Below are 115343 nucleotides of genomic sequence, written 5' to 3'. Positions count from 1 at the left end.
AATTACTCGAAAGATAAACCAAATTGGGAAGTTCTAATCGATTTTGATAAATTATCCAAAAAACTCGGTAAAAAAGTAATGTATCGAGGTGGGAGTGATTGTTTTCAAAATCCTAATCGTTTCTTAATTACCATGTCATTTGGCGGTAAGGATGAGATGTTTTTTAGAGCATGGGATTTAGAGCAAAAGATTTTGTAAAAAATGGTTTTGAGCCAAAAACAAGTAGCGGGAAATTACTAGAAGGTAAATTTACTGTCCCTACTTGGGTTGATCACGATACTATTATATTTATCCAGTTTTGCATCAAGAGGAAGTGACTGACTCTTTATATCCTAGCTTGCTCTACATATGGCAGCGAGGAAAACCTATAGAGAAAGCCAAAAAACTATTTGAAATACCAAAGAATTATATACGTGTATCAGTCAGTAAGCTTTTACCGATAATATTTCTTCATCTTTAATATTTATATCTGCAAATAAGGCTTTTTATAATTACGATCATTATATTTTAGATACTAAAGATGAGAGCTTCAAATTATAAAAAATAAATATGCCATCAGATGCAATACCTGAAGGTTCTTTTAAAGAATATGTATTTTGGCTACTGCGTTCCGATTGGCAATTTAAAGATAGTAATATAAAGCAGGTTCACTTATTGCCATACACTACGCTGATCTTCTAAAAGAAGATAGCGATAAAGCTAGCTTAAAAATATTATTTACCCCAACAGAGAGGGAAGTATTGTATTTTGTAGGAATGACTAAAGATACGGTATTTTTAACTAGCTATGAGAATGTTATTTTCAAAAGTAGTAACATTTACATTAGAAAATCATGAATGAACAAAACCGGTAACTTTACTGTCTTATGAAAATACAATTTTTGGTATGTTGTCTGATGATGAGGAAGAAGATGAATTAATTACTATAGAAAATTCTATAGTTCCTCCCACTATCTATTTATGGGATAAAACTCATGAATTAAAAGTTATTAGAAAGCCTTTATATCCGTTTGATAGCAAAAATTATGTTGTAGATCAAAAGGAAGCTACAAGCTCGGATGGAGTTAAAATACCATATTTTATTGTCTATAAAAAAGGTACAAAGATTGTAAGAATCCAACATTACTTGAAGCATACAGCGGTTTTCAAGTAATCAACTCTCCATATTTCTCTCGCATGGAAAATGAAGTATTGGTTAAACATGGCGGGGTTAGTGTTCTTGGTAATATTAGAGGTGGCGGAGAGTTTGGTCTTGAGTGGCATAAGGCGACTCAAGGAATAACACATCAAACCGGCTTTAATGATTTTATTGCAGTAGCAGAGGATTTAATAAAGCAAAATATTACTAGCCCTGAGTATTTAGGAATTAAAAGAGGAAGTAACGGCGGATTGCTAGTAAGTGTTGCAATGACACAGCGTCCTGATTTATTTGGAGCTATAGCATGTGAAGTGCCGATACTTGATACGATATAAAGAATTCGGAGCAGGACATTCATTGGGTACAGAATATGGTGATCCAAAGTAGAAGATTTAGTACATATCAAAAAATATGCACCGCTAGAGAATTTATCTTTAACACAAAAATACCAAGCTGTGTTAATTACAGATTCAGTATTAGAGCAGCGTGTACACCCATGACATGGAAGAATTTGTGAGTATGTGCTTGAGAAAAAAAACCAAATACTAAAACTTACTTTCTAGGAAGTGTAGATAGTGGGCATGGTAGTGGTAGTGATTTAAAAGATAGTGCCAATCATTTGATCAATATTTATACATTTTTTGCAAATGCTTTGAAATTAAAAATTAATTAACTTTAATACTAGGTCAATATGTGTTACTTATTATACTACTGGGTAGTTTAAAAAAACCGTCGATGTCATTCCTGCGAAGACACATGGGTGTCAACTTAAGGAAAAGGTCACCCCGTGGCTTGACCACAGGATCCATATAATTTTAGTATTTTTAACTGGATCCCGCAATCAAGTCGGCATTGTTGCATGGATCGGAAAACCTACTCGATGTCATTCCCGCGTAGGCGGGAATCCAGAAAAATAACTTCAATATTGCTACAGAAGTTACATACTGGATAAAATAACCATACAAACACTTGTTTTTAATGCTTGACTGGATTTCCGCTTCGCAGGAATGACATAATGTAGCTATAATATAAATTCAAGAAAACAATTTTCCAATTCCGCTACGTAATAGATTTTTAGGATTCATTTTACTGGCTTTTTTCATTATCTCGCTTATTTGTTTATATTGCTTTAGCAAAATATTTACCTTTTGTACCGTAGTTCCTGCTCCAACCGCTATACGTTTCCTACGAGAAGCATTAATTATATAGGGGTTTTTACGTTCTTTTGGCGTCATAGATAAAATAATTGCTTCTTGATGTGCAATTATTTTACTATTTAATTTTGATTGATCTATTTGATCCATAATTTTACCGCTACCCGGTAACATACTAAGTATACTTCCAAAACCTCCCATTTTTTTTATACTTCTCATTTGCTGAAGATAATCATTTAAATCAAACTTACCCTTTTTTAATTTAGCTGCCGTTTTTTCGGCTTCTTCTCTATCAACAATACTAGCTGCTTTTTCAACAAAAGAGATAATATCACCCATATCCAGTATTCGAGAAGCTAAACGTTCAGCATCGAATTCTTCTAAATCAATTAGGTTTTCACCGCTACTTAAAAATTTAATCGGCTTTTTAGTAATATATTTTACACTGAGTGCTGCACCACCCTTGGAATCGCCGTCAATTCTAGATAAAATTAATCCTGAAATTGCTAACTTTTCATTAAAACTACTTGCCGTAACTACTGCATCCTGCCCTGTCATACTGTCGATTACTAACAAAGTTTCTGTAGGCTCCACTATCTTTTTTATTGCAAGCGCTTCCTCCATCATCGCTTTATCAATTTGTGTACGACCTGCCGTATCATAAATTACGACATCATAAGCAGAAATTTTAGCCTCGGCAATAGCTCTTTTGACAATATCGAGGGGTTTCTCACCTTGCACAATAGGTAATGAATTAATCTGTACTGAGTTTGCAAGTATAGCGAGTTGCTCTTGTGCGGCCGGTCTGTAAGTATCCAAAGAAACAAGTAAAACTTTCTTATTTTGATTTCTAAGCCGTAAAGCAAGCTTACCACTCGCCGTAGTTTTACCACTCCCTTGCAGCCCTACCATTAGGAAATTTACGGGCGGCTTTGAATTTAAATTTAGCTTTGTCTCACTTTTACTTGAAGCTAAGAGATTGATCATCTCTTCATGGATAATTTTAATTATCATCTGTCCAGGTGAAACAGACTTAATAACCTCCTGCCCTAAAGCTTTCTGTTTAACTTCCGCTATAAAATCTTTTATCACCGGTAATGCAACATCTGACTCTAAAAGCGCCACTCTTATATCCCGCATAGCAACATCTATTTGGGCTTCCGTCAAAATGCCTGAGCTAACTAGCTTATCAAAAATCTTCGTTAAATTTTGTGTTAAAGTTTTAAACATGCAAATAATTTAATTTATAAAGTTCCTAAAACCTAATATATACTACGAGTAAATTAACAATAGTCAAAATAAAACATAAATTAAATTTATATTCTAGAGGGAAGCCGCTTTCTATCTTGAATATCTATTAACTATTTTTAAAAAAAAGGAGTATCTCAATATATTTTGTTGTTTTATGGATAACATAGAAAGGAACGTAGTGATATCGTGTTAATTACTAGAAAACTCATTCACCACTAATATACAACTTGTTTTTAAGTCCAAATCATAATCAATGGTATTATATATTAACTTTTTTATGTCGGTAAATTTTTGCAGTAAATATGAAGGGTGTCTATTTGATAGTTTATTAAAAATCTTATTTTCCAAATCTAGAAGTTCAATATTAACGTTGGCAGATTTTTTAAGGATTCTATTCATTAATAATAATAAATTATCAATAAAATCTAGCCATAATTCTCGGTCTTTAGTAGTAAAGCGATTAATAAAATCTAACGTTTTGTTATCTGCTATCGCCTGAATAAACTCGGAATATAATTCGTTTTTAGTATGATGGATAGATGATCTAACATTAATTTTAAAACATCTTGATCTAATTGTAGAAATAATACTTGCAGCTCTTGAAGTAATTAAAAAAATGTAACTATTCTTTGGTGCATCTTCAAGAATTTTTAAGCATGAATTCGCTGCATTCAAATTCATAAGCTCTGCAGCATAAATTATTGCAACTTTATAACCTGAAATTGCAGAAGTTTTACTTAAGAAGTCTTGTAATTTTCTTATTTGTTCAATAGAAATATTTTTAGCATTAGATGTAGCTGAAGTTTCCCTAGCGATGAAATGATAATCAGGATTGTTGTTAAGAGGAATGCTATTCTTAAAAAGCTTAATATATATAAACTCTTCTAAATCTTTTAAAGCTTGCTCTATATTTTCGGCTTCGATAAGCCAACTATTGTATAGCGTATTATGTTTTAAGTTAAACTCTAGGCGTTCAATTATCAATGGTTGTAATATCATTATGAATTGTACTTAAGAAGTATTCTATATCATTCCGGCTTTTGCAGAGCATTATTGCATGAGCTGGTTTTTCTAGTGTCACCCCGCAAGCGTGTAACGGGGTTCGGAAATTATTAGTACTGTAAATATGTTACTTCTTTTAATTACAAGCTTCTTTCATTTTTCTTCCGGCTCTAAAAGTAGGTTGATTGTAAGCATCTATTTTCATTTTTGCTCCGGTTTTTGGGTTACGACCCTCACGTGCTTTTCTATGATGTATTTCAAATGAACCGAAACCTGTTATATTAATATTATGGTGGCTCTTTATAGCACTAATCACACTATCAAGAACTAAATTAAGTGCTTTCTCGGCTTCAGCTTTTGTTAATGTTTTATGTGAAGCATGTTTATGATTATGACCATGGTCGGTCATAAATGCTATAAATTCGGTTTTATTCATTTTTTTTGGTTCTTTTGTGTTATGTGTACTCATAATAAAATCAATTCTCCTTTGATAGGTTAATATGTATTGATGTTTTTTTATAAAAAAATATATACAACTGGCAATAATATACATCAATATATTTTTTATGTGCGTTAATTATAACAAACTACCCACATACTGCAAATGCCAGTTATTGACAAAATTTAAAATATATACGTTATTATATTAATTTATAGAAAAATGTAGCCATTTTACATCAGTTATACTGTTAAAACTATCTTAATCAAGTAATTAAAGTGAAAATTTATCGTTAAAACCATAATTTATTGTCAGTAGTAAATTACAAAAACTAATTTTCTACTCTATAAAAAATTATAAGTTTTTTAATAAAAAACAATATATACTTAATTTACATAAAAAGTGGAAACCGTCTTTCACCTTTTATATAGAATATTTCTAACCGAATAGCAGATTATGTAATAATTCACTATGCACATTAATTTAGAATAAAATTTTTAATCCAATGTTATTGTCTAAAATTTGTATTAAACGCCCTGTCTTGGCTACAGTTTTGAATTTGGTTATCGTAGCTCTTGGAGCAATGTTTTTTACCAAACTACAAATTAGAGGTACTCCGGATATTTCAGTTCCTATTATAAATGTCGAAGCTCATTATGCAGGTGCCGATGCCTTATATATGGAGCAAGCAATAACGACACGTATAGAAAAAGCTTTAAAGACGGTTAAAAATTTAGATTATATAACTTCTCAAAGTTCTACCGGCGAAAGTAGTATTACTTTATCGTTTCTATTATCTACCGATATTGAAGTAGCACTAAACGATGTCCGCGCCAAAATATCGGATATCACTTATATGTTCCCGCAAGATATGAAAGCCCCGTCAGTTACAAAACTTGATGCCGATAGTTTCCCAAGCCTCTTCATAAGCATTGAAAGTGATCAATATAGCGATTTAGAATTAACAAAGATCGTCGAAGATAATCTACAAACACCGTTAGATAAACTTGAAAGCGTAGGACAGTCACAAATTTACGGCGGTCGGGAATATATAATAAGAATAGAACCCGATTCTAAAAAATTATATCAACATAAAATTTCTTTATTGGAGATTGAATCCGCAATAAAAGAGCAAAACAAAGATTATCCAGCAGGTACGATTAAAACAAAAAGCAATAATTTTATAGTAACTCTTGCAGGTTCTTTATCTACACCAGAAGAATTCGGTAATATTATTCTAAAAGTACAAAACGGAGGTATCATAAAATTACGAGATATAGCAAAAATATCTTTAACTTCTCCCGATGAGGACATAATTTTTAGATATAACGGCAAAAGCTCTATTGCCCTTGGTCTTATAAAAGCATCAAAAGCTAACGTCATAGATTTATCACATGAAGTAACTAAAGCACTAGAAAGAATTAAAGAATCCATGCCCAAAGGAATAAGCATGGGTATCGCATATGATGCAGCAACACCTGTAAAAGCATCAATTTATGCAGTATTTCAAACAATTTTTGAAGCTTTAATATTAGTAGTTTTAGTCACTTATTTATTTCTTGCTTCTGCTAAAATTACCTTAATTCCGTTTGTAACGATTCCAGTATCGTTGATCGGTACTTTTAGCGTAATGTATGCTTTTGGATTTTCTATTAATATATTTACTCTCCTTGCTATGATACTTGCTATAGGTTTAGTGGTCGATGATGCGATAGTTATGCTTGAAAACATTTTTAGATATAATGAAATGGGGCATAAACCCATGGAAGCGGCTATGCTTGCTTCTCAAGAAATCGGCTTTGCAATAATTGCTATGACTATTACGCTTGCTGCCGTATTTTTACCCGTGGGTTTTATAGAGGGTTTTATCGGGAAATTATTTATTGAATTTGCTTGGACTTTAGCATTTTGTGTTTTGTTCTCAGGATTTGTTGCTTTAACTTTAACTCCTATGATGTCAAGTCGTATGGTTACAAAACATAATACGGACTTACCGAAATTCTTAGTAAAGTTTAACGACATTCTACAATTTATTCAAAATAAATATATTTACTATCTAAAGCTAACTTTTGAAAATCAAAAGAAATTTGTCATCATTATTGCATCATCATTTATAGTGCTGATTATTAGTTTTAAATTTACTCAAAAAATTTTCGTACCCCAAGAAGATGATGGATTCTTACAAGTTTCTCTTAAAGGTCCTGAAGGTTCTAATTTAGAATCTTCTACTAAAGTAGTGAAAGAAGCCGAAAAAATCCTTGCTAATTATAAAGATATATTAGGTTATCTGATGGTAATAGGTGCAGGCGGTAGCGATAACGTTTTTGGATTCATTCCTCTAAAAAATTGGGGTGAGCGTTCTTGTTCCCAAGAAACTATTAAGAATATGTTAAATAAGCAGTTTTCTGAAATACCGGGCATGTCGATTTACGCTATGGATCCACGTTCAATGGTTAGCGGGAATGCAAGTAGCCCTATCGAGTTTACTATTCAAACGAACCTTGAATATGATGATCTAGATAAAATATCACAACAATTTATTGATATAATGAAAACAAATCCTATTTTCTTAAACGTCAATAGAAATTTACAATCGGCAATGCCGACTATAAGTATAGAAGTCAACCGTGATAAGGCTTATTTATACGGAATGGATTTGGCAAATATAGGCAAAACGGTACAATATTTACTTGCAGGTCAACAAATCGGGCATTTTAGAATGAGTAATGATTTATATGACGTTATATTACAATTTAATCAAAAAGATCGAAAAGATATTAGCGATTTTAGTAAAATTTTAATCAGAGCAAAAAATAATAATATGTTACCGCTTGAATCGATAGCCAATATTACGGAAAAAATATCAGTAAAATCATATAGTCATTATAATAATTCAAAATCCGTTACTATTTCTTCTGATCTTGCTCCTGACAGGAAAATTGATGATGCAATTAATGAAATCAATAAAATAGCCGCTAAGTTACTTGATCCTAGTAATACTATAATTGAATATATAGGAGAAATTAAACAAATGAGAGAGGCAGACAGTAATATGCTTATAACATTTGTGTTTGCTCTTATATTTATCTATTTAGTGCTTGCAGCTCAATTTGAAAGCTTTACTGACCCTTTATTAATATTACTCGCCGTACCTTTCTCAATAACCGGTGGTGTACTTGCTCTCTGGCTTGCCGGTAATAGCCTTAATATGTATAGTAATATAGGACTTATTACTTTAATTGGATTAATTACTAAGAATTCTATTATGATAGTAGAATTTGCTAATCAGCTAAGAGCAAAAGGAGTAAAGGTTCAAGAAGCTATAATAGAATCCTCAAAACTTCGCTTGCGTCCAATTCTTATGACTACTCTTGCTGCCGTAGTCGGAGCTTTACCTCTAGTTTTTGCAGACGGGGCCAGTGCTGCTGCTCGTAATTCTATAGGCTTTGTAATAGTTGGAGGATTAAGCATCGGTACTATATTTACAATTTTTGTTATACCTGTAATATATCACACTTTTAAGAAGGATTAATAAATTATAGAATAATAAAATTTAGTAGACATATAGCTCAAAATGAGGAATGATTATTTTACGTTAGTTTTGTTGCATGGCTCGGAAAACGCATATAGTGTCATCCCGAGGCCTCGCCACGGGATCCAAAAATGTAACCCATAATACTAGTGTAATTTTAGTATTTTAACTGGACCCCGCTATCAAGTTGTGGGATGACAGAGGTATGAGCCACACAACAAGGTCTTTTACGTTTAACTAAAAGGAGCTTAAATATGTTAATAAATACTTCTAATAATCCACTTATTACTACTGTACATTTATTATCTTCTATAGGTGCTATAAATTGGGGTTTAGTCGGATTATTTAATTTTAATTTAGTCACACTTTTATTTGGCTCATTTCCAATTATTGTTACAATACTTTATATAATTATAGGCTTTTGTGGTGTATATTCTTTCCTTTGTTTAGGTAAGCTATTTTGTAAACCCGGAATAGAAAAGGCGAAGTAACTCTACCTTTTCGTCATTGCGAGCAGCCGTAGGCTGCGTGGCAATCTCATGAAATCATAACAAACTCCTGAGATTGCTTCGTCAATTGCTATGCAATTTCCTCGCAATGACTACCTAATAACCTCACTTGTGCTATAGCAGTTATTGCTGCTGTTTCAGCACGTAATATATTACTTCCTAAACTTATAGATTTTGTATTCTTATATGAGGCAAGAAGTTCCAGCTCATCATTAGTAAAGCCTCCCTCCGGTCCTACAATAATAGTTATATCACTATTACTAAGTAATGATGAAATTCGTAATATAGAATTTTCTTCTTTTTCATGTTCATTAGCATATAACATCAAATTATTATTCTTTTTTAGGTAATCTTGTATTGTGATAGCTTTTTCAATTATCGGGGGAGTAAGACGTTCTGATTGCTCTGTTGCCTCAATAACACATTTCGTTAAACGTTCGATATTTACCGATCTAAATTGACACCACCTAGTAATTAACGGAATAATTTTAGTTATACCGAGTTGCGTAGCCATATTTATTGCAAGCATTAATTTATCTTGCTTTATTATAGCAACAGCAAGAGTTAACGTAGATTCTGTATAAGGCTTTTTTAACTGTTCTTTCAGTCTAACCGATAGGTTATTTTTACCTATATCGTTAATTTGTGCTAGAAATTCTCCATCCGTACCGTTAAAGAGACGTAAGCCATCATTTACTTTAAGACGTAGCACCGTTTTGACATAATGAACATGATGATCACTTGCTAATTCTATCTTGCTATTTTCAGCTAAACGACTATTAATATAAATACGGTTATATTTCATATATTTAGTACTATGGACGATAAAAAAGATAATAGACATCTTTCCAAACCAGCTTATAGAGAGGAATGTACAGGAGACACGGAACGCAGCACTACAGCGTATATGGACATACGTGAGGATGTGATGAGTACCGGATCGATGTCTAAATTACCTCTAGAAACGAAGTTTGTAAAGATATCTAATAATATATCAGAAAAAGAAAATTTACCAAAAGAAAAAGAAATTGGCGGTGTTAAAGGTCTAGAACCGACAAGATACGGGGACTGGCAGCATAAAGGTAAAGTCACAGATTTCTAATGCCTTGCCTTCAACACACTAAAATTTTACCCTATAAACCGCAAGAATTGTTTGATTTGGTCTGGGATGTAAAATCTTATCCTAAATTCTTGCCTTGGTGTTCTGCTTCTAGAATTATTTCAGAAAATAATCAAGAGGTTATTGCTGAATTAGTAATTCAGTTAAAAGGCTTTTCAGAAAAATATAACTCACGAGTTACAAGCGAAATAACAGATGATGGAATATATTTGATTAATACGGTAGCTATTTCAGGACCTTTTGAATATTTAAAAAGTACTTGGCAATTTGTTCCATGCACGGCAGGAACTGCATTAAAATTCTTTATTGATTTTAAAATGAAATCCGTAATACTGGATAAATTAATCGACACTTATTTTACCAAAGCAACCAAAAAAATGATTATAGCTTTCGAAAGGAGAGCTAAAGAGGTTATTAAATAAATAAAGAGTAAGGTTATAGATCTATAACCTTACTCTTTAGAAAGTTTTGTATTTAGTTACTAGGCAATATCAGATATATATCCTCCATCTCCCTCATCTCCTAAGATTTGAGTGTGATTATCATTATTATAATCAAGGCTATAAAACTGCTCTTCTTGTTCTTCACTAGTGGAAGTATGATAATTAAATAATTCTTCATAAGCTTTATTTATTTCAGCATATTTCTGTATTTCTTTTGAAAGTTCTAATACTTTATTTTGCATAGCTTTTTCTGTACCATGCCATAACTTACTTGTCAAATTTGGCTTGTATGCTGCTAATTGCTTATTTTTGTAACTTTCTCTCTTTGCAACAGTTCCTAAACTTAAAGCTTTTTCAATATCTTCACTTGAATAGCCATTTTGTATTAGCTGCTGAATAATACAAGCATGTAAAGGAAGAATACTAGTATCTAGAACTAATTTATTTGTATATTGTCCTTTCACGCCAGGTATTGCCTGATATAAAGCACGATCTGTTGATTCTACTATTTCATAGCCACCATTATGTTTGTAACCAACGCCGTCTTCCGTTAAACTTAAGGTTGGTACGCGAGTTATTGCATTAGATATTATCTTAGCGTTTGTTCCTTCAATATATTTACCGGTAAATTTATCTATACCGTTTTTATCTATAGCAGTACCGTATACAAAACTTCCTAACCCCGAAGTAGCCAAATACGCTTCAACTTTAGTTGCTTCATGAGCTTGAGTAAAAAGCTTTATTTGTTCATTACTCTCCATAATGCCTTTTGCCCCATAACTAGTACCAAAAACACCCCATGTTATTAAAGGTATTTTGCTTAACCAACTACTAAATGAAAACAAACTACTTACTCCTACAAAAAAGCTTCCTGATGCTAATTTTGTATAAAAACTATAATCTGCTTTTGCTTTTTCTATTAAAGATAAGTACGTGATCGGTTTATTACTTCTGAATAAGTTTTGTATTAATAATGTCAACATAGTCTATCTCCTAATTTAATTCACCATATTTCATGGTTGTAAATGCACTATATGACAAAAGTAATCAAATATCAATCTTTTATTTAATAATAGCTTAATATTTGACTTGACATTTTTTAGAAAAAACCATATTTTATGGTAAAATTGATCAAAAAGAGGTAGATATGCCTACGTACAAAAATTCTAAACATATTAGCACTAAAAAGCTTGCTTATATAGGTTTAGACCTCGCATATAAAACAGATGATTTAAATATTTATAAGCTAAAAGCATCAAAGGTCAATGAACAATTAACAGATAGCGGCTGGGAAATACTGACTGCTTCATGTGATAATATCAACACTGCTAAATATGCTTATAAAGCCGTCGCATTTATAAATAAAGACACTAAAGAAGTTCATATTGCTAGTGCCGGCACAAAATTCAATATATATGATTTATTAGACGACTTGCTTATCGCACTGCACTACTTACCTACTAAACTAACTCCAATTCAGGATTTTGTTAATGAAATAATTAACAAATTAGGCGGCTTAAGTAAAGCCACAGAATATAGTTTTAATACTAGCGGTCATTCACTTGGAGCAATAATTGCAGATTTAACCTTAGTAGAAATACATTCTCGCAACCTACATTTTAATAAATCTACAACTTTTGACAGCCCTGGCTCAAAACCGATAATTGAAAGAGGCATAGAAAAAAATTTATTTACCGGAAAAGTAACAACTCCAATAAAAGAGCTAGCTACCCATTCTAAGATATATAATGCAAAACATAATCTTATTAATATTACTAATAAGCATTTTGGACAAACAACAATGGTACTTCCTGGTAAAAAAACAACACTATCACAATCAGAAGAATGGGCATCACATTTATATAATTTTGCCAAACAAAAAGTGACAAAATATCTAGGAATTAATGTAATAGTCGAAGGCTTTGAAGAAATCATAGCCGGAATCAGTAAACATGGACTTGTGAATTTTTCTGATTTGAAACAGAATATTACTTTAACCATAGATGATTGGGAAGCAGCAACACCAAAATATGCTAAAAATACTCTAAATTTAAAAAATAATTTATATAATCAAATAGTTGAAACTGAAACCGGAGCTAATTTAGTTGGGATGTATAATAATTTTCAAAGCTGCAGTCAAGAATATGCTCAGGAAGTCCAAACAACAGGAGATATAAGTAATTATCATCTATATCCTCTAATATGTTAAATAAAAAAATAAATTTATAGGCAGAAATCACCTTTCGCCTTTCATATTCATTATTTCTTATTTAGAGCAACTAAATAGATTTCCGTAGATTCACTGCGGCTGGATGAAGGTTTAAAATGTTTCACTGTTTTAAATTCACGCTTTACTTTATGTAATAATTCATTTTCTGCACCGCCACGAAAAATTTTAGCAATAAAATGACCGGAGGGTTTTAGTACTTTTAAAGCAAATTCAAAAGCTTGCTCACATAAAAGTAAGGTTCTTATATGGTCTGTAGCTTTATGACCTATGGTATTTGATGCCATATCACTCATTACTATATCAGCTCTACCGTCTAAAGCCTGAATAATTAATTCTTCCGTATCTGCTTCAAAAAAGTCCTTTTGAACAAATTCAACTCCAGCAACATGTTCAATTTCTAACACATCGATAGAGATTATTTTATTATTTAGGTTATTATCCGAAGCTTTAATCAGCTTAGAAGCTACTTGACTCCATCCCCCAGGAGCTGCTCCTAGATCAACAACTTTCATGTTAGGAGTAAAAAGTTTAAATTTTTCATGAATTTCAAGTAGTTTATATGCAGCTCGTGACCTAAAGCCGTCTATACGTGCTTTTGCAACATACGGATCGTTTAATTGGCGTCTAAGCCAATTACTAGAAGAGACGGTGCGTTTTTTAGAAGTCTTAACTCTAACGAATTTATTTCTATAACCGCTTAAATTATTTGTCATAAAATCTTTTATACTTATAAATAAATGAAGAATAAGTAGACGAAGTTTAATCTGGAAAAGAGCAAGGAATCCACAAGACGAGGCACGAAAGTCGTTAATAATACTTGAGTACCACAGTACTTATAGCCAATTTTCAAATTAAACGAGTATGCTCTTTTGCTATTTTATCTAATACAGAATTAACAAAACCAATTTCATGCTCATTTAACATATCATTTGCTATGTCCGTATATTCGTTGATTACTACTTTAGCAGGCGTAGTAGGGCAAAATAATAGCTCACATATACTAACACGCAATAAAGCTCGGAGTAAGATTGGCATATGTGCAGGATCTTTATCATTTGTTAAATGATTGTCGATAATTTCGTCTAGTTTATGAATATTTTCAAATACTAACTTTACCAGCATTTTAAAATGACTTATACTTAATGATATTTTTAAATTCTCAGGTAAATCTGTTATAGAATTATTATTTTGATAAAAAGAAAGTACATTTTGCATTATATCATCCATATCGTCGTTATTTTGCAATATGTTTTGATAAATAGCTTGCACTGCTGCAATACGTGCAATCGACTTTTTATTAATTTTATTTGAACTCATAGAGAAAAGAAATTTAAAATTTAATTTTCGTCAATGCGTAAGGTGATATGGCGTGATGTCATTCCCGTGAAAGCGGGAATCCAGTAATTCAAAAACATAAATACTATTAGTTTTTAAAACTAATACATTTGGATTACTTAATTTTTTTTCTGTGGATTCCCGCTTTCGCGGGAATGACATAGGAAACCAAATAGCAACGTCCACTCACAACGACGAAATGATATCTATAATCTTACAATGTATACCTTAAAATAATTTATTAGTAAACTTATAAAATTTTTATGCTCTCTATAATAGGATTTATTATAACAATTAGTATCTTGGTATTTATCCATGAATTCGGGCATTATTGTATTGCTAGATATTTTAATGTAAAAGTTGAGGAGTTCTCGATAGGTTTCGGTAAAGCACTAATAGGCATTACCGATAAAAAAGGAGTTAGGTGGAAGATTTGCCTTATACCGCTTGGCGGTTATGTCAAGATTTACGGCTATGATCGCAGCCTTATGGATAAGACTAAAGAAGTTAACGAAAAAGTAGCTTTTGATGCTAAATCTTGTTTAGAACGTTTTTTAATCGTTGCAGCAGGTCCGTTAATTAATTATTTACTTGCCATAATAATATTTGCAGGTTTTTATTGTTACTTTGGAAAAACAGAGATTCCTCCTATAATAGGTAATGTAGTAGCTTCATCACCGGCAGAGAGAGCAGACTTAAGAGCAGGAGATAAAATTGTTAAGGTTAACGATAAATCTGTTAAAGATTTCGGGGACGTGCAAAGAGAGATATTAATTAACGGTTTTAGCTCTTCTACTTTAACTATAGAAAGAAAAAGTGAAGAATTTATCGTTAATATAATGCCTCAAGAAATAATTATATCACCTCCCGAAGAAAAGCAAGTTAAGAAAACTCTTCGAATCGGTATTATAGCTAAAAATGAACCTATTCATACTAAAATAGGAATTTTAGGAGGATTATGGGAAGCTATTAATACTACTATAGATATGTCTGCTTTAACTCTAAACGCAATATCGCAAATGATTTTAGGAAAACGTTCATTCGATGAGCTAGGAGGGCCGATAGCTATTGCTAAAGAGTCAGGCAAATCTATAGCTGGTGGAACCCAAATGTATCTGTTATTTATAGCAATGCTTTCCATTAATTTAGGGTTACTTAACTTACTACCTATACCGGTGCTTGACGGCGGACATTTAGTATTTATATTATATGAAGCAATTACAGGTAAATTACCGCATCCTAAGACTAAAAATATTTTGTTACAATTAGGAGCAATAATCATAATTTTTCTTATTATAATTGCTGTTTCCAACGATATACAAAATTTGTTTTCCTAAATTATAGATTTGCTTGCTCTCGTTTATATTATCTACTATAGTGGAGTACATTAATTATGTTTGAATGCATTAGTTAGGAGAACTTTGTATTATTCTTAGCTAAAAGCGAAAATCCCGTTCTTTGTCATACCGCGACTTGAACGCGGTATCTAATTTATTATTTTTACCGTGGTCAAGCCACGGGTATGACATTGGGTTTAAACACAGAAATTTAAATTAAATCTTAAAGAAGGTTTTAGGTGACAATCAGATCAATTAGTAAGTTAACAATTTTATTATTAACGATTTTTTATTATCATATTTCATTAGCTGACTCTGTAATTCGTAAAATAACTATCGAAGGTAATCATAGGGTTGAGCGTTCTACTATTGAGAGCTATTTAAAGCTTAAGGTAGGAGAAACCTATAATAATTCTAAAGAAGATGAGGTAATAAAACGTTTATATGCCACCTCACTTTTTAGAAATATAAATATGCATATAACAAATGATGGTAATTTAATAGTTAACGTTACTGAAACGCCTTTTATAAGTAGTATAGTATTTAGCGGTAATTCTAAAATCAAAACTAATATTCTCGCTAAAGAAATTTACACAATGTCGGGTGAATCTCTTAGCCAAGCTAAAATTGAATTAGATGTAAAGAAAATATTAGAAATTTATAAACGTAGCGGACGTTTTGCTACTACGGTAACACCTAAAATCGAAAATTTAGAAAACAACAGAGTTAAGGTTATTTTTGATATAGCAGAAGGACCAAAAACCGGTATTAACTATATTTATTTTAGCGGTAATGAAAATTATAGTGATTCAGAACTTAAATCTATTGTTTTAACTAAAGAATCTCGTTGGTTTCGTTTTTTAGAAAGTAACGATACTTACGATCCTGATAGAATTGAGTATGATAAAGAATTACTGAGAGAGTTTTATCAATCTGTAGGTTTTGCAGATTTTAGAGTAATTTCGGCATTAGCAGAACTCAATAATACTAAAGAATATTTCACCCTTACCTATTCCATTGAAGAGGGAGAAAAATATAGCTTCGGTAATATTACAATAGACAATAAATTAACTAATATAGATATAACACCGCTTAATAAAATTGTTAATATTAAGCAAGGCAAGGTTTTCAATATGAAAAAGGTTAATGATATAGCTGAAAAAATTGGAGAATATTTTACAGCGAACGGTTACCCTGCGGTAAATGTTTATCCGGATATAATGAAAAATGCTAATCATACTGCAGATATTAAATTTATTATTGAAAAAGCTGATAAGGTTTATATTAATAAAATTAATATTATTAATAACCTTAAAACCGAAGACCCTGTTATAAGAAGAGAATTTAAAATAGAAGAAGGTGATATAATTAATCGTTCATATATTGAAAAAGGTGAGCGTAATATTAGAAATTTAGATTATTTTGAGAAAGTAGCAATTAGCTTAGCTCCGACTAAAGCTAAAGATAAATATGATGTTAACGTTGAAGTTGATGAAAAATCTACTTCCTCTATAGGTTTTGATTTAGGCTATAATACTGCCGGCGGTTTATTCGGACGTTTCTCTTTCTTAGAGCGTAATTTAGTCGGTACCGGGAAACTGCTTAATGCCGGTGTACAAGTAAGTAAAAACACTACAAGCTATTACGGTGGTATTACCGCACCGCACTTTTTAGATCGTGAGTTATCACTTGGCGTAAACATGTTTAGAAACTATACCGGACGCGGTGCTAGTGTATTAAATACAACTGATCAAAGCTATAAGTTACACTCTATAGGAGTCAAAACTTCTCTTGGTTATGAAATTAAAGAGGATTTAGGTCACGAAATAGATTATTTAATCAAACGTGATATTTTAAGTGCTCCAACTCCATCAAGCTCAATATTCTTAAAGGAGCAAATGGGAAGATTCATTACTTCTGCTATAGGACATACTATTACTTATGATCAAACCGATAATAAAATTGTTCCAAAGAACGGTTATTTAGTAAGCGGCACACAAGAATTTGCCGGCGTTGGAGGTGATAACAAATATATAAAGCATGAAGTTGACGGTAAATATTATAAATCTTTCATACATAACAAGCTTACTTTAAAATTATCTGCTTCCGGAGGCAATATTGCAGGGCTTGGAGGAAAAATTATTAGAATTTCCGATCGCTTTAATTTAGGTGATTATAGTTTAAGAGGCTTTGCAAGCGGTGGTGTAGGACCTCGTGAAAAGGTCACTAACGAAGGACTTGGTGGTGAGCGATATTACACATTTTCAACAGAGCTTAATTTCCCAACACCTATACCTGAGGAATTTAATTTAATCAGTACAGTCTTTATGGATTTAGGAAGCGTTTGGGGAGTAGGCTTAAATAAGAAACAATATCAAACTCCAAACGGTTTTTATAACGATAAATCTCTTAGAGCTTCCATTGGTTTCGGCTTTATTTGGGTAACACGTTTTGCACCAATCAGAATGGATTGGGGTTTCCCGGTTAAGAAGAAGAAATATGACGATACGCAGCATTTCCATTTAAGATTTTCGACGCATTTATAAAGATGTCTCATTTTCACCCCGTGGCTTGACCACGGGGTCCAATTAAGGATGCTAGTCTTTTAGCATTTTTAAATTTTTTATTGGATTGCCACGCTCCTTGTCAGTCGTCGCTTGCAATGACGAAACATGTCTCGTAGGAATCCATATCTCAGCATAATATAATCATATTGCAGCCGATGTAGCTCAGCTGGTAGAGCGGCGCATTCGTAATGTGTAGGTCTGGGGTTCAAATCCCCACATTGGCACCATCTTCTAAATAAAACTATAGCCCTATTTGTGATAGGCGTGGTAGAACCTGATATACTAATAATGTGTAGAAAAACGCATTCGTGTCATACCGTGGCTTGACCACGATATCCAAAAAAATAACTTAAAATACTAATCATTTATTATCACCCTCAATTCAAGTGGTTAAAAAGTACAGCATCTAAAGAACCTAAAACGGTTTTAAAAAATGCTTATAACATAAGTAATGATACTGAAAAACTTATTGCTGTTGATATAAAAAATGACCAGTTTGTAATATTTGATAATACAAGTGGTAATGTAGCTCATGTCAGGACATATCAAGAAATAGAGAGAGATGCTGTTTTAAAAAATAACCTAATCACAACAACAATATGCAAATAAGGTAATAAAAACTTTAATGAAACCTCGAAGCGGTATAAATTATTAGAATAACAAAATGAAATAAACAATGACAGATAAATTATGGTATGCAAAAATAAATGAAGAAGATGCATATATCAGAAAAACACGTCAAGAATATATAGATTTATATTTCTTTGATTCTGTAGAATTTAAAGCAGTAGAAGATATAACCTTAGAAAATTTAGGTGAATTTTTAGAAGTAATGTTAAAACATTATCAACAATATAATTTTCATTTAGGCGAATTATATGATACTGGAGAAATATTAGAAGAATATTTCGATTATGTTTTTATGGATGATGAAAAATATATACATTATCCTAAATATTCTAAAGAGGATAGACGTAATTTAGGTTGGTTATTGATAGTAACTTATATACAAATGTGTAATCCAAGACTATTTCCAGAAGATGTCCCGCATTTAATAGAATTTTTACACGCTAAAGATGGAGAAGTGACAAAGGCTCAAGAAAAGCTAAATACCTACCTTGCCCAATTTGATTTAATGAAAAGACAAGATGAAGATTACAGATGCTGGGAAGCAATCACGCAAGAACGTCAGCAAGCTATAGCAGAAAATAAACCTTTACCAATAAGACCTATGAGTATTGAACTATCAAAATGCTTGAAAGAGTGAAGTGGGAAACTTTTTTAAGACCATCATAGAGCTAGCGGGGAGTACAGCTGGCGAAGATGATAGCGATAGAGAAAGTAACGGAACTTGCAGTAAATGCTGTAAATAACAACGCACTATCTGGTTTAGGGCAGAAGATAGAGAATAAAATAGCGGGGAGCGTTACTCCAACTTTAAATTCTAATAACAGGATATTGCTAAGTGTTTACAGTCGTTTAGAGCAGAACGGTAACAAGAGAATATGACGCCATTCGTTATTCCCTGAGCCAAATAAATATAGGCCAGATTGCAGCAACTGCGGTAATGCACTTTATTAACCGCAAGGTCACCTGAGTATTTTAAACTGGATCTCGCTACAAATGAGCTAGGATGACAGGGTGGGATTAATCCATGCAACAACACCAATGCTACACGGAAATGACAATAAGGTCTTTTTAAGCATGGGGTAAAACAAAACTACCTTTTTTAGGTAATTCCATTATATTTTGTAAAGAATTATAAGTTGTTGCTAAAAAATAATATATACTTAGCTTTATATAAAAAGTGAAAGCCAATTGTCACCTTTTATATTCAACTTCTTAAGCCGAATAGCAGATTATGTAATAATTCGCTATTTGTGTTAATTAACTATTATCTTTTTTCTTGGAGGAATATAGATTGTTTCATCTTCAGCATGCGAAATCTTTTCTAAAAGTCCGATAAAACGGTCGTTATTAGGTACTAGCTTTACTATCGCCCACCCCTCTTCTATTGATTTCTTTATGCGTTCTATATCAGACTTATGCTCTGAAAAAGATATAACTTTTTGTGCTGGGTTTTGCATATTGATAAATCAATTATAGTTAATTAGCATTATAGTAAATATTTTTAATAAATCAATCACATATTTATTATTTGCTAAATATAAATAAAATGATTACCATATATTATGTCTTGTTTACTTATATCCTAATAAATAGTTTAATTAAAAATTAAAAGTCGTACGATGATTTTTTATTTTAAACATATATGTCACTTATTAACTTTATTTAATTTAAACTGTATAATTTAATTATGTCAAATGATAATTTACAACCGCCTGCTCTTTCTAAAAAGCAATTATTTGCTTTTTTTGGTATGGTTGTCGGCATGTTTATGTCGGTACTTGATGTTCAAATTGTCGCTAGCTCATTATCCGTAATAGCTGCCGGTCTTGCCGCTTCAAACGATGAACTTTCTTGGGTTCAAACATCGTACTTAATAGCTGAAGTTATCATTATTCCTATTACCGGCTTTTTAGCAAGGTTACTTACTACTAGAATTTCTTATTTTATTGCAGCTTTAGGGTTTACGGTTATGAGCGTATTATGTTCGCTTGCAACTAATATTGAATCCATGATTATCTTTAGAGCATTACAAGGCTTTTTTGGTGGTGCTATGATACCGACGGTCTTTAGTACCGTTTTTATACTTTTTCCTGCATCGCAACGTCCTATCGTTACTATCTTAATTGGACTTGTCGTAACTGTTGCCCCTACTTTAGGACCTACACTCGGTGGATATATTACGGAGATTTTATCATGGCATTTTATGTTTTTATTAAACGTCATACCCGGTATTTTCGTATGCACGGTAGTTTTTTTATATGGGGATTTTGATAAACCAAATTATAAATTACTGAAAAATTTTGATTTTCTCGGTATATTATTAATGGCTTTAACGCTTGGCTTATTACAGTATGTGTTAGAAGAAGGAAACAAAAAAGATTGGCTTGAGGATAATTTAATATTATTCTTAAGTATTACAGTAGTTTTAGGTTTTATTTTATTAATCATTAGAGAACTAACCTTTATTAATCCAATTTTAGACTTAAAAACATTTCTTTATAAAGACTTTACTTTTGGTTGCCTTTATTCGTTCGTTATGGGTATCGGATTATACGGGGCAGTATATATATTACCGCTATTTCTCTTTACTATTGCCGGATATGATACATTACAAATCGGGGCTACTATGATGGTGACGGGCGGAGCACAATTTTTATCTGCACCACTCGCCGGTAGAATGTTAGGGTTAGGGGTAGATTTACGCCTGATGCTTATTATAGGGCTTGGAGGGTTTGCTCTTGGATGTCATTTGAATAGTTTTCTAACGCCTGATTCTAAATTTGCTGCATTTGTGCTTCCTCAATTTGTTAGAGGGCTTTCATTAATGTTTTGTTTTATACCAACTAATAATATAGCTCTTGGCAATATGCCGAAAGAAAGAGTAGGTAACGCTAGCGGGCTTTATAATCTTACTCGTAATTTAGGAGGAGCGGTAGGGCTTGCAATAATCAGTACTATACTTACTAATGATACTAAAACCTTTATGCAATATTTATCGGAAAATATCTCGTCTACTTCTATAATGGCATTAGAACAACTAGATTCTTATACTGAATTATTAAGCGGAAAAGTTTTAAATCCCGAAAAAGCATCATATTTGTTATTAGCAAACAAATTAAATCATGATGCTTTTGTAATTGCAATAAATAATATATTTAATATGATAGGGCTGTTATTTGTATTTATAATGCTACTAATACCTTTTACTTCAAATATCAAATTAACCGAAAATGTTAATGCTCACTAAAATTAAATTTATATTATATTTTCCTTGGTTATTATTAGAAATATGGAAATCGACTTTCGCGGTTATTAAAATAATTTGGCAAAGAAAGATAGGAATAGAACCAGTTTTTGAATGGGTTGACGCAGAAGGGCTAGAAGAAATAGGCGAAATAATTTATGGTAATTCGATTACTCTAACTCCAGGTACAGTAACACTTGATATAAATAATAATATGTTATTAGTGCATGCACTCAATAAATCATCGATTACCGACCTACAAAGAGGTATAATGATTAAAAAAATTAAGCAGATATTAAAAACAACTTGAAGCAGAAAATGATATCAGATATAAATGCTCTAAAGTATAAAGCTCTAAAGTATAAAAAAGTTTTACTTAAAGTGTCAGGGGAAGCTTTAATGGGAGATAAGCAATTTGGGCATGAATATGACATAATAAAAAAGATTGCCATCGATATTAAAGAAGTTATCGCTTTAGGAGTAGAAGTTGCTATTGTAGTCGGCGGTGGAAATATTTACCGCGGGATTAATGCAGCACTTGTCGGTATGGACCGAGCTTCAGCGGATTATATAGGTATGCTTGCAACAGTGATTAATGCTTTAACTTTACAAAACGTTATGGAAAGCCTCAATATCTATACAAGAGTTCTATCGGCTATTCCTATGATGAGCGTGTGCGAACCTTATATTCGCCGCAAAGCTAAAAGACATATGGAAAAAAAGCGTGTAGTAATTTTTGCCGGCGGTACGGGTAACCCGTTTTGTACAACCGATAGTGCCGCAGTACTTCGTGCAATCGAAATGAATTGCGATATTTTATTAAAAGCAACTCAGGTTGACGGTGTATATGATTCCGACCCTAAAAAAAATCCGGATGCTAAAAAATATTTCACTATTAGCTATAAAGATGTTATAACTAATAACCTGCAAGTCATGGATACGGCAGCTATTGCAGTTGCAAGAGAAAATAAATTACCTATAAGGGTATTTTCGATAAAAGAACAGGGAAATTTTGCTAGAGTAATACAAGATAAAGGAGAATATACGGCAATTGAGGAATAATATGTAGTGTGAATTGTTGTATGATTTTTATATCATTCCCGCATAGGTGTTGTTGCGTAGAGACTAAATCGTCATTGCGAGCAGCCGTAGGCTGCGTTACAATCTAGAAAGAATAATAAAAAATTCTGTAGATCAGAATTTTTTACTAGATTGCTTCGTCAAAACTTATAGTTTTTCCTTGCAATGACGGAAAAACCAATCTACGCGGGAATTACATCGGGGCCATTGCCTAATACATATAACAATGTCTCAATTCGTGTACTAATAATATATGGATAAATAAAGATGGATAAAGAGCATTTAAAGAAAAACTTACAAGAAAAGATGGAGAAAGCTCTAAAAGTTTTAGATCATGAGCTTAAAGGGCTACGTACCAGTAGAGCTTCAGTGAATTTACTTGATAGCGTAACCGTGGAAGCTTACGGGAGTAAAATGCCGCTTTCACAAGTTGCTTCTCTATCCACCCCTGATGCACGAACAATTAACGTGCAGGTTTGGGATAAATCTATGGTATCATCGGTAGAGAAAGGAATTACGATAGCAAATCTTGGCTTAACTCCTGCAACGGACGGTCAATTAATCAGACTGCCGATACCGGCTTTAACTGAAGAAAGACGTACAGAACTGGTAAAACTTGCTCATAAATACGGTGAAGATACTAAAATTTCATTACGTAATATTAGAAGAGACGGCAATGAAGTACTTAAAAAGCTAGAAAAGGATAACGTTATCGCAAAAGATGAGCATCATAGCTTATCTGAACAAGTACAAAAGCTAACCGATGATTATAGTAGTAAAGTTGACTCGGTAATAAAACAAAAAGAACAAGAAATAATGACTGTTTGATTTTCTATGTCATTCCTACTTTAGATTTGTTGCGTGGATACTAAATCCTCATTGCGAGGATGCATTGTTGCGTGGACCGGTAAAATCCACTGTGTCACCCCGTGGCTTGACCACAGGGTCTATAAAAACAATAAAAAATACTAATAATTTTATTTTTAACTGGATCCCGCAATCAAGTCGCGGGATGACAGCAGTGGAATTGATCCACGCAACAATACCTTGCGAGGAGAAAAGCGACGTGGCAATCCAGAAAAATCGATCCATGCAACAATGCTAAGCGAGAATGACATAAATTGAATCTATACTGACAAAATAAAATGACAAAATTAGTTAGAGATTTAATTCCAGAAATTACCTTAAAATCAGGCAGGATACCAGTTACTCATATTGCTGAATCATGTGAGTATAAAGAATTATTAAAAAATAAACTACTAGAAGAAGTAGAGGAAATTTTACAAGATGAGTATATGGAGAAGTTGCCGATATATTAGAAATACTTGAAACAATCTGTAATATTAATGGCTATAAACTAAAAGATATATTAAAAATTAAAAAACAAAAAAAGAAAGTTAATGGTGGTTTTGATAATAAGATAATTTTAGAAAAAATAACTAATTAGCTTTTTTGCCTTAATAAAATAAAGGAGTCATGCAATAAAATCGGCTATAGAACCTTGTATCACAGGCTGTATCCAGGATCTAGCTCACAAGTCGTAGGACGACAGAAATACCATTACAAACAGGCAAGCCTTCACAGGAATAACATCAGACTATACCACTCAAAGTAATAAAACTATGATAACAAAAGAAGCAGCACAGAAAATAGCAAAATTAGCTAGATTAAAATTTGAAGAAGATACTGTAGAAAAATTTTTTACTCAGCTTAGTACTATTATGGATATGATCGATATTTTAAATGAAATAGATTGCAAAGATATAGAGCCTTTAACTTCGGTTTGTAATATGAATGCTAGAATGCGAGAGGACGCCGTTACAAGTTCTGATTTATCAAGTGAGTTATTTGATAATGTAAGTGGAAATAGTACTCAGCTGGCTAAAGAAGTAAAATATTTTATCACTCCAAAGGTTGTTGAATAATTATGACGGAACTAAACAAACTAACAGTAGCAGACAGTATAAAAGGTCTAAAAAATAAAGATTTTACAAGTGCGGAATTAATAGGTGCACATATTAAACAAATAGAGAAGCATAGAAACCTAAATGCTTATGTTACCGAAACTTTTGACTTAGCTTTAAAACAGGCTGAAGCAGCCGATCAAAATTATGCTCAAAATAACGCAAGAACCCTTGAGGGTATCCCGTTTGCCGCTAAAGATCTTTTCTGCACAAAAGGAATTAGAACTACGGCATGTTCTAATATACTGAAAAATTTTATACCTAATTATGAATCAAGTGTTACACAAAATATTTTTGATAAGGGCGGTGTGATGCTCGGCAAAACCAATATGGATGAGTTTGCTATGGGTTCCGCAAATATAACTAGTTGTTTTGGAAATGTAATTAGCCCTTGGAAAGCAAATGATGATAATGCTGATTTAGTTCCAGGCGGTTCTTCAGGCGGTTCAGCTGCAGCAGTTAGCGGATTTATGGCATCTGCTGCTCTTGGTAGCGATACGGGCGGCTCGGTACGTCAACCTGCAAGCTTTACGGGTTTAGTCGGTTTTAAACCGACATATGGTCGTTGCTCAAGATACGGAATGATATCGTTTGCTAGCTCCCTTGATCAAGCAGGAATATTTACTAGAAGCGTTTTAGACAGTAGCATTATGCTTGAAGCAATGATGGGGTTTGACGAAAAAGATTCTACTTCGATTAAAGCAGAAGTTCCAGAACTACAATCCGCTATCGGAAGTTCTATGAAAAATATGAAGATGGGCGTACCTCTTAGCCTTGGTGAGGGCAGTATTATTGAACCTGATATTATGAAAATGTGGCAGGATACCATAGAACTACTTAAAAACGCCGGTGCTGAAATAGTTGATATTACTTTGCCGCATGCTAAATACGGTGTTGCTGTTTATTACGTAATAGCACCGGCTGAAGCTTCTTCAAATTTATCTAGATATGACGGCGTTAGATACGGTCTTCGAGTAGAACGTGAAAATATGACGCTTGACGAAATGTATGAAATGACTAGATCAACCGGATTTGGCGAGGAAGTAAAACGTCGTATTATGATTGGAACATATGTGCTATCATCTAGTGGTATGGATGCATATTATCTAAAAGCTCAAAAAGTACGTCGTTTAGTTGCAAACGATTTTAATAATGCTTTTGCAAAAGTTGATGCCATTTTATTACCGACTTCCCCGACTGCAGCTTTTAAGATTGGTGAAAAACAAAATGATCCGACTATTATGTATTTAAACGATTTATTTACTATTCCTGCAAGTTTAGCCGGTTTACCTTGTGCATCGGTTCCTGCTGGATTATCGGCACGCGGTTTACCTCTTGGGATACAGATTATAGGTAAACAATTAGACGAATATACTGTTTTGAAAGTAGCATCGACAATTGAGTCAGGTGTAAAACATATTAAATTTGAACCAAAGGGTTTTTAATTATGGCATATATTGAAGGTAATACGGGGAAATGGGAATATGTAATAGGACTTGAAATCCATGCTCAAATTTCCTCAAAATCTAAGCTTTTTTCAGGAAGTAGTACTATTTTTGCAGCAAATCCAAATTCGCAGGTTTCCTATGTCGATGCAGCAATGCCCGGGATGTTACCGGTATTAAATAAGCATTGTGTACACCAAGCAATTAAAACAGGGCTTGGGCTTAAAGCTAAAATAAATAAATATTCGGTATTTGACCGTAAAAATTATTTTTATGCCGATCTGCCGCAAGGTTACCAAATTTCGCAATTTTACTATCCTATAGTACAAAACGGCACTATGGAAATACCAACTAGTACCGGCGATCTTAAAACTATTCGTATTAACCGTTTGCATTTAGAGCAAGATGCGGGTAAATCTATGCATGATCAATCACCACATTACAGCTTTATCGATTTGAATCGTGCCGGTATTGGACTTATGGAAATTGTGACCGAACCTGATATATCATCACCGGAAGAAGCAGCTGAATTTGTAAAAAAGCTAAGAAATTTGTTACGTTATATTGGCAGCTGTGACGGTGATATGGAAAAAGGCTCGATGCGTTGCGATGCTAATATTTCAGTAAGACGTAGCGGCGAACCGCTCGGCACAAGATGCGAAATTAAAAATATTAATTCAATTCGTAACATCATTAAAGCAATAGAATTTGAAGCTAAAAGACAAGTTGACTTGCTTGAAAGCGGTGAAGAAATAATTCAAGAAACACGCCTATTTAATGCCGATAGCGGCGAAACAAGAACTATGCGTTTAAAAGAAGAAGCACTTGATTATAGATATTTTCCTGATCCCGATTTATTACCGCTTGTTATTTCTGATGAGTTAATAAATGAGCTAAAAGCAAATTTACCTGAGCTACCTGATCAAAAGATTGAAAAATATACGAAGGAATTTAGCTTAAGTAAATATGATGCCGAAGTAATAGTAGCCGATGAATCGGTTGCTGAGTATTTTGAGAAAGCAGCAAATGAATGTAACCCTAAAATGCTTACTAATTGGCTAACTAGTGAATTATTTGGCCAATTAAATAAAGCATCGATAGGAATAAATGAATGCAAAATTACCCCTAGTAACTTTGCAAAACTGGTAAAATTAATAGAAAATGATACTATTTCCGGTAAAATTGCAAAAACCGTTTTTGAAATTATGTTTGAAACCGGTAAAGCACCTGATAAAATAATAGAAGAAAAAGGACTTGTACAAGTTTCGGATAATAACGTGCTAAACACGGTAATTGACGAGGTAATAGCTGAAAATCCTGAATCAGTAGAGGGTTATAGAAGTGGTAAGGATAAATTATTCGGTTTCTTTGTAGGGCAGGTAATGAAAAAAACCGACGGTAAGGCTAATCCGACGCTTGTGAATCAGCTTTTAAAGGAGAAATTGAGTTCTTGATGCTATTCCTTTGAAGATATTGCCCGAGTGGATAGATTTTCCTGTCATTGCGAGCAGCCATAGACCTTGTTGCATGGCGCGGTTTCATCGTCATTGCGAGCAAGCCGTAGGCTACATGGCAATCTCGCCAAATATCCTGAGATTGCTTCGTCAATTACTACGTAATTTTCCTCGCAATGACGATTTGATATCCGTACAACAAGGGCAATGCCTCGTAGGATGACACAGAACATACTCAAACTTAAAACATTATTTTTATGAAATTTCTGAAAATATTTTTACTATCTTGCTTACTAGTTTCTTGTGAAAAAAAAGAAACGGAAAAAACTTTAATAGTCGGTACTGCTGCAGATAATCCTCCTTATGAATTTATCCAAGACGGAGAGATTGTTGGGATTGATATTGATATTATCAAAGCAATAAGCGAACGTCTAAATAAAAAAGTTATCATAAAAAACTTCGACTTTAACGGTTTACTTGCAGCTTTGGTTAGTGAAAATATTGATGTTGCGGTGGCGGAGCTTTCCGTAACACCGGAGCGTGCTGAATATATCAGCTTTTCTGATAATTATGCTACTGCAAGATTTGCCATAATATATAGAACAGGTGATAATATACAAAACAGCAAAGATCTAGAAAATAAAATAGTAGGGGTACAGCTCGGTAGTGTTTTAGAAAAAAAGGCACACGATCTATCACAGACGATAAATATTAAAGTTCATTCTTTAGCAAATCATTTAATGTTGGTTGAAGAATTAAAAGCCAGAGTCATAGATGCTATTATTTCTGAGGAATTTCAAGGCAAAAAATTAAAAGAAAATAATTCAAATTTAGAAAGCAGTACTTTAGAAGAATTTTCATCCGATTTTGCTATAGGCATGTCTAAAAACTCAGGACTAATTAATGAAATTAATGAGGCAATCGATTCATTAAAAAAAGACGGAACCATTAACAAAATTATGAAAAAATGGCTGGGACAGTAACAGAAAGTCAATTTAAAGATGCTATGAGCCGATTCCCTAAGGGAGTGACTATTATAACAACAAATTGCAATAACGAACTTTTTGGCTTTACTGCTAGTTCTCTTACTTCCGTATCTTTAAAACCGCCGTTAATATTATTTTGCCTTAATAAAAACTCTTTTAGTATAAACAGTTTTCAAAAAAGTGATAAGTTTGCAATTAGTATTTTAGCAGAGAATCAAATTGATATCTCAAAACATTTTGCTAAATCACAATCTAATAAATTTACAAAAATTGATTATGAGCTTGGTAATAAAACTGCTTGCCCTTTAATAAACGGTGCAACTTATCATATAGAGTGTAATAAATATGCTTCTTACGATGCCGGTGATCATGTTATATTTATCGGTGAAGTAATAAATACCGCTATTAAAAATGATTTAAAGCCTCTATTATATTTTCATAAATCGTATACAAAGATTTAATTTTGGTTATTTTTTGCTGCAAATTATAAGATTTTTTGAAATATAAGTAACTATTCCAGCAAAAATCTTATTAATTTTCGCTAAAAAACACCTCAAAATAGCCAAGAAATATTCACAGAACCTAGTTTAATTTGAAAAATTGGCGTCGTATAATAAGATCTGCGGTTCAAACTATATTAAGTATACACTGCGATCCAAGGACTTTAGACGCCTTGCTCTTGTCCAAATTAAACTTCGTCTACTTACTGTTCACTTATTAGGAGTATACATTGCCAATATGTTAAATATCGGTCTTAGTGGTTCTACCGGTAAAATGGGAGAAACCATTCTAGAGAGAATAGATAAATTTAAAGATTGCAAAATTGCAGCAAAATTTAATAGTACTAATAATTTAGATGATTTAGATAATTTTTGTAAAAATTCTGATGTGATCATCGATTTTTCTACCCCTGAAATATTAGAAAAATTAATTAATTATGCATTAAAACATAATACAAAATTAGTAATCGGAACCACAGGTCTCCAACCTCAACATTTTAAGCTTTTAGAAAAAGCCGCTCAAACTTTACCTGTTTTATATTCTGCAAATATGAGTATAGGAGCTAATTTGCTTAGCTATCTAGCTAAAGAAGTAACAAAAATACTAGATGATTACGATGTTGAAATTCTAGAAACGCATCACCGTAATAAAAAAGATTCACCCTCAGGAACTGCTGTTATGCTTGCTGAAACAATTGCCAGCAAAAAAGGATTAAATATAACATTTAATCGTGGTAATAGACTAAGAAGCGAAAAAGAAATAGGTATTTCCTCGCTTCGTGGTGGAAATGTTCACGGTATACATGAAATATCTTTCCTAGGTGACGATGAAATAATCACCTTAAAACACGAAGCTCTGAATAAAAATTCTTTTTCTATTGGTGCAATTAAAGCCGCTATTTGGCTACAAGATAAACCTTCTGCTTTATATTCAATGCAAGATATTTATAAAATATAATTAATATAGCTTGAAAAAATACCTTTAAGAGGCTATATTTTATTATGTAAATAACATAATCCTAAGGTTACTTATGATCGATTATACAAAAACTTTAACTGCCGCCTCAAAAAATAAAACTTTTGACGAAGGCTTAAGACAATACATGCTTAAAGTATATAATTATATGGCTTTAGCACTTTTACTAACCGGTGTAGCAGCCGTAACGACTATATCAGTTGAGCCTATTTATAATTTAATGTTTCAAACAGGTTTCGGTACTATTATAATGTTTGCTCCGCTCGGTATTGCTTTATATTTCTTTATGGGCTTTGGACAAATGAACCTGCAAACGGCACAAATATTATTTTGGGTTTATGCCGGTTTAACCGGTATGTCGCTTGCATATTTAGCTCTTATTTATACCGGTGCATCAATAGCTCGTACTTTCTTTATTTGCTCTTCCGTTTTTGGAGCAATGAGTTTATACGGTTATAGTACAAGTAGAGATTTAACATCTATGGGTTCATTTTTTGCAATGGGTCTTATAGGTCTTATCATTGCTTCATTAGTCAACTTGTTTCTAAAAAGCTCGGCTCTTTCTTTTGCTACCTCTCTTATTGGAATAGTAATATTTATGGGATTAATTGCTTGGGATACTCAAAAGATTAAGTCTATGTATTACATGGCAGGAAACGATGAAGTAGGACAAAAGCTTTCTATTATGGCAGCCTTTACTTTATATTTAGATTTTATAAATCTTTTCCTATATTTAATGAGATTTTTAGGCAATAGAAGAGATTAATTGGTATCATTCTTGCAAAGTCATGATTTTATTTCATTGCTTCGGTTTTTTCATTGTTATATCACGATCAAATCTATAGTACTGAATAGTTTTTAAAAAGACTTGGATGTCATATCCCTGCAAAAGCAGGGGCTTTGTCGCACGGCTTCGAAAACTTATTCAATGTCATTCCACGTGGCATTGTTCCGTGGATACCGAATCATCATTGCAAACGGTCGCATCGAACTCGGCAATCCAGAAAAAATAATAAAAAAATTCTGTAAATCAAAATGTTTACTGGGTTGCTTCGTCAATTGCTACATGGTTTCCTCACAATGATGAGGATTTTGACCCACACAACAACACTCTTTCACTATTAGTTAATATTAAACAGGTTATTTTTATGTCTAAAGAGAAAACTCAACAAGAATTATTATTACAAGAGCAACTTTTTAAAGCCCTGAAAACTAACGATACAGAATTGAATGCCAAAATATCTAGAACCTGCAAAGGCATTGCCGAATCTGTTATTGACCTTTCTAATGACCAATCTCCTACTGCTGAAAGCCTATATATTAGCTATATGGCCCTAGCCGATTTAAACACTAAGGATTTAGCTAAAGTTACAACAATAATAAAAAACTCGTTTCCAGGAGATAAAAACAAGAAATTAAGAGAAATAATCGATACACCTCTTTTAGAACACTTAGTTATGATAGAGGCAATTGAACGACAGGTTGGATTAGATGATAGCCGATATAACGCAGATTACAGAAAACTTGAAGAAATAAGAAATCCTAATGACCCTAAAAAAGTAATTGATGCTATGCTACGTGATAAGAGGGTGGCACAGCAAGCTGAGTTTGAGGAGAAAGGACAAAAGGCAGCAGGCGTATCGGCCGGTTATGTTGCTAAAGATAACGCCGGTAATACTTTTATTTTAAAACATTTTTATAAAACTCATGCTGCATGCCAAAAAATACCCGATAATAATGCACAAAAACAGGCTATGGCTGACCGAAGAGACGGAGTACAAGAATTAATAGGCTCTACCATGTATCAATTTTTATTACATGATCGCGCACCAAAAGAAGGGCTGGTAACAGCGGATGAAAAACACCCTGATTCACTTTATGTACGTTCTAAATTTTTTGATAATGCTGTAACACTAACAGAATTTTCCGGTTTATCAGGTGAAACTAGAGTCAGAGCTAATGATCAAAATTTAAAAAAGTTGGAAGGATTTGAAAAAGCCATAGCTGCTTGTCATATGCTGGGGGAAGTAGATTATCATGCTGGTAATTTAATGGTACAGGATGGTAAAACAATAACCAAAATTGATCATGGTCGCTCTTTTTTAGCATTTCATAAGAATTTTAGCAGTATAATTCAATCAACAGCTGCAATGTTTACACATCCTGGTGTTGGCTACAGTGCTGCTATTAAAGCAGGTAATTTCTCATTTAGTATCGATAAATATAGCGCATCATTAAATCAAATGATAAGTCAATTTGATGAGAAACAGATGGAAGCAATAGTTGATCAAAAAATTGATGAATTAAAAAAAGCTGGGTTTGATCCAAAAAATATTATGTTATCCACTAATATTCAAAATTTTGATGATTTGAGAAAACACTATAAAAGCAGTATAAAAGAAAATCTTGTTAATATGCAAGAAGTGGCCAAAGGAGCTGAGATAGTAACAAAATTCAGTAATGTTTCACCTGAATTTAAAAATGGTGGTTGGTTAGAGGCTTTCGCTCATTCACCTGTAAAAGACCCGGTACTCTATGCAATAGATAATAACATTACAATTGAATGTAAAGATGCTAAAGAGTGGGCGTATGAAAATAATTACCAAATTAAAATTGCTATAGGCTTGAAAAAAGAAACAATCAAGGAACAACAATGGAGCAAAGATTTGGACGGAAAATGGAAAGAAAAAGAAGTTGAGGTTAAGACAGATAAAGTAGAAGTACAAATTGCTGATCCTGCAAAATCAATGCGTATACAAGACAAATCTACAGGCGAAAAATTGGCATCACTAATTGTTGATTTTACAAAGCAGGCAACAACTAAAAACGTAACCGATAAAGCAGTAGCAAAATTCTACAACAATATAATGAAAGTGCTAAAAAAAGAAAATTATCTTACCGAGCAAGATATTAAGGGTATAAAGAAAAATTTAAAATATCAGGATAACATCGAAAACACGACCAACTTATTAAATGCTAAATCTTTCAAGTTAAATTATAAAGATACTATATATTACAAGGTAGGAATTTTTTGTGAAAAGAGAGGTTTACCTAGTATCTCAAATTATTTTATGAAACAAATTTCTCCTGAGAATTTAAATAAAATTCATAATACAGAAAAACTTATAGCAGAAAGTATAAAAATTGGTAATGTACTACAACAGAAGAAGCAAGAAAGACTCCAAACAAAAAGAGTAGAAACGGTAAAAGAAATCGCATTCTCTCAATTACAAGCTAGGAAGGAAAGACATCAACAAAGATAAGCATTGTTGAGTGTATGCCTTAAACGTCATTGCGAGCAAGTCACAGAGTCGTTGCATAGTCCTAATGTCATTTCTAGCTAAAACGCGGAAAACCAGTAATTATTAATCTCATCCTGCGACTTGATAGCAGGATCTAGTCTTGTTTAAATTTTTTTCTCGATACTGTGGTCAAGCCACGGTATGACAGCGAAAAGTACTGGATTTCCGCTTTTAGCTAGAAATGACATACTATAGGCCAAGTTGCGGTATGACATCATAACATACAACAGCTATAAATTCTTATTCTTTTTCTGCATTTTTTCTAGCAGACGGTGAGAGCATAATACTTAGCTCTTTTAGAGCTTTATCCTCTACATAGCTTGGGGCGTTCATTAATAAATCTTCAGCCTGCTGGTTTAAAGGAAACGCAATTATTTCCCTTATATTTGTTGCTTCCGCAAGCAGCATAACGATTCGGTCAATACCGGGGGCTATTCCACCATGTGGTGGCGCTCCAAACTTAAATGCTCTAATCATCCCTCCAAATCTCTTATCAACTTCCTCTTCACTATAACCTGCTATGGAAAATGCTTTATACATAATTTCCGGCTTATGGTTTCTAATAGCACCGCTGGACAGTTCAATACCGTTACAAACAATATCATATTGGTATGCGGTAAGTTCTAATAACTCTTCAGTGGTTTTAGCTTGCTCTAAAGCATCTATTCCGCCCTGCGGCATAGAAAACGGATTATGGCTAAAATCAATTTTTCCTGTTTCTTCATTTAACTCATAGAATGGAAAATCGGTAATCCAGCAGAATTTAAAACAATCTTTTTCAAGTAAATCAAGCTCTTCACCAAGTCTCATTCTAACCTTACCGGCAAGCTTAGCAGCTTTCTCTTTCTTATCGCTAGCGAAAAATACAGCATCACCGTTACTAACACTAGCTGTAGCTTTTAGACTCTCTAATTGCTGCGGGCTTAAGAATTTTACTACCGGTCCCTTTGCTTCACCGGTTTCACTAAACTGAATATAGCCAAGTCCACCTGCTCCTTCTGATATCGCAAACTCTATCATTTTATCGAAGAAACTACGAGGCAGTGCAGCTGCCTTAGGTGCAGGAATTGCACGAACTATGCTACCTTTTTTAATATTCTCTCTAAAGATTGTAAAATTGGAATCTCTAAATATCTCAGTTACATCGGCAATTATAATAGGGTTACGCAAATCAGGCTTATCAGAGCCGTATTTTAGCATAGATTCATTATATGGAATACAAACGAAAGGAGTCTCTGATACTTTCTTATCCGTGAATTTAGTGAATAAATCATACATCACAGGCTCAATAGTACTAAATACGTCTTCCTGTGTAACAAACGACATTTCTACATCTAGCTGATAAAACTCGCCGGGTGATCTATCGGCTCTTGCATCTTCATCCCGAAAACAAGGAGCAATTTGGAAATAACGATCAAAGCCTGATACCATCAATAACTGCTTGAATTGCTGAGGTGCTTGCGGTAATGCATAGAACTTACCCGGGTGCATTCTACTAGGTACTAAAAAATCCCTAGCCCCCTCAGGTGAGCTTGCTGTTAAAATCGGAGTTTGAAATTCGGTAAAACCTCTTGCCGTCATCAAATGACGAAGATGAGAAATAATTTGTGAGCGGAGTATTATATTATTATGTAATTTCTCACGTCTAAGATCTAAAAAGCGATGTTTAAGCCTAGATTCTTCGGGAGCGTCTTTTTCAGTATTAATAACAAAAGGGAGAGTGTCCGCAGCTGACTCAACACTAAATTCCACAGCTAGCACTTCAACATGACCTGTCGGAAGCGTATTATTAATCGTGTCCTCTGATCTTGCTACAACTGTACCCCTTACCGTAATTACCGACTCATAACGCAAACGACTTGCATCCTCCATAAGCTGAGGGTTTTGATCGGTAAACACGATTTGAGTTATACCGTAATGATCACGTAAATCTATAAAAACTAGATTCCCGTGATCTCTTCTTCTATGTACCCAACCGGATAGCTTAACTTCTGTTTCTACATCGGATATTTGTAATTCGTTACAATTATGAGTTCTGTATTTATGCATTTTTATTTTTTTATTATACGATTGCCCCATTATATACATAAAATCACAAATTTTCGCAAATAAAAACTAAAAATTTATCTTGCTAAAGTTTTATCTTGATATTGCAGCAGCTTTTGGCTTTGATTGGCGTTGCTGATAATTTTGTTGTTGAGGTTTTACTTGACTTAACTCACCTTTAATCCATTCATATATTGCTTTCTTAGGATTTTTAATTATCTCTGCAACATTTTCGACTAGATTTATTATTCCTTTAACTAACGATAATACATCTTTTGCTATTTCACCTATAGAATTATTACCTGCTTGTAGTTTTTCTTGGTCTTGCTTAGACAAATTACTACGTATCCTATTCATTCTTGATTTAAGCTCATCTTGTTCTAGCTCTTCTTTTGTAAAATGTGACTTAAGTTTTCTATCAACAATTTTTTGTTCTTCCGGAGTTAAATTTTTATATTGATCAACAAGCTTATTAACTTTTTCTTGTTCTTTCGGTAGTTTTGAAATATTTTCAGCAATATTTGGCATTTGTTTCTCTTCTCTTATAAAATTAAAACATATTAATTTACATTATATATATATTCTTATACAAGCAAAACTTTAATAGAAATTAACCTTTGAACGCAGCCTTAATACCTAGAAAGTCTAAAAAGTTTCGTAATTCTTGACGTGCAAGCACGTGTGAGCTATTAAATGCTTTATCATATTTTGCAGTTTTTAGATCAAGTAATGTTAGACCTTGTAAAAATAACTCCCTATATATTACACGTTCACTAAATCCTTCTGCGAGTTTAAAGTTAATTCTTTTAGCAAGTTTAGCTAATACATTTCCTACGCGTCTTTTATTTAATGCATCAAGATTACTTAAACGATTACGAAGTATTACCCAATCTATACTAATTCTATCACGACTAGCACGTTCCATTTTCTGCTCCCAAATCATTTGACTATATATTGATGGGCTAATAATTTCATCCTTGCTATCGACTTTTGCTATTACGTCTAAATCTAGAAAGCTATCATTAATCGGTGTAATAATTGTATCGGCGTAAGAATGAACAACCCTTGATAAAGGAGTATGACTGCCTGGGGTATCAATCACTATATAATCGACATCCTGATTATTTTTGAGTATCGGCTCAAAACTCTTTGCTTGCTCTTCTACTTTGCTTTCCGATATATGAAAATGTTTCGGTACTAATACAGGTTTATCAGGATTGTGTTTATTATATAAATCTCGATTTTTTAAATAATTCGTTAACGAACTTTGACGTGAATCGGTATCTATACTTACTACCGAATAATTTTGATAAAGCAGAGCGATTATTAGATGCATAGAACAGGTAGTTTTACCTGCTCCGCCTTTCTCATTACCTATAACAAATATATAAGGTTTATTTATTGTGTTCATAATTATATTCAGAATAAACGAATAGTAAATAGACGAAGTTTAATGTCATTCTTAGCTCAGTATTACACATGTGGATAGTTTTTTCCATCATTGCAAGAAAATGACGTAAGTAATTGACGAAGCAATCTCAGAATATTTGACGAGATTGCCACGCAGCCTAGGGCTGCTCGCAATGACGACTCGGTATCCATGCAGGCAATGCAACGCAAGAATAGCATTTAAGTATATTCTTTGATAAATTTCTCTAGTAATCTCACGCCGTATCCTACTGCCCCCTTAGGACCGAGCGCTGAAGCTTTATTACTATTTGCAACGCCTGCTATATCTAAATGAGCCCAATCTACTCCATCTTTAATGAAACGTTTAATGAAATGTGCAGCTATGCAGCTTCCGGCAGCTCTCGGTACGTTCGCGATATTTGCCATATCGGCTATGTCGGAGTGAATCATTGCATCGTACTCATCATGCAGCGGCATTCTCCAAAGTTTTTCATTAACTTCTTCCCCTACTTTTATTAACTTATCAGCTAACTCATCATTATTGGAAAAACAACCAGCATATGTATTACCAAGTGCTATGGTTATTGCTCCTGTTAGAGTTGCAACATCAATCACGCATTTAGGCTTAAATTTTTCTTGTGCATACCAAACAGCATCAGCAAGTACTAAACGCCCTTCTGCATCGGTATTTAAAACTTCGGCAGTTTGCCCTGACATGGTAGTTACTACATCCCCTGGACGCTGTGCATTACCGGACAGCATATTTTCGACAAGCCCTACAACACCGACTATATTTACAGGTAATTTTTGACCAGCAACCGCAATTATGGTACCCACAACTGCTGCAGAACCTCCCATATCGTATCGCATTAAGTGCATATCACTTGACGGTTTTAATGAAATGCCGCCTGTATCAAAAATCACTCCTTTACCGACCAAAGCAATAGTTGGAACATCCTTACTGCCACCTTTATATTCCATCACCACTAACTTTGACTCGTTTTGTGAACCTTGCCCCACACCAAGTAATGCTCCCATACCAAGGTTTTTCATCTCACGTTCACCGATAACATCAACATCTACCCCTAGCGGTTCAAGTCTATCAACTATTCTTTCGGCATAAACTTGAGGAGTTTTAATATTTGACGGTTCATTACTTATATCTCTTGTAAAAAATACTGCTTCAGCAATTAATTTTTTGATTTCAAATAATTTTGCCGTTTCAGTGCTATTATCAGTAAAAATTTCAATTGACTCTACTGCGAACTTCTCTGCTTCTTTTAAGGTAGTTCTATATTTATCAAATCTGTAAGAAGCAAGAAACGCACCGCTAGCAACTAAAGATGCAAATGTTTGAGATGTAAACCTGCTAATTCTATTTGTAATTTTTAAGCCAATAGTAGAAATTTTACAACTGGTTGCATGCTGTAAGATTTTGCCTCCTAACTCTTCAATTTTTGCTTCAGTTAATTTTTCTTCATTCCCAAGACCTGCTATTATCAAATATCTAACCTCACCTGATTTAATGACGGACGGAATAACCTTGATCTGTCCATATTTACCGGTAAATTGCAGTTTATTCTGAATAGTTTTAGAAATTAATCCATGATGTTGTTGATCAAGTCCTATTAAATTACTATCAAGCTTTAACTGTTCATCAATAAAAACTACTAGACCTTGATTAGTAGATGATGCTTCATTCACAAAATTTACGTTAAGCATATTTACTCCTTATATTATTTTTGACTTTAGGTCATTTTATTTATCTTGATAAAACTTTGCAAGTATTATAATTGATTTAAAACAAAATCTCATTAAATAGCATTTGACACATGTTAACGTTTTTTATATCTTACTGACGAATTAGTTAAATTTAAGTAATAATATGCCAGTATATGACATCACTTCTCATTTAATTAAGCAGAAGTATACAATGATTAAAGCATCATGTGAGTTAAACCAAAATATGGGTAAGATTTATAGTCTCACTCCTCATCCAATACGATATAATTGCCTTAACTATTTAAAGTTATTATCTCTACCTATATCGCTAGCATTTTATATAGCAAAGCTTTGTTTTACGGCTAATCCGTCATGGACATGGATCGGGGTTAATATTTTGCATGAGAAGATGGGTCAAGCAACAGCAAAAAAAATATTACACGGCTTACCTGACGAAGTAGAACCAAATCAAAATATACCTAAAATTGTCGAGTATGTATTTAGAAAATATGAAGAAAATCCTACATTAACCCCTATTATTGAACCTACATTTATACAAAAATTTTTAGCAAAGGCCAGTAAATATATTCCTGCTTTGTCTAGAATAGTAAAGTTTTGGAATGAAGGAGGAATTAACTATTCTGATGAAATACAAACAAAACTAGCATTAATTGACGTTATTTATAAACACATTATTGCTAAAGCTTATGAAGTAGGTAAAAAAGGAGGAAAACTTGAAATAACGGATGTGACAGCACTTTTCCCAGAGATAAATTTTGAAGAAAAAGTCAATGCTGAATCAGCAAATCTTGAAACAGAGAAGGTAGAAGTAAGCAATGAAGAGTCTTTAATTTCTGAATTGCCTGTTAGAAATCTTTCTAAACCAACTTATAGAGAGGACTGTAAAAGAGAGGAATTTAAAAGCGATACGGAACGCAGCACCGCAGCGTATATAGACATACGTGAGGATGCGAGTACCGGATCGACATCTAAATTACCTCTAGAAGTGAAGAAGTTTGGAAAGATATCTATTGATCAAAAACACGAAGAAGCTACGGCTACTACTAATGCAAATAATAGTATTAACCCATTAGTAAACTTACTCATGTTAAAAGCTTTACATGATTCAATTCGTCAAGAAGTACTGAAAACTTATGTTGAACATTGTTTAGCAGAAATTCAGATATCTAAAAATCAAGAAACACTTGAAAACTTCCAATATGATGATTCTTTAGCAAGATCACAATTATACGGTAATTATGATAACAATAATACGTATACCTTTGAACAACCAGTATCTGATTTAGGTCAAACCTACGAGCATTTAACAGCACCGATTGCTTGTTATTAAAGCGTCATTTCTGCAAGTGGGCAATAAGATAAAGCCTATAAAAAACTTGGGTTTTTATAGGCTTTTTTTGTCAATAATGCGTAGTAAGGTTATTTTTCTGGATTCCCTCCAGCTAGGAAGGCATCGTTGCGTAGATACCACCTCGTCATTGCAAGGACATTACAAAGTAATTGACGAAGCCAGCTCAGGGGAGTTTGTTATTATTTCATGAGATTGCCACGCCAGCATAAATGTTGGCTTGCAATGACGGGTTTTTTATAAACTATCGGTACATACGAAGATCAACTTGGAAAAGAGCAAAGGGTCTGTAAATCGAGTAGCGGAGCGTATATTAAACGTTCAGCATCCTACGACTTACAAAGACGACACAGCCAATTTTTCAAGTTCTATCTTAGTATATTTATACATTCTCTTCATCAAGCTTTACGGCTGCTTTACGCATTTTATCCATAAAGTAACCGGTTCCAGCAGGTACTAATCGTCCAACTATCACGTTTTCTTTTAGTCCTCGCAACTTATCTACTTTACCAGCAATAGCTGCTTCAGTTAAAACTCTAGTAGTCTCTTGGAATGATGCCGCGGAGATAAACGATCTAGTTTGCAGAGAAGCTTTAGTAATACCTTGTAATATTAATTGTGCTTCAGCAGGTTTTAAACCATTTTTTATAGCTTTTTCATTTATCTCATCAAATTCATGTCTATCTATTTTTTCACCTGCTAATAACGTAGTTCCACCTGAATCCGTAACCTCTACTTTTTGTAACATCTGACGAATAATAACTTCTATGTGCTTATCATCAATCTTTACACCTTGTAGACGATAAACGGCTTGAACCTCATTAACAATATAATTTGCAAGAACCTCTACGCCCATTACTTTTAAAATATCTTGAAGTACCGGATTACCATCAATCAATAAATCACCTTTTTTAACAAAGTCACCTTCGTTAACTACAACATGCTTGCCTTTTGGTACCATATATTCAATAGACATTGTTTCATCAATCGGATGTATAATAATACGTCTTTTAGATTTATAGTCTTTACCGAATTCTACTCTACCGTCAATTTCGGCAATAACTGCATGATCTTTAGGGCGTCTTGCTTCTACAAGCTCGGCAACTCTTGGTAAACCACCGGTAATATCTTTAGTAGTGGTTGATTCTTTCGGTATACGTGCAATGATATCACCTACCGATATTTGTACTCCGTCTTCTACGCTTAAAACTGCTCCAACCGGCAAGTAATATCTAGCTTCTAAACCGTTTGATAAGGTGATAACTTCACCTTTAGCATCTAAAAGCTGTATACGCGGACGTAATTCTGCACCGCGTGAATATTGCTTTGATTCAATAATAACTTTACTCGGTATTCCGGTAGCTTCGTCAGTTACGTCACGAATAGAAATACCCTCAACCATATCTTTGAATAAAACTTTACCTGACTTCTCCGTGATAATCGGTATAGTATAAGGATCCCATTCTGCTAGTTTTTGAGTTTTAATCACCATATCACCATCATCAACAAGTAATCTAGCACCGTATGGAATTTTATGACGAGCCTTTTCATTACCGTGATTATCAAGCAATAATAATTCACAATTTCGGCTCATAACAATTTTGCGTTCTTCAGAATTAATCACAACGTTACGACTTATAATTTTCACTTTTGCGTCATAGGAAGCGTCTACGGAAGAAACCTCAGCACCTTTTGTTGCCGCTCCTCCGATATGGAAAGTTCTCATTGTAAGCTGCGTACCCGGTTCACCTATAGATTGAGCAGCAATAACCCCAATTGCTTCACCCTCTGATACTAATGTACCGGTAGCAAGATCCCTACCGTAACATATGCTACATATACCGGTAGTACTTTCACAGGTTAATACGGATTTAATCATAATCCTGTCGAGTCCTGCCGACTCAATCTGCTCTAACTTTGCTTCATTAATAAGCTCGCCTTTATTGAGAATTAGATCATTAGTTACCGGATGAAATATATCAATAGCAGCAGTACGACCTAAAATCTTTTCAGCTAAAGGTACTATAACTTCTCCACCTTCAATAACACTCTTAACTTCAATTCCTTTATCAGTTCCACAATCTTTTTCAGTAATAATACAATCTTGTGCAACATCTACTAATTTTCTTGTTAAGTAACCTGAGCTTGCTGTTTTTAAAGCCGTATCTATTTGCCCTTTACGCATTCCGTTAGCAGAATTAAAACACTCAAATTCAGTTAATCCTTCCTTAAAGTTAGAGATAATAGGAGTTTGTATAATTTGACCGTTTGATTTGGTCATTAAACCTCGCATACCGCCTAGCTGCTTAATTTGCTGGAAAGAACCTCTTGCTCCGGAAATAGCCATCATATATATAGCATTTATTTTCTGATGATTTGGAGCATCATTAACCGGCAGCGTAGCAATCTCTTTCATCATGTCGTTTGCTACTCTATCGGTACATCTTGACCAAGCATCGACTACTTTATTATATTTCTCTCCGTAAGTAATTAAACCGTTTGAATATTGTTGTTCAAATTCTTTTATTTCAAGCTGAGTTTTGTTGATATGAGTACTCTTAGATTCCGGTACTACCATATCGTCCATTCCAAAAGAAATACCTGAAGAACAAGCATATTTAAAACCTAGTTTCATTAGCTGATCGGCAAAAATTACCGTAGCTTTTTGACCGCAGTGACGATAAACTAAATCTATAACTAATGATATGTCTTTTTTAGTTAGTTGTTTATTAATAAACTTGAATTCTATATTAGGGTTAGAAGGCAATAACTCACCGACCATTAACCTACCGTAAGTAGTATCAATGATAACAGGGACCATTTTACCTTCGGCATTTAACTGATTTCTGCGATATTTTATCTTTGTATGAATAGTTATAAATTTATTATATAAAGCATGTTCCATCTCAGCTAAATCTGAGAACATCATCCCTGCGCCTACTTCATTATCAAATGCAAGGGTTAGATAATATAAACCAAGCACTATATCTTTATCCGGTACAATAATAGGACGACCGTTTGCGGGGCTTAAGATATTATTTGTAGACATCATAAATACCCTAGCTTCAAGCTGTGCTTCAATCGATAACGGGATATGTACTGCCATCTGATCACCATCAAAATCCGCATTGAACGCAGCACACACAAGCGGATGAAGCTGGATCGCTTTACCTTCAATTAATAGCGGTTCAAATGCTTGAATACCAAGCCTATGTAACGTCGGAGCCCTATTCAGTAAAACCGGATGCTCTCTAATTACCTCTTCAAGCACGTCCCACACTTCGGATTTTTCAGCTTCCACCATTCTTTTAGCGGCTTTAATAGTTGTAGCGATGCCGTACAACTCAAGCTTAGAATAAATAAACGGCTTAAATAACTCCAGAGCCATTTTTTTAGGTAAACCGCACTGGTGAAGTTTAAGCTCAGGTCCTACCACGATAACCGAACGTCCTGAGTAATCAACCCTCTTACCTAGCAAGTTCTGACGGAAACGTCCCTGCTTACCTTTAAGCATATCACTTAATGACTTAAATGGACGCTTATTAGCATTTTTCGCTGCTCTACCGCGACGACCGTTATCAAATAACGCATCCACCGCTTCTTGTAACATTCTTTTTTCATTTCTGACTATTATATCAGGAGCTTTTGACTCTATTAATTTCTTTAAACGATTATTTCTATTAATTACTCTTCTATAAAGTTCATTTAAGTCTGAAGTAGCAAATCTTCCGCCATCAAGCATAACAAGCGGTCTAATTTCAGGAGGAATAACCGGTAAAACATCCATAATCATCCATTCCGGCTTGTTTTCTGACTCTAAAAAATTCTCTACTAATTTTAAACGCTTTACTAATTTTTTCTTTTTGACTTCTGAAGAAGTGGTTTGTAATTCCTCGTATAACTCTTGCTTTAACTTTGAAAAATCAAGCTCTTTAAGCATTTGTTGTATTACTTCTGCACCTATAGAGGCAGTAAATGCATCTTCACCGTACTTATCTTTTGCTTTCTGTAATTCTTCCTCTGTTAAGAGTTCGCCTTTTTGTAAAATCGATAGCCCTGGGTCAACTACTACATAATTTTCAAAATAAAGAATCTTTTCTACATCTCGCATTGTCATATCAAGAAGTGTACTAATTCTTGAAGGTAGCGACTTTAAAAACCAAATATGAGCAACGGGAGCTGCAAGTTCAATATGCCCCATTCTTTCACGTCTTACTCTAGAAACCGTAACTTCAACGCCGCATTTCTCACACGTAATGCCACGGTTTTTCATCCGCTTATATTTACCGCAGAGACATTCATAATCTTTTACCGGACCAAAAATTCTTGCACAAAATAAACCATCTTTCTCAGGTTTAAAAGTTCGATAGTTAATTGTTTCAGGTTTTGTTACTTCACCGAAAGACCACGAACGTACCTGATCGGGACTTGCTATATTAATCCTTATCTGATCAAATTGTTGAGTATTACTTAATTGTCCGTAAAAATTTACTACGCTCATAAATACTTTTCCTTAAAAATTACTCGTATATACTCGGTGAATTTCAAAAATTGGCGTTGTCGTTCTACAAGTTCTGCGGTGCTCACGTATTAAGTATACGCTCCGCTCCTCGCCTTGTGCACTCCTAGCTCTTTTTGAAATTGACCTTAGTCTACCCAGAGTTCTTATTGCACCCTACATGTCATTCCCGCAAAAGCGGGAATCTAGTAAAACAGATAAAAAATAAGTTTTTTATTTGTTTAAATGACCTGTCTTTCTTAACTTGAAGTTACTTCAAGCTTTACGTTAAGACATAAAGATCTAAATTCTTTTATCATAACATTAAATGATTCAGGAATGCCTGATTCAAAATTATTTTCACCACGTACTATAGAATCATAAGTTTTGATCCTACCGTTTACGTCATCCGACTTAACCGTTAACATTTCCTGTAACGTATAAGCTGCACCGTAAGCTTGTAATGCCCAGCATTCCATTTCTCCGAAACGCTGTCCGCCGAAATGAGACTTACCTCCAAGCGGTTGCTGCGTTACTAAACTATAAGGTCCTATAGAACGGGAGTGAATTTTATTATCGACTAAATGATGCAATTTCAGCAAATATTTCTGTCCTACGGTTACTAGACGGTCAAAATATTCACCGGTTCTACCGTCAATTAATTTCACTTGTCCTGAAGGGTCTTGACCGGCAAGCTTTAGCATATCTTTAACGTCCTGAACTTTTGCTCCGTCAAATACAGGAGTTGCAAAATGTACGCCTTTACTTACTTTCTTACAAAAAGCGATAATCTCTTCTTCCGGTCTTTCAAGTATAGAATTAATATTTTCTCCATACAGTTCAATTAAGAATTTCTTAATCTGCTCAATACCTATATGTTTATTTTTATATTCCTTTACTAAGGTAGATATTTTTTTTGCTAAATTTATTGATGCCCACCCAAGATGCGTTTCTAAAATCTGTCCTATATTCATACGGGACGGAAGACCTAGAGGGTTAAGAACGATATCTACAACAGTTCCATCTTCTAAAAACGGCATATCTTCTTCAGGTACGATACGTGAAATAACACCTTTATTTCCGTGTCTTCCTGCCATTTTATCCCCGGGTTGTAATTTATGCTTAGTTGCAATAAATACTTTTACTACTTTTAAAGCTCCCTGAGGTAAATCATCACCACTTTGCAATTTCTCTACCTTAGTAGCAAATCTTTTATCAAGAGCCTCTTTTTTCTCATCATAATGAGTCTTTATCTGCTCTATTTCATTCATTACATTTGCATCTTCCACGGTAATCTGCCAAAATTGCCCTTTAGATAAGCCTTTTAGCATTTCAGTAGTAATAGTTTGTCCTACTTTTACTTGCTTAGGACCGTTAATAATCACCTGCCCTACTAAAAGCTTTTCAAGCCAACTAAACACAAAATGCTCAATAATTTCTAATTCATCGTCTCTGTCTTTTGCGAATTTTTCAATTTGTTGTTTTTCAATAGCAATAGCTCGCTGGTCTTTTTCTACACCTCTACGAGAAAATACCCTTACTTCTACTACAGTTCCGCTCACTCCGGAAGGTACATGCAGCGATGAATCTTTTACGTCAAAAGCTTTTTCCCCGAAAATAGCACGTAGTAGCTTCTCTTCAGGAGTAATAGGCGATTCACTTTTTGGTGTTACTTTTCCAACTAAAATATCACCGGCTTTTACTTCTGCACCTATATAAATTATTCCGACCTCATCAAGATGACGCAACGCTTCTTCACTTACATTCGGTATATCACGGGTAATTTCTTCAGGACCAAGGCGTGTATCTCTAGCTATTACTTCAAACTCTTCAATATGAATAGATGTAAATACATCCTCTTTTACTATACGTTCGGATATTAAAATGGAATCTTCAAAATTATAACCGTTCCAAGGTAAGAAAGCCACAAGCACGTTTCGACCTAAAGCAATTTCACCGTTATCCGTACTAGGACCGTCAGCTATAATATCGTTTTTCTTAACGTAATGACCGACCTTAACTAAAGGCTTTTGATTTATACAAGTATTATGATTGGATTTTTGGAATTTTAGTAAGTTATAAATATCAACCGAAGGAGAACCGTCAACTTTTTGTTCTAGAGTTCTAATCACGATTCTATTTGAATCTACCTGCTCAACAATACCGTCATGTAATGCAAGCACTGACGCTCCGGAATCTTTAGCTACTACCCCTTCAACTCCGGTACCTACAAAAGGTGCATCCGTTTTAATTAAAGGAACGGCTTGTCTTTGCATGTTTGAACCCATCAAAGCACGGTTAGCATCATCGTTTTCTAAGAAAGGTATAAGAGAAGCCGCAACCGACACTACCTGCATAGGAGTCACATCAATGAAGTCTACCTCATACGGTTCTACCATTACAAAATTACCGCCTTCAACACGGCAATTAATAAACTCTCCTTGCAGTTTTCCGTCTTTATTAATTTTAGAATTTGCTTGTCCGATTTTGTATTTACCTTCTTCAATAGCAGAAAGATATACCACTTCATCGGTTACACATCCATCTTTAACTCTTCTATACGGACTCTCTATAAAACCATGTTTATTTATTCTAGCATAAGTAGCCATAGAGTTAATTAACCCGATATTCTGACCTTCAGGTGTTTCAATAGGACAAATACGACCGTAATGAGTCGGATGTACGTCACGCACCTCAAAACCTGCTCGATCTCGACTAAGCCCCCCGGGACCAAGTGCCGATAGCCTTCTTTTATGAGTTATTTCCGATAATGGATTTGTTTGATCCATAAATTGGGATAATTGGGAGGTACTAAAAAATTCTTTTACTACTGAAACTAAAATTTTAGAATTTACTAAATCATGAGGCATTACGGTATCAACATCACCTGCCGACATCCTTTCAATTACAGATTTTTCCATTCGGACTAAACCTATTCTAAATTGATTTTCTATCAATTCACCTACTGATCTAACCCTTCTATTACCTAAATGATCAATATCATCTATGATACCTTTACCGTCTTTAAGCTCTACTAAAACTCTTACGATATTTTTAATATCATCAATTGTTAAAACCGTAACTTCTTCAGAAATATTCAGCTCTAACCTAGAATTCATTTTTATTCGCCCGACTTCTGAAAGATCATATCTTTCCGTATCAAAGAATAAATTATAAAACAGGCTTTCAGCCGCTTCGATATTAGCAGGTTCGCCTGGTCTTAGAACTCTGAAAATATCACATAATGCTGCCTCACGATCCTGATTTTTATCAGCAAATAAGGTGTTCCTTATATATGGACCGGATTGAGGATTGATTACTAATACGTTAACATTTTTAATTTTAAGATCATTAATAACATTTAGCATATCAGCAGTAATCATTTCACCGATTTTTGCTAATACTTCATCGCTTGCAGGATCTCTTAAATCTTCGGATAGATATTTGCCGATTAAAGTTTCATGAGCTACTAAAATATTATTAAGCCCTTCCCCAAAATATTTTTTAGCCAAACGCGGAGTAATTTTTTGTCCTGCTTTCAGTAGAATATTTCCAGTATCTGCATCTACTAAATCACTTGTTAAACGATGAGCAGTAATATGCTGAGGTATAAATTTAACCGCCCAACCTTTATTTTTAACAAGCTTATAAGTTACTGAATTATAATAAAATTTTATAATTTCTTCAGTACTCATACCTATAGCTCTAAGCAAAGTAGTAGCATAAAGCTTTCTTTTTCTATCAATCCTGAAATAAATAACATCCTTAGCGTCGAATTCTAAATCAAGCCAAGACCCTCTATATGGAATAACACGAGCAGAATATAAAAGTTTGCCGGAAGAGTGGACTTTTCCTTCATCATGATAAAAGAATACACCAGGTGAGCGATGCATTTGTGATACAACTACTCTTTCCGTACCGTTGATAATAAAAGTACCGTTTTTAGTCATTAATGGGATATCACCCATATATACTTCTTGCTCTTTAATCCCTTTAATTTCTCTAGTACCGGTATCCTCATCTATATCCCAAATACTTAATCTTAAAGTAACTTTAAGAGGAGCAGCATAACTTAAACTTCTTTGACTGCACTCTTCTACATCATATTTTGGAGTATCGAATTCATATTTTACAAATTCTAAATTAGCAACATTGGAGGAATCTGAAATAGGAAAAATTGAATTTAATATAGATTGTAAACCTTTGTTTTTTCTTTCAGAATCTTTAATATTTAACTGTAGAAAGTTTTTCTCATATGAATTTTTTTGAATTTCAATCAAATTCGGTATATCTGCTACTAAATTTATGTGACCGAAATTTTTTCTTATTCTTCTATTATGTGACAAGGGTTGTGCTTCTATATTATCCCTTAATGAAACCATATAATCTCCTGACTGATAAAATTACTGCCCGTATTACAGTGATTAGGTCCTATACACTTTTAATAGAATAATCATAATTATGGCTCTTTTTAGCTGTAAATCATCAGATTTTTTTTGAAATAGTAATAAACTCTCCTCTTAAAAATCTTATTAATTTTCGCTTAAAAATATCTCCTAATTAATAATCATTAATCAAAAGTGTTCAGAACCTAGGTTCTGTATATAAAATTTAAATTATTTATATTTTAAACAATAAAGTTTTTATTGGAATAGATACCTATTTCAATAAAATACTTATAATTTGCAGTAAAATAAAATATACTGTTTTAAAATTTTTCACATAAAACTTAAATTAAAGAAACCTAGTAAGTTTCTTATTTAGATCTTGTGTAGGCTCTACGAACATTTCCAAAAAGATTTGATTTTGGTTATTTGTTTGTTGCAACAAATTATAATATTTTTTTAAAATAGGTAGCTATTCCTTCAAAAATCTCATTAATTTTCACTAAAAATCAATTATAAATGTTCACAGAACCTAGAAAATTTCAATAATTTAAACTTCTAGATGTATGGTACATTAACCAAATTATTTTAATCAATAAGACTTTTAATGTAATAGCTTTATCCTATTGCAAAAAAATAACTTAAATTAGCTTTAAATTAACTTCTTAAAATCCAAAAAGCCTTATTTAGTAATTAAAATTTGAATAAGGCTTTTTGGATTTTAAGAAGTTAATTTAAAGCTATAAAATATTTCATCTGTAATGCAAAAACATTAGGTCCTGTAAAAAAATTAATCTATACTTAGTTGTTTTTGATTGAAAATTATAAGATTTTTCTTGGAATAACAACAACTGTTTCAACAAAAATCTTATTAATTTTTACTTAAAACTATCTAAAATACGAATAATTCAACTTTTCTTTACAGAACCTAGTGCAGAAATAATTATTTTAATTCAACTTTTGCTCCAGCAGCTTCTAACTTACCTTTGATTTCATCTGCTTCTGCTTTTTTCACATTGCTTTTAATCGGCTTTGGAGCTTCATCAACTAATTTCTTAGCTTCAATTAAACCAAGACCTGTGATATCTTTTACAACTTTAATTACTTCAACTTTCTTATCACCAGCAGCTGTTAAAACTACTTCAAACTCAGTTTTTTCAGCTACTGCTTCAGCCGCCGCAGGAGCTGCTGCACCGGCAGCTGCTACAGCTACAGGAGCTGCTGCAGATACACCCCATTTTTCTTCTAGCATTTTCACAAGCTCAGCTGCTTGCATTAACGTTAATGATGATAATTGTTCTTCAATTTTAGCTAAATCTGCCATAATTTTTTCCTTTTTACTTTTTTTATATTGAGAGATTACTACATCAGGCATTTTAAAGTTAATTAAATTCTTTTGTGCTTCAAATTATAAGACTTTTTTAAAATAAGAATAATATCCTATAAAAAACCTTATTAATTTTCACTATAACAGCTCTTTAATTATCAATTAAAATACCTGATGCAGTAACCTTTAAGTTAATTTTTACTAGCATATGCTTGTATTACTCTCGCCATACTCGAAGATGGGGCTTGTAAAACACCTACAACCTGAGTAGCCGGTGCTTGTAATAACCCAATAATTTTACCCCTAAGCTCATTAAGTGTAAGTAGCTTAGAAAGTTCTTTTATTGAATGTTCATCTAATACGTGATTATCTACTATTCCACCGATAATCTTAAGATTATCATTAGCCTTAGCAAAATTAACTACTAATTTTGCCATCTCAACCGGTTCTTTAGAATAAACAATAGCAGTAGGACCCGCAAATAAATTAGCAATACTATTAAGCCCTGTTTGATTTGCAGCTATTTTTGCTAAAGTATTTTTAACTACTTTAAAACCTGCTTCTTTAGATTTAAGTGCTTCTCTAAGCACACTCACTTGACTAACGGTTAACCCGTGATAATGAGTAATAATTATAGAGGGCGATTCTTTATAAATATTTACAATATCCTCTACTGCTACCGGTTTTTCTGATCTTAACACCTTTTAATTCTCCTTTTATAATACAGTTTAATATATTTAAACTGATACAAATGCTTAAAATAACAAAATTTTTTTATTATTACTATACTACCGTTAAACGGCTATAAAAATTATGCTATACTAGTTAAATCTATTTGTACCGATGCTCCCATAGTAGAAGATAAATACATTGCTTTTAAATAACTTCCTTTTAATCCGGCAGGTTTTGCTTTAATTACTGCCTCAATAAACGCATTTAAATTTTTTAATAAATCTTGGTCTGAAAAAGATAATTTTCCAAGCCCTGCATGAATTATACCTGCTTTCTCTGCTCTATATTCTACCTGACCGCTTTTAGCATTTTTAATAGCATTTTTAATATCTAAAGTTACGGTACCAAGTTTAGGGTTAGGCATTAAACCTTTTGGTCCTAAAATTCTTGCAACTGAACCTATAGCTGCCATCACATCGGGAGTAGCTATACACACATCAAAATTAATTTTCCCTGCTTTAATTTCATCAATAATATTTGTTGAACCTACTAAATCTGCTCCGGCACTTTTAGCTTCTTCTTCTCTTTCTTCTTTACAAATAACGGCAACTCTTACGGTTTTGCCTGTACCGGCAGGTAAATTAACTACACCACGTACCATTTGATCGGAATGCCTAGAATCAATTCCAAGCTTCATAACTATTTCTAAGGTTGGATCAAATTTAACATATGATGCTGATTTTAATCGTTCAACTGCATTTGTTAAATTATATAAAGTATCTGATTTTACTTTTTCTCTAGCTTCTCTTATTTTTTTACCGCCGCTAATTTTTACAGCAATATCTTTCTTATTTGACATAATAATTAATTCCCTACTACTTCAAGTCCCATAGATGCAGCACTACCACAAATAATTTTTGTTGCTGCTTCAATATTTTTTGTATTTAAATCAGGCATTTTTAACTTTGCAATTTCACGACAATCATCCATAGTAACTTTACCTACTACGGCTTCTTTTTTAGTAGCACTAGAACCTTTAGTAATTTTAGCATATTTCTTTAAAAAGTAAGAAGCAGGAGGAGTTTTTATTTTAAAAGAAAAACTACTATCTTCATAAACGGTAATTACGGTTGGCAGAGGTATTCCTTTTTCCATACCTTGCGTAGCATCATTAAAATCTTTACAAAATGCTGCAATATTAACTTTTCTTTGTCCTAGGGCCGGTCCTATAGGAGGTGCAGGAGTGGCTCCAGCAGCTGGAATTATCAAGTTAATATAACCTTTTATTGCTTTCTGAGACATTTATAAATATCCTTATTTTTCTCTTAAATTAATATTACTTTGTAACAATTGCATGGATCTTGTTTCCCATCATTGCAAGGAAAAGCTATAAGTTTTGACAAAACAAGGCAGAAAAAATTCTGTAAATCAGAAGTTTTTTATTATTTCTCCTAGATTGCCACGCAGCCTACGGCTGCTTGCAATGACGACGCATTATCCCGCAACAATGACATCCTGAACATTCGTACAATACAGCTTAAGTAATTAATAAACCGTATTTAGTCCAACTTTTAATCATTTTTCTTTACTTGATTAAAATTTAGTTCTATTGGAGTTGCTTTACCAAATATTGCAACTGAAACTTTTAACCTATTTTTTTCTTGATCTATTCCTTCTACTGTACCCATGAAAGTTTCAAAAGGACCATCTGTAACAGTCACTATTTCACCAACTTCATACAATTTAGAATTCTTTGCTTCTTTAGCTTCTGCTTCCAAATTATTAAAAATATTTTGTATTTCACTTTCTGTAAGAGCTTTTGGCGTGGTTTTGCTTCCTAAAAAGCCGGTTACTCCAGATATATTTTTTACTAAATGCCAAGATTTATCAGTCATATTCATCTTTATCAAGATATAACTCGGCATTAGTTTTTTTTCTACCTTGAAATTTTTACCGCGTTTAACTTCAGAAACTCCAAAAACAGGTATTAGTATATCTTCAAAAAAATCCGTCATGTTCTGTTTAGCGATTTTTCTAAGCATATCTTCTTTAATGCGTTTCTCTGCTCCTGATGCCGTATGTACTACATACCACTGCTTTACATTTTTTTCAGAAGAAGGCAATATATTATCTATACTCTGTGCTGTCACAATTTATTCCTTATACTATTTGCCGATATTAAGCAAAAGCTGCATTATGTTATGTATACTATAATCAAGTACCAAACAAGTTAGGCTAAAAATAAAAACTGCTACTACCACTACTAACGTTGAAGCAACAAGCTCTTTTCTAGTTGGCCAAACTACCTTATAAGTTTCTTGTTTAACTTGTTCAAAAAACTTATAAATTTTATATTCTTTAAACATATTTTTGTTAGGTAATTTATTAGACTTCTTACAAAATGCTACTTCTAAAGGCCATTGAGACGATAATCCAGCACTGGAATTCTCACATACTAGTATGTACGCTGCGATTCGAGGTGAAGTACCTCGTTCAAATTTCTCTCTATAAGCAAATTTTGTAAAAATTCTATATTTTATAGCAAAAAAGCTCTAAGCCTATAATGGCAGGAGCGACAGGTATCGAACCCGCAACCTCCGGTTTTGGAGACCGGCGCTCTACCAATTGAGCTACACTCCTATCATATTTTTAATAAAAAATCAATAAAAGTTATTAAAAATATTTGTTATTATTAATTACTATAATAAACAGTACTGTTAATTTATAAGCTGCCACGGCAAAACAACATGTATTTCTGTAAGACGTGACACCTCACCCCTAAATTATTTTTTAGCTTTAATAATATCAGCTACTTGACTCGGCACTTGATCATAATGAGAGAATATCATACTAAACTGAGCTCTACCTTGAGATAAAGACCTAAGCGTATTAACATAACCAAACATTTCCGCTAAAGGAACATTCGCAGTAACTACTTGAGCATTCCCTCTTGGATCCATGCTTTGAATTTGTCCTCTACGACTATTTAAATCGCCTATAATATCACCCATATATTCATCAGGAGTGATAACTTCAACTTGCATAATCGGCTCAAGTAATTTAGGATTACCTTTCGGCATCCCTTCTCTAAATGCTGCCTTTGCAGCAATTTCAAACGCAAGTACACTAGAATCTACATCATGAAACGCACCGTCAACTAAAGTTGCTTTAAAATCAATCATAGGATAACCGGCAATAACACCGGTTTCTCTAATATTATTTAATCCTTTTTCAACACCTGGTATATATTCTTTAGGCACGGCACCGCCGATGATTTTACTTTCAAAGACAAAATTTTTATTTTTATCTTCATCTTTTAGATCTTTTACCTCTTTTAGAGGCTCAAAAATAATTTTTACACGAGCAAATTGTCCTGCACCGCCGGATTGTTTCTTATGGGTATAATCAATTTCACAAACTTTTGTGATAGTTTCACGATATGCTACTTGAGGAGCTCCAATATTTGCTTCGACCTTAAACTCTCTTCTCATACGATCAATGATAATTTCTAAATGGAGCTCTCCCATTCCTTTTATCACTGTTTGTCCTGTTTCATAATCAGTTGACACTCTAAATGATGGATCTTCAGCTGCTAAACGAGAAAGTGCAAGGCCCATTTTTTCTTGATCAGCTGTTGATTTAGGTTCTACTGCAAGCTCAATTACCGGCTCTGGAAATTCCATTCTTTCTAAGATTACTTGCTGATCAATATCAGATAACGTATCACCTGTGGTAGTATCTTTAAGACCTGCTAAAGCTACTATATCACCTGCTGATGCTTCTTTTACGTCTTCACGATTATTAGCATGCATTAATAGCATTCTACCGATTTTTTCTCTTTTATTCTTTACGGTATTAATAACAGTTGTTCCTGAAGTAATTTTACCTGAATATATTCTAATAAAAGTTAATGAACCGACAAATGGGTCATTCATAATTTTAAATGCTAAAGCTGCAAAAGGCTCAGTTACCGAAATAGGGAAATCTGTTTCTTCACCGGTACTTACTTCCATACCTTTTACTATACCTATATCAATAGGCGAAGGTAGAAAATCTACTACGGCATCAAGTAAAGGCTGTACCCCTTTATTTTTAAAAGCACTACCGCATAAAACCGGGTAAAATGCTGCTGAAATAGTACCTTTTCTGATTAATCTTTTAATCTCTTCTGCTGTTACTTCTTCACCTGATAAATATTTTTCCATAACATGATCATCTAACTCAACAACCATATCAAGTAATTTAGCACGATATTCTTCAGCTTTATCTTTCATATCGGCAGGTATATCTTCTTCAAAATACTCAGCTCCAAGTGCTTCATCTTTCCAAATCACTGCTTTCATTTTAATAAGATCAATGATACCTTTAAAATTTTCTTCAATCCCTACAGGCAACTGAATAACAAGCGGTTTTGCTCCTAAACGATCTTTGAGCATTTCAACGCATCTATAAAAATCTGCTCCCATTCTGTCCATTTTATTGACAAAACACATTCTAGGAACATTATATTTATCTGCTTGCCTCCAAACCGTTTCTGACTGCGGTTCAACACCTGCTACACCGTCAAATACTGCAACTGCACCGTCAAGAACACGAAGGGAACGCTCTACTTCGATAGTAAAGTCAACGTGTCCAGGAGTATCGATAATATTAATTATTTTATCTTGCCATCTACAAGTAGTAGCAGCTGAGGTAATGGTTATACCACGTTCTTGTTCTTGTTCCATCCAATCCATGGTAGCACCACCCTCATGAACTTCACCTATTTTATGCGATTTACCGGTATAATATAAAATACGTTCGGTAGTTGTGGTTTTACCGGCATCAATGTGAGCACATATACCGATATTACGAATATGCTCAAGTTTATTTATTTTACTCATTATTACCCTACCTTATTTCATTTTTTTAGGGCTAAAATGAGAGAAAGCTTTATTAGCTTCGGCCATTTTATGAGTATCTTCTTTCTTCTTAATGGCAACACCTCTATTATTAGAAGCTTCAAACAGCTCTTCGGCAAGTTTATCAATCATCATTTTTTCAGAACGTTTTGATGCAGCATTAATAATCCAACGGCTAGCAAGGGCATATCCTCTTCTTTCATCAACATGAGTCGGAACTTGATAATTAGCTCCTCCAACCCTAACCGAAGTTACTTCTAAATGCGGCTTCACGTTATGCATAGCATTATTAAAGGCTTGATACGGATCAACTCTATGCTTCTTTTCAATTTTATTAAAGGCTGAATAAACAATTTTCTCTGCAAGGGCTTTCTTCCCTTCTTTCATAATATTATTGATAAATCTTGACAGTAAAATACTGTTATATTTCATATCAGGTAAAATTACTCGTTTTTCTGCGGCATGACGACGTGACATTTTATTTTTTCTCTCTAACTAATAATTTATTTTTTTGTAACTGCAACTTGTTTACGAGGAGCACCGTAACGTGACCGACCTTGCTTACGTCCTTTAACTCCGGCAATATCATAAGCACCGAGTACGATATGATATTTCACCCCCGGAAGATCAGGCACCTGACCACCTCTTACTAACACCCTATCATGTTCCTTTACACTATGCTTTTCACCAGGAATATATGCATTTACGGTTCTTTTATTACTTAAACGCACCGTTGCAATCTTACGAAGTGCAGAGTTAGGCTTTTTAGGGGTAACGGTTTTTACAACTAGGCAAACACCGCTTTTAAAAGGATTAGATTCTAAGGCAGGAGATTTGGTCTTACGAGTTTTTGACTTTCTCCCAAAACGTACTAATTGATTATATGTCGGCATTAAAAAAAATACTCCAAAAAAACTTATATATACGATAATTAAAGGGTGAAAATACTTCCACCCTTTATTTTCAATCATTTCTAAATACAAATTCTTATAATTTGTAAATTACACTAAATTTAAATTATAATTACTTTTTCCATAAAAGCAAGTATGTTTTAATTAACAATCATTTTTTTCTCAATTATTTTTGCTATAAAGCTGATTAACATAACTAAAATATAGTAACAGCACGCAGCAATAAGCATTGGAAAAAAATAATTATATGTTTCAATTGATACAATTTGTGCTCTACGCATTAAATCCATTTCTCCAAGCATAGAAATAATGGCTGATTCTTTAATCAAATTTACAAGCTCATTTACTAATGACGGAAAAATATTTTTAACTGCTTGCGGCAGAATTATATCTTTCGTTATTAAAAACTTTGGAATAGCAAGAGCTTCAGCCGCTTCAAACTGCCCTTTATCAACTGCATTAATCCCTGCCCTGATTACTTCGGAAACATATGCTCCCGAATTAAGAGAAAAAGCAATAGCTCCCGCCATAAACACACTAAATTTAATACCTATGATATAAGGTGAAGCAAAATAAATAATACTTAATTGAATTAATAAAGGCGTTCCTCTGAAAATAGAAGTATAGAAATTTGCAAAAAGCCTTAAAGCATGATTTTTATTTACCTTACAAATAGCGAGCAGCATCCCTATTACTAAACCGAATATAACAGCAATAACGCTATATTTTAAAGTTACCAAAGTGCCCTCTACAATAAAAAAGATTTTTGGATAGAACTTTATTAAATACTCAAACATATTTTATATATATTTTTTTCTTGTCATACCGCGGCTTGACCACGATATCTAAAAAATAAGCATTTTTGGATCCCGCGATTTAATCTCGGGATAACATTAAAGGTTTCTAGATTCCTGCTTTCGCATGAATGACATAAGAACATTAATCAGTACACTCTCTTCACCGGCGGGACTGCTGTTACTTCATCGGTTAAAGTAGTTAAAGTCACAGGTTTATAATCAAGAACTACTTTACCTGCTTCATCGATAGAGCTAAGAGTATGCTTCATCCAATCCTCATCATTACGATCAGGATAATCTTCACGTGCATGAGCTCCTCTGCTTTCTTTTCTTGCAGCTGCCGAATATACCGTTACTAAAGCTTGATCAAGTAGATTATCTAGCTCTAAGGCTTCCACCAAATCGCTATTCCAAATTAAAGATTTATCGTTAATTTTTATATCTTTATAGCCGCTTCTTATTTCGCTAATCATTCCTGCCCCTTCATCTAGTAGCTCTTGAGTTCTAAATACCGAAGCATGGCTTTGCATAGTTCTTTGCATTTTAAGCCTTAACTCTGCAACTAAAATATTACCGTTAGCGTGACGGACTTTATCAAATCTATTTATAATTTTTTCAAGGCTTTCTTCTTTTATAGACTTGTGGGGACTCGCAGGCTTAATAAGCTCGGCTGCTTTTAATGCAGAACTTCTACCAAATACTACCAAATCAAGCAAAGAATTTGATCCTAATCGGTTAGCACCGTGTACCGATACGCAAGCCGCTTCACCGATTGCCATAAGCCCTTTTACTACGCTATTATGATTTTTACCGTCTTTGATTATGACTTGACCGTAATAATTCGTCGGTATCCCGCCCATATTATAATGTACCGTAGGAAGTACCGGTATCGGCTCTTTAGTCACGTCAACACCGGCAAAAATTTTAGCCGTCTCAGAGATACCGGGCAAACGACTATGTAAAATCTCAGACGATAAATGATTTAAATGTAAAAATACATGATCTTTATGCTCGCCGACTCCTCGCCCCTCTCTTATTTCTATAGTCATTGCTCTTGAAACTACATCTCTTGAAGCTAAATCCTTTGCAGCAGGAGCATAACGCTCCATAAAACGCTCACCGTTTGCATTAACGAGATATCCCCCTTCACCTCTTGCCCCCTCGGTAATAAGACAGCCGGCCGAATATATACCTGTCGGATGGAACTGTACAAATTCCATATCTTGCAGTGGAAGAGCGGCTCTAATCGCCATACCGCCCCCATCACCAGTACAAGTATGAGCAGACGTCGCTGAAAAATAAGCACGCCCGTATCCGCCCGTTGCAAGCACTACATTATGCGCTCTAAAACAATGCAGACTACCGTCATCTAAATTCCACGCAACTACGCCTCTACATTCACCATCTTCCATCAATAAATCAATAGCAAAATACTCAACGAAAAACTGTACTTTATGTTTTAGTGACTGTTGATATAAAGTATGCAGTATGGCATGCCCCGTACGATCTGCCGCAGCACATGTACGCTGAGCTGCTTTTCCTTTGCCGTACTCTGTTGTCATCCCTCCAAAAGGACGCTGATAAATTTTTCCCTCTTCAGTTCTTGAGAAAGGTACGCCGTAATGCTCTAGCTCTAAAATCGCATCGGGAGCGTTTTTGCACATATACTCAATGGCATCCTGATCGCCTAACCAATCAGAACCTTTTACCGTATCGTACATATGCCAACGCCAATCATCTTCACCCATATTCCCAAGAGCCGCACTAATTCCGCCCTGAGCAGCCACAGTATGACTACGGGTTGGGAACAGCTTAGTTATACAAGCAGTATTTAGCCCTGCTTTAGCCATACCGAATGCAGAACGAAGACCTGCTCCGCCTGCACCTACAACTACTACGTCAAATTTATGATGAACGATATTATACGCTTTGGTCATTAAATTAATTTTTTACTATTTTGATACGTGAATTGTCTATCTCTGTCACCCCATGGCTTGACCACGGGGTCCAGTAATTCAATATACAATATTGTTTTCTGGATACCGCGGTCAAACCGCGGTATGACAATTTTTATCCTTTATAAAACAGCGCTACTACAAAAGCTACAATAGTAACAATGCAAAATAATTGCACTATTATAATCAATGTATTACGTAATTTGTGACAACTTATATAATCTTCAATTACTACACGCATACCAAGCATCGCATGATACAACGAAATAACCACCGTAATTAACAAAGCTACTACATTAAAAGGCTTTTTAAGTGCCCACATAATAATATTTATATCATTATTTTTATTGGTTAACGTAAAATATATTAGCCACACAGAACATAAAGCTAATATAATCCCCGTTACTCTCTGCAATAACCAATGATGAGAACCGCTTTTAGCAGAACCGCTATTTTTTGCTTTTACAATTTCTGCTTTAAAATCATATACCATTAATTTTCTCTATTATTTGTTTTAGCTTTTCGTCATTGCGAGGAAATTGCATAGCAATTGACGAAACAATCTCAGGCATTTGTTATTATTTCTGAGATTGCCACGTCGATGCTACGCATCTCCTCGCAATGACATTTTTAATTACTACACCCATAACAATACCGTTAATAATACAGATCCTAACACTACACACCAACCGGTGATATTAACCAATTTTATAGAAAAACCGTAACCGATATCCCAAAATAAATGCCGAATGCCGTTACATAAATGATAAAACCAAGCGTAGCTAACAGCTACTAAGCATATTTTTATAATACAGCATTCAGCAAGCTGTAAATAATTATTGTCATATTTACTAAGAATCAACCACCACACCAAGATTGACACCGCAAAAAACAAAGCTACGCCGGTCATACGATACAAAATTGATAATGTAGAACTTATTTGTGGCTTATATATAGTTAAATGCGGTGAAGTTGGACGCTTATTATAAATTTCTTGTTTGGTTTTAGTCATATATTTCTAATAAATAAACAAAGGGTTATGTCATTCCCGCGAAAACAGGAATCCAGTAATTAAAAAATACAACTATACTGCATTTTTAAAATTAAAAGCTCTCTTTTTTCTGGATTCCTGTTTTCGCGGGAATGACATACTACACGTTTCAATCGGTCAACGACATCTATCTCTGCAACCAATGTCTTTCTACAGGCGATAAATCATCTGTCACTGCTCTCCTATCATCGAAGACAAAACATTCACCTTGCCATAAATTGTTCTTGTTTTGTGTATCTTCTAGATATTGCAGTATTCCACCCTTTAAATGATATACCTCATTATAACCTATGCTTTTAAGTAAGCTGGTGGATTTTTCACACCTGATACCACCTGTACAAACCATAGCAATTTTCTTACCTTTGAGCAATTCTTGATTCTGCTGAACCCAAGCAGGAAATTGTTTAAATGTTTTGGTATTAGGATTAATTGCTGATTTAAATGTACCAACCTCTACTTCATAATCATTTCGAGTATCTATTACTATAACATCTTGTTTTGTGATAAATTCATCCCAATCTTTCGGCTCTATATATTCGCCTTTAAACAAATCAACATTTAAATCATCAACGTTCATTGCTATGATCTCTTTCTTCAGTCTGACTTTCAATTTCTGAAAAGGATGAACATCACTATAATTTATTTTAACGTTAACATCTTTGGGACCGGTCAGCTTTATCAATTCTTCAAGTACAAGATTTACATTTTCATACGAACCTGAAAAAGAACCGTTAAAGCCTTCATTAGCTAATAAAATAGTACCTCTAATATATTTTCTTTTACCGAGAAGCAAAAGTTTCGGTATCAAATTCGCTGGTTCTTCTATATTAACAAAACTATATGCACTTAAAATTGCTATTTTTTCATTCATAAATTATTTAGGTATTATTTTTACATTCTATGTCATTCCCGCGAAGGCGGGAATCCAGCAAAAGCTATAAAAAACTTATTTTTTATTTTATTAAATATGTAATTTATGTTAAGATTATTTTTCCTTCATGGAAATAACATAGAAAACTACATAACCTGCAATGGTACGAACATATTACTACTCCCCCTTTCAATCAAGAGCAAAATATTTTGCTTATCTGATTTTTTAGCATTGTCATATAATTCTTCTAGCTTACTTATATCGTCTATGCTTTCCTGATTAATATTGGTTATCAGATCACCAATTTTGAAGCTACTTTCTTCTTCATCAATATTGGTTATCACTATTCCCATTTTATCTTGAGGAATAGTATATTTTTGTCTTAGTTCTTCAGTCAAATTACCAAAAGTAATATTATTTTTAGTAATAGATAAATTATTTTCTTCTTTATTTGTTATTTCTTTCTTATTGGTCTCTTCTGTAGAATCTTTGGTAACCTCTTCATTATCCGAAGTAACTTTAATAGGTAACTCAAGCTCCTTTTTATCACGAAGTATTTTTACTTTTACTTCCTGATCAATAGGAGCATCTGCAATAATTACACGTAATTTTTTAGTATTTTTAACCGGTATATCTGCAAACTCTATTATTATATCACCTGTTTTAATTCCCGCTTTATCACCTGGACCGTCTTCTTGTACTTTAGCTACTAACACCCCCCTAGTATTTTTAAGTCCTAGCCCTTCAGAAATTTCCTCGGTTAAATCTTGTATTGTTACTCCAAGGCGTCCTCTACTTACTTTTCCATCTTTCTTAAGACGTTCGATTATAGGCTTTGCAGTATTTGACGGTATTGCAAAACCGATACCTATATTAGTACCGAGCGGTGAAAAAATTGCCGTATTTACGCCGATTACTTTCTGATCCAAATTAAACATAGGACCACCGGAATTACCGTTATTAATTGCAGCATCCGTTTGAATAAAATTATCGACTATATTGTCCGTATCTATATCGATATCCCGCCCTTTAGAAGAAATAATACCACTTGTCACCGTACCGCCTAGATTACCGAACGGATTACCGATCGCAATAACCCAATCTCCTACTCTTGCATCATTTGAATCTCCAAACTCAACAAAAGGTAGAGGTTCCTCGCTATCTATTTTTAAGAGAGCTAAATCGGTTTTAGTATCGTTACCTATTAATTTAGCCGATAATTCGGTATTATCTGCAAGTTTTATATTAATTTTATCAACATTTGCAATTACATGATAGTTTGTCACTATTAAGCCGTTAGGTTCAATAATAAATCCTGAACCAAGCGGGACACTTTTCGGAGTTTGATCAACCTCTTCCAAATTCAGCGGTATATTAAGCTTTTCTAAAAAATCATTAACTTTTTCTTGCAGAGGATCTTTCTCGGCGTTTTCCGATTTACTATTAACATATTCTATTGTTGAAATATTAACGACTGCAGGAATTAACGGTTCCACTATATCGGCAAAGCTATAACGAGCGGCTTCACTTACTTTTAAAGGAGCAGAATTTATTTCCGTAAATTCATTCTCTTCTTGAGCTGCTACTTTTAAAGACTTACTATTTTCTTTTGCTAGAACAACGTTACTTGATATTAAAAATATTATAACAATAACTATTTTCAGATTAACCATATACTCCGTAAATAAAAATAGATAGACTAGTATACTACTTAGTAAGATTTAGATATTTTAAAACTTCAGCATCCGGTGAAATTACAAAATTAGTATTCTCTTTCTTTAAAGAATTTTTATATACTAAAAGTGATCTATAAAATTTATAAAATTCCGGATCAACTGAATAAGCAGAATTATATATTTTTGCCGCTTTCTCATCGCCGTCACCTTTAATAATTTGTGCATCTCGATAAGCTTTCGCAAGTATTATTTTACTTTCTTTATCTGCTTTTGAACGAATACGCACGCTTTCTTCTTGTCCTTCCGCTCTAATTTGGGTTGCTTCTTTTTCACGTGCCGTTTGCATACGACGATAAATAGCCGCACTATTTTCTTTTGGTAAGTCTGCTCTTAAAATTCTAACATCTACAACATCAATACCGAAGCTTTTAGCTTCACCGTCCACTTGATTTAAGATATTTAACATTACATTACTACGTTCCTGACTTAAAAGGCTACTTAGCGAGATTTTACCTATCACCTTACGCATTGACGATTCAAGATTACGAGTCAGCCTAATTTTCACACCTTGATAATCATGTACCGTTTTATAAAACATTACGGGATTATTAATTTGGAATTTGGCGTAGGCATCAACAATAACTCGTTTACCGTCAGCAGCCGTTAATTCTTTTGCCTCAACCTCAACATCTAAAAGACGCTTATCAAAAAATTCAACATTTTGAATAAACGGGATTTTAATATTCAGTCCTGGATTTTCTATAGTTCTAACTGCCTCACCAAACTGGAATACTACTGCAGATTGGCGTTGGTCAACTGAAAATAAGGAGCTAGAAATCAGTATCAGCCCAAAAACAATTGTAAAAATTATATAATAAATCTTTTGTTGCATTTAATATTCCTTGTTGTTTAGATGTCATTTGTGTATAGCGTGAAAAACACGCTTGATGTCATTCCCGCTTTTGCGGGAATGACATAGCACCCCTATGGTTTAATAGCCATGTGCGGCAATAGTGCATTATTAATAATCGTTTTATTTGAACCGCCTAATACCTCTTCGACTACTTCTAAATATAATCTATCTCTAGTTACTTGCCTACCTGTAGCATATTGTTTATAAATAGCATTAAATCTTTGGCTATCACCTTCTGCTTTCGATATAACTTCTGCTCTATAACCTTCTGCTTCTTGTATAATCTTTGCAGCCGCTCCTCTAGCTTCCGGCAAAATCTTATTATTATATGCTTGAGCTTGATTTATTTCTTTTTCTTTATCTGCTTTTGAAGTTTGCACGTCTCTATAAGCGTCTATTACTTCGGCAGGCGGCTCGGCTTTTAATAATTGTACTTTCTCAATCATAACGCCGGCATTATAACTATCCAATATCTTCTGTGCTAATTTCTCTATTTTATAAGTAATCTCCTGCTTTTGATCGGATAATACCCAAGAAATAGGAGTATTACCTATGACTTCCCTAACGGCACTCTCGACTGTTGCTTTTACTGTCTCTGCAGGTCTTTGTACGTTAAAAATAAAATCTTCAAGATTATTAATATGCCACATTACATCACAATTTAAAGCAATGATATTTTCATCACCGGTGAGCATTATACTTTCACCGGCAATATTTTTAGTATTATCGCCACCGCTACGCAGAGAGCTATTTGTACGATAACCAATCTCAATCCGACGTGATTGTTTAACTTTCTCAACTATTATCTTTTCAAAAGGTGCCGGTAAATGATAATTAAGCCCGGGGTAACCCTTACGCACAAAACGCCCAAATCTTATTACCGCTGCTTCTTCGCCTTCTTTTATTTCATAAATACCCGAAGCGAGCCATAAAGCAACCACTGCAACAACAACTAAAATTATTGTTTTAGCATTGAAATTAAATGGGAATTGAAATTGATCAAAATTAAATTGATTTTTACGCGGCCTTGTGAATATGTTATCTTCTTTATCAGACTCAAAATCTTTCCATGGGGATTTTTTTAAAATTGAGATATGTTTTTTATTCAGCATTTGCTTTATTGTTTTATATTATTTTTAAAGATGAGATAATTATATATATTATAGTATATAACGTCAAGTTACGAGCTTAAACAGCTTTAAATAAGGAAATTTAATTATGGCGAATTTACACCAACGACAAATTATAGATAAAATTCAGCATATTACCTTTAAAGACGGTACTTTTTTAAATGAAGTTATATCGGATATTATAATTAAAGGTAATAATATCGGTTTCTCAATAGATATATCAGGTAAAAACAAGTTAGAAGCCGAAGAAATTAGACTTAAGGCAATGAATAAACTTAACGAGATTTCGGAAGTAAATAAAATAACAATTGTTTTTACCGAAATTAAACCGATGGAGAAAAAAGTTCAAAAACCAAAACATTTTGTAGAAAATGTAAAAAAAATTATCTTAGTAGCGTCAGGTAAAGGCGGAGTCGGAAAATCTACAATATCGGCTCTTATCGCTCAGCAGTTAAGTCTAGCAAATTACCGAGTTGGGATAGTAGATGCGGATATTTACGGTCCGTCAATTCCTCATATATTCGGCATTAACGAAGTACCGCAAACGAAAGATGGACGAATAATACCGGTACTTGCTCAAAGCATCGAAATTATATCTATAGGCTTCCTCGTTAAAGACCGCTCGGCAATTATTTGGCGTGGTCCTATGGCGAGTAAGACTATTTATCAATTATTATCGGTAACAAAATGGGATAATTTAGATTATTTAATTATCGATATGCCGCCGGGAACAGGTGATATTCATTTAAGTATACTAGAAAATTATCATTTAGACGGCGTAATAATCGTAACTACACCACAAAAAATATCAGAAATAGACGTAATACGTTCTATAGATTTATATCAAAAACTAAATTTACCTATTTTGGGAATAATTGAGAATATGAGCTATATGCTTAAAAATAATAGTGGCGGACATTTATCACAAAAATATAATATACCACTAATCGCTCAAATTCCGATCACACCACAAATAGCCGAGGCTTGCGATAAATCACTACCTCTAACAAACTTATTAACATTACCTTTAGAGAAGTATTTACAATGAAAATACACGTATTGGAGGATTATAGAACAGGCAACACCCATCAGGCTATTGCACTTGCTGAAAAATTAACGGAAGAATATACAACAATTAAGCTTGAATATAATTGCTTAGCTAAGCTACCGAACTTTTTACTAAAATATTATCCTATTCATATAAAAAGTGAGCTATTGCAGTATCTTTTGGATCAGTCCCCGCCTGATATGATAATTACCGCTGGAAGAAGAACTGCAGTACTAGCATTTTATTTAAAAAAGAAATTTAAAGATATCAAGTTAATACAAATAATGCAGCCTAATCTTCCTTACAATGCATTTGATGCCGTTATTCTGCCTTATCATGACCAACGTCATTGCGAAGCCACAAAGTGGCTGAAGCAATCTCAGGGCTTTTTTACTAGATTGCTTCGTCAATACTTCGTATTTCCTCGCAATGACGACTTTAAAAACATCATCCCCATCAACGGAGCTATCAACAACGTAACTGAACAGTTCGCCGCAGCGAACTTGGAACTCCAAAAACATTATCCTACTCTTAAACAGTTTATTGCAGTGATAATCGGTGGGAATAATAAAAAATTTAATTTCCATGAAGATGAAGCAGTTTTATTTGCTTCATTATTAAATAAAATATATACTAATCAAAAAATACCTTTTTTTATTAGTTTTAGTAGACGTACACCACACAATGTAAAATCAATTATTAAAAATAATATGCCGTCCTCCACAATTATTTATTACCCGAACGAAGACGCAGGCTATAATCCTTATATAGCTATGCTCTCCAAGGCAAAATATATAATCTCTACGGCCGACTCAATCTCAATGTGCAGTGAAGCAGCTTCAAGCGGCAAGCCTCTTTATATATTCTGCCCACCAAACTTTAATTCTTCAAAGCATAAGATTTTTATAAAGCAGTTAGTAGAACAGAAGATAGCAAGAATTTTTGATAAGTCGGCTATTGCTCTAGAAGAATATAGCTACAAACCCTTAAATGAAGCAGAAAGAGTAGCTGAAATTATTAAATCTTTAATCAAAAGCTGGTAATTATATGAATAAAGATATACAATCATATATATTCATTAATAAGCTAAAATCTTTACCGTTTGTCAACGCAATATGGCTTTTTGGCTTCTCGTGCTAGAGGGGATAACGATGAGCGTTCTGATATTGATATTGCAATTTATAGAGAATGCCGACACGCTTTTAAAAATAGATTGTGTAAGGTTTGAAAGTACTAAAATAAGCTCTGAACTTTATAAAAATATATTAAAAGAAAAAAAATTATATATGTCAAAAATAAACCTTAAACTTGAAAAATTTCGTAAAGCTTTTATGACGCTTGAAGATATTTATTTAAAACCGACAACAGAAAATAGGGGCTTATATTGATGCCACTATACAAAGATTTGAATTTACTTTTGAACTCGCTTGGAAGTTTTTAAAAGAATATTTTTCTCAAAAAGGCACATTTCTTCACTATCCTAAAGAAGTGATAAAGGAAGCTTTTGTTGCCGGTATTATAAATGATGAGAGTTTATGGATTTATATGCTCACTGATCGTAATATGATATCTTATACTTACGATAAAAAGCTTGCTGATGAAATATATAACCGAATAAGAAATTATGTTCCTGAACTTAAGAAATTACTAAATATCATTGATTTAAAGATTTAATAATACCTTGCAGAGTTTGGACTTCAGAGGAAGAGAGACTATTTATACGTGTAAATATATTAGTGATATTTTGTTGCATAGCAGTTTTTTTGTCGGGAGCCTTGAAGAATCCAGCTTTATCGAGTTTGCCGAATAAATTTACTAAAAAATGCTCTATTTCTTCTTTAGTAGCTAATTTTTGAATGTTATGTACATCCTCTCTGGGCGTAGAATTACGCAACAACTCATAGCATATAATAATAACCGCTTGAGCAATGTTTAATGAGCTAAATTCGGTTGTATTAATAGTGATAATCTTATTAGCAAATGCGATTTCTTCGTTGCTAAGCCCATTATTTTCCCGTCCGAACATTATCCCGACTTTTTCAGAATTTGGATAATCTAAAGGTAAATTTTGTGAAAATACATAATCTTTATTCATAGCCCTTTTAATGCAAGTAGTAGCATATAAATATTCGAGGTCTTTAATGCTATCCTCTAGGCTATCAAAAATTTTTGCATGATCTATAATATTAACCGCTCCGACTGCATTACTACGTGCTTGCTCATTAGGCCAACCGTCTCTTGGAGCCACGATTCTAAGCTCATTTAAACCAAAATTCTTCATTGCTCTTGCAGTAGCACCGATATTCGCACCCATTTGCGGGGCAACTAATATTATTATTGGATTCATTTTAATAATTTTTTGTAACTAAGCAGGTATAGGCAATCGCTACGGCGTCAGCTTCATCAGAATTGGTAATTAAGGCAGTGCCAGACAGCAAAAGCTTTATCATATGCAACATTTGGTCTTTCTCTGCATGCCCATATCCTGTTACGGTTTTTTTTACCGTATTTGGCTTAAACTCGCGCATGTCCAAATTATATCTACCGATCAGCGACATTATCGCCCCTCTAGCATATCCAAGCTTTAAAGAAGTCACGCTATTAGTATTAACAAATGTTTCTTCAATCGCTGCCATATTTGGTTGATATTCTAATATTACTTTTTCTAATGTACTATTAATAAAAGCAAGTCTATGATGCATTGCATCCTTACTATTTGTTCTAATAATACCACTAGCTAAATATTTCAACTGTGCGGTCTCCTTTGCCACTACTGCCCATCCAAGACTCCCAAGTGCCGGATCAATTCCAAGTATTATCATGATTATTTAATGTTATTTTTATTGGCATTATTATATGGCTTTTATGTCATGCCCACTTTTGGGGAAATGACATCGAAAACGATCCAACAAAGCCTGTCAAGCCACAGAGTGACAGCTTTATATCTTCATATACTGATAAAATTCTTGATTATTCTCCCACAGCTCACGCACCTTAACGAATAAAAATAAATGAACAGGAAATCCAAAAAACCTCTCCATTTGCATTCGGGATTTTGCTCCTATTTCTTTGATTTTAGAGCCGTTTTTACCGAGTATTATAGTTTTATAGCTCTCTCTTGAAACTACTATAACTTGATTAATCTTTACGGATTTGTCTTTAAGATCTTCCCATTTTTCGGTTTGTACGGTTAATTTATAAGGGAGTTCTTTCTGCAAATTTAAAAATAACTGCTCTCTTGTAATTTCTGCTGCAATAAAACGCATAGGTAAATCCGTTATGTCGTCTTCCGCATAAAGCCAAGGAGAAATTTTGGCCTTACTTGTTATATATTCAAGTAATCCATCAATATTTTTGCCTGATAAAGCAGATATAGGCAAAAGCAAGCTATCAGGATAATTTTCTGTTAAAAAAGCTTTAATGTCATTTAGATATTTTGATTCGATGTCTATTTTGTTCAATAAAAATATCGGAATAATATTAAGTGAGCGAAGCTTATCTAAAATATTATGCGTTATATCATCAAACGACTTTAGACTATCAATAATTAACAGAACTAAATCCGCACTATGCAAACTAGACCACGCACATCTTACCATTGCTTTCTCTAAGCTCCCTTTCGGCTCAAATATACCGGGCGTATCGTATAAAATTACCTGTGTATCTTTTAAGGTAATAATACCGGTAATAATTGACCTAGTAGTTTGAACTTTTGGGGTAACAATTGAAAGCTTCTCACCGATTATTCTGTTTAATAAAGTTGATTTTCCGCTATTAGGTTGCCCGATTATACAAACCGATACCGTTTTCTGATTAGACATCTTCCCAAACTTCACTTCTAGAGGTAATTTAGACGTCGATCCAGTACTCGCATCCTCGCATACTGCGGCGGCAAGTGCTTCCGTGTCTCCTTTAAATTCCTCTCTATAAGCGAATTTGGCAAGATGTCTATTAGTCATTTTTAAGTCTATGCAATAAGCTGCGTGCTGCGTTTTTCTCTGCTTCTTTTATTGCGTGACCAGTGCCTGTTTGTTCATAATCTTTTACTTTTACAAGAACTGTAAAAGTCGATGAATGGGAGGCTCCTTCTCTTTTTATCAGACGATATATAGGTAGGTGATGATCACTAGCTTGAGCCCATTCTTGTAAAGCAGTTTTTGGGTCATAATCCGTTAAATTCTGAACTTTTATAAATTCTGCCCATAACTTCTCGATAATATCATGGGTTGTTTCAATATTGCTATCAAGATATATAGCTGCAATTAAAGCTTCCGTGGCATTTTCTATATTATTAAGATTATCACGCCCGCCTGCTACTTCTTCGCCATGAGTCATAATTATATAATTTTTTAAAGTAAGTTTAGCTCCAACCATGCATATTGTTTCTTTGCAAACCAAATAGGATCTAATTTTAGCTAAATTCCCCTCATTATAATTTGCAAAATTTCTAAATAAAATTTCTGTGATTACTAAATTTAATACGGCATCACCTAGAAATTCTAATCGTTCATAATCTTTATCATCCTTGTACTCGTGATGTTGCCTTAAAGACGGGTGACTTAACGCCTCTATTAAAAGCTCTTTATTTTTGAAACTATAGCTAAGTAGCTTTTCTAACTTCTCAAATGATTCCATTACGCATCCGTGTTATAAAGATTTCTGAAAATTCGATTTAACCTCACAGATTCAACCCATGGCTTTAACTTTAGTACTAGATTAATAACTCCTATATCATTATCCCACCAAGTTATTTTTGTTGAGAACCAAATAAATTGTGCTTTAGCAATAAAATTTTCAAACGGTACAAATCCAAGATTTACTCTACTATCATTTGACTGATCTCTATTATCCCCTAAAAAGAAATATTTCCCTTCAGGTACATAAAAAACATCCGTATTACCGTATCTATCATTATATATAACGCCATAAATAGGAGCAAGCTTATAAGAAAAATATGTTCTACCGTTTGGCAGTGTTTCTTTAAACTTTAAATATTTTATTCCCTCTTCGCTTATATAAGTTCCAACTTCCGTGCGTTCTATTTTTTTGTCGTTAATATATATTACATCATCAATCAATTGAATTTTATCGCCGGGTAGCCCTATTAAACGCTTTATATATCTAACACTCATATCGTTAGGCGGACGAAAAACTACAATATCGCCACGATCCGGTTCACGAGCAAATATTCGCCCTTTAAAAAGAGGAATAAAATCAAAAAAAGATAAAGAATAATTACTATAACCATAACTATATTTCGTAGAAAATATATAGTCATTCTCAAGTATGGTTGCTTTCATAGACCCGGTTGGAACGGTAAACGGCTCCATAATAAGTATTCTAATAAGTAAAGCGATACATATTACAAAAGCAAAAGACCCCCACTCTTGCTTAGCTGTTTTATTAGTGTTTGATTTTGTATTATCTGTTTGCATAATCTCTTAATTATTTATAAATTGGAATCGTCATTGCAAGGAAATTACAAAGTAATTGACGAAGCAATCTCAGGAGTTTGTTATTATTTCATGAGATTACCACGTTCCTTTCTCCTTTCAGCCGCTCGCAATGACGGCTTAGTATCCACGCAGGCAATATCTCCTCGCAATGACGATAAAAAGTCAAACCACACTATAACTCTTTATCCTTGCCTCAATCTCGCTTCTAAAATGGCGTATCAGCCCTTGAATCGGCCAAGCTGCCGCATCACCTAAAGCACAGATAGTATGCCCCTCTATTGCTTTCGTAACGTTAAGGAGTTCGTCTATCTCAGATTTTGTGACATTACCTTTAACTAGCCGCATCATAACTCGCCACATCCAGCCCGTACCCTCACGGCAAGGAGTACATTGCCCGCAAGATTCATGCATGTAAAATTTACTAAGCCTTGCTATTGCATAAATAATATCGGTAGATTGATCCATAACTATAATACCGCCTGTACCAAGTCCAGAACCTGCTGTTCTTAAACTATCAAAATCCATATCTACTTCACATAATGACTTAGGCAGTAAAGGCACAGAAGAACCGCCCGGGATTATGGCTTTAAGATTATCCCATCCACCACGAACACCACCCGCATATTTCTCAATCAATTCTTTTAACGAAATGCCCATTGCTTCCTCAACATTACAAGGCTTGTTAACATGCCCTGATATGCAGAAAATCTTAGTTCCCGTATTGTTAGGTTTACCTATACCAGCAAACCAGCTAGCTCCTCGTCTTAAAATGGTTGGCACTACTGCGATAGACTCAACATTATTTATAGTAGTCGGACAGCCATATAACCCAAAGCCGGCAGGAAAAGGCGGCTTTAAACGAGGCATACCTTTTTTGCCCTCTAAGCTTTCAAGCAATGCCGTTTCTTCGCCACAAATATAAGCACCCGCCCCACGATGTAAATAAATATTACAATCAAAGCCCGAACCGCAAGAATTCTTTCCTATTAACCCTTCTTTATAGGCTTCATCTAAGGCACGCTGAATATTAGAGGCTTCATTATAAAACTCACCTCTAATATAGATATAACAATTATTCGCTCCTATAGCAAAGCTTGCAAGCAAGCAACCTTCTATTAATTTGTGCGGCTCAAACCTTAAGATATCACGATCCTTACAAGTGCCAGGCTCAGACTCGTCGGCATTTACTACTAAATAGCAAGACTTCTCTAAATTTTTAGGCATAAATGACCATTTCATACCGGTAGAAAATCCGGCACCTCCTCGCCCTCTAAGCCCTGATTTCTTAACCTCTTCAACGATGAAATCTCTACCTTTATCAAGCAAAGCTTTAGTATTCTCCCAATCGCCTCGCTTCTTGCTAGATTTCAAATCATGGCTTTGCTGCCCATGCAGGTTAGTAAAAATTTTGTCTTCTTCTTTTAGCATAAACTATTCTCGTTATGGCTTAAAAACGTCATTGCGAGGAAAAATTGAAAATTTTGACTAAGCAATCTCGTGCCAAAATCCTGAGATTGTCATGCAGGCTACGGCCACTCGCAATGACAATAAAGCCGGCCCAAGCAACAATGCCTGCTCGCAATGACGATTCTTTACCTTTCTATTACTTTTTTATTAAACTTCCTATTAACAAACATTGTAAGTATCGGAGCAGAGATAAAAATTGAGGAATAAGTACCGACTATTATCCCAAAAAATACAAGTATGCTAAAACTACGGATTGCCTCACCGCCAAAAAGAATAAGGGCTAAATTGGCAAGTAGCGTGGTAATGACAGTTAAAATAGTTCTTGATAAAGTCTCATTAATACTTAAATTTATAATTTCCGTGATATTTTTTTTATGATATTTACGTAAATTTTCTCTAATCCTATCATATATTACTACCGAATCATTAACGGAATAACCTATAATAGTTAACACTGCAGCAATAGTACTTAAGTTAAAATCAAGCTTTGTCATACTCATAAACCCAAGAGCGAGTATTACGTCATGCACTAAGGCGATCAGTATACCAAAACCAAAATACCACTCAAAACGCACCCAAATATAAACCATAATCGCTAAGAAAGAGAATAACATCGCCATAGCCCCCGCTTCTATTAGCTGCCTACCGACTTGCGGACCGACAAAATCTACCTTACGATATTCAAACTTATACGGAAAATTACTTTGCAAAGATCCTTTAATTAACTCAATATTTTTCATGAGATTTTCTTCACTATTACTACCGAATCTAATCGATAAATCACGCTCACTACCGAAATTCTGTAAGACCACCTCACCTATTCCAAGCTTGCCTAGAACCCCACGCATTTTTGGCAAATCAGGAGCTTGATCAAGCCTTACTTCAATAACTATACCGCCGGCAAAATCAATACCGAAATTAAATTTATATATACCGATCCAAATAAAGCTAATGAGTGATAAAATAATTGAAAAAGTGTAACTAACTTTTTTAAAATTCATAAAATCAAAATCGATTTTATTAGGTAAAAGTCTTAAAGGATAAATTTGCATTATTATATATTTTGTTGAATAAGGATTATATTTGTATTATATAGTAAATTCAAAAAGGTTAAATGATTTTTTATGTCAGAAGTAGTAATAAAAGAACAATTAGAGCAATATATAAGCAAAATAGAAAGATTAGAACAAGAAAAAGCTGATTTATCTCAAGAAGTAAAAGATATCTTCCAAGATGCTTCTTCACATGGATTTGATGTTAAAGCTATGAAATCTATATTGAAACTAAAGAAATTGGATAAAGATAAACTTGCCGAGCAGGACGCTATGCTTGAGCTTTATAGAGATACGTTAGGGATTTGAGGCATACGTCATTGCGAGGAAATTACGAAGTAATTGACGAAGCAATCTAAGGAGTGTGTTATTATTTCATGAGATTGCCATGCAGCCTACGGCTGCTTGCAATGACGTATTGAGTATTCACGTAGCAATGCACTCTTCCGCAGTAATGACATAAGAGATACAAATATATTTAAGCTTTTGCTGCCTTAGTTTTAGCAATAGGGATATGTCTCTCTTTAATTCTAGCCGACTTACCGCTTCTATTTCTTAAATAATAAAGTTTAGCACGACGAACTACTCCGTATTTTACTACATCAATAGAGTGTACTATCGGCGAGTAAGTCATAAAGCGTCTTTCGACTCCTTCACCGTGGCTAATTTTACGTACTAAGAAAGATGAAGTAATACCGCGATTTCTTTTTGCGATAACTACACCTTCATAAGCTTGAAATCTTTCCGTTAATTTTTCCTTACCGTCTTTCTCAATCGATCTATCAACAATTTTAACAGTTACCTTAACTGTATCGCCGGCTTCAAAATCAGGAATTTTTTTATTTGCAGTACGCTTTGAAATATTTTCCTGTTCAAAGCGGTCAATAATATTCATTTTTTAACTCCTTCACTCTATAAATCTTTAAGTAACTCCGGACGGCGTAATTTAGTAATCATATGTGATTGCGCTTTTTTCCATTCATTAATTAGCCTGTGGTTACCGGATAACAAAACACTCGGTACAGCTCGATTGCGCCAAATTTCAGGTCTTGTATATAGGCTGCATTCAAGCCCGCCCTTAAATTCCCCGTCTTCTTCAAAAGACTCAGAAGATAAGGTATTTTGGTTCATTAAAACACCTGGCAGTAGTCTAATTAAGCAATCGAGAATGGTGAGAGTAGGTATTTCTCCGCCGGATAAAATGTAGTCGCCTACACTAATTTCTTTAACATTATACTCTTCAATTACACGTTCGTCAATCCCTTCGTAACGTCCACATAAGAATATGAGGTTTTTATTTTTTAACATCTCTTTAGCAAAGCTTTGGGTAAAGACTCTACCGCGAGGTGAAGGATAGTACATTTCAGCATTAGGATTTAAAGCAAGAGCATGATCTATGCTACTGCCTAGAACATCAGGACGCATTATAAGCCCGTTACCACCGCCATAAGCCTCATCATCAATATTTTTATGCTTAGTTAAACCGAAATCTCGAATATTAATAACGTCATATGACCAAATATTTTTATTTAGTGCTTGTCCTGCTAAAGAATGTCCTAGAGTTCCAGGAAACATTTCAGGAAAAACGGTTAAGATTGTGGCATGAAGTATAGACATACGTTTAAAATAGTAGACAGTACCAATTAACGCAATAAAATTATAATTTAATTATTTATCCCACCCACCTGTCCTATAATCTTCTTTTCTTTGTTTTTTAGCAGAAGCTGTTGTACCACTCCTAAATGCTTCAGCTTTTTGTTTATATGTTTTATGAGCTTGATCACTTTGAAATTTTTGAAATTCTGCTTTCTTAGCAGCTTCTATATAATGGACTTGTTATTTTCTCTAAGCGTCTCATAGCATCTTTATCTAAACTAATACCTGCTTCTCTGTTGCTTGCTGCTCTATTTTTAATGCTGTCTTATAACCTGCTGCTGCGTTTTTAGCTATAACTTGCCTCTGCATCAACCCACTTTTCTAGAATCTTTCTTCATTACATCATTATATGGATTTATCTTATTATTTTTAATATCCTTTATTTGTTTTTCTGCTTTCTTTTTATCAAAAAATCTTCTGGCATAACTTCCCCCCAAATTTAAGTTAAAAATATATCTATAGTTGCATATATTTCAAAAAAAGTTAATAAAGAAAAATAGAGGTATAAGTAATTAAAAATTAACCAATTTGTGTTATAAAAACTTCATCACTTCCTCAGCGATGATTAGCTCTTCGTTTGTCGGCACAGCGAAAACTTTAACCTTACTGCTTTCAGCGCTTATTAGATGCTCATTTTTTTGGTTTTTTGTATCATCTATTTTAATGCCTAGCCATAAAAGTTTTTCAGTAATCATTTCTCGTATTACAGCGGAATTCTGTCCAACACCGGCAGCAAAAATTAGACAATCAACTCCCTCAAGTGCAGCAGTTAGCTTACCTATTTCAAGTACAATGCGATACACAAATAACTCTATAGCAAATTTAGCATCAGGTGAGTTACTGGCAAGCAAAGTACGCATATCGGAGCTTTCACTGGACATACCGAGTAATCCTGATTTCTTATATAGTAACTCGGTTACTGCTTTCGTAGTCATTTGCTCATGATCGATAAGATATAACACTACTCCAAGATCAAGGTTACCTGTCCTTGTACCCATCATAACACCGTCAAGTACGCTAAAGCCCATGGAACTTGTTAAACTAAGACCGTTTTTAATAGCACATAGACTACTACTGCGTCCTAAATGAGCTATAATAGTCTTTGTAGGTAAATCTTCCTTTGTCATTTCGTTAAAACGGCTGCTAACATATTTATATGATAACCCATGAAAACCATAACGAATTATCCCTTTATCATAATATTTTTTCGGTAAACCGAACGCTTTTGTAATAGGAGGATTGGTAAAATGAAACGACGTATCAAAACAAGCTATATGTGAGATTTCTTTATATTTTTGAAGAAATAAAGCCAGTACCTGCAAATTATAAGGTTGATGCAAGGGGCTTAGAGGTATTAATGCTCTTAAATCTTCACTAACTTTTTCATTAACAATAACCGGTTTATTAAAAATTTTCTCGCCATGGACAATACGGCGACCGGTTGCAATTAACTTGAGATTTTTTTTGTTTTTTCCACCAATCTTTAAAAAGATCAATAATCATTTCAATAACATCATCTTTAATGTCGTTAGCAGATGCCTGTGTTTTATTTATATGAAATAATATTTTATTATCATTTTTTCTAAAAAAATATTATAAATTTTATCCTTAACTTTTTCATTCTGAATTTCAAAAATAGAAATTTTCAAACTAGATGCGCCAGCATTAGCTATTAAAATAACATTTTTCATTATTTACCTGCTTGGATATGTAGCTTCACCTTAGTGTGATTATAAATAAATGAAGCAAGTACACAGGAAATAATAGGCACACGGGCTCCAAGAACGATACCCGCCATAACCGCTTGACCCAAATATTTTAGCTGCTTTGCAAGCATATTGCCTGATTCAAGATCATGTACTACTAATATATAAGCATTTCCTGAAACTGAAGAACTAATGCCTTTTGCTTCTGCAGCAAATAAAGAAATAGCATTATCAAACGCAAGCGGTCCGTTAACTATAGCATTCGTAATTTGCCCTCTATCTACCATTTGCGATAAAGCAGCAGCATCAAGGGTTGTAGGGATTGCAGAAGTTACCGTCTCAACTACCGATAATACCGCAACTCTAACCTGCTTGTCTTCTCTGATCATATGCATTAAATCAATAGCATTCTGCACTATATCACGCTTATCTTCTAGAGTAGGACGAATATTAATAGCAGCATCGGTAATAATGAACGGTTTTGGAAAGGTAGCAACTGCCATTGAGAAAGCATGGCTTATACGACGTTCAGTACGTAGAGTCCATTCTCCTTATAAACTACCGCAGACATAAGCTTATCAGTATGAAGCGCCTCCCTTGGCATAATAGCCGCAACTTCCTTTTTCTTTGCAAGCTCTACGGCTTTTTTTGCTGCTTCGTGGCTATGCTCAACATTAATTACTTGATAATCCTCAAGATCGACATTATTAACTTTTGCTACTGATTCAATTTTATGTTGTGGACCAATCAAGACCGGTTTTATTACATTAAATTGTGCCGCTCTAACTGCACCGAGTAATGATTCTTTATCGATCGGATGAACTACTGCAGTTTTAACAGGCTTAAAGCCGTCGGCTCTAAGTAATAGATCGATGAAATGCTTTGCTGCTTCATCACAGTCAAGATCGTTGATTTCTTTTGGAGGAGTATAAGTAGTACCTAATTTCTTAGCTAGAATTGCATCTAAAAAAGTCTCGTTTATTATATGTTGCTTCTTCATAAACCCCTTAATAAATTAAGCACTAACTTAATTAGATATTATATAAGTTAATTAATAAAGGGAAAACTAATTATTGTTTTTAGCGGGCATTTCTTAAATGCTATTAACGCAACAGTGTATATTCGAATTCCGTGTAGGCATTGTTGCGTAGTTCGGAAAATACCCTTAATGTCATTCCCGCAGAAACGAGCATCCAGTAAAGCATAAAAAAACTTGTTTTTTATATGCTTATTTTATCAAATATGTAACTTCTGTATCAATATTGAAGTTATTTTTCTGGATTCCTGCTTTCACCGGAATTACATAAGAGCTATATATCAATCATTTAAATAATTTCCAATTTCGTTCTTGCGGTGGAGAATCTGCTCTGCCTTCAGAAAAAAAACATTAGTAGGATTTGAGCTTAGTTCTGTAAATAGTTCTTCCCAACTTTTTGCGGTTTTAAGCTTTAATCTGATGATAAATACTTGAGTTCTTCAAAACCATTTTTAGTTTGATCGTTCATCAATATGTTTGTTTTTACATATTCTATATACTGTAATTGTTAAAAAAAACAATTATTAGTTATTCTACTTCATATTTCTTAAATGATCTTCTAATTTTCTTAGCTTTCTACCCTCGTTTACTATAGGCTTTACATAGGTTTGCATTTTGGCATTTTCTCTATATTTATTAATCTTATCGATCTGAGCATTGACTTCATCGGTAATGGCTTGCTTTCTATCCTCTATTTTATTTAATACTTCAGTACTATATTCATAATTTTTAACATCAGCATTAAAGTTATTAAGCTCTTCCGTAATCTTTTGGTCTATTTCAGCTTCCTCGGCGGTATCTTTAACTTTTTGTGCTATTAATGCCGGCATTTCTTCGATCTTGATATCATCTCTTTTGAAATGATCTTTAAGCTCTTTATAAGTTTGCTCTAAATTTTCCTGGGCTTTCTCGTACATAATATCATAATGCTCTTGGCGACGAATATATCGATCTCCATCTATAAATTCTGCATGTTTTCTATGAGCGTTATCTATCATATCGCGCATCTGAGAATCAGTAGCTTTCTCACGCATAAATCTGTCGCCCATCATTACCGGTTCACCTTCCTCAAATAACCTACCATGCACCTCATGAATAAGCTTTCTTTGAGCTAATTCTTGATAATATTCCACATCACTATGTCTACCTGCTTTTTCTAGTCTTGCTAGATATTCCGGTGATAATATATCTGCTTGAGCAGCTAGCGCCTCCTTATTAATATGCATTTGGAGCTCTTCATGTTCTCGTGCTTTTTCATCATCTTTTAATTTTTCGCTATAAGTTCTAAGCCTTGGATCGTTATATTCAAAATCATGCCATTCGGCACTGGTTAGATTACCCTCATAAGCATCACGTAAATCTTTACCGACTATTGCAGTTAAAGCTCCTCTTTTTATTCCTGTATAACCTGCATATATTTTTTCGCCTATACCTACACGCTTTTCTTCTTTTAATTTACGTTTTGTATCAACACGATGCTCTATCTCTTGCCAACTTCTAAGCACTCCTATATTCTTACCGAACAGACCAACACCTCGCCCGGACATTTCTTGGTGAGCATTTTTATAAGCATCTTGATAATCTCTAGTAAAGTTTGCATCGCTAGCGAGTTCACGTAAGTTAGCATCTTTTAATGACTTATCAAGCTCAGCTTTTTGTTCTTTACTTAAAGCAGCGTAATCTTTCACTTCATATTTATTTGCAGCAATTTTATCTCGAAGCTGAGTAAACTTCATGTGCGATAGTTCTTTTGCTTTTAATTCATTCCCCTTAGGTAAATTCTTTAATAATCCTGCAATACCGTTTTCATAATCCGTAATAGCATTCATTTTTACATCTTTAGAATCTATACCGTATTTTCGCTTAACCTCATTTTGTACGGTTTTATTTGCTGAAGAACCGAGAGCTTGCTTTTCAAGCCTTCCCATCATCATATTTTCAAATTTCTCGGCAAAAAACATACGAACTTGCTCTTTCCCTGCACTTACACGGCTAGTTACAGGTGCACTTACCGTCTTAGCCACATAATTTAGCGGTCTATTCATTTGTTGCGCTGCAGATTCATAAGATTGCTGATTAACTTTTTGTATTTCTGTTAAATTACCTGAAGTACCGGCAATAAATTGTGCCGTCGATATAGCAGTATCGTTAAATTTACTTAGCAAATAAATAGACACAAAAATTAGTAATATCCCGTCAAGTTGGACAAATTTCCCATTTATAAAATTACTAATTCTTTTTGCATCTTTAACTAAATCTAAAAACGGTAATTCAATATAGCGTTCATCTATACACTCATACGCAGCACAATGCTTACATTTATCAGGGTCATTCTTACAAGAATCATCTACTATTATATGATCTTTAGGAACTAATATATTTGCTTTGTGGAAATTATTTATACCGCCTTTCATCGGTACTGGGAACCACCAATAAAATATTGAATGACCCAGGCTTGGATCTATATCCTCAAGGAAGCTACCGAATATTTCATTTATCGGACCTAAATTAGGAAAATCATGTTTACATACTGCAAAACCAAGCGTTGAATATATTTCAGTTCTGATGATCATTGAAATAAAAGCGATACCGGTAAATAAAATTATAGGCTGTAATGCATATGATATTAATTGTCTTAACCAATTCTCAAATAACGAACGAGTTATATTAAACAACATGAAACAAATAAATATCGGTCCCATAATTATAATCATACCGATAGTTATAAGAGCGGTTAGATAGATAATAGTGGCTTTAAATATAAGAAAGAAAATAAAATATAAGGCTATTAAATATAGAATGATATATATAAAACCAAGCCAATCAACAAATAGTAAAGAAAATAATTTAGATAAAGTTTGAGGAGCAATAAGTAACCCAAGCAAGCTTTGAGAACCGGGACCGGTAGCCGAAGCTTCATTAATTATTTGCAGTATTTGCTGAACCCCATCAATAAAAAATACGAATAAATAATCATGAAAAAATGTCCAAGCTTTATCAGTACTTAATAATATTGAGACTATACTAACTTTTAATATTCTAACTATAAGTTCGACATGAGTAAGGTTTATATTACCTATTAAAAAGGAAAAGCCTGTAAACATTATATATAGAGTTAAAATAGCCGAGACACTCATCCTATAACCCGACGTATCAATTATTTGTTGATAAGTTTTCTTTATAATCCCATCCTTACCAAATAATACTCCTTTTATTAAATCCGTTAAAAATTGTAGCGGATCGGGTCTAGTATCAGTAACTCCGGACTTTATTACTAATCTATATTGCCCGCTATTATCATTATAAAATTTATCTATAATCTTAAAATAAAGAGGAGATTGAGCATATTTTGACTTATCTTCACCTTTATATTGATAATTTATACCTCCGGCTTCCAAGAATTGTCCTATACTACTAGTACTATAAAATTCATAGCCCGAAGTAAGCTCCTCTCCTAAATGCTGAGTTATACCTTGCGGTTTACTCTGTGAGTCCGGTGAAATATTGGGATCGGTATTTTTAGCAGCAATAAGAAAATAAAGCCCGACACCGTTTGTCATTATACATGGAGCATTACTAATCATTGCATCATTTTTATTTGCAGGATTAGGAGTACACATATCAAGTCTACTATTATCCCAAAAAGTACACGGTTGTAGCTTAACGCAAAAAGCAGCCAAAGTAGTTGTGTTATTTTTTTGACCATACCATGGACACCATGCAGATAACTGACCTGAAGTATTTTTATCGCCAAGTATATAACTCCACGGTCTTACCATAATGGTTAAAGGATAGCCGTTTACTTTATAAGCACTATCACGCCATGGTGCTACCTGATTACCTTCCTGTCTTGAAGTAATTTCTTCCGGATCATATCTAGCAGAGACATTGAATTTGATAAAACCGAAATCATCAGGGTCAATACAAGTATCACCGGTACAACCAGAAAGCAGCAATAGCGATATTAATAATGTAATAAAAATATTTTTGTTCATTTATTATGTGTTATTTCCATATGTCTTAATTTCAATGTCATTGCGCGCGACCATAGGGAGCGTAGCAATCTCATGCAGCAGTACTAAATTCCTGAGATTGCTTTGTCAATTGCTATGCAATGTCCTCACAATGACGGTAAAAATATTTACAATTATTCTTTCTGCTCTCCTTCCTCTTTCTTCACATCATTACGCTCAGCAAGAAATTTATTTGTAAATTCACCACCTACTTCCGGTTTTCTAGCTTTATAATTTTGATCAATTATCTTGTCTTTGAAAACTCTAGCCGGAGCCATTGCAGCCTTTTTAATCGGTTTTGTTACTGAATCTATATCCTGCATAACGGCTCCCACAGGATCAGAACGTTCTTGATAATTTCCTGATATTCGTGCCGGTGTAACATTTGTAAGCATTCCAACTACTATATTTACAAAAGTTACTAAACTATATGACATCAAGCAATATGAATAAAATAATAAAGCCGTAGTAAATAATACTAAGAAAGTATTAGCATTGTTCGTTAGAATATTCGAGCTACTAATTTCTGGAACATCCGGTACATAGAAAGGTATTCCGGGTAAGAACGGTAATGTAAAAGAGAAATGAATCGGAATACCAAGATTTGTTAAATCAAGCCCTATTTTTATTGGTATAAGAGTATCCCAACAGGCTCTAACTACCACTTTTAAAAGCTGCTCAGATAAAACCTGATCTATCAATAAAAAGAAAATCAATAATATTGTCGGCTGCACTACATAGCTAAGCAATGTCGATATCCAATTATCAAATAAACTTTTAGTTTTTTCAAATAACATTAATATTATAAAAAATGGTGCCAATGAAATCATAACAGTTACCCCTATGAATGCAATAACATAACCTATTATAACTTCTAAAATAGCTCTAAAATAAGTAATAAGTGAATAAATGGTTATAATAGCGATAAATGCTAAACCATTATGTATTTGTAATAATTCAATAAATAGTAATCCCCAAATCCTACCGTTAGTATATTTATCAAATATAGGATCAATAAAACCAAAAATATTAGATCTAGAGCTTGTAGCACCTACTACATTAGTTACAAAGAAATCAATACCGTCAGTAAATACACTAAAGAAGTATGTATTAAAGAAGCTCCAACTTTCTTCTCTAATTAAAAAAGCTACTATAGCTATTTTGCATATACGTGTTATTACTTCTACAGCAGTTAATTTTAATGCTCCTGTAACGAACATTAGCCCAAATATAGTAACATAAAGGGTTAATGCAGTTTTAGCTAAATTCTGCACTGCAGAATTTTTAACTAACTTAATATAAAAGTTTTGACTAAAAGTTCTAAACTGATCGGTAATAGGTTTAATAGCACCGTTATATATTATATCAGAAAACCAAGTTGTACCGGTATAATTAGCATAATTTACACTAACTACCCCTTGTATATTACTATTAGGATTTACCACCCTTAACCATAAATATCCATCTTGCGGGGCATCAGTCGCAAAGTTATAATCTACCGGCGTACCACGAACAGATGGATCAGGTAATGTACCATCAGACGTTATTAAATATTCTAACTTTATATTTTGTTGATCATCAGGATTAATTGAATTTGCCCCATTACCTATTTCAACAATCATCGAATAACAACCAAAATATAAAAAATTAGCTGACCAATCATTCTTATTTATATAATCTACAAAACTAGCATAATTTGAAAAATTTCGGCTCCAATCACTCATTAAAACTGAATTACTAAACATGTTACTAACTTGCCAATCGCTAGTAAAATCCATAGTACCACCGCTAGTGGCTTGATAATATATAAAGCTACTTTGAGTATTGCCTGAATTTACAAAACTCTGATCTCGTCCCTTAATAACCTGCCCGCCTACTTTAATTATCATCCCTCTACCTTGATCGTAATAGCAAGCAGGGCTAGTATTTATACCGGCATTAGCAGGACAAGCCTTAATTAAGCCCATGAAATACTGTACCGCTCCCGTTATCATAGGCTTACCGACTATTACTCCATTATCGGTATTTTTATACTTTGTAGCAGTACCCGTGCCGCTACATACACTTTTTCTTTCCTCATCTATCATATTACACACCTGCTCTGCAGAAGAGTAAATTATTCTATTATCAAAATCTCCAAGGTTACTTTGAGTATAAAGTGCAGAAGCAGCGAATATCGAGCTATCAAGTTCCTGTGTTAAAATATTATCTACGGTATTAGGAAGTTTTAGAGTATTAGGGCTAAAAAAATTATCTTTACCAACTAAACTAATATTTACTACATCGCCGGCCTTAACTTCAATTCTCGAATTACCGTTAGAATAGTTAAAATATTTAACAAAATCAGACATTTTAGTAAATGAAAGTGCATCAAGGTCTTTATCAGGCGGTATAGTTCCCGGTGTTTCACTGTTATTGTTTGTAACAAAACGAGGAAACCCTAAAGCTTCAAATTGTAATTTAGAATAATTATAAGTTTTAATGAAAACTTGCGGCATACTAAACCTTGGATCAATTCTATATAATACTAGATATTTTCTAGGTTCAGGAGTAATACCTGAAGTAGACCAATTTATTTTTAACAATTTACCTTTCTGAACAGTATTACCTGTTGATTGCCAAATTCCGGCTGTAGATAAATTAATTCCTATATTACCCTCTTGAAAACTTGTAAATTCAGGCACTTCTAAACAACCGAATAAGCTTTTTAACCCACTAAAACTGGTTGACATCCATGAAAAAGCATCATCGGCTTTAGCTGGCATCGCCATAAACAAAACTAATAAAACTAAACTCTTAAGAATTTTCATAATTTTAAATTGTTATCCAACACGCCATACCGTGAGTATTCAATAGTAAACCCGTCATTGCGAGCAGCTGTATGGCTGCGCGGCAATCTCATGAAATAACTCCTGAGATTGCTTTGTAAATGATTTCATAATTTCCTCGCAATGACGATTTTCGATTCACCCTCTATTTCGGTGTTTCAGGTTTAGGTGGTTCTTCATTTGTCTTCTCGCCCCCTTCTTGTGGCGTATTTTTCCTATTTTTCTCAGCCTGATCTAATGTCTTATTGCGTTGTTTTAATCGTACTTCCGCTCTGCCGGTAATACCTTGTCTTGTTTTATCATCCATTCCTATTGAACTTAATGCTTTTTGTCCTGCATCATGAGACATTTTACCACCAATTTCAGTAGCCGAAGGCCCAACAGCACTAGTTAATTTTACTACCATACGTCCTGAAAATTCGACATAACCGTACATACCGTAAGCAATAATAACTAGAGCTACGATATTTTGCATATTTACTCCCATCATACCCGACATATAATCCATTCCCCAAGGGGCAAACCAATTAATACAGAAGATAGGTACATTCAGCAAGGCAATAGGTAAAATAGTACCGATAAACGGAATTTTTATCGGTAAAGCACATTTCCAACACACGCTATAACCTAAAACAAAATCTAGATAAATGGTAAATAGTTGTGTTAGTACTATAATACCTGCCATCATAACTACCGGCTCTATCATATAGCGGATCGTAAACCTCACCCAATTATCAAATAAATACCTAGTAAAATCAAATAATAAGAAACTAATAAATAAAGGGGCTATACCGATTAATATACAAGTTGCCATAAATGCCATAATATAAACTGCAACAGCTCTAAGCGCCGTAATAATTACTATACCAACCGCAATAAAAATAATTATAAAATATATAATACCGCTAAGCCCAAGAGAAAGAAGTGCAAGTAATTGAGCGATAAAGGTTTGACTAAAAAATATTTTACTCATTACTGCATCTAAAAACATGAAAGGATTAGCAATAGTATTAGTAGAAGTAAACAAACTATATCCACTCATATTAGCAATAATTGAGTCTGAAAAATTGGTAATTGCATCAAAAAGATAGTTATTGAAAAATTCAAAGGTATTACCGTTCATAAGTCCGCTAACTACCCCGATTTTTGCTATTCTAATTACTAGCTCTTTTTGGTTTATCTTAGCAAAACCAAGCAAAAACATTGCTCCGTAAGTCATCACATACAGAATTAAAATTGCTTTAATATAGGTAAAAAAGTTAGTACAGGACGAACTATCATTAGCTTTATAACATACCATATTTTTAAAAATAGAAGTAGCAGCCCCTTGCACTTTAGTTTTAAATAACTGAAGTAACGGATTCATTACTTTAATAGTAAAACTTCCTACTTTTAAGGATGTTGAGAAATGTACTTTATAGCTACCTTCACTATCTTTATAGTCCCTTAAATTATTACCAGGATCATTTAGAATTTTCATCCATATATAACCCGCCTCATTTGCGTTAAAGCTATATTTACCTTCACTATCAACGCTAATTCCTTGAGGTGAATAGGTTTTACCGCTAGTATTCGGGTTTTCCGAAGGCTTTACTATGATGTATTGCACTCGTCCTCGATCATCAAAAGTATCGTTAAAACTATTACCGTTTTCTCTATAGCATTTAGTCTGTTTAATATTTAAAACGTATCCTCCAGTATTCTTACTACTATCTTGTGAGGTAGGAGACCACAGCCTATATTGTAAATAACTTTTTGCAATATTACTGTTAAAAGGTATATTATATATAACTTTATATAAATATTTACCGTCTTTATCTTTATAGTCAGGCGGTTGATCTGTATCTGCAACAAATTTAGCAAATTCTAGCTTAGAAGGCAGAGCTTGACTTACAGAACCCGCATCATTCATTTGATATATTAATCCAGTTGGTCCTTTGCCTCCTTTACCGTCCGCCGTATACCAAAATCTCCGATTCTTTTGAAAATCTCCATCGCTACATATGCCCGAAGTACAATGTACACCTCCAATATAATCTTTATCTTTTGGACTACGATCGCGCACACTATCAGGACATTGATCAACTGGAGGAATATTAGCATTATAAGAACATTGAAGGGCTGAATAGTCGATAAATAATTTACCTGTGTTGTCAGACCACGAAAATGTAAAACTCTCATCATCTAGGTAGTTTTCTGGTGCTGGTCTCGTTCTATTAACCCAAGCCATACATTTCGTTGTACATTCTGGTACCTTATCACAAGAAGAAACACAGCCCAATTCTCCCCAGTCGCAACCTATTTTCTCATGCCAGGTAGGGCACCTCCATGTGACTTGACAATTCCAATACTGCTCTTTTAACTCGCAAGCATTGACATATTCACCTGAATAAACAGAATATTTTCCACAAATTGGATTATAAGTAGTTTTATTCTCTGAACAATCTTTCGTAACTTCAACACCTTTAAAAGCATCTTTAATTGTCGCATCCGTATTGGCAAAATTAGGAGATACGGAAACTAAAACTCTATCATTGGCGTATAATTCGGCAATATTACGCCATTCATTATTTTTTGCATCCATTATTAGAGAGACAGGTGGATTATTTGTATCGTTAATACGAGGAATCGGGATCATTTGACCGTTATCGTCTAAATTAGATCCAGCCCCTGTACGTTGTAAATTATCTTTCGGTATATAAGCTAAACACAAACTAACCTGACCGACCACTTGTAAATTCACCGGTTGGCCGTTTTCTACTAGCACCTGAGTATTTAGCCATTCACCGTAACGAGTAGGATCAGGAATAAGCCGAATCGTGCCGTCGGACAACATCTTAGCAGTGTTTACATAATTAGCATTAGCATTAAGGGTTATAGTACCGATTATTGAATCCGCTCCTCCTTTACCGTCCGACTCATACCTCATGTAGCAGCTGTCACCGACTTTTACTGCTCCTATCATACCAAGTGCTGCAAAAATAAAGCAAACTAACGTTGCTACTATAGCAAGTACTCCTAAAACTTTTAATAAGTTACCCTGCATATTCTATCATTTACCTCCACCCGAACCGCTTGCTAAATCCCTGCCTTGCTGCTGCCCCTCTTTACGCTTACCTCCAACACCCGGCTTATCTCCTACCAGCGGCTTACCTTGCGAAGCCATAGCAGCATCCTTAAGGAAAGCTGCTCCTTTCTTTACTAAACCAATAATTTTAGTGGGACTTGCCGTTACTGCATCCATATTAGGACCATTAGTTAAATCAGAAGCAAATCGCCCTATAGATTTAGAGAAGTAATAAAAAATAACCGAAAATACTAATACGCATAAAAGTTCTGCTAAAATAGATACAACATCTCTAACAATTGATTTTATTGGGAAAAGTATCAATAAATGCTCTTCCCAACCTTTACCTGCATAATATTCTAACATTTTATATCCAAAACTTTCCTGACATTGATCTGCCCCGCCAACAGGAAGCCTTAACTCAAAAGTACTAAATCTAATATCCCCTTTTTCATAATCATATCTAAGGAATTCACAATTTTTAAATATTGCGGAATCATACATAGTTATTAATAAAGCTATAAAACCTGCTAATACTGCCGGCTGCAATGCACATGACATACATACTTTTAGCCACCCGTCAAAATAAGCTTTTGTACGAGTAAATAGAGCCATAGGAATGAATATAGGAGAAATATATGTCATAACATAAATAGTAATCATGCACACTAAATAATGCGTAATAAAATATAAAAGTATAGATAAAAATATTACAGAAAATATTAAACCTGCTGCAAATATAATAACATTTCCGGCCATAAAGAATCCAAACATAACGGTAAAAAATCTAAGTGCTCCTGCTTTACTTAAATCCTTCGGTCTGTCATTTTTGCCTTCAGGATCAAAATTAGGTATAGGTGTATTATTACCACGGGGACCATTGCCGACCACATTCCCTAACACTCCATTCTTATCTATATTATAAAGTAAATCCAAGCCAAGATAATAACCTATACGGCAATCAATCGCGTCCCATAAACCGTAAAATTTATAACCGTCCTTATACTTTGAATTATCAAATTGACATAATCCTCTAGAACCTGCTGCATTAAAGATCATCTGTGCAAAGTCCGGTGCTGCTCCTGTCAAAAGAGGTAATCCATATTTTAACATACCGTTTTCTTTTGTCGGCTGACCACCACTAAAATCTAAAGGTCCAAGACCGATAGAAAAATAAGCAACAAATAAGAATTTTATTACAAAAAGAGCTATTTTTTCAGTACTTGCATATTCTGTATTTAGAGCCATATTAAAAGCAAAAAACATAGTATAAAGAATTAATGCCGCACCTATAATTCTCTTTAAATAACCTTGAAACGTAGAAAAAGCAGCAAGATTAGTTATTCTAGAATTTTGATCTTGAGCACTACAACTCTTTCCAGCAAAAAATATTTTATTAAGCGTTGCACTCAAACACTGAACTGCAAGACCGGAAAAATTAATTAACGATTGACTATAATTTGCTCCCGTATAGCAACTTTTTCCTATATTACAATTCTCATCCTCAGGAGGAGGTGGAGTCGGTGTAGCACTCAAAGATTTACATGCTACCGGCATCGGTCCCCTTGACGTAGGCATAACTAAACATAGATCATTATCCCATTTTTTAACCGTTAAAACGATATTCTTTAATACAGGATTTGCTCCAAGATCAGGATTATTATCGGTGCTTAAATCACTAATCTTTTTAGAGTCACCTTCATTTAAAGTATACATGGTGCAAGGGCTACTACTACCTTCTACATTTTTAAAACAAAACGTTATACTAGACGCAACTGAGTTACAATTACCTCTTGGATCTTTCATATCAATATTACGAATTATATAGCCATATGCCGTGTTCATTTCTAAATACCAATCTGAAGTAATCGGTAAACTAGAACATGATTCTCCAAAGTCGGCAAAGCTAGCTAAGCTTACAGACGTTATACAAACTATAATAAATATCTTTAAGGTTTTAAGAGTTTTCATTAGAACTATTATCTTTTTTTTCTGTTACTACGCCGCTTTTTACTAACTCATCCCATGCCTTTTCAGCATTTGCACGTCGTTCTGATATTTCTCCTCCTTCTTGTTCTCTTACTCTTCCTCCTCCGCTTGCTACTAGTTCATTCCATGCTTTTTCTACTTTTACACGTTTATCTCGAATCTCTGCATTTTCCTGTATCTGTTTTACGCCTGTCGGATTATCATGTTCCTTTAAGTTAAAACTATAATCAATTACTCCTGTACCTTTACTTGTGCTGTTAACTTTTTCTTGTGGAGCATCAACTTTTTCTTGTGAAGGCAGAGTATTATCAATCTCTTTTTTACTTTCTTGATTATTATCTCTTATGATTTTTCCAACACGTGGTGCAGGTGTAGAAATAGAAGTTCTAATACTAGCAGGCGGTGGTGAAACAGCTTCTGTAGGAGCAGGAGGAGTCACAACATCTGATCTTGCTTCACTACTTACAGTTTTTGGGCTAGAAGTTGCTACAGAAGACGAAGCTGTCGGCGTCGACATACCTCCGCTTGTAGCAATATTATCATTTGGTAGTCCGCCTTTCCCTACCTCTAAATCACTTACTCCTCCACCTTGACCAGCTTTTAAATCACCAACTCCTCCTCTACTTGCTATCTGATCGCCCCCCTGAGTTGCAGCACCCGCAGTAGCAAGTACTGCCATAGCTGCCTTAAATATTGCTTGCGGTTTTATAGCAACATTATTAAGAGCTACTCCTTCCGTCATATCTGCAGCAAATTCAGCTAGCTGACTACTAAAATTATACATCAAATACAATGTAAAACATGCCATAACTAACGCAAGCAAAATATTTTTAATTTTCTCAAAAAGCACTTTTGGAGACATGAAAAACATTCCGGGCCCTAAAACTACTCCTGATAAAAACTGGAATTTAGCAAGAAATTTATCGGTAGGGGTATTACCCGGTTTACTATCGACAATTTCACTTACACTATCTTTTGTAAAGTTAAATACCGTGGTAATAGGGTTATTTAACATATAACCTAAACTATTTTGACAGCTTTCTACGGCATCTTTATCAGGATACTGTGACGTATCATCCCAATCATTATTAATGTAAAATATTAAAACATCCCTCTTAGAAGTAATGCCACCTTGAATTTTGTCTTCTATACTATTGTGAATTAACTTGCTCTTATATTGACATTTACCATAGAAACCATAATCATATACCGAAAACATCGTGATCATAAAAGTAACTACCACCATAGGTTGTAGCAAGAACGAGATCATTAGTTTAACCCAGCTCTCAAAATAATTTCTTGTATATGCGAATAAAAACATAGGTACAAAAAGAGGAGCCAAAATACCGAGTATTACTATAGATATCATACACATAATCGTTGCATTAACCATAAAGGCAGCAACCGAAATCACAAGTAATGGATAAGCAAGAGCGAGTGACACCAACATCATATTACCGGAGATTATCGCCGGAATTAGCAAATAAATATATGGTGGAGCACTAAAACTAAAGAAATCAAAATTTAAAAAATCATGACTGCGATAAGCATTTTCGACAAGTAACGTAGATAATATATCAAGCCCTAAATAATGAGCTACCCTACAATCTAATGCATCCCATAATGCAATATAAGAAACGGTACCGTCATAAGAAAGATTGTTAAATTTACATAAACCGGACGGAGCAGCATTCATAACCCAACTTGCTAAACCGTTTATACCGTCAAGTAAGAAAGGAAACGCCCACTGAATCATGCCGTCTAACCGGTCATACGGAGAACCATTACCAGGGGTTATATTAATTCCTATTGAAAAATAAGTTACGAATATCATTTTCAATATAAAATTTATATACTCACTTTTTGGCGGCACTTCACCTGCAAGTAATAGTTTAAAGCCAAAAAACATAACATATAAAGTGAGAAAAGCCGTAACTATTTTATACATTCCTACTTGAAACTGAAAGAATGCACTATCTTGCCTTGAAACCAAATTAACCACTTGGCTTACATTATCAAAACTACAAACATCTTTACTAATTAGTAATCTAGCAATCATTTGCCTCATACATTCTATAAGAGGAGAAGTCATTACTACTGCAGTTTTTGAAGCATTATAAGCTTTTTGATAACATCCATCACCCGCTGCACTACAGGAAACTAAAGCTAAAGGATCGGTAGGAGTTTTATTTGGATCCTCAATAAAATCCTTATCTGCTACATCCATAAAGCTATTATACATGGATTTTGGAAACGGCTCTTTCATATATTTACAGCCAACGGGAACATCTCCTGTAAATCCTTTTGTCGATACGCATATTCTATCTTTATCTTGAATAACTTTCCAATATATTACAGGAAAGCCTAAATCAAATGCAAAACCGTCATCACCGGGCTTACCACTATATGGAACATGATATTCCTTTTTTTTATTTGCCCACGCTGTCTTTATATCATCCCAAGGGTCACTCCCTGTTAAGACGGCTTTAGCAATAGCAAGTGCCGATTCTGCAACAGATTTTGCCCGAGATACAATTAATTTAGCATTATTACATAAAGCAAAGCGTAATTCTGGATTTTTAGGATCAATTCTGTTTTCACGAGTACATTGACCTCCGGGAAAATTCCCAAAGTTACTATCGTTAAATAAATCACTGTCGTTTATTTTAAGCTTTAAAAACGTATTCATGTATAAAACGGGAGAGACAAGATTCATTACCGCAAAAGTAAAGAACGGAGCAACAATACATGTATGAGAAAATTCAGTACGCAGCAAATCGCCTACGCCTTGGGTTTCGCAAGTTAAGCCACTCAAAATATCTACAATGCTATCAAGAGTATCTTTAGCATGAGTTTTAGTAACTATCCCTAAATTTAGGGCAAAGCTTAATACTAATGTTATAAGTATACTACGAGGAAATAATTTCATAACTAGTTACTTGCCTCGCATTTTAAAAATGTCATCCCGTGGCTTGTCCACGGGATCTCAGAATACAGTCTGTGAGACAAGATCCCGCGGTCAAGCCGTGGGATGAAAGACAGGCATTTATAATGTTTTAACTGCTGCATAAAATATAGGTAACCATTTATCCGGATCATTGCCGTGTTTCTCTCTAATTTGATCGAGCAATATTACAGTCTCAATTCTACCGGATAAAACACTGATTATGTTATCCATACCATCTAAGCTAACTTTTGCCACTACAGCATCTACTCCTTGTTTTATTAAAAAATAACGTGTAGTAGGGTCGGTAGTTTTAATTAAAATATATTCTCGCTGACTTAACATAAATGCACTACGATAAATATCCGTAGCTTTCAAATTAGGTAAAAAAATCTGTGTAGCTGTTTGTTGAATCAACGTATCACTAATTCTACTTTTTGCAGCATCTTCGACACTCTGCGTAGCAAATATAACAAAAGTATTTAATTTTCTCAACACTTTTAACCAATCTTTGATCTTAGGTGCAAATACCGGATTATCGATTAAAGCCCATGCTTCATCAAGTACTATCATAGTTTTCTGCCCATCTAAAGAGATATTAATACGATGGAAAATATATAGTAATACCGGTGCAAGGCTTACAGGATCTTTAAGTAATTCAGTCATATCAAAACCGAATACTCTTGCTTTTTGTAAATCAATATCATCTATTTCATTGTCAAATATCTTAGCGTGTGAACCTTTACCAACCCACATTGCAATCCTACTTGCCAAACTATTTGGTGTATCAATACCAAGAAATGCTATAACATTACTAAGCCTTCTATCTTGTTTTGCTAATCTAAAATTACCGCTTACCGCTTGAGATAAGATTTTATTATCTTGTGCAGTTAAACTTTCACCGTTAGAAGTTACAAGCACACGAAGCCACTCTAAAATAAACGTTCTATTCTCACTAGTATCTTCAAGCTGTAAAGGGTTAAAGTTGCATTTTAAACCCGGATCAATTACTGTATAAACTCCCTTTAAAGCACGTATAAATATTTCTGCTCCTCGATCTTTATCAAAAAAGAACATACGAGGTTTGAATTTTTGTGCTTCAGCACATAAGAAATTCATAAGAACTGTTTTACCGGCACCGGTTGGACCGATAATGAGAGTATGTCCAACATCCCTTACATGGAAATTAAAATAAAACGGTGTACCTGAAGTAGTATCAAGTACTGTGACATATTCTCCCCAATGGTTATCTCTAATTTTACCGAGCGGATAATTATGTTGTGAGGCAAAGCTAGCCATATTAAGAGTATTTATAGTGGATTTACGCACTATATAATCCATATTTCCCGGCAACTGTCCCCAATAGCTAGGTTCCATGTTAACTTTTTCTCTAACCGGCTGAATTCCTGAATTAGAAAGCTCAACTGCTGCCATTGACAATATATCTTCCAAAGCTTTAATATTATTTGCGGAACATAAAAGCGATAAATGATGCTCACCGAAAGCGATATCACCGCTAGTGGCCATATCAAGGGCCGTATTAATTTCAGCAATTTGTGAAGTAGCTTTATCACCGGCTTGTATCATTCTATTTTGCTGTAATTGCATTTTACCGATCGCTACTGTTCTATTAACAAAGACAAAGCTTTGAGTCATAACAAATTCAAAAGGCATTTGCAGGAATCCGTCAAAAATTCCTGCCGAAGTATTAGGACCGTATTCAAGTATACTGATCATTCCAGCATATTTCTTGCCAAGCGGACTTCTTGCTTCAATAGTACGAGAATCAAAAAATAAGCGATGAGTCGGTAAATATTCGTCAATAGTACCACGCGGTAATGCTATAGGACCCGGTGAATCGCCGCAATTGATTAAAGATGAAAGGAATTCTAAAATTTCACAATAACTACCTGACTGCGTTTGACAAACTCCAAGTAATCTTGCTCCGTAACTTCTGAATGTATTAATCACTCTAGTTGACATTTCTTGAAGATTTTCTTTCATCTCTTTCATGTCGTTTTCCCAAGCGGTTTTATTAGATTTCTGTCTAAGCTTCTTTAGAAAATACTCAACTATAGCAACACCGCCAGTATCAGGCTTATATAAAATACTAACATATAATTCATTAAAAAACGACCTAGCCCCAGCATGTTTCTTACGCCATTCTGCACCTAAATAAGTAATAAAATCATTAGGGACTTTTACGGTAGGATCATAAGTAAATTCCGTATCGTCAAATATTACTGCTTTACGTCTTCTAATAGTATGGAAATACATAACGATATTTCCCGAAGCCATATTTTTAAGTAAGGCATTTCTGATATTCTTTTTAATTTCTAGATCTTCATCATCAGCAGTTTCAAAAGAAAATCCATTTATTTTAATAACTTGTAATAAAGAATTATCTTTTGTTAAAATAGTATTACTATCCCAATGACATTTATAAGGAATAAAATGCGAAGTGGGTCTTTCTTGTTTAGACCTTAATTCTTTAGCGGCTCTAGTTCTAAATAATTTCATTACCTCACCTGATTTAACTATTTTGATTTATTGTGTCAGTTATACCTCTTTTTATGTCATTCCCGCGTAGGCAGGAATCCAGATTTTTTGTTGTCATCCCGTGGCTACGACCACGGGATCTTGTATCACAGACTGTGCCCTAAGATAGCGCGATCAAGGCGCGGTATGATATTAAATGTTACTGGATTCCCGCCTACGCGGGAATGACATAAAACTCAAATATTATACGAATTTGCTCCGTAGTAAAATTTATTAGGACATTGGCTAGTTCTTGACATTTTATTTAAATATAGCTCTATGAATCTCGGTTCTTTAAAACATATAATATAAGCTACCAAATGCAAAGCAGCTGCAATGAATAAAATCATAATGCCGTTATTCCAAATAAATACTATCATCGTCATTATCATATTTAATGCAGCAAACTTAATACTTACTCCAAATATCATCGGCGGTCTAGTTAACCCTACAAATAAAAGATCGGATGCTAATGCTCCTGCCATAAAAAACCTCTATTAATTTATATTAATATCAAACATAGTTGACAATATTGAATTCGGTGCTTCACTATTCACAAAATGTACGTAACCATTATTATTTTCAAGGGCATTAACTGCTATCTTAATTAATGCTTCTTCGATGAAATTATTACTATCATCTAACATTGATTTCAACAAGTTAATATCTCGTATTTTTATATTATACGGAAACGTCTCGGATACCTGTAATATCTCATATGGCAATATTAAATGTTCTGCACTTAATGCAGAAGCAATTGTTGCTAACGTTAAGTTAACATTTAATAAATGCGTTTTCTCCTGATCGTCGCTCGCAAACGGTGCTATCACGGGTATAATATTATTATCTGCAAAATTTAATAAAATTTCTGGATTAATCAGAATAGGCTCGCTTAAAAAAGCAATATTTATAACATCATGATTTACAATTTTTCGGTAAGATAGTTTTGATTTTTTTGCTTGCAGTAAATTAGCATCCTTACCTGAAATACCAACTGCATAACAACCTATACTACTTAACTTTGTTACTATAAGCTTGTTAACGTAACTGGATAAAATTTCCATAATAATAGGATTATTTAGAGAACTATAGTCGCTTATTTTACTAATTTTTTGACTAAAATTTTCATCTATTTGTGATACTAAAGACGAACTTCGTAAATCAATATGATCATGTACTATATATATTTTAGCACCGCACATCTCAAGCAATCTAACAGATTCAATAAAAGCCGTAAATAATTTATCGTCAATAATAATAGTAGCAGGTAATTTTAGAACTATTGCTTGATTCTTCAACTCACTACTACACTTTATTATATTCTTAATTATAGCAATGTTATTTAATGAAGAAATACTATCTACCTATTTATTTTTGAAATTTTATGCATTTTGCCAAACTAGCTTTAAGTTCTCTTGCACCTTCTTTACTCCTATTGCTTACATACATAACATTACATGAGTAGTTTAAAGTTGCAAGAAAATTCTGTGCTTCATCGTGAAGGTTTTTATGATCCGTAACTTTATCGGATTTTGTGAAAATAATTTGAAATTCTCTTTTATTTGCAAGTAATAGATCAGCTACTTTCTTATCATTTTCTTTTATACCCCTTCTTGAATCAATCAATAAGTTAACTAACCTTAAATTATAACTATTTCGTAAATAATAACTAATTAACACTCCCCACTGCTCTTTGACTGATATAGGAACATTAGCAAAACCATAACCGGGAAGGTCAACTATAATAAGTTTATCTGCAAGGTTAAAGAAATTGATTTGCCTAGTACGCCCTGCAGTATTAGAAACTTTAGCAAGATTTTTATTATTACATATCGTGTTTATTAGGCTTGATTTGCCGACATTTGACTTACCGACAAAAGCAATTTCTGGTAATGAAAAATTTGGGATTTGATTTATATTCATAGCACCGGCTACAAATTTAGCTTGATGACGAAAAAGCTTACTGCCATCAGTTGATTTTGTAGGCACTATTTTCTGAGTAGTCATAATTTGCTTTCGTATAGGAATGGCATCAGCAGACTGCAATAACGCTATAAGTGAGCTAGCATGACATTAAAAAACATGGTAGCGGGGGCTGGATTTGAACCAACGACCTTCAGGTTATGAGCCTGACGAGCTACCGAGCTGCTCCACCCCGCAATAATTGAGAATTGACGATTTATCTGTGTTATATTTTGTTGTTAGTGTCATTCTTGTGTAAATACCAAGTAGTCGTAGACTGCACGGCAAGCCAGAAAAAATAATAAAAAAATTCTATAAATCAAAATTGTTTACTGGATTGCTTCGTCAATTGCTATGCAATTTCCTTACAATGACGATTTGTTATCCACAAACAAAGCCTAACTAGCTTCTTTCTTACTACCGAAAGAAAGACCTGAGAATCTTTTATTGAAATCACTAACACTTTTGTTCGATTGATTTACTACATTTCCAGAATCTTTATTCCATGCCGGATGCTTTCTAAAATCAACATCCATTAAAATTTCACCTGTAGGATGAGTAGACATTGTTTCAAAAACATCGCTTCCTACTTTAATCAAAAACTTTTTATATTCTGGATGTATACCACTTTTCATAATGATTTTGCTGTTTTAGTCTGAATTATTTTTTTCTTAATAGCTCTAGCGTTACCTGATAAAACATTATCATCGGCTTTTAGAATATATGCATCAAAACCCCCAGCTTTTTCCACTGAACTAATACATCTAGCATTAACCGATAATCTATATTCCCCGGCTGTTATATCACTTGTAAACTTAACCGATCTTAGGTTAGGTTCAAAACGTCTTCTAGTTTTACGCTGAGAATGTGATACATTGTTGCCGTATAAAACACCCACACCTGTGAGTTCGCACTTACGAGACATAAGCTAAATACCTTAAAACTTATAAAATATACTTCAAGTAAATGAAGAGTCATATACAAAGATCAACTTCAAAAAGAGCTAAGAGTTCACACGCCGAGGAGCGGAGCGTATACTTAATACGTGAGCACCGCAGATCTTGTAGAACGACGTAGCCAATTTTGAAGTTCATCCAGTATATACAATAGATAAAGAATATAACGCAATACTCCCCTAGTGTCAAGAGATAATTATTTTGTAGCTAAGTATTAGCTAATGCTTGATTTTTATTAAATAACAGAGTTTTATATAAAAATATAAATTAATTCAACTATTATAAATCTATGCTTATTAATGGGAAGCCAGTTCAAGGTAATATCACCGGACTAATTAAAAAATTAGGCGAGTTGCCTTCAAGTTTTCCTGAATATATTATAGTAATCTTACTCCAAAACCATTAAGTACAAAGGAGCAAATTGATCATAATCAAGCAGCTTTTTGTATAATGAAGGATTAAAATTATATAGCAAAGATAATCATCTTGTTGCTCTTAAACAACTACAACAAGCTGAACAAATTGCTATAGGTCAAACTGACAGTAATTTTCTTTCCTACTTTCCTATATTAATACTATGATAGGACGTAGCTATCAACAGCTAGGACTGTTTGATAATGCCATTCAACAATTTCAAGATAGCATAGAGAATTCTTTTGAAGCAAAGCAATATTATAATGTCGAAAATTCATACAAAGCATTAGTCACTGCATATCAACCATAAGGAACATTAGCCACGCTAAAGAATTAATGGCAAGATTAGCTTTAGGAGCTGCTTATAAAACTCAAAACCGTAAAGAAAATTCAATAGCGCAGTATGCATATGCTTACTCATTACAGCAAGGTATAGTTGATTATGAAGCTGTTCGTGTGGAACAGCATAAAGTTGGTTTTTCTGATAAAGAAAAGATAGGCACTGATCACATTCAACAATGCGTTGCTGTAATTTTACATGATCCATTAACTAAAAAACTGCATTAGCCCATGTTGACAGGTTTACTGATGCTGGTGCTTTAACACATGATGTAATAAGCAACTTTCCTCCTAATACTCAATTAAAAGCTTATTTAGTAGGAGGGCGTAATAGATCTGCAGTATCAATTTCGGTATCAGATGGTAATATTCGTAAAGTAACACAAGAATTAACTAACCACTTTAACGTAAATATAAAATCTGCAGATATAGAAGACAAGGGAGCCCCATTAGGAATTATATTTGATCCAATAACAGGTAACTGTTCCGGATAGAGAGGATAAAACAACCGCTGCTAGAAAAGTACATTTCAGTATAGGAAGTAATACTCCTGTACTTTATAAAGCTTTTGATTTCACTAAACATAAAAATATACCTAATCGCTCTTTAAATGAAATCCAACAAAAACATATTATTCAGCAATATTTATTAGGATCTAATCAAAATCCTAATTCTATGGACACATGGCAATCTAATCAAATATCAAGACCACTTACTAAAGTAGCAGAGGAAATTCAAAAAACTAATCCAAAATTAGTAAAAAATGTAGTAACTAAAAATATTAGTACTCGAGTTCACGAATTGAATCTAAAGGATCAAGAACAAACAAAAATTGTAAATAATTTAATAGCTAAAACTGATTATTTATTATCTAACAATTTAAATCCGTTGGAAAGTGTACGTTCAGAAATTAATAAAACATTAGCACTTACTCATTCTACCTACCAACAAGATAGTAATATTAAAAAAGCCTGGATACAAAAAATAAAAGATTTGTTCATAAATATTTTTAGTAGTAATAAAACAAAAAATGAACCAAAATTAAACTTAACAAGTGATAAGATATTAAAAAAATATAAGTACTAAGACAAAAATAGCTGCACCTAGCTATACTCTTCCCAATAAAAATATTGCTTTACACAAAAATAATCAACAAAGTAAATAAACTATGCAAATTGAAATTAACTCACAAGAATATAAAATTTTGATATAAATGATGACTTAGTAATTTATACTAAAGATTTAAATGAAGAGATTGTCTGTAGTTTCTTTTCCGTAAAATTAAATAAAATAGCATTAGCTAGAAATATTAATTCACAACAGTTAGAGCAATTAATTACTGACTTTAATCAGAATGAATTGATAGAACAAGCTTTAATAAAAGTACGAATAATTGGAGGTAATGATTCGCCTGAATAATCTAAATACTTGGAAGATATTCGTACTACTTTAAATGGTATTGATAATAATACTAATATGATTAATATAATAGGTTTAGATGCATGTACATCCCAATTCTTTTGAATTAGATGGCTATCACGGGGGAGTTAGAGCTTTAGATTAATTGTAGAATATTAAATTGATACTATTAGAAGAGAAAATAGCTGAGATGTGGGGCGTCACTAATAGCAATATTTATCTTTATGGTCCATTTAGTAAAGAAATAAAGATAGGTACGATGTATTTATACGTGAAATAGGCACAAGACAAGCCTAACATAGTACCGATAACGATTATACGGAATTTTGCAGGGCTAAAAATTAAAATAACTATTCCAAGAATAATTACTATTTTTATTATATCATCTGTCGTATAAGAGCTAGAATTTATAGCATAAACATTTAGATTTATACCTAGAAATATTATTATACATAATAAGTTCTTAAACATTTTATACCTCTATAGGCCCAGTAGTTAATCCATTTATAAATTGTTTTAAATAAGGATTATCACTATTACGCATGTCATCTTTACTACCGTACCATTTAATTTTTCCTTGATAAATCATCGCTACTTCTTTAGCTATTTTTGCGGCACTAATCATATCATGAGTTATAGTAATCGTAGTTGCCTCTAACTCTTCTTGGATTTTTATAATTAATTCATTGATAACATTTGCCATGATAGGATCAAGCCCTGTGGTCGGTTCATCAAGAAATAAAATCGACGGTGTACTACAAATAGCCCTAGCAAGGGCTACTCTTTTTTGCATTCCTCCCGATAATTCTGCAGGGTAAAGCTCGAGTATTCTAGGAGATAAACCAACGGCATTAAGCTTTGCACCGGCAAGGTCGTTTTTTTCTTTCTTAGATAAATTTTTAGTCTCGAAAGTAATATTATCACGTATATTTAAGGAGTCAAATAATGCTCCGCCTTGGAATAAAAAACCTATACCATCCATCATCTCAAATTTTTGTTTACTTGAGATATCTTGGATTTCTACATTATCAATAAAAATTTTACCTTTATCAGGTTTAATCAATCCTACTATATTTTTAATTAGAACTGATTTGCCACTACCGGAACCACCTAAAATCACTAATGAACTGCCCTTTTTTACATCCAAATCTATTCCGTCTAACACCTTATGATTAGCAAATGATTTATATAATGACCGAATTTTAATTTTAAATTCTTCTACACTCATGCATACTCCAAATAAACAAAAAAACTGTATACTCGTTTAATTTGGACAAGAGCTAGGCGTTTTATATTTTTTGACCGCAGCGTACATAAACGTACGTGAGGATCAAAAAATATAAAACAACAAAACCAATTTTTCAAATTAAACGAGTATACTATACTTTAAAAAATAATTCGGTTATTAAATAATTACTGATTAAGATAAGGATAGAAGAATTCACTACTGCCGAGGTAGTTGCTCTTCCAACTCCCTTAGCCCCTTTACCTGAATAATAGCCGCTATAGCAACTTATTATAGAAATAATAAACCCAAAAACTCCCGCTTTAACAAGACCGGAAATTACGTCAATCGGTTCTAAATACTGAAAAGTACTGGTTAAATAAGCTGCACTATTAAAATCAAGTTTATATACCCCTACCAAATAACCGCCCATAACACCAATTATATCCCCGATTAAAACAAGACAAGGCATTGTAATAATAGCTGTTATTACTCTTGGAAAAACTAAATATTTAATAGGATCGGTAGATAAAGTATATAAAGCATCTACCTGCTCCGTTACTCTCATTGTGGCTATTTCGGCGGCGATTGATGCCCCAACTCTTCCCGCTACCATTAGTCCAGCTAAGACAGGTCCAAGCTCTCTAGTCAGCGACAATACTACTACCGTTGCAATAGAGCTTTCAGCTGAGAAACGGGAAAAACCGATATAGCTCTGTAATGCAAGTACTGCCCCTGAGAAAAAAGTCGTCATTGCAACAACCGGAAGCGAGTGAAACCCGATAAATAATAATTGTCTGATGATTAAACTCAAATATAAAGGCGGTCTTATGATACTGCTAACGGCAGCAAAGCTAAATAGAGAAAAACTACCTACACTTTGTGCAAACTTTACAGTACGTTTACCGACCGAATTAGCTATATTGAATAACATTTGTATTTTTTCTATTTAATTTAAGTACGCTATGTCATTTCTGCGCAAGCAGGAATCCAGTAACCTCTAATGTCATCCCACGACTTGATCGCGGTATCCAGTCTTTTTTAATTTTTTTCTGGATACCGTGGTCAAGCCATGGTATGACACAGATATCTACCCGATATACTTTCTTTTATATCTACTACCAAGGTTAGTTAATACCTCATACCCGATAGTACCTATAATACTCGCTATTTTATTGGGCGTGCAATAATTTCCGATAATTTCCGCTTCCTGCCCTAGAAAAATCTCGGATGGTGGTAGATCGGTAACATCGATATTTATTAAATCCATCGATACTCGCCCTACTATAGGAACGCTGCGACTGTTAATAAATACTTCGCCTTGATTGCTAAAATTACGACTAAACCCATCAGCATAACCAAGCGGTAACGTTGCAATGACACTATCACGCTTAGTTGTAAAAGTCATATTATAACCGATATGGCTATCTAGTGTCAAATTCTGTAAGTGAATTATAGGAGCTTTTAAGGTTACGGGATTCTTTGTTAAGGGATTAAGACCATATAAGGCTGCCCCTGGTCTTGCTAAATCAAAATGGTAATCCTGTCCTAAAAATATGCCGCCGGAATTAGCAAGGCTTGCTTTGACGTTTGGGAAATATTGTAAATAAGCTTTAAATCTGTTTAATTGTTCTAGATTATAAGGATTATCTATTTCCTCGGATATAGCTAGATGGCTTATAATATATTGTAAATCTAGCCCTTTTAACAAATCACGATCATTAATGAGCTGCTCTATCTCATCAGAGCTTAAGCCAAGACGATTAATCCCCGTATTGAAATGTAAATAACAAGGCAATAATCGGTTTTTCAAATTACTAAATTTTTGCCAAATTTCTATTTGTTTTAAGTTATTTAGGACAGGTGTTAAATTATATTCTATCAGCTCTAAAGCATCATGTTCAAAAACGCCGTTAAGAACTAAAATATTAATATCTAATCCTAAAGCGTTGCGTAAATTCACTCCTTCTTCACTTGAGGCCACAAAAAAATGCCTACAATTTTCTTCTATTAAAGCTTTAGAAATTTGTATTGCTCCAAGACCGTAACCGTTAGCTTTAACGGCAGCACCGACTAATGAGGTTTTGCAAACATCTTGTAATAAAAGGTAATTATTTTTTATTGTAGATAGATTTATTTCTACAGTACACAAGCTCATAGTATATTTATTAACTTTTTACGATGATAGACAATACGGGTATTATATGAAATTTTGTAGATAAGTCACTTGTTTCTAGTATCCGTGATAAAAATATTGTCTAATAGACCTCTTGCATAACTTGCTTCTAAAGGTAATTTGTACGTCAATCCAGTATTCGCATCCTCACGTACTAAAGTGTACGCTGCGGTGCTGCGTTCCGTGTTTCCTACAAATTCCTCTTTATTAGCTTCGTTCTCCAAGAGGTCTATTATCGAATTTTTAGAACCGGCCGGCAGAAAGCACTGCATGAATTATAAAAACACTAACCGATAAAGCCGAATGTTCTTTTAAAAATCTCGCTGCTTTTACGATTGTTTCTCCACTATCTATAATATCATCAATTAATATGCAATTTTTGCCCTCTACACTACTTGTTATTGATATCAATCTCGTAATTATTATTTATATCCCTTTCTTTGTTTATATAAGCTGAATCTATATTTAGTAAATTACTAATTTTTTGAACTCGATTGATACTTCCTTTATCAGGTGTAACTATGACGAAATTGCTATAAGTGCTTAAAAACGGGATATATAAATTTATAGGTTCAAGATTAGAAACAGGAATATTAAAAAATTTCTCCATTTTATCGGAGTGTAAATCAATAGTAATTACATGGTTTACTCCGAGCTTCTCTAAGAAATCTGCTATTAACTTAGCAGGAATTATATTTTGAGAATTTATATTATCTTGCCTTGCATAACCAAAATAAGGCATTACTAAAATTATTCGATTTGTGCACCCGCTTTTTTTGCTGCATCTACTAGCAAAAACAACTCAATTAAGCGATCATTAACGGGTTTTGATGTGGATTGTACTATGATTATATCTTCATTATGAAACGATTTTTGAATTTCTACTTTTATTTCGGAATCATTGAAATAGGTAATTTTCGGCTCAATATATTTAATATTTAATGCTATAGCTTAGCTAAACGCGTTGCAAGTAACTTATTACTACTGCCTGCTAAGATTTGTATGTGAGTGATTTATGTTGTTTAACGCTATTAGCGAGCGGGCTTTGTTGCGTGGATATCTAATCGTCATTGCGAGCAGTCGTAGACTGCGTGGCAATCTCATGCAATAATAACACACTCCTGAGATTGCTTCGTCAATTGCTACGCAATTTCCTCGCAATGCCGACGAGGTGTCTACGCAACAATACCTCCTCACAATGACGATTTAAGATGACAGTGAAATAAGCTTAAGAACGACTTTCTAATTTTTGTATTAGTGCCTTAAAGCCTTGATTTTTTAAAGTATCGGTAAACTCGTCTTGTTGAGCTCCAATAAGACTTACACCTTCCGTAATTATATCAGAAACTTTAAAAACGTCTTTTCCGTTTCCTTTCATTTCACGTACAAGATATGCTACTTTAATAGGGTCTTGCTCTTTATTACTAATGATATTCATAGCAACCATAAAATCGGTTGAGCTTAAAGGACGAACTCCTACTATTTTAGGCTGTTTGCCTTTATAATCTTTTATTAAATCAGTATAAGATTTAGTAACATATTTAGAGTAAACTTTGATGAATTCCTGAACCTGCCCACCTGATAAAGTTTTTATCCCATTTCTGCCTAATGTATATTTAGCCATCCAATCAAAATCTAGGTTCTGAGACATTAACTCACGTGCTTTAGCAATTTTTACTCGCTCAGATAACTTACTATCGTTTAATATACTAGAAGCTTCATTTACTAAATTAGTAACGTAACTGTTCAAACCGGCAGGCACTTTTTCATTAGAATAAGCGTAAAAAGTCATAACTAATAAAAATAAACCTGTAATAATTTTTTGCATATAATCCTCTTTAATTTCATTAATTCTTGGGTTTAGGACATTTAAAATTTTCAGGATATTGAACCGATGCTTCACGAACACGATGTAATGCTGATCTAATAGCCACATAAGGATCGGTAGAATTCTTCATCACATAATCACTAAACGGTAATACAACATATCGATCGTTTATTTTACTAACTGCTAGTACTCCTAAGTCAAAATCATTATGAGTGTAGTACATTAATGGATTAAGAGCATAATTAGTAATTACCGAATCCGTCATATCTCTTGCGTTAGTACTACCGATTATCGGCAATACTAAATAAGGACCTGGGGCAACTCCATAATGTGCGAGGGTACTACCGAAAGTTTGACGATCAGACGGCAAACCTACTTTACCTGCCACGTCAAATAAACCGCCTATGCCAAGCGTCGTGTTAATGAGAAACCGCCAAACGCTTTTCATAGTTTTATCGTAATTTAACTGAAGCCCGTAATTTACCGCCGTAAGCGGTGTATCGACATTATTGACGAAACTATTAACGCGTGCTTTTACGTAATCATTCGTGATGTTCTTATAACCTATCGCTAAAGGACGCAATATTATATAATCTAACACAGAATTAAATACAAACACTTTACGGTTGAATTTTTCATATGGATCATAAACTTCTATGCAACCGTTTTCATTGCTTCCACCATTATAGTTATATATTTCATTATCCACATATTCAAGATCAGCTCTTATCAATAATGAACATAAAATAATGGATAATATAATTAATATTCTCATTGATTTATGCCGTTTTCTTACAAACAATAATACTATATTTATTGTTTTCCGCTAGTATTATTTCTTCCGAAGTTAATATAGTAAAATTATTTTTTTGTAAAAAATTATTTATTTCATTCAAGTTAAAAATAAATTCTTTGCGTTTTACTGAAAATTGTGTCTTCGTCGCATTCGGTAAACAAAGGGCAAAATACCCTTGTTTATTAAGAGATGAGTATATTAAATTAAAATATTCTATTAAATTGTTAGTAAACGATAATCCGCAAAAACTAAAAATAATATCAAATTTATTAGAGTTTTGTTTTAAAAATTCATCGATAGCAATATTATATATTTGATCGTAAATTTTAGTGTTCGGGTAATATGTTTCTTGTAACTTATTCATTAAAGCAGAAACTTCTACACCGGTTAAAGTAAAACGTTCCGGAAAACGTTTTTGTATTTCATAACCTACAAGCCCTATATTACTTCCAAGTTCCAAAATAGAGTAATTATCCGGTAAATCAGATATCTGCTTAAGTGCTTCATTAACAAACCTATACGGAAGATGGATATTTTTATCGTTATTAAAAATAGTAGGATAATATTGTGCAGTTAAATCACGATATTTTCCACAAATTTCTTGAGGTATTTCAGTAATATCCTTATAATTTTTCAAAAAATTTATAAATATAGGTTTATATTTTTCATTAGATTTTTCTAAATATTCTATAGCTTGCCTGTAATTATTTTTTAAAAAATAAACCCATCCGAGTTGAGAATATACTTTAGAATCATTAGGATTAAAAAATTTATCGACTAGTTTAAACCTAAGTAATGCATCATTTAAATTACCTCTATATAAATGATCGAGTCCAAGTTGATAATTAGTTTCGGTTAAATGAGAGAGTTTATATTTACAATCACTTATATAATTTTTAAATTCTAAAATTTTATTCTTAATAAAATTCGGTACATTTATTATAGTTAAGCAATAATGTTTGATTTTGTCTTTTATTTTACCGAGCATAGTTTAATTACTAAATTAATATTACATACTATAATAAAGCATATCTTGACAAATTTTTAAATAAAATAATAATTTTACTTGTGAATTAATGGTATTGAAGCTAGGATGTACATGTTATTACATCAGTAGGTAGCTCATGAACTCAATTAGCGGCACTTCATTTAGAAAAAACTTAAGCTCTGTACTAAATACCGTAGAAAACGATCATGTCCCTTATCTTATTAAAAGAAAGAATCATAAGAATATTATTCTTTTAACCGAAGAAGAATATGAATCTACAAAAGAAACATTATATTTATAATCTAATCTTGCTAATGCGAATCGAATAAAAAAATCTATCGAACAAGCAAAAAGAGGCGAGTTTGCTAAAGTTAATTTAGATGATTGAGATTGAGTGGACACTAGAAGCAGTGGAGGATTTAGCGTATTGGAAAAAATACGATATTAAAAAAATATGAACGTATTAAACTTCTAATAAAAAATATCCAAGAAGCACCGGTTACAGGTATAGGTAAGCCCGAACCTTTAAAACATATATTATCAGGTTTATGGTCACGTAGAATTAACCACGAACATAGACTAATATATTCTGTCAATACTAAACAAATTATAATATATAATTGTAGATTTCATTTAATACGGACTCAAATTATGTCAATTATTTCTACGAGGCTAAGTTCTATAAAACCGTCGCCGACCCTTGCAGTCGTTAAAAAAACTCTTGAACTTAAAAAAGCGGGAGTTGATATTATCACACTCGGTGCCGGTGAGCCTGATTTTGATACGCCTTACAATATTAAGGAAGCGGCGATTAAAGCGATTAAAGACGGCTTTACTAAATATACTAACGTTGAGGGTATGCCTCTTTTAAAGCAAGCAATAAAAGACAAATTCAAACGTGAAAATAATATAAATTACGAACTTGATGAAATAATAGTAAGCACCGGCGGTAAGCAAGTTATATATAATTTGTTTATGGCATCTTTAAACCAAGGGGATGAGGTAATTATTCCAGCACCCTATTGGGTTTCATATCCTGATATGGTTGCACTTAGCACAGGAACACCTGTTTTTGTAAATTGCGGAATTGAAAATAACTTTAAATTAAGTGCAGAAGCTTTAGAACGTTCAATTACGGATAAAACTAAGTGGCTTATTATTAACTCACCTAGTAATCCAACAGGTGCAAGCTATAATTTTGAAGAACTAGAAAATATTGCTAAAGTTTTAAGAAAATATTCACATGTAAACGTAATGTCCGATGATATTTACGAGCATATTACTTTTGATGATTTTAAATTTTATACATTAGCTCAAATAGCACCTGATTTAAAAAAGAGAATATTTACCGTAAACGGAGTATCTAAAGCTTATTCTATGACGGGTTGGCGTATAGGCTACGGTGCAGGCTCTAAAGCTTTGATTAAAGCAATGACTATTATTCAGTCGCAAAGTACTTCAAACCCTTGTTCAATAAGTCAAATGGCTGCTATTGAAGCATTAAACGGTCCTCAAGATTATATAAAGCCTAATGCTTTAAATTGTCAAAAAAAGCGTGATCTTGCTTTATCAATTTTGAAAAGAGTAAAATATTTTGAATGCTATAAGCCGGAAGGGGCGTTTTACTTATTTGTTAAATGCGATAAAATATTTGGGCATAAAACTAAATCAGGAACAATTATTGCAAATAGTAATGATTTTGCCGAATATTTACTTGAAGAAGCAAAAGTTGCCGTAGTACCTGGTATCGCTTTCGGCTTAGAGGGATATTTTAGAATCTCTTATGCTACTTCTATGGAAGAGCTAGAAAAAGCTTGTATTAGAATTGAGAGAACAATCGATGTCATTCCTGCTTAAGGCTTTGCATGGATACCAAATCATCATTGCGAGCAGCCATAGGCTGCATGACAATCTCGTCAAATATCCTGAGATTGCTTCGTCACTTACTTCGTAATTTCCTCGCAATGACGGAAAAGTTAAAAAGCCCCCTAAACCAACAAAAAAATAATGCGGAAAGTTTTTAAAAAATTTTTAAAAAATAATAAATACGTACTTAGTATAATTACTATTTTACTATATTGGTATTTGCGTTTTGTTTACTTTACTTCAAAGCAGAAATTTATATTTTACGATAACGGCAATAAGGAAAAATTCCTAAACGAACAAGGGGTAATCTTTGCATTTTGGCATAATATGCTTGCCTTAAGTCCGTCTATGTTTATAGGACATAGAAATATCTATGCTTTAATATCACCGCATTTAGACGGAAAAATTTTAAACGATCTAGTAGGAAAATTCGGTTGCAGAGTGATAGTAGGTTCTACTAATAAAAATCCAATTGGAGCTTTACGTAATATTATAGGTAAGTTATCTCAAGGTGCAAATATAATAGTCACGCCGGACGGTCCTAAAGGACCGGTATATAAAGTAAATAGCAGTATTACCGAAATTGCCTATAGATATAACACAAAACTTATTACGATAGTCAGCTCCACTTCTAGATGTTTCAGATTAAAAAGTTGGGATAAATTAATAATACCCCTACCGTTTGGTACCATTAAAATCATAGTTGGCTCGCCTTTAGAACTCACAAATGATAAAATACAAAACCATATAAGCCTTGAAAAACAATTAGCAAGCTTAACAGAAAGTTTAAAGAAATGATGTTATTATATTATGCTTTAAGCTTTATATTATTACCTGTCTATTTTATCATAATTCTTATACGTTTATTAATAGGTAAAGAAGATATAAGACGCATCCAAGAGCGTTTTGCTATTGGCAAACACAGACAAGACTATTCATTAGACTTCATGCAAACGTCCGCTAATAAAGAGGAATTTAAAGGAGACACTTCACTGCGAACCACAGCGTATACACTAATACGTGAGGATGAAGGGTTAGGATCGACGTATAAATTACCTTTAGAAGCAAGTTATGCACGAAAGCTGATATGGATTAATGCAGCAAGCATTGGCGAGTCTATGGTAGCTTTAACATTAATACATAATATAAGTAAACGCTACCCTGACGTTCGTTTTCTAGTAACTTCTTGGACTAACAGCTCCGCTAAAATATTAACTGCCAAATTACCTAAAATAGCAGTTCACCAATTTTTACCGATAGATAATATTATTTTTACTCGAAAATTTTTAAGAAATTGGCAACCTGATTTAGGCATTTTTATAGAATCGGAATTATGGCCGTGTACTATTAATGAGGGAGCAAAGCAGTGTAAATTACTACTAGTTAATGCTCGTATTTCTGATAAATCGTTTAAAGCTTGGCTACAAAGAAAAAGCTTTTTTCAGCTTATTCTCAAAAATTGCAGTAAAATTATCGTACAAAGCGAACGTGACTTACAAAAATTCAATGAACTTGGCGTATCAGATGCAGTGAATTTAGGCAATATTAAATTTGCCAACGAAAAACTTCCGGTTAATCAAGAAGAGTTATCAAAATTAAGCTTACATTTAGACAATAAGCGAGTCGTGCTATTTTCCAGCACTCACCCTGAAGATGAAGAGGTGATTTTGCCTATAATCAAAAACCTAAAAGAGCAGTTTTTAGACTGCTATATTATCTTAATTCCAAGACATCCTGAGCGAGTTAAATCAATTATCGATAATTGTAAGTCACATAATTTATCCGCTACCGCTAAGTCGCAAAATGATTTACCTGTTTTAAGCGATGATCTTTATATAGTTGATAGGTTCGGCGAAATGGGACTATTTTTTTCTGTAGCTACAATTTCTTTTATCGGCGGTTCTTTTAAACAAGGCGGGCATAATATTTTAGAAGCAGCATATTTCTCTAATTGTATTATATTCGGTCCCGATATGAGCAAAAACACCGATATCGCTAAAGGCATACTGCAAAATGAAGCAGCTATCCAAATCAAAAACGGTGAAGATTTACTAACTAAACTAACATATCTACTCAGGTCTAATAATGCTCTAGAACTTACAGCTTACCGCGAAAATGCTTTAAAATTTATTAAGGACAACCAAAAAGTCCTAGATGAATATTTAAAAGTAATTACGAAGTTTCTTTGATAGACTAAAAACTCTTATTCTCCTAAAAGCTCTATAGTAAATTCAGGATCTACGTGACTGATTTCTATACTTCCGTTAATTTTCTAGTACTTTCTTATTCAAATACCTATAATACCCACTACTTATAGGCAAAGAACATAATTCACCTTTATAAACGATTAAGGGCCGGATACCATTGGTTATGAAAAATTATAGGTGGGTTTGGCAACGATAACTTATTTAATTTTCCGTCTCTACCGTAATGTATCTTTAAAAAAGCAGGATCTGCTTTAGGCATGTTTGCCCCATCAGAATATTTTAAAATTAGCGAAATATCAAAAGTTTCTCCTGTATCTTCTGTAGTATCAGAGACAATCTCATGCTTCTAAATTCTTTAATCTTAACTATACGCTTGTTATTTAATCTTAATGTTAAGGAAGCTTCAATTGTCTCTTCCAACATAATACCGCACTTATAACCGTTTTCGGTTTTAAATTCTTTTTGAACAACTTTACGCTTAGTAGGTTCAGAAAATATAAATTTTTCCTTACCGGTGCTATTAAAAATTACTTCCTGGACCGACGACTTCTATTGTACCGATTGTCACTTTATAAGCGTTTGAAAGGGTTTTAGCTCCAATCTTTGCACTATCTACCAGTTTTTTTCCTTATATTTTAGCCTTTTCTCTTTTAGAGGTAGGAGTATTAGGGGGAGTTTGCTCTAAAGGATCTACACGATTAGTTGTCATCGACTGAATGGGAGTACTCGTATTACCTCGAGACGAAGGATGCTTTGTTATATAAGTTATTTTACTTTCGGCATCAGTACCTAGTACTGCTATTTGTCCACTTCCTATCTTATAGGCGTTTTCTATAATTTTACTTCCTGTGACGGTAACTTTTACTGCCCCTTCTACTGCTTTATAACATGCATAACCGGCACATACTATAATAACTTCAAGCAATTCGGCATCATTATCACTATAATTAGCTTGTCTCCTACGATGCTCTTCGGCAGCATAAATTTGTGCAGCATATTCCTCTTTTGTCCTTGACATAAAATGCTCTTCATTTAAACTAAAAATAACAATTAATGTAAGATTTTCTATGATTAAGTCAATATAAATCTTTTATTATAAAGTAAAAAACCGAAAATTATTTATTAATAGATAGTTGATTGTAGTTAGAAAGTATTATAAATACGAGTTTAGAATAAGCACTTATCCTAAATTCGCCTTTGTTTGCTTTGAAAAGGTGTGAGTGAGTATTCACGAGTTTTTTACTGTCACCTAGTTCAATTGACCACGGGAAGGTATTATTGCGTGGATAGAAAAACGTATTCGGTGTCATACCGTGGTTTGACCACGGTATTCATAAAAATAACTAGTATTAGGTGTTTTTATATTTTTACTGGATCCCGCGATCAAGTCGCGGGATGACAGGATAGAATTGTGTCTGCACAACAACGCATGCTTGCAATGACGATTTGGTATCCACGCGGGAATGACATTGAAGCTATGAAACAAGCCCATTAACCTTGCGTAATTGCAGCTACTTCATCGGCAAAGTTTTTTTCTTCGTGTTCTATACCTTCACCAAGTTCGTATCTAATAAATTTGGCAATTTTAATTTCTGCACCGAGTTCTTTTTCAGCATTTTTAATTACTTCCGCAACGGTAAGTTTAGGTTCAAATAAGAAATTTTGCTGAAGTAATACAACTTCCGAGAAGAATTTACGTATTCTACCTTCTACCATTTTTGCTATAATATTATCAGGCTTTCCTTCTTCTTTAGATTTTTCAAAAAATACTTTTCTCTCACGCTCTACGAGTGCTTGATCCAAGCTTGAATCATCTATACTTTGCGGGTTATTTCCTGCTACATGAACAGCAATTTGTTTAGCTAAAGCTTCTAGTTTTGCTTTATCTTTTGCGTTAGACACAAGACCTACTAATACGGAAATTTTTCCTAAATTCGGTACAACTTCATTATGCACGTACGAACCGATTGCTCCTTCAGATATCTCTAATACATCCATACGACGTAATGTTAAATTTTCACCGATTGTAGCGATATTTTCTATAACTTCTTCTTCAACTGATTTACCGCTTTGCATTTTAAATGTTTTTAGCGTGTCTATAGTTTTTGCAATTACTGCAAGATTTGCAATCTCCTTAACTAGATCCTGAAACTGCTCATTTCTAGCAACAAAATCCGTTTCGGAATTTACTTCAATTACCACTCCGGTAAGCCCATCAACTTTTGCAGCAGTTAAACCTTCAGAAGCAATGCGTCCGGCTTTCTTTGCAGCAGCAGCTAAACCTTTCTTACGAAGAAAATCAATAGCTTCTTCAAAATTACCACTGGTTTCTATTAATGCTTTTTTGCAATCCATCATACCTGCACCGGTTTTTTCTCTTAATTCTTTAACTGCTACAGCACTTATATTTATTTCACTCATACCTTACTTTCTCCTTAATTATTATAATTTGGCTTGGGTTGTAGCTCGAAGAACGACCCCGGTGTCACCCCGTGGCTTGCTCCTAGGGTCTATAAAAACAATTTAAAATACTAATATTAATAATATTAGTATTTTTAAGCTGGATCCCGGGATCAAGTCGCGGGATGACAATGGGAAATCCAATCCATGCAACAACACTTATGCATTATCAGAATTTTTATTTTCATCGGCATCATTTAATACTTGCTCAAATTCTGTATTTGTCTCTTCATCAATATTTTTCGTTTTAGAGAATTTTTTAGCTTGTTTTAATTTAGAAACATTTTTAGAAGTTAACCCCTTATCTGTATGCTCTTGCATAGCACCCATATCAACTCCTGAAGCTTTCATTGATTCTTCAAGTCCTTGTAATGCCGCATCTGCAAATAAACTACAATAAAGTCTTATTGATCTTATAGAATCATCATTACCCGGAATCGGATAATCTACATTATCAGGATTAGAATTAGTATCAACTACTGCAACTATAGGAACATTAAGCTTTACCGCTTCATTAATTGCGATATGCTCTTTATTAGTGTCAATAACTACTAGAAGATCAGGTTTAGAATTAAGATTTCTAATACCGGCAAGAGATAGAAGTAATTTATCTTTCTTACGGCTCATATCGAGTAT

The 115343-nt window shown here is 33.6% G+C and carries 99 protein-coding genes, 3 tRNA genes and 6 pseudogenes (2 of these 108 running past the window's edge); 38 read left to right on the top strand and 70 right to left on the bottom strand.

The window, feature by feature from the left end:
* A pseudogene (locus BTU51_RS09015) lies at nt 1–1810 on the top strand (prolyl oligopeptidase family serine peptidase) (it extends 270 nt beyond the left edge of the window).
* 361 nt (nt 1811–2171) lie between these two features.
* On the opposite strand, the gene ffh reads toward BTU51_RS09015, so the two are convergent.
* The 3 genes from ffh to BTU51_RS01235 all read right to left on the bottom strand — a co-directional run bounded on the left by ffh (nt 2172) and on the right by BTU51_RS01235 (nt 5013).
* On the bottom strand, nt 2172–3521 hold the full coding sequence (gene ffh / locus BTU51_RS01245; protein WP_012150430.1) for a signal recognition particle protein: 1350 nt from the start codon (nt 3519–3521) through the stop codon (nt 2172–2174).
* Nucleotides 3522–3731: 210 nt separating this feature from the next.
* Nucleotides 3732–4541, bottom strand: coding sequence for a DNA polymerase III subunit delta' (locus BTU51_RS01240; protein WP_012150429.1), 810 nt, complete (start codon nt 4539–4541; stop codon nt 3732–3734).
* 139 nt (nt 4542–4680) lie between these two features.
* Nucleotides 4681–5013: an HU family DNA-binding protein gene (locus tag BTU51_RS01235; protein WP_004996579.1), complete on the bottom strand. Its 333-nt coding sequence runs from the start codon at nt 5011–5013 to the stop codon at nt 4681–4683.
* 475 nt (nt 5014–5488) lie between these two features.
* Here BTU51_RS01235 and BTU51_RS01230 point away from each other — a divergent pair, with 475 nt between their 5' ends.
* A complete protein-coding gene (locus tag BTU51_RS01230) occupies nt 5489–8515 on the top strand; it encodes an efflux RND transporter permease subunit (protein ID WP_012262238.1) in 3027 nt (1008 codons plus the stop codon).
* A gap of 254 nt (nt 8516–8769) precedes the next feature.
* On the top strand, nt 8770–9006 hold the full coding sequence (locus tag BTU51_RS01225) for a DUF378 domain-containing protein (RefSeq protein WP_012150427.1): 237 nt from the start codon (nt 8770–8772) through the stop codon (nt 9004–9006).
* A gap of 88 nt (nt 9007–9094) precedes the next feature.
* Here the strand turns inward: BTU51_RS01225 and BTU51_RS01215 are convergent, their stop codons facing one another.
* Nucleotides 9095–9829: a 16S rRNA (uracil(1498)-N(3))-methyltransferase gene (locus BTU51_RS01215; RefSeq protein WP_012150426.1), complete on the bottom strand. Its 735-nt coding sequence runs from the start codon at nt 9827–9829 to the stop codon at nt 9095–9097.
* A gap of 12 nt (nt 9830–9841) precedes the next feature.
* On the opposite strand from BTU51_RS01215, the gene BTU51_RS01210 reads away from it, so the two are divergent.
* The gene (locus BTU51_RS01210; RefSeq protein ID WP_012150425.1) at nt 9842–10126 is read left to right on the top strand and encodes a DUF1674 domain-containing protein; all 285 of its coding nucleotides are present in this window, start codon (nt 9842–9844) and stop codon (nt 10124–10126) included.
* Nucleotides 10126–10566 carry a type II toxin-antitoxin system RatA family toxin gene (locus BTU51_RS01205; RefSeq protein WP_012150424.1) on the top strand — a complete coding sequence of 147 codons (441 nt, stop codon included), beginning with the start codon at nt 10126–10128 and terminating at the stop codon, nt 10564–10566. The genes BTU51_RS01210 and BTU51_RS01205 overlap by 1 nt, the downstream gene beginning before the upstream one ends.
* Before the next feature lie 59 nt (nt 10567–10625).
* On the opposite strand, the gene BTU51_RS01200 is transcribed toward BTU51_RS01205, so the two are convergent.
* Complete coding sequence (locus tag BTU51_RS01200; RefSeq protein ID WP_012262235.1) at nt 10626–11570, bottom strand: hypothetical protein; 945 nt, start codon at nt 11568–11570, stop codon at nt 10626–10628.
* Between the two features lie 164 nt (nt 11571–11734).
* Between BTU51_RS01200 and BTU51_RS01195 the strand changes: the two genes are divergently transcribed.
* Nucleotides 11735–12796 carry a hypothetical protein gene (locus tag BTU51_RS01195; protein WP_012150422.1) on the top strand — a complete coding sequence of 354 codons (1062 nt, stop codon included), beginning with the start codon at nt 11735–11737 and terminating at the stop codon, nt 12794–12796.
* A gap of 50 nt (nt 12797–12846) precedes the next feature.
* Here the strand turns inward: BTU51_RS01195 and BTU51_RS01190 are convergent, their stop codons facing one another.
* Entirely contained in the window at nt 12847–13530 is a 684-nt protein-coding gene (locus BTU51_RS01190; RefSeq protein WP_012150421.1) for an RlmE family RNA methyltransferase, read from the bottom strand.
* A gap of 133 nt (nt 13531–13663) precedes the next feature.
* Entirely contained in the window at nt 13664–14134 is a 471-nt protein-coding gene (nusB, locus tag BTU51_RS01185; RefSeq protein WP_012150420.1) for a transcription antitermination factor NusB, read from the bottom strand.
* Between the two features lie 281 nt (nt 14135–14415).
* On the opposite strand from nusB, the gene rseP reads away from it, so the two are divergent.
* The 5 genes from rseP (at nt 14416) to BTU51_RS01160 (ending at nt 19565) form a co-directional block, all read left to right on the top strand.
* Nucleotides 14416–15489 (top strand): RIP metalloprotease RseP, encoded by a 1074-nt coding sequence (rseP, locus tag BTU51_RS01180; RefSeq protein ID WP_012150419.1) that lies wholly within the window; start codon nt 14416–14418, stop codon nt 15487–15489.
* Nucleotides 15490–15728: 239 nt separating this feature from the next.
* Nucleotides 15729–18035, top strand: a complete 2307-nt coding sequence (gene bamA / locus BTU51_RS01175; protein WP_012150418.1) for an outer membrane protein assembly factor BamA — start codon at nt 15729–15731, stop codon at nt 18033–18035.
* A gap of 172 nt (nt 18036–18207) precedes the next feature.
* Nucleotides 18208–18283, top strand: a tRNA-Thr gene (locus BTU51_RS01170).
* A gap of 449 nt (nt 18284–18732) precedes the next feature.
* Entirely contained in the window at nt 18733–19323 is a 591-nt protein-coding gene (locus BTU51_RS01165) for a hypothetical protein (protein WP_012150417.1), read from the top strand.
* Nucleotides 19324–19379: 56 nt separating this feature from the next.
* On the top strand, nt 19380–19565 hold the full coding sequence (locus BTU51_RS01160) for a hypothetical protein (protein ID WP_012262234.1): 186 nt from the start codon (nt 19380–19382) through the stop codon (nt 19563–19565).
* Between the two features lie 374 nt (nt 19566–19939).
* Here the strand turns inward: BTU51_RS01160 and BTU51_RS01155 are convergent, their stop codons facing one another.
* Complete coding sequence (locus BTU51_RS01155) at nt 19940–20143, bottom strand: DUF2674 domain-containing protein (RefSeq protein ID WP_004996604.1); 204 nt, start codon at nt 20141–20143, stop codon at nt 19940–19942.
* 230 nt (nt 20144–20373) lie between these two features.
* Here BTU51_RS01155 and BTU51_RS01150 point away from each other — a divergent pair, with 230 nt between their 5' ends.
* The 13 genes from BTU51_RS01150 to risK1 all read left to right on the top strand — a co-directional run bounded on the left by BTU51_RS01150 (nt 20374) and on the right by risK1 (nt 33598).
* Entirely contained in the window at nt 20374–21933 is a 1560-nt protein-coding gene (locus tag BTU51_RS01150) for a DHA2 family efflux MFS transporter permease subunit (RefSeq protein ID WP_012150415.1), read from the top strand.
* A complete protein-coding gene (locus BTU51_RS01145; RefSeq protein WP_012150414.1) occupies nt 21917–22240 on the top strand; it encodes a monovalent cation/H+ antiporter subunit E in 324 nt (107 codons plus the stop codon). Before BTU51_RS01150 ends, BTU51_RS01145 begins: the two co-directional genes overlap by 17 nt.
* Nucleotides 22241–22248: 8 nt before the next feature.
* On the top strand, nt 22249–22992 hold the full coding sequence (gene pyrH / locus BTU51_RS01140; RefSeq protein WP_012150413.1) for a UMP kinase: 744 nt from the start codon (nt 22249–22251) through the stop codon (nt 22990–22992).
* Nucleotides 22993–23277: 285 nt separating this feature from the next.
* Nucleotides 23278–23838, top strand: coding sequence for a ribosome recycling factor (gene frr, locus BTU51_RS01135; protein WP_012150412.1), 561 nt, complete (start codon nt 23278–23280; stop codon nt 23836–23838).
* Between the two features lie 317 nt (nt 23839–24155).
* Nucleotides 24156–24329 carry a nucleoside triphosphate pyrophosphohydrolase family protein gene (locus BTU51_RS08480; protein WP_012150411.1) on the top strand — a complete coding sequence of 58 codons (174 nt, stop codon included), beginning with the start codon at nt 24156–24158 and terminating at the stop codon, nt 24327–24329.
* A 303-nt stretch (nt 24330–24632) separates the two neighbouring features.
* Nucleotides 24633–24935 (top strand): Asp-tRNA(Asn)/Glu-tRNA(Gln) amidotransferase subunit GatC, encoded by a 303-nt coding sequence (gene gatC, locus BTU51_RS01130; protein WP_012150410.1) that lies wholly within the window; start codon nt 24633–24635, stop codon nt 24933–24935.
* 2 nt (nt 24936–24937) lie between these two features.
* Nucleotides 24938–26419 carry an Asp-tRNA(Asn)/Glu-tRNA(Gln) amidotransferase subunit GatA gene (gene gatA, locus BTU51_RS01125; RefSeq protein WP_012150409.1) on the top strand — a complete coding sequence of 494 codons (1482 nt, stop codon included), beginning with the start codon at nt 24938–24940 and terminating at the stop codon, nt 26417–26419.
* A 2-nt stretch (nt 26420–26421) separates the two neighbouring features.
* Nucleotides 26422–27873, top strand: coding sequence for an Asp-tRNA(Asn)/Glu-tRNA(Gln) amidotransferase subunit GatB (gatB, locus tag BTU51_RS01120; RefSeq protein WP_012262230.1), 1452 nt, complete (start codon nt 26422–26424; stop codon nt 27871–27873).
* 257 nt (nt 27874–28130) lie between these two features.
* Entirely contained in the window at nt 28131–28856 is a 726-nt protein-coding gene (locus BTU51_RS01115) for an ABC transporter substrate-binding protein (protein ID WP_010976861.1), read from the top strand.
* Nucleotides 28841–29320 (top strand): flavin reductase family protein, encoded by a 480-nt coding sequence (locus BTU51_RS01110; protein ID WP_012150407.1) that lies wholly within the window; start codon nt 28841–28843, stop codon nt 29318–29320. Before BTU51_RS01115 ends, BTU51_RS01110 begins: the two co-directional genes overlap by 16 nt.
* Before the next feature lie 277 nt (nt 29321–29597).
* Nucleotides 29598–30317, top strand: coding sequence for a 4-hydroxy-tetrahydrodipicolinate reductase (gene dapB / locus BTU51_RS01105; RefSeq protein ID WP_012150406.1), 720 nt, complete (start codon nt 29598–29600; stop codon nt 30315–30317).
* 73 nt (nt 30318–30390) lie between these two features.
* Nucleotides 30391–31101, top strand: a complete 711-nt coding sequence (locus BTU51_RS01100) for a Bax inhibitor-1/YccA family protein (protein WP_012150405.1) — start codon at nt 30391–30393, stop codon at nt 31099–31101.
* Nucleotides 31102–31483: 382 nt separating this feature from the next.
* Nucleotides 31484–33598, top strand: a complete 2115-nt coding sequence (gene risK1 / locus BTU51_RS01095) for a T4SS effector phosphatidylinositol 3-Kinase RisK1 (RefSeq protein WP_012150404.1) — start codon at nt 31484–31486, stop codon at nt 33596–33598.
* Nucleotides 33599–33877: 279 nt separating this feature from the next.
* On the opposite strand, the gene aspS is transcribed toward risK1, so the two are convergent.
* The 4 genes from aspS to BTU51_RS01070 all read right to left on the bottom strand — a co-directional run bounded on the left by aspS (nt 33878) and on the right by BTU51_RS01070 (nt 38815).
* The gene (gene aspS, locus BTU51_RS01085) at nt 33878–35686 is read right to left on the bottom strand and encodes an aspartate--tRNA ligase (protein ID WP_014362454.1); all 1809 of its coding nucleotides are present in this window, start codon (nt 35684–35686) and stop codon (nt 33878–33880) included.
* A 90-nt stretch (nt 35687–35776) separates the two neighbouring features.
* Nucleotides 35777–36211 (bottom strand): hypothetical protein, encoded by a 435-nt coding sequence (locus BTU51_RS01080; RefSeq protein WP_012262226.1) that lies wholly within the window; start codon nt 36209–36211, stop codon nt 35777–35779.
* A gap of 82 nt (nt 36212–36293) precedes the next feature.
* Nucleotides 36294–37094, bottom strand: coding sequence for a division plane positioning ATPase MipZ (locus BTU51_RS01075; protein WP_012150401.1), 801 nt, complete (start codon nt 37092–37094; stop codon nt 36294–36296).
* Between the two features lie 218 nt (nt 37095–37312).
* Nucleotides 37313–38815, bottom strand: a complete 1503-nt coding sequence (locus BTU51_RS01070) for a leucyl aminopeptidase (protein ID WP_012150400.1) — start codon at nt 38813–38815, stop codon at nt 37313–37315.
* A 163-nt stretch (nt 38816–38978) separates the two neighbouring features.
* Between BTU51_RS01070 and BTU51_RS01065 the strand changes: the two genes are divergently transcribed.
* Nucleotides 38979–40166: a palindromic element RPE1 domain-containing protein gene (locus tag BTU51_RS01065; protein ID WP_012262225.1), complete on the top strand. Its 1188-nt coding sequence runs from the start codon at nt 38979–38981 to the stop codon at nt 40164–40166.
* A 400-nt stretch (nt 40167–40566) separates the two neighbouring features.
* Here BTU51_RS01065 and rpoC read toward each other — a convergent pair whose 3' ends face one another.
* The 20 genes from rpoC to hflK all read right to left on the bottom strand — a co-directional run bounded on the left by rpoC (nt 40567) and on the right by hflK (nt 65253).
* Nucleotides 40567–44685, bottom strand: a complete 4119-nt coding sequence (rpoC, locus tag BTU51_RS01050) for a DNA-directed RNA polymerase subunit beta' (protein ID WP_012150398.1) — start codon at nt 44683–44685, stop codon at nt 40567–40569.
* Between the two features lie 257 nt (nt 44686–44942).
* Nucleotides 44943–49064 carry a DNA-directed RNA polymerase subunit beta gene (gene rpoB, locus BTU51_RS01045; protein WP_012150397.1) on the bottom strand — a complete coding sequence of 1374 codons (4122 nt, stop codon included), beginning with the start codon at nt 49062–49064 and terminating at the stop codon, nt 44943–44945.
* A 946-nt stretch (nt 49065–50010) separates the two neighbouring features.
* Nucleotides 50011–50391, bottom strand: a complete 381-nt coding sequence (gene rplL, locus BTU51_RS01040; protein WP_014362285.1) for a 50S ribosomal protein L7/L12 — start codon at nt 50389–50391, stop codon at nt 50011–50013.
* Between the two features lie 194 nt (nt 50392–50585).
* Complete coding sequence (gene rplJ, locus BTU51_RS01035; RefSeq protein ID WP_012150395.1) at nt 50586–51095, bottom strand: 50S ribosomal protein L10; 510 nt, start codon at nt 51093–51095, stop codon at nt 50586–50588.
* Nucleotides 51096–51205: 110 nt separating this feature from the next.
* Nucleotides 51206–51925 carry a 50S ribosomal protein L1 gene (rplA, locus tag BTU51_RS01030; protein ID WP_012150394.1) on the bottom strand — a complete coding sequence of 240 codons (720 nt, stop codon included), beginning with the start codon at nt 51923–51925 and terminating at the stop codon, nt 51206–51208.
* A gap of 5 nt (nt 51926–51930) precedes the next feature.
* On the bottom strand, nt 51931–52368 hold the full coding sequence (rplK, locus tag BTU51_RS01025; protein ID WP_004996639.1) for a 50S ribosomal protein L11: 438 nt from the start codon (nt 52366–52368) through the stop codon (nt 51931–51933).
* 269 nt (nt 52369–52637) lie between these two features.
* On the bottom strand, nt 52638–53216 hold the full coding sequence (gene nusG, locus BTU51_RS01020; protein WP_012150393.1) for a transcription termination/antitermination protein NusG: 579 nt from the start codon (nt 53214–53216) through the stop codon (nt 52638–52640).
* Nucleotides 53217–53231: 15 nt separating this feature from the next.
* Nucleotides 53232–53432, bottom strand: coding sequence for a preprotein translocase subunit SecE (gene secE / locus BTU51_RS01015; protein WP_012150392.1), 201 nt, complete (start codon nt 53430–53432; stop codon nt 53232–53234).
* 198 nt (nt 53433–53630) lie between these two features.
* A tRNA-Trp gene (locus BTU51_RS01010) sits at nt 53631–53706 on the bottom strand.
* A gap of 143 nt (nt 53707–53849) precedes the next feature.
* Nucleotides 53850–55949 carry an elongation factor G gene (gene fusA, locus BTU51_RS01005; protein ID WP_012150391.1) on the bottom strand — a complete coding sequence of 700 codons (2100 nt, stop codon included), beginning with the start codon at nt 55947–55949 and terminating at the stop codon, nt 53850–53852.
* 12 nt (nt 55950–55961) lie between these two features.
* Nucleotides 55962–56444: a 30S ribosomal protein S7 gene (gene rpsG, locus BTU51_RS01000; protein ID WP_012150390.1), complete on the bottom strand. Its 483-nt coding sequence runs from the start codon at nt 56442–56444 to the stop codon at nt 55962–55964.
* Between the two features lie 26 nt (nt 56445–56470).
* Nucleotides 56471–56860, bottom strand: a complete 390-nt coding sequence (gene rpsL, locus BTU51_RS00995; RefSeq protein ID WP_004996647.1) for a 30S ribosomal protein S12 — start codon at nt 56858–56860, stop codon at nt 56471–56473.
* 158 nt (nt 56861–57018) lie between these two features.
* On the bottom strand, nt 57019–57675 hold the full coding sequence (locus tag BTU51_RS00990) for an amino acid ABC transporter permease (RefSeq protein WP_012150389.1): 657 nt from the start codon (nt 57673–57675) through the stop codon (nt 57019–57021).
* Nucleotides 57676–57821: 146 nt separating this feature from the next.
* Nucleotides 57822–59612, bottom strand: a complete 1791-nt coding sequence (gene sdhA / locus BTU51_RS00980) for a succinate dehydrogenase flavoprotein subunit (RefSeq protein WP_012262223.1) — start codon at nt 59610–59612, stop codon at nt 57822–57824.
* 133 nt (nt 59613–59745) lie between these two features.
* A complete protein-coding gene (sdhD, locus tag BTU51_RS00970; protein WP_012150387.1) occupies nt 59746–60123 on the bottom strand; it encodes a succinate dehydrogenase, hydrophobic membrane anchor protein in 378 nt (125 codons plus the stop codon).
* A gap of 144 nt (nt 60124–60267) precedes the next feature.
* Entirely contained in the window at nt 60268–60642 is a 375-nt protein-coding gene (gene sdhC / locus BTU51_RS00965) for a succinate dehydrogenase, cytochrome b556 subunit (protein ID WP_012150385.1), read from the bottom strand.
* A 166-nt stretch (nt 60643–60808) separates the two neighbouring features.
* A complete protein-coding gene (gene trhO, locus BTU51_RS00960; protein ID WP_012150384.1) occupies nt 60809–61552 on the bottom strand; it encodes an oxygen-dependent tRNA uridine(34) hydroxylase TrhO in 744 nt (247 codons plus the stop codon).
* A gap of 146 nt (nt 61553–61698) precedes the next feature.
* A complete protein-coding gene (locus tag BTU51_RS00955) occupies nt 61699–63225 on the bottom strand; it encodes a Do family serine endopeptidase (RefSeq protein ID WP_012150383.1) in 1527 nt (508 codons plus the stop codon).
* 34 nt (nt 63226–63259) lie between these two features.
* Nucleotides 63260–64120: a protease modulator HflC gene (gene hflC, locus BTU51_RS00950; RefSeq protein ID WP_004996654.1), complete on the bottom strand. Its 861-nt coding sequence runs from the start codon at nt 64118–64120 to the stop codon at nt 63260–63262.
* 92 nt (nt 64121–64212) lie between these two features.
* Nucleotides 64213–65253, bottom strand: a complete 1041-nt coding sequence (gene hflK, locus BTU51_RS00945; RefSeq protein WP_012150382.1) for an FtsH protease activity modulator HflK — start codon at nt 65251–65253, stop codon at nt 64213–64215.
* A 106-nt stretch (nt 65254–65359) separates the two neighbouring features.
* Here hflK and BTU51_RS00940 point away from each other — a divergent pair, with 106 nt between their 5' ends.
* From BTU51_RS00940 to BTU51_RS00925, 4 genes are all read left to right on the top strand, one after another.
* Entirely contained in the window at nt 65360–66319 is a 960-nt protein-coding gene (locus BTU51_RS00940) for an Mrp/NBP35 family ATP-binding protein (RefSeq protein WP_012262222.1), read from the top strand.
* Nucleotides 66316–67362 carry a mitochondrial fission ELM1 family protein gene (locus tag BTU51_RS00935; protein WP_012262221.1) on the top strand — a complete coding sequence of 349 codons (1047 nt, stop codon included), beginning with the start codon at nt 66316–66318 and terminating at the stop codon, nt 67360–67362. The genes BTU51_RS00940 and BTU51_RS00935 overlap by 4 nt, the downstream gene beginning before the upstream one ends.
* A gap of 108 nt (nt 67363–67470) precedes the next feature.
* Complete coding sequence (locus BTU51_RS09005; protein WP_012150379.1) at nt 67471–67707, top strand: nucleotidyltransferase; 237 nt, start codon at nt 67471–67473, stop codon at nt 67705–67707.
* On the top strand, nt 67691–67993 hold the full coding sequence (locus tag BTU51_RS00925; RefSeq protein WP_329517986.1) for an HI0074 family nucleotidyltransferase substrate-binding subunit: 303 nt from the start codon (nt 67691–67693) through the stop codon (nt 67991–67993). Before BTU51_RS09005 ends, BTU51_RS00925 begins: the two co-directional genes overlap by 17 nt.
* On the opposite strand, the gene BTU51_RS00920 is transcribed toward BTU51_RS00925, so the two are convergent.
* The 7 genes from BTU51_RS00920 to secF form a co-directional block, all read right to left on the bottom strand.
* Entirely contained in the window at nt 67974–68666 is a 693-nt protein-coding gene (locus BTU51_RS00920; RefSeq protein ID WP_012150377.1) for an RNA methyltransferase, read from the bottom strand. The two genes, BTU51_RS00925 and BTU51_RS00920, sit on opposite strands and share 20 nt — an antisense overlap.
* 1 nt (nt 68667) lies before the next feature.
* Nucleotides 68668–69141 (bottom strand): crossover junction endodeoxyribonuclease RuvC, encoded by a 474-nt coding sequence (gene ruvC, locus BTU51_RS00915; RefSeq protein WP_012150376.1) that lies wholly within the window; start codon nt 69139–69141, stop codon nt 68668–68670.
* A gap of 117 nt (nt 69142–69258) precedes the next feature.
* The gene (era, locus tag BTU51_RS00910; RefSeq protein WP_012262219.1) at nt 69259–70278 is read right to left on the bottom strand and encodes a GTPase Era; all 1020 of its coding nucleotides are present in this window, start codon (nt 70276–70278) and stop codon (nt 69259–69261) included.
* Nucleotides 70271–70954: a ribonuclease III gene (rnc, locus tag BTU51_RS00905; RefSeq protein ID WP_004996667.1), complete on the bottom strand. Its 684-nt coding sequence runs from the start codon at nt 70952–70954 to the stop codon at nt 70271–70273. The genes era and rnc overlap by 8 nt, the downstream gene beginning before the upstream one ends.
* A complete protein-coding gene (gene lepB / locus BTU51_RS00900) occupies nt 70954–71754 on the bottom strand; it encodes a signal peptidase I (protein WP_012150374.1) in 801 nt (266 codons plus the stop codon). The genes rnc and lepB overlap by 1 nt, the downstream gene beginning before the upstream one ends.
* A 183-nt stretch (nt 71755–71937) precedes the next feature.
* The gene (nuoF, locus tag BTU51_RS00890; RefSeq protein ID WP_012150373.1) at nt 71938–73203 is read right to left on the bottom strand and encodes an NADH-quinone oxidoreductase subunit NuoF; all 1266 of its coding nucleotides are present in this window, start codon (nt 73201–73203) and stop codon (nt 71938–71940) included.
* Between the two features lie 164 nt (nt 73204–73367).
* Entirely contained in the window at nt 73368–74294 is a 927-nt protein-coding gene (secF, locus tag BTU51_RS00885) for a protein translocase subunit SecF (RefSeq protein WP_012150372.1), read from the bottom strand.
* Between the two features lie 72 nt (nt 74295–74366).
* Here secF and BTU51_RS00880 point away from each other — a divergent pair, with 72 nt between their 5' ends.
* Nucleotides 74367–74603, top strand: a complete 237-nt coding sequence (locus BTU51_RS00880) for a DUF2312 domain-containing protein (protein ID WP_012150371.1) — start codon at nt 74367–74369, stop codon at nt 74601–74603.
* Between the two features lie 169 nt (nt 74604–74772).
* On the opposite strand, the gene rplS is transcribed toward BTU51_RS00880, so the two are convergent.
* From rplS to rpmB, 16 genes and pseudogenes are all read right to left on the bottom strand, one after another.
* Nucleotides 74773–75189: a 50S ribosomal protein L19 gene (gene rplS / locus BTU51_RS00875; RefSeq protein WP_012150370.1), complete on the bottom strand. Its 417-nt coding sequence runs from the start codon at nt 75187–75189 to the stop codon at nt 74773–74775.
* A gap of 17 nt (nt 75190–75206) precedes the next feature.
* Nucleotides 75207–75911, bottom strand: a complete 705-nt coding sequence (trmD, locus tag BTU51_RS00870) for a tRNA (guanosine(37)-N1)-methyltransferase TrmD (RefSeq protein WP_012150369.1) — start codon at nt 75909–75911, stop codon at nt 75207–75209.
* A 572-nt stretch (nt 75912–76483) separates the two neighbouring features.
* Nucleotides 76484–77641 (bottom strand): annotated as a pseudogene (locus BTU51_RS00860) (acetate/propionate family kinase).
* A pseudogene (locus BTU51_RS00855) lies at nt 77641–78656 on the bottom strand (phosphate acetyltransferase). The pseudogenes BTU51_RS00860 and BTU51_RS00855 overlap by 1 nt, the downstream one beginning before the upstream one ends.
* A 569-nt stretch (nt 78657–79225) precedes the next feature.
* Nucleotides 79226–82687, bottom strand: a complete 3462-nt coding sequence (locus tag BTU51_RS00845) for a type IV secretion system protein (RefSeq protein ID WP_012262217.1) — start codon at nt 82685–82687, stop codon at nt 79226–79228.
* Between the two features lie 152 nt (nt 82688–82839).
* On the bottom strand, nt 82840–85515 hold the full coding sequence (locus BTU51_RS00840) for a TrbL/VirB6 family protein (protein ID WP_012262216.1): 2676 nt from the start codon (nt 85513–85515) through the stop codon (nt 82840–82842).
* Nucleotides 85516–85678: 163 nt separating this feature from the next.
* On the bottom strand, nt 85679–88579 hold the full coding sequence (locus tag BTU51_RS00835; protein WP_012262215.1) for a TrbL/VirB6 family protein: 2901 nt from the start codon (nt 88577–88579) through the stop codon (nt 85679–85681).
* Nucleotides 88580–88585: 6 nt separating this feature from the next.
* Nucleotides 88586–90571: a TrbL/VirB6 family protein gene (locus BTU51_RS00830; RefSeq protein ID WP_012150363.1), complete on the bottom strand. Its 1986-nt coding sequence runs from the start codon at nt 90569–90571 to the stop codon at nt 88586–88588.
* A complete protein-coding gene (locus BTU51_RS00825; RefSeq protein WP_012262214.1) occupies nt 90558–93518 on the bottom strand; it encodes a TrbL/VirB6 family protein in 2961 nt (986 codons plus the stop codon). The genes BTU51_RS00830 and BTU51_RS00825 overlap by 14 nt, the downstream gene beginning before the upstream one ends.
* Nucleotides 93519–93635: 117 nt before the next feature.
* A complete protein-coding gene (locus tag BTU51_RS00820) occupies nt 93636–96053 on the bottom strand; it encodes a VirB4 family type IV secretion/conjugal transfer ATPase (protein ID WP_012150361.1) in 2418 nt (805 codons plus the stop codon).
* Between the two features lie 215 nt (nt 96054–96268).
* A complete protein-coding gene (locus tag BTU51_RS00815; RefSeq protein WP_010976817.1) occupies nt 96269–96556 on the bottom strand; it encodes a type IV secretion system protein VirB3 in 288 nt (95 codons plus the stop codon).
* A gap of 12 nt (nt 96557–96568) precedes the next feature.
* Entirely contained in the window at nt 96569–97369 is an 801-nt protein-coding gene (locus tag BTU51_RS00810; RefSeq protein ID WP_012150360.1) for an amino acid kinase family protein, read from the bottom strand.
* A 70-nt stretch (nt 97370–97439) separates the two neighbouring features.
* The gene (yihA, locus tag BTU51_RS00805) at nt 97440–98078 is read right to left on the bottom strand and encodes a ribosome biogenesis GTP-binding protein YihA/YsxC (RefSeq protein WP_012150359.1); all 639 of its coding nucleotides are present in this window, start codon (nt 98076–98078) and stop codon (nt 97440–97442) included.
* Between the two features lie 76 nt (nt 98079–98154).
* Nucleotides 98155–98231 (bottom strand) — tRNA-Met (locus tag BTU51_RS00800).
* A 200-nt stretch (nt 98232–98431) separates the two neighbouring features.
* On the bottom strand, nt 98432–98668 hold the full coding sequence (gene rpmE, locus BTU51_RS00795) for a 50S ribosomal protein L31 (RefSeq protein ID WP_004996719.1): 237 nt from the start codon (nt 98666–98668) through the stop codon (nt 98432–98434).
* Nucleotides 98665–98958 carry a 50S ribosomal protein L28 gene (gene rpmB / locus BTU51_RS00790; protein ID WP_012150358.1) on the bottom strand — a complete coding sequence of 98 codons (294 nt, stop codon included), beginning with the start codon at nt 98956–98958 and terminating at the stop codon, nt 98665–98667. The genes rpmE and rpmB overlap by 4 nt, the downstream gene beginning before the upstream one ends.
* 781 nt (nt 98959–99739) lie before the next feature.
* On the opposite strand from rpmB, the pseudogene BTU51_RS00780 reads away from it, so the two are divergent.
* From BTU51_RS00780 to BTU51_RS09000, 3 genes and pseudogenes are all read left to right on the top strand, one after another.
* Nucleotides 99740–100236, top strand: a pseudogene (locus BTU51_RS00780) (hypothetical protein).
* Between the two features lie 181 nt (nt 100237–100417).
* A complete protein-coding gene (locus BTU51_RS00775) occupies nt 100418–100828 on the top strand; it encodes a hypothetical protein (protein ID WP_012150354.1) in 411 nt (136 codons plus the stop codon).
* Between the two features lie 273 nt (nt 100829–101101).
* A pseudogene (locus tag BTU51_RS09000) lies at nt 101102–101306 on the top strand (hypothetical protein).
* 77 nt (nt 101307–101383) lie between these two features.
* Here BTU51_RS09000 and BTU51_RS00765 read toward each other — a convergent pair.
* From BTU51_RS00765 to BTU51_RS00720, 11 genes are all read right to left on the bottom strand, one after another.
* Nucleotides 101384–101632, bottom strand: a complete 249-nt coding sequence (locus BTU51_RS00765; protein ID WP_004996738.1) for a DUF5510 family protein — start codon at nt 101630–101632, stop codon at nt 101384–101386.
* Nucleotide 101633: 1 nt separating this feature from the next.
* Complete coding sequence (locus tag BTU51_RS00760) at nt 101634–102389, bottom strand: ABC transporter ATP-binding protein (protein ID WP_012150353.1); 756 nt, start codon at nt 102387–102389, stop codon at nt 101634–101636.
* A gap of 151 nt (nt 102390–102540) precedes the next feature.
* On the bottom strand, nt 102541–103320 hold the full coding sequence (locus BTU51_RS00755) for an MlaE family ABC transporter permease (RefSeq protein WP_012150352.1): 780 nt from the start codon (nt 103318–103320) through the stop codon (nt 102541–102543).
* Between the two features lie 156 nt (nt 103321–103476).
* Nucleotides 103477–104544 (bottom strand): alanine racemase, encoded by a 1068-nt coding sequence (locus tag BTU51_RS00745; protein ID WP_012150351.1) that lies wholly within the window; start codon nt 104542–104544, stop codon nt 103477–103479.
* 65 nt (nt 104545–104609) lie between these two features.
* Nucleotides 104610–104834: a palindromic element RPE1 domain-containing protein gene (locus tag BTU51_RS07705; RefSeq protein WP_012150350.1), complete on the bottom strand. Its 225-nt coding sequence runs from the start codon at nt 104832–104834 to the stop codon at nt 104610–104612.
* Nucleotides 104806–104973, bottom strand: a complete 168-nt coding sequence (locus tag BTU51_RS07700; RefSeq protein ID WP_012150349.1) for a phosphoribosyltransferase family protein — start codon at nt 104971–104973, stop codon at nt 104806–104808. Before BTU51_RS07700 ends, BTU51_RS07705 begins: the two co-directional genes overlap by 29 nt.
* On the bottom strand, nt 104954–105304 hold the full coding sequence (locus BTU51_RS07695) for a ribose-phosphate pyrophosphokinase-like domain-containing protein (protein WP_012150348.1): 351 nt from the start codon (nt 105302–105304) through the stop codon (nt 104954–104956). Before BTU51_RS07695 ends, BTU51_RS07700 begins: the two co-directional genes overlap by 20 nt.
* A gap of 8 nt (nt 105305–105312) precedes the next feature.
* Entirely contained in the window at nt 105313–105453 is a 141-nt protein-coding gene (locus BTU51_RS07690) for a ribose-phosphate pyrophosphokinase-like domain-containing protein (RefSeq protein WP_230453790.1), read from the bottom strand.
* A 337-nt stretch (nt 105454–105790) separates the two neighbouring features.
* A complete protein-coding gene (locus tag BTU51_RS00730; protein WP_012150347.1) occupies nt 105791–106390 on the bottom strand; it encodes an MlaC/ttg2D family ABC transporter substrate-binding protein in 600 nt (199 codons plus the stop codon).
* A 19-nt stretch (nt 106391–106409) separates the two neighbouring features.
* A complete protein-coding gene (locus BTU51_RS00725; RefSeq protein WP_012150346.1) occupies nt 106410–107165 on the bottom strand; it encodes an MlaA family lipoprotein in 756 nt (251 codons plus the stop codon).
* Between the two features lie 4 nt (nt 107166–107169).
* Nucleotides 107170–108174, bottom strand: a complete 1005-nt coding sequence (locus tag BTU51_RS00720; protein ID WP_012150345.1) for a methyltransferase domain-containing protein — start codon at nt 108172–108174, stop codon at nt 107170–107172.
* Between the two features lie 136 nt (nt 108175–108310).
* On the opposite strand from BTU51_RS00720, the gene BTU51_RS00715 reads away from it, so the two are divergent.
* The 5 genes and pseudogenes from BTU51_RS00715 to waaA all read left to right on the top strand — a co-directional run bounded on the left by BTU51_RS00715 (nt 108311) and on the right by waaA (nt 112229).
* Nucleotides 108311–108475, top strand: a complete 165-nt coding sequence (locus BTU51_RS00715; protein WP_012150344.1) for a type II toxin-antitoxin system Phd/YefM family antitoxin — start codon at nt 108311–108313, stop codon at nt 108473–108475.
* Between the two features lie 79 nt (nt 108476–108554).
* Nucleotides 108555–108807: pseudogene (locus tag BTU51_RS10235) on the top strand (Txe/YoeB family addiction module toxin); the annotation flags it as partial.
* Between the two features lie 18 nt (nt 108808–108825).
* Complete coding sequence (locus BTU51_RS00705) at nt 108826–110031, top strand: pyridoxal phosphate-dependent aminotransferase (RefSeq protein ID WP_012150343.1); 1206 nt, start codon at nt 108826–108828, stop codon at nt 110029–110031.
* Between the two features lie 150 nt (nt 110032–110181).
* Complete coding sequence (locus BTU51_RS00700; RefSeq protein ID WP_012150342.1) at nt 110182–110838, top strand: lysophospholipid acyltransferase family protein; 657 nt, start codon at nt 110182–110184, stop codon at nt 110836–110838.
* Entirely contained in the window at nt 110835–112229 is a 1395-nt protein-coding gene (gene waaA / locus BTU51_RS00695) for a lipid IV(A) 3-deoxy-D-manno-octulosonic acid transferase (protein ID WP_012262208.1), read from the top strand. Before BTU51_RS00700 ends, waaA begins: the two co-directional genes overlap by 4 nt.
* Nucleotides 112230–112377: 148 nt before the next feature.
* Here the strand turns inward: waaA and BTU51_RS09765 are convergent, their stop codons facing one another.
* The 4 genes from BTU51_RS09765 to rpsB form a co-directional block, all read right to left on the bottom strand.
* Nucleotides 112378–112506 carry a hypothetical protein gene (locus tag BTU51_RS09765; RefSeq protein WP_012150340.1) on the bottom strand — a complete coding sequence of 43 codons (129 nt, stop codon included), beginning with the start codon at nt 112504–112506 and terminating at the stop codon, nt 112378–112380.
* Between the two features lie 369 nt (nt 112507–112875).
* Nucleotides 112876–113265, bottom strand: a complete 390-nt coding sequence (locus BTU51_RS00685; RefSeq protein ID WP_012150339.1) for a hypothetical protein — start codon at nt 113263–113265, stop codon at nt 112876–112878.
* A gap of 473 nt (nt 113266–113738) precedes the next feature.
* Nucleotides 113739–114668: a translation elongation factor Ts gene (tsf, locus tag BTU51_RS00680; protein ID WP_012150338.1), complete on the bottom strand. Its 930-nt coding sequence runs from the start codon at nt 114666–114668 to the stop codon at nt 113739–113741.
* 198 nt (nt 114669–114866) lie between these two features.
* On the bottom strand, nt 114867–115343 hold the 3' portion of the coding sequence (rpsB, locus tag BTU51_RS00675) for a 30S ribosomal protein S2 (protein WP_012150337.1). The gene runs 411 nt beyond the window's last position; the window shows 477 of its 888 coding nt (coding positions 412–888); its start codon lies off the right edge, out of view; it ends in the stop codon at nt 114867–114869.

Source organism: Rickettsia rickettsii (genome assembly GCF_001951015.1).
GTDB classification, from domain to species: domain Bacteria; phylum Pseudomonadota; class Alphaproteobacteria; order Rickettsiales; family Rickettsiaceae; genus Rickettsia; species Rickettsia rickettsii.
This window is presented reverse-complemented; position numbering and strand designations above follow the sequence as displayed.

Bases quoted from the DNA above. Each gene is read 5' to 3' on its own strand.
- ffh (WP_012150430.1), bottom strand. From the start codon at position 3,521: ATGTTTAAAACTTTAACACAAAATTTAACGAAGATTTTTGATAAGCTA.
- BTU51_RS01240 (WP_012150429.1), bottom strand. From the start codon at position 4,541: ATGATATTACAACCATTGATAATTGAACGCCTAGAGTTTAACTTAAAA.
- BTU51_RS01235 (WP_004996579.1), bottom strand. From the start codon at position 5,013: ATGAGTACACATAACACAAAAGAACCAAAAAAAATGAATAAAACCGAA.
- BTU51_RS01230 (WP_012262238.1), top strand. From the start codon at position 5,489: ATGTTATTGTCTAAAATTTGTATTAAACGCCCTGTCTTGGCTACAGTT.
- BTU51_RS01225 (WP_012150427.1), top strand. From the start codon at position 8,770: ATGTTAATAAATACTTCTAATAATCCACTTATTACTACTGTACATTTA.
- BTU51_RS01215 (WP_012150426.1), bottom strand. From the start codon at position 9,829: ATGAAATATAACCGTATTTATATTAATAGTCGTTTAGCTGAAAATAGC.
- BTU51_RS01210 (WP_012150425.1), top strand. From the start codon at position 9,842: ATGGACGATAAAAAAGATAATAGACATCTTTCCAAACCAGCTTATAGA.
- BTU51_RS01205 (WP_012150424.1), top strand. From the start codon at position 10,126: ATGCCTTGCCTTCAACACACTAAAATTTTACCCTATAAACCGCAAGAA.
- BTU51_RS01200 (WP_012262235.1), bottom strand. From the start codon at position 11,570: ATGTTGACATTATTAATACAAAACTTATTCAGAAGTAATAAACCGATC.
- BTU51_RS01195 (WP_012150422.1), top strand. From the start codon at position 11,735: ATGCCTACGTACAAAAATTCTAAACATATTAGCACTAAAAAGCTTGCT.
- BTU51_RS01190 (WP_012150421.1), bottom strand. From the start codon at position 13,530: ATGACAAATAATTTAAGCGGTTATAGAAATAAATTCGTTAGAGTTAAG.
- nusB (WP_012150420.1), bottom strand. From the start codon at position 14,134: ATGAGTTCAAATAAAATTAATAAAAAGTCGATTGCACGTATTGCAGCA.
- rseP (WP_012150419.1), top strand. From the start codon at position 14,416: ATGCTCTCTATAATAGGATTTATTATAACAATTAGTATCTTGGTATTT.
- BTU51_RS01165 (WP_012150417.1), top strand. From the start codon at position 18,733: ATGACAGATAAATTATGGTATGCAAAAATAAATGAAGAAGATGCATAT.
- BTU51_RS01160 (WP_012262234.1), top strand. From the start codon at position 19,380: ATGATAGCGATAGAGAAAGTAACGGAACTTGCAGTAAATGCTGTAAAT.
- BTU51_RS01155 (WP_004996604.1), bottom strand. From the start codon at position 20,143: ATGCAAAACCCAGCACAAAAAGTTATATCTTTTTCAGAGCATAAGTCT.
- BTU51_RS01150 (WP_012150415.1), top strand. From the start codon at position 20,374: ATGTCAAATGATAATTTACAACCGCCTGCTCTTTCTAAAAAGCAATTA.
- BTU51_RS01145 (WP_012150414.1), top strand. From the start codon at position 21,917: ATGTTAATGCTCACTAAAATTAAATTTATATTATATTTTCCTTGGTTA.
- pyrH (WP_012150413.1), top strand. From the start codon at position 22,249: ATGATATCAGATATAAATGCTCTAAAGTATAAAGCTCTAAAGTATAAA.
- frr (WP_012150412.1), top strand. From the start codon at position 23,278: ATGGATAAAGAGCATTTAAAGAAAAACTTACAAGAAAAGATGGAGAAA.
- BTU51_RS08480 (WP_012150411.1), top strand. From the start codon at position 24,156: ATGACAAAATTAGTTAGAGATTTAATTCCAGAAATTACCTTAAAATCA.
- gatC (WP_012150410.1), top strand. From the start codon at position 24,633: ATGATAACAAAAGAAGCAGCACAGAAAATAGCAAAATTAGCTAGATTA.
- gatA (WP_012150409.1), top strand. From the start codon at position 24,938: ATGACGGAACTAAACAAACTAACAGTAGCAGACAGTATAAAAGGTCTA.
- gatB (WP_012262230.1), top strand. From the start codon at position 26,422: ATGGCATATATTGAAGGTAATACGGGGAAATGGGAATATGTAATAGGA.
- BTU51_RS01115 (WP_010976861.1), top strand. From the start codon at position 28,131: ATGAAATTTCTGAAAATATTTTTACTATCTTGCTTACTAGTTTCTTGT.
- BTU51_RS01110 (WP_012150407.1), top strand. From the start codon at position 28,841: ATGGCTGGGACAGTAACAGAAAGTCAATTTAAAGATGCTATGAGCCGA.
- dapB (WP_012150406.1), top strand. From the start codon at position 29,598: ATGTTAAATATCGGTCTTAGTGGTTCTACCGGTAAAATGGGAGAAACC.
- BTU51_RS01100 (WP_012150405.1), top strand. From the start codon at position 30,391: ATGATCGATTATACAAAAACTTTAACTGCCGCCTCAAAAAATAAAACT.
- risK1 (WP_012150404.1), top strand. From the start codon at position 31,484: ATGTCTAAAGAGAAAACTCAACAAGAATTATTATTACAAGAGCAACTT.
- aspS (WP_014362454.1), bottom strand. From the start codon at position 35,686: ATGCATAAATACAGAACTCATAATTGTAACGAATTACAAATATCCGAT.
- BTU51_RS01080 (WP_012262226.1), bottom strand. From the start codon at position 36,211: ATGCCAAATATTGCTGAAAATATTTCAAAACTACCGAAAGAACAAGAA.
- BTU51_RS01075 (WP_012150401.1), bottom strand. From the start codon at position 37,094: ATGAACACAATAAATAAACCTTATATATTTGTTATAGGTAATGAGAAA.
- BTU51_RS01070 (WP_012150400.1), bottom strand. From the start codon at position 38,815: ATGCTTAACGTAAATTTTGTGAATGAAGCATCATCTACTAATCAAGGT.
- BTU51_RS01065 (WP_012262225.1), top strand. From the start codon at position 38,979: ATGCCAGTATATGACATCACTTCTCATTTAATTAAGCAGAAGTATACA.
- rpoC (WP_012150398.1), bottom strand. From the start codon at position 44,685: ATGAGCGTAGTAAATTTTTACGGACAATTAAGTAATACTCAACAATTT.
- rpoB (WP_012150397.1), bottom strand. From the start codon at position 49,064: ATGGTTTCATTAAGGGATAATATAGAAGCACAACCCTTGTCACATAAT.
- rplL (WP_014362285.1), bottom strand. From the start codon at position 50,391: ATGGCAGATTTAGCTAAAATTGAAGAACAATTATCATCATTAACGTTA.
- rplA (WP_012150394.1), bottom strand. From the start codon at position 51,925: ATGTCAAATAAGAAAGATATTGCTGTAAAAATTAGCGGCGGTAAAAAA.
- rplK (WP_004996639.1), bottom strand. From the start codon at position 52,368: ATGTCTCAGAAAGCAATAAAAGGTTATATTAACTTGATAATTCCAGCT.
- secE (WP_012150392.1), bottom strand. From the start codon at position 53,432: ATGTTTAAAGAATATAAAATTTATAAGTTTTTTGAACAAGTTAAACAA.
- fusA (WP_012150391.1), bottom strand. From the start codon at position 55,949: ATGAGTAAAATAAATAAACTTGAGCATATTCGTAATATCGGTATATGT.
- rpsG (WP_012150390.1), bottom strand. From the start codon at position 56,444: ATGTCACGTCGTCATGCCGCAGAAAAACGAGTAATTTTACCTGATATG.
- rpsL (WP_004996647.1), bottom strand. From the start codon at position 56,860: ATGCCGACATATAATCAATTAGTACGTTTTGGGAGAAAGTCAAAAACT.
- BTU51_RS00990 (WP_012150389.1), bottom strand. From the start codon at position 57,675: ATGTTTGAGTATTTAATAAAGTTCTATCCAAAAATCTTTTTTATTGTA.
- sdhA (WP_012262223.1), bottom strand. From the start codon at position 59,612: ATGACCAAAGCGTATAATATCGTTCATCATAAATTTGACGTAGTAGTT.
- sdhD (WP_012150387.1), bottom strand. From the start codon at position 60,123: ATGGTATATGATTTTAAAGCAGAAATTGTAAAAGCAAAAAATAGCGGT.
- sdhC (WP_012150385.1), bottom strand. From the start codon at position 60,642: ATGACTAAAACCAAACAAGAAATTTATAATAAGCGTCCAACTTCACCG.
- trhO (WP_012150384.1), bottom strand. From the start codon at position 61,552: ATGAATGAAAAAATAGCAATTTTAAGTGCATATAGTTTTGTTAATATA.
- BTU51_RS00955 (WP_012150383.1), bottom strand. From the start codon at position 63,225: ATGGTTAATCTGAAAATAGTTATTGTTATAATATTTTTAATATCAAGT.
- hflC (WP_004996654.1), bottom strand. From the start codon at position 64,120: ATGCAACAAAAGATTTATTATATAATTTTTACAATTGTTTTTGGGCTG.
- hflK (WP_012150382.1), bottom strand. From the start codon at position 65,253: ATGCTGAATAAAAAACATATCTCAATTTTAAAAAAATCCCCATGGAAA.
- BTU51_RS00940 (WP_012262222.1), top strand. From the start codon at position 65,360: ATGGCGAATTTACACCAACGACAAATTATAGATAAAATTCAGCATATT.
- BTU51_RS00935 (WP_012262221.1), top strand. From the start codon at position 66,316: ATGAAAATACACGTATTGGAGGATTATAGAACAGGCAACACCCATCAG.
- BTU51_RS09005 (WP_012150379.1), top strand. From the start codon at position 67,471: ATGAGCGTTCTGATATTGATATTGCAATTTATAGAGAATGCCGACACG.
- BTU51_RS00920 (WP_012150377.1), bottom strand. From the start codon at position 68,666: ATGAATCCAATAATAATATTAGTTGCCCCGCAAATGGGTGCGAATATC.
- ruvC (WP_012150376.1), bottom strand. From the start codon at position 69,141: ATGATAATACTTGGAATTGATCCGGCACTTGGGAGTCTTGGATGGGCA.
- era (WP_012262219.1), bottom strand. From the start codon at position 70,278: ATGACTAATAGACATCTTGCCAAATTCGCTTATAGAGAGGAATTTAAA.
- rnc (WP_004996667.1), bottom strand. From the start codon at position 70,954: ATGGAATCATTTGAGAAGTTAGAAAAGCTACTTAGCTATAGTTTCAAA.
- lepB (WP_012150374.1), bottom strand. From the start codon at position 71,754: ATGCAAACAGATAATACAAAATCAAACACTAATAAAACAGCTAAGCAA.
- nuoF (WP_012150373.1), bottom strand. From the start codon at position 73,203: ATGCTAAAAGAAGAAGACAAAATTTTTACTAACCTGCATGGGCAGCAA.
- secF (WP_012150372.1), bottom strand. From the start codon at position 74,294: ATGCAAATTTATCCTTTAAGACTTTTACCTAATAAAATCGATTTTGAT.
- BTU51_RS00880 (WP_012150371.1), top strand. From the start codon at position 74,367: ATGTCAGAAGTAGTAATAAAAGAACAATTAGAGCAATATATAAGCAAA.
- rplS (WP_012150370.1), bottom strand. From the start codon at position 75,189: ATGAATATTATTGACCGCTTTGAACAGGAAAATATTTCAAAGCGTACT.
- trmD (WP_012150369.1), bottom strand. From the start codon at position 75,911: ATGTCTATACTTCATGCCACAATCTTAACCGTTTTTCCTGAAATGTTT.
- BTU51_RS00845 (WP_012262217.1), bottom strand. From the start codon at position 82,687: ATGAACAAAAATATTTTTATTACATTATTAATATCGCTATTGCTGCTT.
- BTU51_RS00840 (WP_012262216.1), bottom strand. From the start codon at position 85,515: ATGAAAATTCTTAAGAGTTTAGTTTTATTAGTTTTGTTTATGGCGATG.
- BTU51_RS00835 (WP_012262215.1), bottom strand. From the start codon at position 88,579: ATGCAGGGTAACTTATTAAAAGTTTTAGGAGTACTTGCTATAGTAGCA.
- BTU51_RS00830 (WP_012150363.1), bottom strand. From the start codon at position 90,571: ATGAAAACTCTTAAAACCTTAAAGATATTTATTATAGTTTGTATAACG.
- BTU51_RS00825 (WP_012262214.1), bottom strand. From the start codon at position 93,518: ATGAAATTATTTCCTCGTAGTATACTTATAACATTAGTATTAAGCTTT.
- BTU51_RS00820 (WP_012150361.1), bottom strand. From the start codon at position 96,053: ATGAAATTATTTAGAACTAGAGCCGCTAAAGAATTAAGGTCTAAACAA.
- BTU51_RS00815 (WP_010976817.1), bottom strand. From the start codon at position 96,556: ATGGCAGGAGCATTAGCATCCGATCTTTTATTTGTAGGGTTAACTAGA.
- yihA (WP_012150359.1), bottom strand. From the start codon at position 98,078: ATGACTACTCAGAAAATAGTGCCTACAAAATCAACTGATGGCAGTAAG.
- rpmE (WP_004996719.1), bottom strand. From the start codon at position 98,668: ATGAAAAGTGGTATACATCCAGAATATAAAAAGTTTTTGATTAAAGTA.
- rpmB (WP_012150358.1), bottom strand. From the start codon at position 98,958: ATGTCTCGTAAGTGCGAACTCACAGGTGTGGGTGTTTTATACGGCAAC.
- BTU51_RS00775 (WP_012150354.1), top strand. From the start codon at position 100,418: ATGGACACATGGCAATCTAATCAAATATCAAGACCACTTACTAAAGTA.
- BTU51_RS00765 (WP_004996738.1), bottom strand. From the start codon at position 101,632: ATGTTTAAGAACTTATTATGTATAATAATATTTCTAGGTATAAATCTA.
- BTU51_RS00760 (WP_012150353.1), bottom strand. From the start codon at position 102,389: ATGAGTGTAGAAGAATTTAAAATTAAAATTCGGTCATTATATAAATCA.
- BTU51_RS00755 (WP_012150352.1), bottom strand. From the start codon at position 103,320: ATGTTATTCAATATAGCTAATTCGGTCGGTAAACGTACTGTAAAGTTT.
- BTU51_RS00745 (WP_012150351.1), bottom strand. From the start codon at position 104,544: ATGAGCTTGTGTACTGTAGAAATAAATCTATCTACAATAAAAAATAAT.
- BTU51_RS07705 (WP_012150350.1), bottom strand. From the start codon at position 104,834: ATGCAGTGCTTTCTGCCGGCCGGTTCTAAAAATTCGATAATAGACCTC.
- BTU51_RS07695 (WP_012150348.1), bottom strand. From the start codon at position 105,304: ATGCCTTATTTTGGTTATGCAAGGCAAGATAATATAAATTCTCAAAAT.
- BTU51_RS00730 (WP_012150347.1), bottom strand. From the start codon at position 106,390: ATGCAAAAAATTATTACAGGTTTATTTTTATTAGTTATGACTTTTTAC.
- BTU51_RS00725 (WP_012150346.1), bottom strand. From the start codon at position 107,165: ATGAGAATATTAATTATATTATCCATTATTTTATGTTCATTATTGATA.
- BTU51_RS00720 (WP_012150345.1), bottom strand. From the start codon at position 108,174: ATGCTCGGTAAAATAAAAGACAAAATCAAACATTATTGCTTAACTATA.
- BTU51_RS00715 (WP_012150344.1), top strand. From the start codon at position 108,311: ATGAACTCAATTAGCGGCACTTCATTTAGAAAAAACTTAAGCTCTGTA.
- BTU51_RS00705 (WP_012150343.1), top strand. From the start codon at position 108,826: ATGTCAATTATTTCTACGAGGCTAAGTTCTATAAAACCGTCGCCGACC.
- BTU51_RS00700 (WP_012150342.1), top strand. From the start codon at position 110,182: ATGCGGAAAGTTTTTAAAAAATTTTTAAAAAATAATAAATACGTACTT.
- waaA (WP_012262208.1), top strand. From the start codon at position 110,835: ATGATGTTATTATATTATGCTTTAAGCTTTATATTATTACCTGTCTAT.
- BTU51_RS09765 (WP_012150340.1), bottom strand. From the start codon at position 112,506: ATGCCTAAAGCAGATCCTGCTTTTTTAAAGATACATTACGGTAGAGAC.
- BTU51_RS00685 (WP_012150339.1), bottom strand. From the start codon at position 113,265: ATGTCAAGGACAAAAGAGGAATATGCTGCACAAATTTATGCTGCCGAA.
- tsf (WP_012150338.1), bottom strand. From the start codon at position 114,668: ATGAGTGAAATAAATATAAGTGCTGTAGCAGTTAAAGAATTAAGAGAA.